The organism is Streptomyces sp. NPDC048603 (assembly GCF_043199475.1).
Lineage (GTDB): Bacteria > Actinomycetota > Actinomycetes > Streptomycetales > Streptomycetaceae > Streptomyces.
The window spans coordinates 54,728-167,906 of record NZ_JBICVY010000017.1 but is presented as its reverse complement, the minus strand read 5'-3'; the positions used below and the strand labels follow the sequence as shown (position 1 = coordinate 167,906).

Below are 113,179 nucleotides of genomic sequence, written 5' to 3'. Positions count from 1 at the left end.
CGCGAAGACCCGCAGCCCCGCCCGGGCGGCCAGCACGGCCGTCGCCGACACCGTCGTCGCGCCCGTCACCCCCGCCGCGACGGCCGGCGCGAGATCCCGGTGGCCCAGCTTCCGCACGCCGTCCCCGCCGGCGATCCGCTCCAGCTGCTCCTTGTCCAGCCCGGCCCGGGGAACCCCGTCGAGCACCGCGACGGTGGCCGGTACCGCGCCCTCCGCCCGTACGAGGTCCTCCAGTTCCAGGCCCACCGCGAGATTGCGGGGGCGCGGCAGGCCGTGCGCCAGGATGGTGGACTCCAGCGCCACGACCGGCTGCCGCCGGGCCAGCGCGTCTCGTACCTCTTCGGACAGGACCGGGATCTCGGTGTGCTGTGGCATGTCCCCATCCATGGCACCGCGGCCCGGCCGCCAAACGCCCTCCGGGCCGGGACGGCCGAGATCGGACCGGGCGCGGCCGGCGTACCGTCACGGCCGGCGTACCGTCACGGCCGCGGTATCGACAGGGTGACGCGCCCGGCACGCCGATCGTGGACGGAATGGCCACCCTGTCCGCAGGCGCGACCGGGCTAGGGTGACGCGCCATGAGCACCAGTGATCACAGCGCCCCCGCCTCCTTCGCCGTCACCGTCCCCGACGTTCCCGACTCCGAGCTGGAACGCGAGGAGCTCGACCCCGCCCAGATCGTCTCCGGCACTCCGGTGGTGACCGGGAAGGTCCTGTGGGAGTCCGCGGACGGCACGCAGGTGCGGGGCATCTGGCAGATCACCCCGGGCGTGGTCACCGACACCGAGGCGGACGAACTGTTCGTGGTGGTCAGCGGGCGCGCCACCGTCGAGGTGGAGGGCGGCCCGACGCTGGAGGTCGGGCCCGGCTCGGCCTGCGTGCTGCGCAAGGGCGACCGGACCACCTGGACCGTCCACGAGACGCTGCGCAAGGCCTACCACATCAACCTGTGACCGGGCGCCGCCGTACGGTGAACAGCAGCAGGCCCGCCAGCGGCACCAGCAGCGACGCCCCGATGACGTTCAGCCAGCCGTAGCCGGCCTGCGCCACGACCAGGCCGGCCGCCGCACCGCCCAGTCCGGCGGAGGTGTTCATGGTCAGGTCGGACAGCCCCTGGACGGCCGCGCGGGCGGGCTGCGGCACCGAGTCGGTCAGCAGCGCGGAGCCCGCCACCAGGCCGGCCGACCAGCCCAGGCCCAGCAGGAACAGGCCGGCCGCGGACCGCGTGTGCGAATCCCCGGCGGTACCGGCGAGCAGCGCCGCGAGGCTCAGCAGGCCGGCCGCCAGGCCGATCACGGACAGCCTGCCGATCCGGTCGGCCAGCCAGCCCCACACCGGGGAGAAGGCGAACATGCCCGCGATGTGGCCGCTGATCACCAGCCCGATCAGGTCCAGCGAGGCGCCGTGGTGGCCGAGGTCGAGCGGGGTCATCACCATGATCGACACCATGACGGTGTGACACACCGCGACCGTCAGCAGGGCCAGCCTGGCCCGCGGTGACGCCTTGACCGCCGCCACTCCGGCCCGCAGCGAGCGTGCCTCGGCGGACTGCTCGGCGGGTCCGGCCAGGGCGCGGGCGGTGAGCAGCGGATCGGGCCGCAGCAGTACGGCGACCACCGCGGCGGTGACCAGGAAGATGCCGGCGGCCCACAGGAAGGGACCCGCCGTCCCGGGTATGGAGGTCCCCTCGAAGCTGCGGCTGGCCGGGGCCGAGAGGTTCGGGCCGAGGACGGCACCGAGCGTGGTGGACCAGACGACCGTGGAGATCGCGCGTGCCCGGTGGTCGGGCGCGGCGAGGTCGGCGGCGGCGAAGCGGGCCTGCAGGTTGGCCGAGGACGCGGCGCCGAACGCGGCCATGCCGAGCAGCAGCAGCGCGAAACTCGACGTCACGGCGGAGAGGACCACCACCAGGGCGCCCGTCGCACCGATGAGGTAGGCCAGGACCAGCCCGGCCCGCCGGCCGCGCCTGGTCATCAGGGCGGCGAGCGGCAGCGACAGCAGGGCCGTCCCGGCCACCGAAGCGCTGGAGGCCAGCCCGGACAGTGCCTCGGTGCCGCTGACCTCGGTGGCGAGGACGGGCGCCAGGGCGATGCTGATGGGGACGCCGAGGCCGCCGATGATCTGGCTGGTCATGAGGACGGCCGTGGTGCGGCGCTGGAGGCGGGGGAGGTCTTCGGGCGTCACGGGTGCGGCCTTGTGGGCGCCGGCTGCTGCAGTGGTCACGTCGGCAGTCTCGCAGCGACGGGGCGCCGGCGGTACGGGAAGCCCTCCGGCTGCCGCCGGCTCCCCACTCCGCAGCCGCTGCCCCCGGGCCTGGGCGGTGGCTTGGCCGCCCCTGGCGCCGCCCGGGAGCGGTGCTCCGCCCGGAGGGGGTTCCGACGCCGTGTGCGGGGTCGGGGTGCGGGGACACGCTGCGCGTCCGGCGCGGGCCGGTGTGCCGTGTGCCCACCCGTGCCGCCCTGCGGCACGCCTGCCCACACGGCCGGTGACTGCGCGGCACGCCTGCACACGCGGCGGCGCGGCAACGGCACGCCTGCTCACACGGCCGGTGGTTGCCTGGCCGCCCCGCACCGGGGGAAAGCCGGGGCGGTCAGAACAGGGGTTGGGGGAGGACGCCCTCCAGGGCCAGGAGGGCGCGCTTGGTTTCCACGCCGCCGCCGAAGCCGCCGATGCCACCGTCGTTCTCCACGACCCGGTGGCAGGGCACGACCACCGGAAGCGGGTTCGAGCCCATGGCAGCGCCGACCGCCTGGGCCGCTCCCGGCTGCCCGACCCGCGCGGCCAGCTCGCCGTACCCGACCACCGTCCCGTACGGCACCGAGTCCGCCAGCTCGCGCAGCACCAGGCGGTTGAATCCGGCCGACAGCCGCCAGTCCAGGGGCAGCTCGAACCGCCGCAGCGAGCCGGCGAAATAGGCCGCCAGCTGACGTATCGGCTCGGCGAGCAGCACCTCACCGCCCGGGTCCGGACGCCACGCGTCGGCGCCGAGCCGGGACACCAGCGGACCGGCAAGGTCCGGCCGGTCCGCGTCGGCATGGAACTCCACCCGGACCAGTCCCTCCTCGGTCGCGGCCAGGAAGAGCGGACCGATGTCGCTGGCGACCACGGTCCATTCGAGGTGCGGCTCGCGCGGCCGCTCGGTGCTGTCCATGCTGTCCACGCCTCCACCGTACGGCCCGCCACCGACCGGCCCCGCGCCCTGTGGACGAAGCGGCCCGTGGGCCCGCCCGCGGCCTGCGCGTCAGACGGCTTCCAGCGCCTCCCGGATCACGTCCGGCGCGTTGGTGATGATCCCGTCCACCCCCATGTCCCGCACCTTCCGGGCCACGTCCGGCGCGTCCACGATCCAGGTGTCGATCTCCATCGGCCGCCCGTGCGCCCCGCGCAACCCGTGCACCGCCGACACCCACTCGGCCGAGATCGTGGTGTGCCACGGATTGATCCGGTCGGCGAACTCGGCGTAGCCGGCCAGGTCGGCGACCGCCGGGGTGCCCAGGAAGGCCGTGGTCACGTCGGGCCGCAGCCGGTGCAGGGTCCGCAGGCAGTCCGCGCTGAAGCTCTGCACCACCAGGCGCCCGCCGACGTGCCGCTCGTCGAGCCAGCCCGCCTCCTCCAGCACCCGCAGGGTGTCCTCCTCGATGCCGGGGTAGAGCTCGGGCTTCTTGATCTCCAGGAGCAGCCGCTGCCGGTTCTGGCGCACCCGGTCGAGGTACTCGCGCAGCGTCGGCACCCGGGCCCCGGCGTACTCGGACCGGAACCAGCTGCCCGCGTCGAGGCCGGCGATCTCCTCCGCGGTGAAGTCCCCGACCCGCCAGGGACTCCGGTCCGGGAACAGGACCTCCACGTCCGTGGTCCGCGCCAGGGTCTCGTCGTGGACGACCACCAGTTCGCCGTCCTTGGTGCGCTGGACGTCGTTCTCCACCCAGTCCACGCCCATCTCGTCGGCGAGGTCCACAGCTGCCAGGGTGTTCTCCGGGGCGTACGCCGAGGCCCCCCGGTGCGCATAGAGGACGGGTGCGCCGGCCTGGAACCGGACGGCGGCCGCCGGACCCGCCGCCGGACCCGCCGCCGGACGGGCCGGCGGACCGGCCGCAGGGGCAGCTCCCGCGGAGGTGCCCCGGGAGGAGGCGGTGGTGGTTCCGCCGGCCAGGGCGAGGGCGAGCCCCAGCAGGGCGGCCACCGCCGTGGCCACGGGTCGTACGTACATGCGCGATCCCCTCCAGACGTGACTGGTGCACTTGATCCGGATCATGGGGTTGGTGATCAACGGGCCGCCACCGAACTACGACAAACGGCCCAGAGCGTCACCGCTGGGCCGGACCCTCCCGCACAAACGCCTGAGTGTCAGTGGCGGGTCGTACGGTGGACTCATGCGGCCCGTATCGAAGATCCAACGCACCGTGGCGCCTTTCGAGGTCGTCAGCCCCTACCGGCCCAGCGGCGACCAGCCCACGGCCATCGACGAGCTGGAGAAGCGCGTCCGCGCCGGCGAGAAGGACGTCGTCCTGCTCGGCGCGACCGGCACGGGAAAGTCGGCGACCACGGCCTGGATGATCGAGCGGCTCCAGCGGCCCACCCTCGTGATGGCGCCCAACAAGACGCTGGCGGCGCAGCTGGCCAACGAGTTCCGCGAGTTGCTGCCCAACAACGCGGTCGAGTACTTCGTCTCGTACTACGACTACTACCAGCCCGAGGCGTACGTCCCGCAGTCCGACACCTACATCGAGAAGGACTCCTCGATCAACGAAGAGGTGGAGCGGCTCCGCCACTCCGCGACCAACTCGCTCCTCACCCGGCGCGACGTCGTCGTGGTCGCCTCCGTCTCCTGCATCTACGGCCTCGGCACCCCGCAGGAGTACGTGGACCGGATGGTCCCGCTCAAGGTCGGCGAGGAGATCGACCGCGACCGGCTGCTGCGCCGCTTCGTGGACATCCAGTACACGCGCAACGACCTGGCCTTCGCCCGCGGCACCTTCCGGGTCCGCGGCGACACCATCGAGATCTTCCCGGTCTACGAGGAACTGGCCGTCCGCATCGAGATGTTCGGCGACGAGATCGAGGCGCTGTCCACCCTGCACCCGCTCACCGGCGAGGTGATCAGCGAGGACCAGCAGCTGTACATCTTCCCGGCCAGCCACTACATCGCCGGCCCGGAGCGCATGCAGAACGCGATCCGCGGCATCGAGACCGAGCTCGCGGCACGGCTGACCGAGCTGGAGAAGCAGGGCAAGCTGCTGGAGGCCCAGCGGCTGCGCATGCGCACCACCTACGACCTGGAGATGCTGCAGCAGATCGGGTCCTGCTCCGGCATCGAGAACTACTCGCTGCACCTGGACGGCCGCAAGCGGGGTTCCGCGCCCAACACCCTCATCGACTACTTCCCCGAGGACTTCCTCCTCGTCATCGACGAGTCGCACGTCACCGTGCCGCAGATCGGCGCGATGTACGAGGGCGACGCCTCCCGCAAGCGCACCCTGGTCGAGCACGGCTTCCGGCTGCCCTCGGCCCTGGACAACCGCCCGCTGAAGTGGGAGGAGTTCCAGGAGCGGATCGGGCAGACGGTCTACCTGTCGGCCACGCCCGGCCCGTACGAGCTGTCCCGCTCGGACGGCTTCGTCGAGCAGATCATCCGCCCCACCGGGCTCGTCGACCCCGAGGTGGTGGTCAAGCCCACCGAGGGCCAGATCGACGACCTGGTCCACGAGATCCGCACCCGCGTCGAGAAGGACGAGCGCGTCCTGGTCACCACCCTGACCAAGAAGATGGCCGAGGACCTCACCGACTACTTCCTGGAGCTCGGCATCCACGTCCGCTACCTGCACAGCGACGTGGACACGCTGCGCCGGATCGAGCTGCTCCGCGAACTGCGGGCCGGCGAGTACGACGTGCTGGTCGGCATCAACCTGCTCCGTGAGGGCCTCGACCTGCCGGAGGTCTCCCTGGTGGCGATCCTCGACGCCGACAAGGAGGGCTTCCTGCGCTCCGGGACCTCCCTGATCCAGACCATCGGCCGGGCCGCGCGCAACGTCTCCGGCCAGGTCCACATGTACGCCGACAAGATGACCCCGGCGATGGAGAAGGCCATCGAGGAGACCAACCGGCGCCGGGAGAAGCAGATCGCCTACAACACGGCGAACGGGATCGACCCGCAGCCGCTGCGCAAGAAGATCAACGACATCGTCGCCACCATCGCCCGCGAGGAGGTCGACACCGAACAGCTCCTGGGCACCGGCTACCGGCAGTCCAAGGACGGCAAGGGAGCCAAGGCCCCGGTGCCCTCGCTCGCCGCGCACGCCCCGAAGGGCGGCAAGGGGGCCAAGGCGGCCGGCAAGGGCGGCAGGGCAGCCGCGGAGCAGGTGCTCACCGACCGGCCCGCCGCCGAACTGGCCGGGCTGATCGAGGAGATGACGGAGCGGATGCGGGCGGCCGCGGCCGACCTCCAGTTCGAGGTGGCGGCCCGGATCCGGGACGAGGTCGGAGAACTCAAGAAGGAGCTGCGGCAGATGAAGGAGGCGGGCCTCGCCTGAGCGAGCGCGGCTTCAGTAGGGTGGCCCGGTAGGTGGCGAACGAGAGGGGACAGCGCGTGACGGTCAACATGACCAAGGGCCAGGCCATCAGCCTCGAGAAGTCCGACGGGGGGTCGCTGAGCGCGGTCCGGATGGGCCTCGGATGGCAGGCGGCGAAGCGGCGGGGACTGTTCGGGTCCCGCACGCGGGAGATCGACCTGGACGCCTCGGCGGTGCTGTTCGCCGGCCGGGAACCGCAGGACGTGGTCTTCTTCCAGCACCTGACCAGCAACGACGGCTCCGTCCGGCACACCGGTGACAACCTGGTCGGCGGCGTCGGCCAGGGCGGGGACGACGAGGCCATCCTGGTCGACCTGGCCCGGGTGCCGGTCCACATCGACCAGATCGTCTTCACGGTGAACTCCTTCACCGGCCAGACCTTCCAGGAAGTGCAGAACGCCTTCTGCCGGATCGTCGACGAGAGCAACGGCCAGGAGATGGCCCGGTACACGCTCGACGGCGGCGGCCAGTACACCGCGCAGATCATGGCGAAGGTGCACCGGGTCGGTTCGGGCTGGAAGATGACAGCCCTGGGCAACCCGGCCAACGGCCGGACCTTCCAGGACCTGCTGCCGGCGATCATTCCGCACCTGTAAGCGCACCACCTGGGCACCACCGGAACCAGAAGCACCGACGGCGCCACAGCGTCACGGGCAACACGGCGGCGCCGGCAACACCGGCAACACGGCACAGCGCGGACGAACGACGGGGGAGGGGCTGCACGATGACGGCCGAACTGGTCCGGGGGCAGAACCACCCCCTGCCCCGGACCGACGTGGAGATCACGGTCACGGCGGGCACCCCGGTGCTCGCCCTGGCCGCCTTCGGTGACGGGGCGGGCAGCCTCTCCGGTCCGGGCGAGCTCGCCCACCCCGGTGCCCGGTCCCTGGCCGGGCTGGAGGTGCCCGGGTCCGCCGCCGCCGGACACCGCTTCGCGGTGGACCTCGACGCCGTGCCGGCCGAGGCCGAGCGGGTCCTCGTCTTCCTCGCGCTGCCCCCGGGCGGCCCGGGGAGGTTCGGCGCGGTTGCGGCCCCGCACGTACGGGTGGGCGAGCCCGGCGGGTCCGGGATCGCCGAGTTCACCCTGGCCGGTCTGGACAGCGAGTCCGCCGTGGTGGCCGTCGAGCTGTACCGCCGCCAGGGCGCCTGGAAGGTCCGGGCCGTCGGACAGGGCTACGCCGGCGGGCTCGGCGCACTGCTCGCCGACCACGGGATCGGCGCCGCCGCCGCGGCCGGACTCGCCGCCCAGGTGGACGCCTCGGCCGGGGTCCCGGCCGCCCCGGACCCGGTGCCGGTGTCCGGCGTCCCGTACACCGGCACGCCCGGCCCCGCGCCGACGGGGGCCCAGGCCGGCGCTCCGGCCCCGGCGGTGCCGCCGGCCGCGGAACCCGCGGCCGAGGGACCCGCCCCGGTCGGGGAGGGCGGCCACGGAGCCGGAGGCACGGCCGGGACCGGCACCAGCGGGACCGGCGCCGGCGGGGCCGCCACCAGCGGGACCGGCATCGACTACACCCATCCCCGCCGCACCCGCACCCAGCCGCCGCCGCCCCCGCCGCAGGCCCCGCTCGCGGCGCCCGGCGAGCCGCCCCGCCCGGTGGCCGGCGACGCCACCGGGTGGTCCATGGACGAGCGGCTCTACAACCAGGTCTGGGGGATGTTCGAGGACCTCGCACGGGCGGTGGCCGCCTACCGCAGTGCGATCGACTTCGCCGACTCCCGGATGGACCGCGAGCTCGACGAGGCCCTGTCGGACCCCCGCCACCGCCTCGGCGGATCGGGGAACGACGCCCGGGACGCCGCCCGCGCCCGCCGCGAGGAGCTCGCCGAGCAGGCCCGCGCCGTTCTCGACCGGGACCTGGCCCAGCTCGCCGCCGAGCTCGAAGTGGTCGAACCGGCCCTGCCGAGCGCGTACGCCCGCTGGGACAACCCGGTCTGGCACGCCCACCGGGTGTCCGCCCCGGACGCGGACACCGCGATGGCACTGCGCCTGGGCGACCTGCACCTGCCCGAGCGCCCCGACCTGCGCATCCCGATGCTGGTCCGGCTCCCCCTGCAGCGCGGCCTGTGGATCGACAACGGGCGGACGGGCTCCGAGGCCGCGATGGCCATGGACACCGACCGGCTCCGCCGGGCCGCCCTGGACGCGGCCGTGGCCCACGTCGCCCGGGTGCTGGCCGTCCAGCCCGGCGGCCGGCTCTCCGTCCACGTCATCGACGCCGCCGGGGCCGGTGCCGCGGCCCTGGAGCCGCTGGTGCGGTCCGGGGTGCTGGCGACCCCGCCCGCCGCGGGCGCGCAGGGGGTCACCGAGACCCTGGAGCGGCTCACCCGGCGGGTCGACATGGTCCAGATGGCCGTCCGGGGCGGTGCCGCGGAGGCCCTGCCGCCCGAGGTCGACACCGACGAGCAGCTGCTCGTGGTCCACGACTTCCCGCACGGCTTCGACGACCGGGCCGTCACCCGGCTGCGCTACCTCGCCGACGAAGGCCCCTCGGTCGGGGTGCACCTGCTGATGGTCGCGGACCGCGACGAGGCGTCGGCGTACGGGCCGCTGCTCGATCCGCTGTGGAAGTCGCTGATGCGGCTGTCCCCGGTGCCGGACGACCACCTCGCCGACCCGTGGGTCGGGCACGCCTGGACCTTCGAGCCTGCGCTGCCGCCCCGCGGCAGCGCGATCCTGGACCAGGTCCTGGCGGAGACGGCCAGGGCCCGGGCCGGGCGCCCGTGATCACCCGCGGGACGGTCTCGGGGGTAACGGCGTAGCGGCCACCCGGGCAGCGGTTTCCGGCCATACCTGACCGATCAGTGACCAGTCCTTGGGTAAACCTTTACCTCGGCAATGGTCTGAAGGTAAGCTCGTACGTGCGGAGGGGAGTATTCCTGCTGTTTCCTGCGCGGCGTTCCCGTCAATACGGACCGTATCCAACCGAGTTCGACTGAGTTCAGTCGAACTCGAGCGGAAGCGGCCCCGGGGCGCCGGCCCACGGGTCCCGGACACGGGCCCGGGGTGGAAGAGACCTCCGGCAGCGATGACGCTGACCTTGTTGAGCCATCTGCCGGAGGCGTGAGCAGTAGTGGACGTTTCGTTGACCCTTTGGATGCTGACCATCGCCGGTCTCTGCATCCTCATCGGCGCCGATTTCTTCATCGGCCGCAAGCCCCACGACGTATCGATCAAGGAAGCGGGCACCTGGACGGTCGTCTGGATCGTCCTCGCCGTCCTCTTCGGCCTGGGCCTGCTGGTCTTCGGCAACGCGCAGGCGTCCGGCGAGTTCTTCGCCGGCTTCGTCACGGAGAAGTCGCTCAGCGTCGACAACCTGTTCGTCTTCGTCCTGATCATGGCGAAGTTCGCGGTTCCCTCCCACCTCCAGCAGCGCGTCCTGCTGGTGGGCGTGCTGATCGCGCTCGTCCTGCGTGCGATCTTCATCGCGGCCGGCGCCGCGATCATCTCCAGCTTCGCCTGGGTCTTCTACATCTTCGGCGCGTTCCTGATCTACACCGCCTGGAAGCTGATCCAGGAGGCCCGCGCCGACGAGTCGGAGGAGGAGTGGGAGGAGAACCGCCTCCTGAAGTCCGTCGAGAAGAAGTTCGGCGTCGCCGACCGCTACCACGGCACCAAGCTCTTCATCCGGCAGAACGGCAAGCGCATCCTGACCCCGCTGATGGTGGTCATGCTCGCCATCGGCACGACCGACGTGCTGTTCGCCCTGGACTCCATCCCCGCGATCTTCGGTCTGACCCAGGACCCGTACATCGTCTTCACCGCCAACGCGTTCGCCCTGATGGGTCTGCGCCAGCTGTACTTCCTCATCGGCGGCCTGCTCAAGAAGCTGGTCCACCTCAGCTACGGCCTGTCCGTCATCCTCGGCTTCATCGGCGTGAAGCTGGTGCTGCACGCCCTGCACGAGTCCGGCGTCCACGTCCCGGAGATCTCCATCCCGGTCTCCCTCGGCGTCATCGGCGGTGTCCTGGTCATCACGACCATCACCAGCCTGATGGCCTCGAAGAAGCAGGCGGCCGCCGAGGCCGCCCGCGAGGAGACGGAGAGCGTCGAGGCCTGACCGGCGCGAAGGGCCCGGTGCGCCTGACAGGCTCCACCGGGCCCGCCTGCCCGCGGTACGCGGGTCAGACGGGGGCGGCCGCTTCGGCCGCCCCCGTCGGCGTTCCCACCACCGCCGGACTGGTCTCGGGCAGCAGTGCGAAGCAGCCGAGGCTGAGCAACCCCACCCCCGCCAGGTACGCCGCCACCCCCCACGGCGGTGCCGACCCGCCCGCCACCGACGTCGCCACGACCGGGGTGAGCGCACCCCCGAGCACCCCGCCCAGGTTGTAGCCGACGGCCGCGCCGGTGCAGCGGATCCGCGGCTCGTACAGCTCCGGGAGGTACGCCCCCACCACCGCGAACATCGTCACCATGCCGAGCAGCGCCCCCGTGAAGCCCAGGGTCATCAGCACCGGGTCGGCGGTCCCGAGCAGGGCCACGAAGGGGAACATCCACAGGGCGGAGGCCGTGCAGCCGACCAGGCACAGCGGCCGCCGCCCGTAGCGGTCGCCGAGGACCGCGATCAGCGGGGTGGCCAGCCCCATCACCGCCACGGCGATCATGATGCAGGTGAGCATCACCGTGCGGTCCACCCGCAGGTGCTCGGTGGCGTACGCCAGGGACCAGGTGGTGACGGCGTAGAAGACCGCGTATCCCACGGCCAGTGCCCCGCCGCTGAGCAGCAGCAGCCGCCAGTGCCCGCGCGCCACGTCGGCCAGGGGCGCGCTCGCGGTCTCCCGGCGCTCGGAGAGCTCCCGGAACTGCGGGGTCTCCTCGACCGCGTGCCGCAGCCACAGGCCGGCCAGCGCCAGCACGCCCGCCGCCCAGAAGGGGACCCGCCAGCCCCAGGAGGCGAACTGCGCGTCGGTCAGGCCGGCCGACAGCCCGAGGGTGATCCCGTTGGCCAGCAGGAAGCCGACCGGCGGGCCGATCTGCGGGAAACTCGCCCACAGTCCGCGCTGCCGCTCCGGTGCGTGCTCGGCGGTCACCAGCACCGCGCCGCCCCATTCGCCGCCCAGCCCCAGGCCCTGCAGGAAGCGGAGCAGCACCAGCAGGACGGGTGCGGCCGCGCCGATGCTCGCGTACGTGGGCACACAGCCGACCGCGACGGTGGCGAGTCCGGTGAGCAGCAGCGAGATCAGCAGGACCGGGCGCCGTCCGTGGCGGTCGCCGATGTGGCCGAAGACGGCGGAGCCGAGGGGGCGGGCGACGAAGCCGACGCCGAAGGTGGCGAAGGCCGCGAGGGTGCCGGCCAGCGGCGAGAAGGTCGGGAAGAACAGCGGACCGAGGACCAGGGCGGCTGCGGTCCCGTAGACGAAGAAGTCGTAGAACTCGATCGCGGTGCCGGCCAGCGAGGCCGAGGCGATCCTGAGCATCGAGGGGCGCGGCGCGGTGGGGGAGCCGGCCGGGGAGTGATCATCGTGCATGGAGGTCCACCTACCCCTTCCCCCGTGCACGGGCGGCACGATCGGCCGTCCTCGACCGGAAGGAGTGCACCGTATCCCGGGGTTGACGGCGGACCGCCGACTTCCCGCCATGCCGGGTGCGGTGCGGCCGGTCCGTCCGCCGGGAAGGGCGGGCGGACCGGCCTGGTGGTTCACCAGCCGCGCTCGTGCCACTCCGCGAGGTGCGGGCGCTCGGCGCCGAGGGTGGTGTCGTTGCCGTGGCCCGGGTAGACCCAGGTCTCGTCCGGCAGCTGCCCGAAGATCTTTTCCTCCACGTCCTTGATCAGGCTCGCGAAGCGGCTCTTGTCGCCCCAGGTGTTGCCGACGCCGCCCGGGAAGAGGCAGTCGCCGGTGAACACGTGCGCGTGCCCGTGCGGGTCGTCGTAGACGAGGGCGATCGAGCCGGGGGTGTGGCCGACCAGGTGGCGGGCGGTCAGGGTGACCCGTCCGACCGTGATGGTGTCCCCGTCCTCCACCGGGACGTCGGTGGGCACCGGGATCCCCTCGGCGTCGTACCGGCCCGCGTAGGTCCGCGCGCCGGTGGCGTCGACCACCTCCTGGAGGGCGCCCCAGTGGTCGCCGTGCTGGTGGGTGGTGACGACGGAGGCGATGCCGTCGTCGCCGATCAGGTGCAGCAGCGTGTCGGGCTCCGCCGCCGCGTCGATGAGGAGCTGCTCGCCGGTGGCCCGGCAGCGCAGCAGGTACGCGTTGTTGTTCATGGAGCCCACGGCGACCTTGGAGATCATCAGGTCCGCGAGCTCGTGCACGTCGGCGGGACCGCCGACCTTGACCGCTCCGCTGTACGTCATGATCTGATCCTAGAGCGGCGGGAGGACCGGCAGGGGCCCTCCGGAGGTGGTCAGGGAATCGCCCTTGTCGGCGCGGCCGGCCAGCCAGCCCAGCAGCTGCGCGGACGTGCCGCGGACGGTCACCTGCGGCTCGCCGGCGGTGCCGGTGCGCCAGGTGCCGCCGTCGGACGCGATCAGCTCGGCCGACGGGACCTCCGGGCGGCCCGACCAGCGGTCGGCGAGGAAGTCGATCTCCCGTGCGGTGAACTCGGCGGGAAGGTCCTCCAGCTCGTAGCCGATGCCGAGGTCGACGTGGTGCAGCTCCACCTCGACCAGCCGCCGGAAGGGCACCCGGGCGGCGCTGTCGGTGACCCCGTTGCGCAGTTCCACCGTGCGCGACCAGTCGGCCGGGCGGTCCGCCACGGCGGCGAAGCCGGCCGCGGAATGCCTCAGGTCCGCGAGCTGTTCTTGCAACGGGCGGCCGGAGTCGCGCTCGATGTCGCTGTCGCGCGCGTCGCCGCTCACGTACATCGGGCGGCCCTCGAAGACGTTGACGAGGGCGTCGGCGTTGCGGGAGAGGTGGGCGAGGATGTGGCCCCGGGTCCAGCCGGGCAGCCGTGACGGCTCGGCGAGGGATCCGTTGTCCAGTTTGGCGACCGCGGTCAGCAGCCGATCGGTGGCTTCCTGCAGGGTGGCCAGGTCACGCACATGATCAATCATGAGGGCGACGATAGCGCCGCCACTCCTTCGGGTGAAGGACGACACCGGAGACCGTAAATCGAATGCACGTGCTATACGCTCGATAGTCGAAAGGCCAGAAACGACTCCGTGGCGCCCCCCTACGCTGGGACGCTCTCTCTAGAAAGGTGCGGACCGGCGTGACCGACCGTCTCATCGTTCGTGGCGCTCGCGAGCACAACCTGAAGAACGTCTCGCTCGACCTGCCCCGCGACTCCCTGATCGTCTTCACCGGGCTGTCCGGATCGGGCAAGTCCTCCCTGGCCTTCGACACCATCTTCGCGGAGGGCCAGCGCCGCTACGTGGAGTCGCTGTCCTCGTACGCGCGCCAGTTCCTGGGCCAGATGGACAAGCCCGACGTCGACTTCATCGAGGGCCTCTCCCCGGCGGTCTCGATCGACCAGAAGTCGACCTCGCGCAACCCGCGCTCCACCGTCGGCACCATCACCGAGGTCTACGACTACCTCCGTCTGCTGTTCGCCCGTATCGGCAAGCCGCACTGCCCGGAGTGCCGCCGCCCGATCTCCCGGCAGTCGCCGCAGGCGATCGTGGACAAGGTGCTCGCGCTGCCCGAGGGCAGCCGTTTCCAGGTGCTGTCGCCGCTGGTGCGCGAGCGCAAGGGCGAGTTCGTCGACCTCTTCGCCGACCTGCAGACCAAGGGCTACAGCCGGGCCCGGGTGGACGGCGAGACCATCCAGCTCTCCGAGCCGCCGACGCTGAAGAAGCAGGAGAAGCACACCATCGAGGTGGTCGTCGACCGCCTCACGGTGAAGGAGAGCGCCAAGCGGCGCCTCACCGACTCCGTGGAGACCGCGCTCGGGCTGTCCGGCGGCATGGTCATCCTGGACTTCGTCGACCTCGCCGAGGACGACCCCGAGCGTGAGCGGATGTACTCCGAGCACCTGTACTGCCCCTACGACGACCTGTCCTTCGAGGAGCTGGAGCCGCGCTCCTTCTCCTTCAACTCGCCCTTCGGCGCCTGCCCCGACTGCACCGGCATCGGCACGCGGATGGAGGTGGACCCGGAGCTCATCGTCCCGGACGAGGACAAGTCCCTGGACGAGGGCGCGGTCTCGCCGTGGTCGCTGGGGCACACCAAGGACTACTTCCAGCGGCTGATCGGAGCCCTCGCCGGAGAGCTGGGATTCCGTACGGACATCCCCTGGGCGGGGCTGCCGCAGCGCGCCAGGAAGGCCCTGCTGTACGGGCACAAGACACAGATCGAGGTCCGGTACCGCAACCGGTACGGCCGCGAGCGGGCGTACACCACCGCCTTCGAGGGCGCCGTGCCGTTCGTCAAGCGACGGCACTCGGAGGCCGAGAGCGACGCCAGCCGCGAGCGCTTCGAGGGCTACATGCGCGAGGTGCCCTGCCCGACCTGTGAGGGCTCCCGGCTGAAGCCGATCGTGCTCGCCGTCACGGTGATGGAGAAGTCCATCGCCCAGGTCTCCGCCATGTCGATCAGCGAGTGCGCCGAGTTCCTCGGAGAGCTGAAGCTGGACGCCCGCGACAAGAAGATCGCCGAGCGGGTGCTGAAGGAGGTCAACGAGCGGCTGCGCTTCCTCGTCGACGTCGGCCTGGACTACCTCTCCCTCAACCGCGCGGCCGGCACCCTGTCCGGCGGCGAGGCCCAGCGCATCCGGCTGGCCACGCAGATCGGCTCCGGTCTGGTGGGCGTGCTCTACGTGCTGGACGAGCCCTCGATCGGCCTGCACCAGCGCGACAACCACCGTCTGATCGAGACCCTGGTGCGGCTGCGGGACATGGGCAACACCCTGATCGTGGTCGAGCACGACGAGGACACCATCAAGGTGGCCGACTGGGTCGTGGACATCGGCCCCGGCGCCGGCGAGCACGGCGGCGAGATCGTGCACAGCGGCTCCCTGAAGGAGCTGCTGGCCAACGGCGAGTCGATGACCGGGCAGTACCTGGCCGGGAAGCGGGAGATCTCCATCCCGGACATCCGCCGTCCCGTGAACGGCGAGCGGAAGCTCGTCGTCCGGGGTGCCAAGGAGAACAACCTGCAGGACATCGACGTGGCCTTCCCGCTGGGCGTGTTCACCGCGGTGACGGGCGTCTCCGGATCGGGCAAGTCCACGCTGGTCAACGACATCCTGTACACGCACCTGGCGCGCGAGCTGAACGGCGCCCGGTCCGTGCCGGGCCGGCACACCCGGGTGGACGGCGACGAACTGGTCGACAAGGTCGTGCACGTGGACCAGTCGCCGATCGGCCGCACCCCGCGGTCCAACCCGGCGACGTACACCGGCGTCTTCGACAACGTCCGCAAGCTGTTCGCGGAGACGATGGAGGCGAAGGTGCGGGGCTACCTGCCCGGCCGCTTCTCCTTCAACGTCAAGGGCGGCCGGTGCGAGAACTGCTCCGGCGACGGCACGATCAAGATCGAGATGAACTTCCTGCCGGACGTGTACGTCCCCTGCGAGGTCTGCCACGGGGCGCGCTACAACCGGGAGACGCTGGAGGTCCACTACAAGGGCAAGTCCATCGCCGAGGTGCTGGACATGCCGATCGAGGAGGCCCTGCACTTCTTCGAGGCGGTGCCGACGATCGCCCGGCACCTGCGGACGCTGACCGAGGTCGGCCTCGGGTACGTCCGGCTGGGACAGTCGGCGCCCACTCTGTCCGGCGGTGAGGCGCAGCGCGTGAAGCTCGCCTCGGAGCTGCAGAAGCGGTCTACGGGCCGCACGGTCTACGTGCTGGACGAGCCGACCACCGGTCTGCACTTCGAGGACATCTCGAAGCTGATCAAGGTCCTGTCGGGGCTGGTGGACAAGGGCAACTCGGTGATCGTCATCGAGCACAACCTGGACGTCATCAAGACCGCGGACTGGGTCATCGACATGGGCCCCGAGGGTGGTTACGGCGGCGGCCTGGTGGTGGCCGAGGGCACCCCCGAGGAGGTCGCCGCGGTCGGCGCCAGCCACACCGGCAAGTTCCTGCGGGACATCCTGGGCGCGGACCGCGTCCTGGACTCCGTCCCGGCGGCCCGCCGGGCCCCGGCGAAGAAGACCGTGGCGGCCAAGGTTCCCGCGGCGAAGAAGGTGCCGGCGGCCAAGAAGGCCGCCCCGGCCAAGAAGGCGACGGCGCGCGCCCGCAAGGCGTAGCCCCGTCCCGTGGGACGGGCGGGGCCGGCGGGCGACTTCCCGCCCGGCCCCGCCCGCCCGGCCGGCTGCGCCGGCCCGGGCCGGTTTGGTGCCGTACCCGCCGGGCCCAGGCCGGTCTATGCCGCCACGCCCACGGCCTGGCGGGCGGTGGCCGGATCGGTCAGGGAGACCAGAAGCGCGTCCGCGACGTCCGCGCGGGAGATGGTGCGTCCGCCGCGGACGTTGGCGCCGATGGCCCGCCGGTACGTGCCCGTCCGCGGCTTGTTCAGCAGCATCGGCGGGCGGATCACTGTCCACTCGGTGGCGCTCGCGCCCATCGCGGCCTCCATCACGGCGAGGTCGGCGTAGAGGTCCCGCAGCAGGCGGCGCAGCAGCGGGTAGACCAGGGCGCGGGTCACCACCGACTCGCCCTCGGGCAGGACCCCGACCGGGGCGGCGCTGACCGCGGAGACCCGGCTCACCCCCACCCGGTCCATTGCCGAGACGATCGCCCGCAGTGCCGGCCCCGCGATCGGGGCTTCCTTCGCCTGCTTGTTGCTCGCCGGGCCCAGCGCCGAGATCACCGCGTCCCGCCCCGTGAGTACCGGGAGCAGTGCGTTTTCGTCGGTGAGGTTCCGCACCACAGCCACCTTCAGACGATCCTGCGCGGCGACCTCCAGCTTGGCCGGGTCGCGGACCACGGCCGTCACTTCGTGGCCCGCGGCCAGGGCCTGCCGTACGACCTGGTTTCCGACGGCTCCGGTGGCTCCGAAAACGGTGAGCTTCATGGTGGTCCATCCCTTCCCCGTTGGGGTGGGTGAGTACTCACTCACCCGCTCTGAAGGTATGGTGAGTGAATGCTCACCCCTTCGTCAAGCCCCCAGCCGCAGCGTCCCACCGCCGAGCGTCTGCTGGACGCCGCCGAGAAGCTCATGCGCACCGTCGGCCTGGTCCACACCACCACCAAAGCCATCGCCCGCGAGGCGGGGTGCTCGGAGGCCGCGCTCTACAAGCACTACGCGAACAAGGAGGAGCTGTTCGTCAGGGTCCTGATGGAGCGCACTCCCAACGCCGGTGCGCTGCTCACCGCGCTCGCCGCCGATCCGGCCGAGGGCCGTGTCGAGGAGGGGCTGGCCGAGATCGCCACGCACGCCTCGCTCTTCTACGCCGATGCGATGACCATGGCCGCCTCGATCTTCGCCGAGCCCTCCCTCCTGTCGCGTCACCGAGAGGGCATCCGGGCTCAGGGAGCAGGCCCGCACATGGTGCGTGAGGCGCTCGTCAGGTATCTGGAACGGGCCCGCACCCGGGGCACGGTCGGGCCGGACGCCGATGTGCGCGCCGCCGCCGCCCTGCTGCTGGGGGCGTGCTTCCAGAGGGCCTTCTTCCTCCATGCCGCAGGGGAGGAAGTGGTCGATCCCGTCGAGCAGTTCGCCCCGGCCGTGGCACGCGCGGTCTGGGCCGCGCTCCGCTGAGCTCCGCCGTGCACCGGGGCCCGGCCGCGGGCCCGTGGCCCCTTTGCCGCTACACGCGGGCGGGGTCCGCGACCTCCGCCGCGCAGGGCGGTTCCGCGCCGGGGCGGGTGCAGGTCAGGGCTGCGGCGCGGGCCGCGTAGGACAGGGTCGCGGGCCAGTCCACCGGGCCCGGCCCGGTCTCCGTCAGCCGGTGCAGCAGGGCCGCGTTGACCGTGTCGCCCGCCCCGATGGTGTCCGCCACCCGTACCCGCTCCGCCGGGGCGGAGTGCTCCTCGCCGGACGCGGTCCGGACCGTCAGCCCCTCGGCGCCCCGGGTCAGCACCACCGCGGAGGCCCCGGCCGCCAGCCAGCCCTCCGGCCGCCCGCCCAGCCAGTCCGCGTCCTCCTCCGACAGCTTCAGCACGGACACGTACGGCAGCCAGGACCGGAAGCGGGAACGATACGCCTCGGGGTCCGCGATCAGCGCCGGCCGGATGTTCGGGTCCAGCAGGGTGAGCAGGCCGCGCGCCGACTCCCGGCGCAGCAGTGCCTCGTACGCGCTCGCACCCGGCTCCAGTACCAGCGAGCAGGTGCCCAGGGCCAGCGCACGGGCCCTGGCGGGAAGCGCTTCCGGCAGCGCGAACAGCCGGTCCGCCGTGCCCTGCGTGTAGAAGCCGTACGCCGCCGAACCGTCCGGCCCCAGCGAGGGCACGGCCAGCGTGGTCGGCTCCGGCCCGCGCTGCACCAGCGACAGGTCCACCCCCGCGGCCCGCAGACCGGCCAGCAGGGTCTCGCCGAAGCCGTCGGTGGACACCCGCGAGCAGAACGCGGCCTCCGCGCCGAGCCGGCCCAGGGCCAGCGCGGTGTTGTACGGGCCGCCGCCCGGCCGGGGCAGCAGCGCGCCCGCAGGCCGGTCCACCGGCACCAGATCGATCAGGGCCTCACCACCGACGACAATCACACCGGGGAACGTACCGCACGGAACGGGCGGAACGGAGGGACAGGTACCGCTCGTGGGCGGCACGCACGCCGCACGTATCGTCGGGGTGTTCGCACCACCGTTCCAGCACTCGCGCCACCGTTCCGCCGGGAGAACCCATGCCGTCGCAGCCAGCCGCCCGCCGTACCGTGCTCAAGGGCGCCGCCGCCCTCGCGGGGGCAGCCGGCGCCGGGGCGGCCCTGACCGCCTGCTCCACCGCGTCCAACAGCGGCGGCCGTACTCCCGCCACCCCCACCGCGCCCGTGGAGGTCGGCACGGCGGCCGAGGTCCCGGTCGGCGGAGCCAAGCTGTTCCGGGAGAAGAAACTGCTGGTCAGCTGCCCGGTCGAGGGCCAGTACAAGGCGTTCAGCGCGCAGTGCACGCACGCCGGCTGCGTCCTGGACAAGATCGAGGGCGACGAGGCGAACTGCCCCTGCCACGGCAGCCGCTTCGACGTCGCCACCGGCAAGGTGCTCAGCGGCCCGGCGAGCGACCCGCTGCCGGCCGTCCCGGTCCGTGCCGAGGGCGGCAAGCTCATCGCCGGCTAGACCCGTACTTCGCGGGTCGTTGATTCGTTTGGTGTGACCGGTTCGGTGGTGTCCTGGGCCGGTGGTGTGGCGTTGGATCGGGTGTGTCGATGACTTCCCGGTCTCCGCGGCCACGGTCTCAGCGTCAGCGTTTTGAAGTGGCGGTGACGTCCGTGGTGGAGAAGCGTCTGGGCGCTCTGCCTGTCGCTGCCGAGTTTCTGCGCCGGCTGGATGTCGCTGGGATTGTCGACGAGGTGTGTCCTGGTGGTGCGAGTGCGTTGGTGACGCACGGGCAGGTGGCCGAGGCGTTGGTGGCCAACCGGCTGACCTCGCCGGCGCCGCTGGTGCGGGTGGAGGACTGGGCCAGGTGCTGGGCGGTGGAGGAGGTCTTCGGGATCGAGTCCGGTCTGCTCAACGATGATCGTCTGGCCCGGGCACTGGACGCGATCGCTCCGCACCTGGAGCACATCGCGGGCACGGTCGGGGCGCAGGCGATCGGTGAGTTCGGGATCGACGTGGCCCGGATGCACTGGGACATGACCAGCATGTCCGTGCACGGGGCCTTCCCGGCTGAGGGCCAGGACGAGGACTTCCCCGTCATCGGCCACGGGCATCCCAAGGACCGGCGCTTTGATCTCAAGCAGGTCCAGGCCGAGCTCGCGGTGTCGGCCGACGGCGGCATCCCGCTCCACGCCCGGGTCTTCGGCGGTGGTGCGGCCGAGGTCAGCCAGGTCGTCGGCGCGATGAAGGACCTGCGGGCCATGGCCGGTGAGCGCGACTTCCTGATGGTCGCCGACTCCAAGCTGGTGTCCTACTCCAACATCCGTGCCCTGCTCGCGGCCGGGGTCCGGTTCATCGCCCCGGCCCCGGCCGCGCAGGTCAAGGACGAGGTCTATGCCGCCCTCGGCCTCGCGCAGGCCGCTGTCGTGGACTGGACCCCGGACCGGGAGGCGGGCAAGCCCGCCGAGCTGCGCGAGACCTACCGCGTGCTGGAGGACGCCCACACCCTGACGGGGCCCCGCAAGAGCGATCCGCCGCTCACCGTGCGGCGGATCCTGGTCCACTCCACCGCCAACGCCGCCGGCCGGCAAGCCGCCCGGAACAAACGCCTGGCCAAGGCCACCGAAGATCTGAACAAGCTCACTGCTGCGGCCGGCGGACGCCACTACAGGACTCGGGAGAAGATCGTCGCCCGGATCGGTGTCATCGCCGCCAAGCGCCGCGTCACCTCCTGTCTGCGCTGGACCGTCACCGACAACGACGACGGCACCCCGGTCCTGGCCTGGCACTTCGACACCAGCGTGCTGAAGGCCGAAGCCGCTGTTGACGGCTGGTACGCACTGCTGACGTCCGTCCCCGCCGACCAGGCGGATGCCGGGCAGGCCCTGATCCACTACAAGGGCCAGGGCGCGGTCGAACGCAGATACCACGACTTCAAGGGCCCGCTCGCGGTTGCGCCGGTCTTCGTCCAGCACAACCGGCGCGTCGCCGCCCTCATCCAGGTCATCTGCCTGGCCCTGCTGGTCTTCTGTCTGATCGAACGCCAGGTCAGACGGGCGCTCGGCCCCGAGCAGAACATGAGCGGTCTCTACCCCGACAACCGCCACGTCCGCCCCACCGGCCGCATGATCTTCTACCACCTCGGCGAACTCACCCTGCAGATCGGCAACATCACCGACCCGCCCACCGTCCAGATCACCCGCGGCGTCCAACTCCACCTCCTCGACCTGCTCGACACCGACATCGGACAGACCCGCTGGCCGCAGACCTGAAACGGTGACCGCGAAGTCCGGGGCTAGAGGGGACCACGCCTCACACAAGGCCGAGATCATTAAGCATTACTTGTCTCGAATGGGACTGGTCGCTCATGCACCCGTACGTGTAGTACGCAGGTGTGCCGGCACGGCCCACCACTGGTCCGGGCGGTCGACGACCGGGGCGTCGGGGCCGGTCTCGCCGTACCGGGCGAGGCGCAGAAGGTAGGCCGCGATGCCTGCCGCGCCCTGCATCCACGTCGTGCCGGGCGGCAGCAGCGGCGGGTCCTCGCGGTGTTCCAGAAAGCGCCAACGGGCGCCCGCGTCATCCCTGATGGCCCGGTCGACCAACGCGTCACCCATCCTGTGCGCGGCCCGCAGCAGGGTCTGTCTCCTCTCCGGCGCCCGGCAGTCCTGGGCCGCGTCCAGCAGGACGTCTCCGACGCCCGCCGTTCCGCAGCAGCGGCCGTCGTTGTCCCAGAAGCCGGCACGGAGGCGTTCCGGCACACCCGAGGTGAGGATCGAGGTCATACAGCGGTGCCGCAGTTCGTCGACGTCGTGGCCAGCCACCTCGGTGACCCCTGCGTGCGCCAGCGCGGTGAACAGGTGCGAGGTGCCCGCCGGGCCGTGGCACCACGTGTACGTCACCGGTTCCACCTCCCGGCGCGACGGCGGGATCGTGTGCGGGACGACGAAGCCCGCATCCTTCAACAACCCCACCGAGAGGACGTGCCGGGCGCCCGCGACCGCTGCCTCGACGAAGTCCTCGCGGTCCAGGGCGGCGCCCGCGACCGCCAAAGCGGCCGCGACCCCAGCGGTTCCGTGCGAGTAGTTCGGCGCCCTCGACGCCGCCCCCGGTGTCATACCCCAGTCGAGGCCCGCCTCCGTGCGGTCCGCCGCCCGCAGCAGGGCCTCGCCTCCCGTCGTCGCGATCGCGTCCGTGAACTCGCTCTTCGCCCAGACCGCCGTCATCACCACGCCCGCGGTGCCCATGATGACGTCGGTGAGGGGCGCGTCGGAGCCCGGCTCGAAGTCGAGCGTGGTCTTCCATCCGTCGCCGGTCGCCAGGGCGGCCAGCCGCCGCAGCGCCACCACTTCCTCGCCCGGGGCGAGCAGTCTGAGCGCCGTCGCGTCGCCCGCGAGGCCGTCGTACAGCGAGGGTTCCGTTCGCTGCCCGGCCTGTGCCGACAGCCTGGTCACGATGCCGGTCGCCAGCGCCGTTTCCCGCACGCCCAGCTCCCGGTACTGCGCGATCTCGGCCAGCACCGGAGCCAGGCCGGCGATCCCCGCGTACAGCGAGTCACGGTCCTGGGAAGGTGACGTGGCCTCAGGACCACCCTCCACCACGGCCTGCACCAGCCACGGGCCCTCGTCCTCGCGCACGTGGTCCAGCACCCACGACCACGCGGCTTCGCCCACGTCCCGATATACGTCGCTTCTCACCAGGCCACGCTACAACCGCCGGATCACCGGCCCGTGCCGTGCGGTGTTGCCGCTCCGTCAGTTCCGGCGGTCGCGGAGGGCCGGTCAAGACGCTGACGCTGAGCCCGTGGTCGCGGAGACCGGGAAGCCATCGACACACCCGATCCAACGCCACACCACCGGCCCAGGACACCACCGAACCGGTCACACCAAACGAATCAACGACCCGCGAAGTACGGGGCTAGACGAGCAGGTCCTCCCGGAACTCGGCATTCCGGGGTGCCCCTAGGATGACCGGCAAACGATCATTCATCGGGGGAGATGAACCATGCAGGTCATCGTGCAGCACGAAGCGGCCCAACTCCGGGACGCGGTCCTCTTCATAGGGTTCCCGGACCCGGCCCTGTGGTGCGGGCCCCCGGTCGTGGAGAGCGAGATCGCCACGTGGATGGAGGAGGTCAAGTTCTTCACCGCGATCGAGATCGACTCCGTCCTCACCGTGCACAGCCGCTCGGGCAACGCCTTCGAGCTGTACGGAAAAGGACGCCACTTCCTCAACCCGGTGCGGCTGGCACGCTACGTGCCGTGCGCGATCTCGGCGGAGAACGTCGGCGAGAACCCGGAGGTCCTCGCCGCCGCGCGTGCCGTTTGGCGGGAGTACGCGGTCGGCATCGAGCAGCGGATCGGTCCTCCCCTCCGCATCACGGATGACGACGCCGCAGTGCCGGAGGCCGTATGGCGTCCCGGCGGCGAGGAAGGTCCGACCCTCCGGCTCTGGGTGAACACCTCGAACGGGCTGGACCCGGGCAGCCGGCTGTCCACCAGGATCCCCGGCCGCGCACTGGTCCGCCTGGACGCGCACGCGCCGGCGGACCTGCCCGGCGTCACGCCCCGGGTGGTGAGCGAGGTCAACGACGTGCCGGAATGGATTCCGGAGTGGTACCAGGAGCACGCGGTGGAGCAGGCGCGACTCGAGTTCGAGACGCCGGACGACGAGGACCGCCTGAGTGAAGGGATTCGGCATGTGCTGGGCGGTGCGCTCACCCACGACGGATCCATCCACGACCACCTGGCGCAACTGGCCGCGACAGCGTTCGAGGCGGACCCTGACACCGACTCGTACCTGTGGCAGCACGTCTTCCGGCACCCCGACGCTCCCCAGGGCCGCCTTCCCGCGATCCACATGGCGCGCGTCATGAGCGTCATCGCGAACCAGATGACGGACGGGGCGGCGCGGACGCCGGAGGGCGTGGAACCCGGCCTCAGACTCCACTACTACGACCTCTTCGACCCCCGCATGCAGGACGAGCTCGCCGTCACGGGGCGGGAGGCGTGTGCCCTGTGGAGGTCGGTCCGTTCCTCGTACGAGCGGTCCATCGCGGGAAAGTCGTACTTCATCACCCCGCAGGACGTCCTGGACCGCCTGAGGGCCGCCGCCGAAACAGCCGCCCGGGAGTCCGCGGCCGATCCCTCCTGAGGCGTCCGGTCCGGTGGGGCTGATCCGCGCCCCGGGCCGGACCTGCGCGCCTCAGGCCGGAAGGGACGGCCGGGCGGCCGGGGCGCCCGCGGGCCGCCGTTCCAAGGCGGCCCGCTCGTCGGAATCCGCCAGCCAGAACCAGACCGGCGGCAGGGCCAGCTCGATCACGGCCAGCGCCACCTGGAACGGGTGCGGCCACCCGTGCACGGCCAGGGACAGCAGCCGCCCCACGCCGCCCAGCAGGAACACCGCCGCGAGCCACCGCACCACGCGCGCCGGTACGGGGTCCTGCCGGGCCGCCCACAGCCAGGCCAGCCCGTACCCGGCGAAGACCGCGCCGAAGAACCGGCCCAGGCTGTCCAGCGTGGGGCCGGCATCGGCCTCGCCCGGAATCACGGCATTGCCGCCGACCACGTGGAACAGCCCGATCGCCGTACAGGCGAGACCCGTCGTCCACGCGAACACCCGGAGTGCCCTGGCCATGACTCCACCCCCACTTAGTTGACGTGTGTCTACTTATCTTCAGGGTAGGCCCCCTTGGTAGACGTGTGTCAAGTAACCTGGGCGCGTGCCGCCCCGCCGACGTCTGACCCCCGCCGACCGCCGTGCCCAGCTGCTCGCCGTCGGCGCCCGGCTCTTCGCCGCAGTCCCCTACGACGACGTGATGATGGAGGAAGTCGCCCGGCAGGCCGGGGTCTCCCGCGCCCTGCTCTACCGGCACTTCGCGAGCAAGCACGCCCTCTTCGCGGCGGTTTACGGGCAGGCGGCCGACCGGCTGCTGGAGGCGACCACCTTCGACCCCGGCGCCACGCTCGTCGAGCAGCTCGCCCAGGGCCTGGACGCCCACCTCGACTACTTCATCGCCAACCGCCATGCCGTCCTGGCCGCGAACCGGGTGCTGGCGGGCGACCCGGTCATCCAGACGATCATGACGGACGAGCTCGACGCCCTGCGCTCACGCCTGCTCGGGGTGCTCCCGCTCGCCGACGGGCGCACGCACGACGCCGTCTCCGCGGCACTGAAGGCATGGCTCGTGTTCGTCCAGGTGCTGTGCGTGGACTGGCTCACGCGCGAGACCTGCACCCGCACCGAGCTGCGGGACACCTGCATCGGCGCGGCGGTAGGAGCCCTGCGCCCCCTGCTCCCCGCCGACCCGGCGCCGGACTGGGACCAGACCCTGCCCCGGACCGGGACCGGACCCGGTCCCGGACTCGGCTAGACCCAGTCCCAGCCGATGCCCAGGATGCCGCGGCGTACGCCCTGGTCCACCAGGTGCACGCTGCGGTGCGGGCCGTTCGCCGTGAGGTCCGCCAGGCCGGTGCGCGGAGCGCCCGGACCGGCCTGCCGGAAGCGCACGCAGCGCACCGGCAGCGCCGCCTCGTCGAAGCCGACCTGGAGCACGTACTGGCCGCCGGCGTAGCTGAAGCCGCGCAGGTACTCGCTGCTCACCCCGCCGGTCCCGTCCTCGAAGCCGTAGCCGAAGACGTAGGTGTCGCCACTGCGCAGCCGGGCGTCGAACAGCAGCTCGGCCACCACCACCCCGGCCTCCCGGTGCCAGCGGACGCGCCCGGTCCGGCAGTTCTCCCGGGCCCGCACCCGCACCCGGGAGGGATCGCACCCGGGGTCGCCGTGGTGGACGGCCAGGTACCGGTCGACCCCGTCGCGGTGGGCCCGTACGACGTGCTGGGAGTCGCGTGCCCGCAGCTCGCGGAGCGGACCGATCCGGACCCGCTCGTGGTGCCCCAGGGTGTGCAGGCCGCCGTCGGCGGGCAGCTCCAGCCCGCCCAGCAGCTCCTCCACGGCCGCGCCGACCTCCAGCAGCGCGCGGTACGAGCGGGCGGCCGGGCGTGCCGGGCCGGCGGGACCGGCCACCGGGGAGAGCAGCCGGACCAGCGAGCCGGCCGGCAGCTCCAGGATCTCCTCCAGGGCCCGGACCGCCTTGAGGGACTCGGGGCGGCGGGGCCGCCGGGCGCCCTGCTGCCAGTAACTCAGACTGGTCACACCGAGCTTGATGCCGCGCGCGGCGAGCCGGTGCCGGACCCGGTGCAGCGGCAGCCCGCGCGCGGCGATCGCGGCACGCAGGGCGGCGTGGAAGGGGCCGGCCCGGAGCAGCCGGGCGAGTGCGTCGCGGTCCCCGGACAGCGGGTCCGGGCCCTCGGCGGTCCCTGGCATGGCGGCTCCGGCTCCTCCTGTGAACGTTCACGCCGGGTGGTGCGGGAGTGCGCGCCGGTGGCGCCGGGGCCCAGGTGGCGGGACGGCCCGCATTCACACCGCAGGGCTCGCGTTCACACCGCGGTGTCACCGCGTATTGAAGCGTGTTGACCTGATCGCGACAACACCCTGATGCTCTCGTGCAGCGTCCGGACGCGCTCCTCTCCATCCCCCACTCCCCCCGGCCCCACCGGGGGACCCCCACACGGGAGGAACGCGATGCGCACCCGAAAGAGGCGGCTCTTCCTCGCCGCCTTCGCCTCAGCCCTGCTCCTCGCCCTGCCCGCCGGCACGGCCTCGGCGACGGCCGCCACCGCCGCCGGGTCCGGGTCCGGTCAGGACGGCACACTGGCCTGGAAACGCCTGGACATCACGATGCAGGCCCAGCAGAAGACCAACTGGTGCTGGGCGGCCGGCGGCAACACCATCGCCACCTGGTTCGGCCGCGGCTACAGCCAGAACCAGTTCTGCAACGCCGCCTTCAACCGTCAGCAGGGCACCGAGTGCCCCAACAACCAGGCCACGCTCGGCAACGTCCAGAACGGGCTGAGCTGGGCCGGCATCAACCCCGGCTCGTACGTCACCGGTTGGCTGCGCTACCCCACCGTGCAGACCGAGATCGACGCGAACCGGCCGGTCGAGACCCGGATCCAGTGGTCGGGCGGCGGCGGCCACATGCACGTCGTCTACGGCTACGACACCGCCAACAGCTGGGTCTACTGGGGCGACCCCTGGCCCTCCAGCAACCGGTACAACTGGGCCTCGCACGCCTGGTACGTGGACAACAGCTCCTTCTCCTGGACCCACTCGCTCTACCGGATCGGGGCGTGACCGCCATGAGCCTCCGCGCAGCCGCCACCACCACCGTGGCCGCCCTCGCCGCAGCGCTGGCCGCCGCCCTTCCGGTGGTCGTGGCCGGGCAGGCCGCCGCCACGCCCGTGCCGCAGCCGCCGGCCGCCACCGAGGGGAACCGGGCCGCGGCCCGCGAGGCGGCCGGCTCACCCGGCACGCTGGACACGCTGTCCCGGTTCTTCGCCCGGGAGGGCAGGATCTCCGCGGCCGCGGCGCGGCCCCGGATCGAGGGCGAGACCATACCCGTCCACTACCTGTCGCCCGATTTCGTCGCCGGGCGGGCGGACGCGCCGGTCTCCCGGATGGAGTTCCTCGTCAGCAAGGCGGTGTCGTCCGACGGGCAGCAGGCCGCGCTGTGGACGGCGAAGACCGGGGCCGGCTGGCAGGTGGTGAACATCGCCACCGGCGACGACGAGTTCCGGTACGGCGCGGTGGGTGCGCGGAAGCTGCCCGGCGGGACGGTGTTCCGCGAGCCGCAGATCGACGCGTGGTACGTGTCCGGGGGAGGGAGGGTCCTCCCGCTCGACGAGGACGCCGTACGCGCGGTGGGCGACCGCGGTACGACGCTGGCCGCGTACCGGGCGCGGGTGGTCAAGGCGTACGGGGACAAGCTGCCGGGGTCGGCGTACGCGCGGGGCGGCAAGGCGGGCGGCTACGACGCTGCCGCTGTGGCGCCGGGCGCCCCTGGCGCAGCCGGTGCCGGAGCCGGTGCGCCTGCCGAGGCCGTGGCTGCTGCTGCTGCCGCCGCCGGTCCGGCTCCCGGGCCGGAGTCCGGGCTGCTGCCGGTCATCGGCGCGGCATCCGCGGGGGCGGCTGTGCTCGCCCTGCTCGGCGTACGGCGCGTCCGTCGGGCCCAGACCACGGCGTAGCCCGCCGGTCGCGTGCCGGGGGTGGAGGAGCGGGGCTCCGGTGCCCGGGCGGAGCTCCGCCCGGGCACCGCTCGAACGCCGCTCGGGCCGGGACCGCTCCGCGATCCGGCGATCCAGCCTGCGGCGCTCGCCGCGCAGGAAGCGGCCGGCGGCGCCCGCAGCCCCCGTCCCGACAAGGGCGGTCTGCGCGAACGAGGCGCCCCACCGGTGGGGAGTCCGTCCCGCGGGGTCTCGTCGCGCCGGTGGCGACCGCCGCGGCACAGCCGGAAGGCGCGGTCCGGTTGTCGGTGGGCGCCAGTAGGGTGGTTGGCATGGCCGACCCTTCCAGCTACCGCCCCCAGCCGGGGCAGATTCCCGACTCGCCGGGGGTCTACCGGTTCCGCGACGAGCACCGCCGGGTGATCTACGTCGGGAAGGCCAAGAGCCTGCGCCAGCGCCTGGCGAACTACTTCCAGGACGTGGCCGGGCTGCACCCGCGCACCGCCACCATGGTGACCACCGCCGCCTCCGTCGAGTGGACCGTGGTCTCCACCGAGGTCGAGGCGCTGCAGCTGGAGTACTCCTGGATCAAGGAGTACGACCCCCGGTTCAACGTGAAGTACCGGGACGACAAGAGCTATCCGTCCCTGGCCGTCACGATGAACGAGGAGTTCCCGCGCGTCCAGGTCATGCGGGGACCCAAGAAGAAGGGCGTCCGGTACTTCGGGCCGTACGCGCACGCCTGGGCCATCCGCGAGACCGTCGATCTCATGCTGCGGGTGTTCCCCGTGCGGACCTGTTCCGCCGGGGTGTTCAAGCGGTCCGCGCAGATCGGCCGGCCCTGCCTGCTCGGCTACATCGGCAAGTGCTCCGCCCCCTGCGTGGGGCGGGTCAGCCCCGAGGAACACCGCGAACTCGCCGAGGACTTCTGCGACTTCATGGCCGGCCGGACCGGTGCCTACCTCTCCCGGCTGGAGAAGGAGATGCACGGGGCCGCCGAGGAGATGGAGTACGAGAAGGCCGCCCGGCTGCGCGATGACATAGGGGCGCTGCGCCGCGCCATGGAGAAGAACGCGGTGGTGCTGGCCGATGCCACCGACGCCGACATCGTCGCCGTGGCCGAGGACGAGCTGGAAGCCGCCGTGCAGATCTTCCACGTCCGCGGCGGCCGGGTCCGCGGCCAGCGCGGCTGGGTCACCGACAAGGTCGAGGCCGTGGACACCGCCGGCCTGGTCGAGCACGCCCTGCAGCAGCTCTACGGGGAGGAGAGCGGCGAGAGCGTGCCCAAGGAGGTGCTGGTGCCGGCGCTCCCGGAGGACACCCCGGCCCTCTCCGAGTGGCTCGCCGCGCGGCGCGGATCCCAGGTCAGCCTGCGCATCCCGCAGCGCGGCGACAAGAAGTCCCTGATGGAGACCGTCCACCGGAACGCCCAGCAGTCACTGGCCCTGCACAAGACCAAGCGGGCCAGCGACCTCACCACCCGCTCCCGGGCCCTGGAGGAGATCGCCGAGGCGCTCGAGCTGGACGGCGCCCCGCTGCGCATCGAGTGCTTCGACATCTCCCACCTGCAGGGCGACGACGTCGTCGCGTCCATGGTGGTCTTCGAGGACGGGCTGGCGCGGAAGAGCGAGTACCGCCGCTTCCAGATCAGATCGTTCGCCGGGCAGGACGACGTACGGTCCATGCACGAGGTGGTGTCCCGGCGCTTCCGGCGGTACCTCCAGGAGAAGCTGAAGACGGGGGAGTGGAGCCCGGAGGACGGCGAGGAGGCCCTCCCCGAGGACGACGGCCGGCCCAAGCGGTTCGCGTACCCGCCCCAGCTCGTCGTGGTCGACGGCGGGCAGCCGCAGGTCGCCGCCGCCCAGCGGGCCCTGACCGAGCTCGGCATCGACGACGTGGCCGTGTGCGGACTGGCCAAGCGGCTGGAGGAGGTGTGGCTGCCCGGCGAGGACGACCCGGTGGTGCTGCCCCGCACCAGCGAGGGCCTCTACCTGCTGCAGCGGGTCCGTGACGAAGCGCACAGGTTCGCCATCCAGTACCAGCGGAACAAGCGTGGCAAGCGCCTGAAGGCGGGCCCGTTGGACGAGGTGCCCGGCCTCGGAGAGACCCGCAAGCAGGCCCTGATCAAGCACTTCGGTTCGGTGAAGAAGCTCAGAGGGGCCACAATCGACCAGATCTGCGAGGTGCCGGGGATAGGCCGCAAGACGGCCGAGACGGTGGCCGCGGCCCTCGCAGCCGCCACCCCTGCGGGTCCTGCCGTCAACACGGCGACAGGAGAGATCATGGAGGACGAGAGGACCGCACCCGCGGAACCCTCGTCCGAACGGGGAGCCGAACAATGACCACGCACGACGGAGACGGAGCACAGGTGAGTACGGGCACGACCATGGAGCCCGGCGAGGCCGCCGAGGCGGCCATCCCCGAGCTGGTGATCATCTCAGGCATGTCCGGAGCCGGCCGGAGCACGGCCGCCAAGTGCCTGGAGGACCTCGGCTGGTTCGTCGTGGACAACCTCCCCCCGGCCCTGATCCCCACCATGGTGGAGCTCGGTGCCCGCTCGCAGGGCAACGTGGCCCGGATCGCCGTCGTGGTCGACGTCCGCGGCCGCCAGTTCTTCGACGCCCTCCGCGAGTCCCTCGCCGACCTCGAAACCCGCGGAGTCACCCGGCGCATCGTCTTCCTGGAGTCCTCCGACGAGGCCCTGGTCCGCCGCTTCGAGTCGGTCCGCCGCCCGCACCCGCTGCAGGGCGACGGCCGCATCACCGACGGCATCGCCGCCGAGCGCGACCTGCTGCGCGAGCTGCGCGGGGACGCCGACCTGGTGATCGACACCTCCAGCCTGAACGTGCACGAGCTGCGCGCCAAGATGGACGCCCAGTTCGCCGGCGACGAGGAGCCCGAGCTGCGGGCCACCGTCATGTCCTTCGGCTACAAGTACGGCCTCCCCGTCGACGCCGACCTGGTCGTGGACTGCCGCTTCATCCCCAACCCGCACTGGGTCCCCGAGCTGCGCCCCTACACCGGCCTGAACCAGGAGGTCTCGGACTACGTCTTCGACCAGCCCGGCTCCAAGGAGTTCCTCGACCGCTACACCGAGCTGCTCCAGCTGATCGCCGCGGGCTACCGCCGCGAGGGCAAGCGGTACGTGACCATCGCGGTGGGCTGCACCGGCGGCAAGCACCGCAGCGTGGCCATGTCCGAGAAGCTCGCCGCCCGCCTCGCCTCCGAGGGAGTCGAGACCGTCGTCGTACACCGGGACATGGGGCGCGAGTGACCGGACGGAGCCTGCGGCTGCGCCGCCTGCGCCTGCTGACCACGGGCCGTGACGACACGGCCCGGTCGGCGCGGCGCCGCGGCGCCCAGCCCAAGGTGGTGGCCCTCGGCGGCGGCATGGGGCTCTCGGCCTCCCTGGCCGCGCTGCGCCGCATCACCGGCGACCTCACGGCCGTGGTGACCGTCGCCGACGACGGCGGCTCCAGCGGCCGGCTCCGCGAGGAGCTCGGCGTCCTGCCCCCCGGGGACCTGCGCAAGGCGCTGGCCGCGCTGTGCGGGGACGACGACTGGGGCCAGACCTGGTCCCGGGTGATCCGGCACCGCTTCGAGTCGGAGGGCGAGCTGCACGGCCACGCCGTCGGCAACCTGCTGATCGTGGCCCTGTGGGAACAGCTCGGCGACCCGGTGCAGGCCCTGGACCTGGTCGGCAAACTGCTCGGGGCACACGGCCGGGTGCTGCCCATGTCGGCCGTGCCGCTGGAGCTGCAGGCCCTGGTGCGCGGCCACGACCCGGCCCGCCCGCACGAGGTGGACACCGTGCGCGGGCAGGCCACCGTCGCCCTGACCCCGGGCGAGGTGCAGTCCGTGCACCTGGTCCCGGCCGACCCGCCGGCCGTCCCGGAGGCCGTCGCGGCGGTCCTGGACGCGGACTGGGTGGTGCTGGGCCCGGGCTCCTGGTTCTCCTCCGTGATCCCGCACCTCCTGGTGCCCGAGCTGCTCGACGCGCTGACGCAGACCAAGGCCCGGCGGGTGCTCTCGCTGAACCTCGCGCCGCAGCCCGGGGAAACAGAGGGCTTCTCTCCGCAGCGTCATTTGGAGGTTTTGGCCCGACACGCCCCTAAACTCGCCCTGGACGTGGTGCTGGCCGACCAGGCCGCCGTGCCCGACCGCGAGTCCCTCGCCGAAGCGGCCAAACGCTTCGGTGCCGCGGTCGAGCTGGCGCCGGTGGCCAGGGAGGACGGCTCCCCGAAGCACGACCCGGAGCTGCTGGCCGCCGCGTACGACCGTATTTTTCGGATGCATGGAAGGATCGGCCCATGGCGATGACGCCAGCGGTGAAGGATGAGATCTCCCGGCTCCCCGTCACCCGGACCTGCTGCAGGAAGGCAGAGGTCTCGGCGATTCTTCGGTTCGCGGGCGGGCTGCACCTGGTGAGCGGACGGATCGTCATCGAGGCGGAGCTGGACACCGGGATCGCCGCCCGGCGGCTCCGCAAGGACATCCTGGAGATCTTCGGACACTCCTCGGACCTCGTGGTCATGGCCCCCGGCGGGCTGCGCCGCGGCAGCCGGTACGTCGTACGGGTCGTCGCCGGCGGTGACCAGCTGGCCCGGCAGACCGGGCTGGTGGACGGCCGCGGCCGGCCCATCCGCGGTCTCCCCCCGCAGGTGGTCTCCGGGGCCACCTGCGATGCCGAGGCGGCCTGGCGGGGCGCCTTCCTGGCGCACGGCTCGCTCACCGAGCCCGGCCGGTCCTCCTCCCTGGAGGTCACCTGCCCCGGACCGGAGGCCGCCCTGGCCCTGGTCGGCGCCGCCCGCCGGCTCTCGATCGCGGCCAAGGCCCGCGAGGTCCGCGGGGTCGACCGGGTCGTCGTACGCGACGGCGACGCGATCGGTGCCCTGCTGACCCGGCTCGGCGCGCACGAGTCGGTGCTGGCCTGGGAGGAGCGGCGGATGCGGCGCGAGGTGCGCGCCACCGCCAACCGGCTCGCCAACTTCGACGACGCCAACCTGCGCCGCTCGGCCCGGGCCGCGGTCGCGGCCGGCGCCCGGGTGCAGCGGGCACTGGAGATCCTCGGCGAGGAGGTCCCCGAGCACCTCGCCGCCGCGGGCCGGCTCCGCATGGAGCACAAGCAGGCCTCCCTGGAGGAGCTGGGCGCGCTCGCCGACCCGCCGCTGACCAAGGACGCGGTCGCGGGCCGGATCCGGCGCCTGCTGGCGATGGCCGACAAGCGGGCGCAGGACCTCGGCATCCCGGGCACCGAGTCCAACCTCACCGAGGAGATGGCCGACAACCTGGCGGGCTGAGGCTGCCCGGCAGCCCCGCCCCGTGTTGCTCCGAGTTGCTCGGGAAGGACCCGCACGCGTCACGCGTGCGGGCCCTTCGGCCGTCTGGCGCGGTACGCCCCATTGACATGGCCATGGACGATCGTGAGCCTGTCGTGCGTACCGCTTCGTGGCAGACAACGCCCAGGGGGGCACATGAGGCACCGCGCGAGATCGATCCTCGCCGCCGGCGCGCTGGCGCTGGCTTCACTGGCCACCGCACCGGTGGCCGAGGCCCGGCCCGGAGGCGAGGCGTTATCCGCCGCCGACGAGGTGCGGGTCTACGACGCCGACATCACCCGGGAACAGGTACCCCTCGTCCTCGCCGCCGGGCAGGACGCCCACGAGCTGGGGGAACGTGCCCCCGAGAAGGGCACCGCCCGGGTCGAGCTGATCCTCACCGCCGCCCAGGCCAGGGATCTCGGCGCGCAGGGGATCAAGCTCACCGAACGCAGGGTGCCCGGCGGAGCGGCCGCCCGCGCCAAGGCCGCCGGGGACGGGGTCTTCCGCCCCTACAGCGGCAAGGGCGGCCTCCAGGAGGAGATCGTCAAGGCCGGCCAGGACCCCCGCGGCATCGCCAAGGTCGTCTCCATCGGCAAGACCGTCCAGGGCAAGGACATCCTGGCCGTCAAGGTCAGCAAGGACGCCCGCCGTGCCCGGGACGGCGCCAAACCGGCCACCCTGTACATGTCCAACCAGCACGCCCGCGAGTGGATCACCCCGGAGATGACGCGCCGGCTGCTCCACCACTACCTCGACAACTACGGCAAGGACCAGCGCGTCACCCGGCTCGTCGACTCCTCCGAGCTGTGGTTCCTGATCTCCGCCAACCCCGACGGCTACGACTACACGCACGCCCCCGACGGCGCCCGGCTGTGGCGGAAGAACCTCCGGGACACCAACGGCGACGGGAAGACCGCCCCCGGCGACGGCGTCGACCTCAACCGGAACTTCGCCTACAAATGGGGCTGGGACAACGAGGGCTCCTCCCCGAACCCGGCGAGCGAGACCTACCGCGGCGGCGGCCCGAACTCCGAGCCCGAGACCGTCGCCCTCGACGCCTTCCAGAAGCGCATCGGCTTCGAGTACGGCATCAACTACCACTCCGCCGCCGAGCTGCTGCTCTACGGAGTGGGCTGGCAGGTGGCCACCCCCACCCCCGACGACGTGCTCTACAAGGCACTGGCCGGCACCCCGGAGAACCCGGCCGTCCCCGGCTACCACCCGCAGCTCTCCTCCGAGCTCTACACCACCAACGGCGAGGCCGACGGCCACGCCGCCAACGTCAACGGCATGATGATGTTCACGCCCGAGATGACGACCTGCCAGACCGCCTCCGCGGCCGACCCGAACGACCCCTGGAAGCCCGAGGACTGCGCCTCCGGCTTCAACTTCCCGGACGACGAGAAGCTCATCCAGGAGGAGTTCGCCAAGAACATCCCCTTCGCGCTCTCCGTCGCCGAGACCGCGCTGCACCCCGACAAGCCCTCCTCCACGGTGGGCATGACCGCGGCCGACTTCACCCCCGACACCTTCGCCACCTCCTACGCCCGCCGCGGCCAGGACCAGCAGGTCGCCGTCACCGCCCGCAAGTCCCTGCGCGACAAACAGCTCAACTACCGCGTCAACGGCGGCCGTACGCACGACGGGGAACTCGGGCCCTGGAAGGGCGGCGAGACCTTCGGCGGCGACGACAACCACTGGTTCGACCAGTACCGGGCCGAGGTCGCGGGCACCCGCCCGGGCGACCGGGTCGAGGTCTGGTTCACCGGCCGCGACCGCGACACCGGCAAGCGGGTCTCCAGCGAACACTTCACCTACACCGTCGCCGACCGGCCCCGCGCCGACGTCCTGGTGATCGCCGAGGAGGGGGCCAAGGCCCAGCACGCCCAGGCGTACGTGGACGCGCTGCGCGCCAACGGCAGGTCCGCCGCCCTGTGGGACGTCGCCGTGCAGGGCGTGCCGCACCCGCTCGGCGTGCTGTCCCACTTCTCCACCGCCGTCCACTACACCGGCGCTCAGGTACCCGGCGGCGCCACCCAGCTCGCGCTGCGCGCCTTCCTCAACGAGGGCGGCAAGCTGATCGAGGCGGGCGAACGCGCGGGCGGCAACAGCCAGATCGGTCCGGCCGTCACCAACGACTTCAGCCAGTACTGGCTCGGCGCCTACGGGCGTACGGCGGTCAAGGGCGCGACCGGCTTCGCCGGCGCGGGCCGGCTCGGCGGTGCCGGCGGCGGCCTCGCCGACGCGGCCGGCAATCCGCTGGACACCCCCGGATCCTTCACCGTCACCTCCGACACCCTGCCCGCGGCGCAGTACCCGCAGTTCCGCAGCGCACAGGCGGGCGGGTACGCGGGCGTCGTCAACCCGTACGCCCCGTACGCCGGCTCCTGGATGGCCTCGGCCACCCACGCCGACGACGACTGGAAGCGTCTGGTCCGCACCGTCGACCTCACCGGGGTGACCGCGGCCGACCGGCCGGTCCTGAAGACGGCCCTCAACTGGAACACCGAACCCGGCTACGACCACGCCGTCCTGGAGGCCCGTACCGCCGGCGGCGACGACTGGACCACGCTGCCCGACACCGGCGGCCTGACCTCCACCACGGTCCCGGAGGAGTGCGCGGCCGGGTTCTTCATCCAGGGCCACCCGTTCCTCCGCCGCTACCTCACCCTGGACGCCGGAGGCTGCACGCCCGCCGGGACCAGCGGGCAGTGGAACAGCTTCACCGGCTCGTCGAACGGCTGGCGGCAGGTGTCCTTCGACCTGAGCGCCTACGCCGGCAAGAAGGTCGAGCTGTCGCTGGCGTACATCACCGACCCGGGCTCCGGCGGACGCGGCGTCTTCATGGACGAGGCGCGGCTGTCCACCGGCGGAACCGACCAGGCCGCGGAGGGTTTCGAGACCTCCCTCGGGGACTGGTCGGCCCAGGGCTCACCGGCCGGAAGCCCCGACATCCCGGGCGACTGGTCCCGTTCCGGTGAGCTGTTCAAGTCCTACGCCGCGGTCACCACCCGTGACTCGGTGCTCCTCGGTTTCGGCCTCGAACACCTGCCGGCGGCCGCTGACCGGGAGGTTCTGATCGGCAAGGCGCTCCGCACCCTGCACCGCTGACCCGGGTCCGCACGGCGGGTGGCGGGGACCGCGGTCCCGCCCGGCCCGTACCGGCTGTTCCGGTACGGGCCGGAGGGCGGTGCACCCCGGGTCGTTCCGGGCGATGTCCGTGCATCGTCGATGTCACTCCACGCCGTACGGAGAGGTAGGGTCGTAAGCGGTCGGGGACATCCCATACAGATCGCCGGCAGGACAGGCCGGCGTGACAACGAGGAGATCGGTTCGTGACGATCCGCGTAGGCATCAACGGTTTTGGCCGCATCGGGCGCAACTACTTCCGGGCGCTCCTGGATCAGGGGGCGGACATCGAGATCGTCGGTGTCAACGACCTGACCGACAACGCCACCCTGGTGCACCTGCTCAAGTACGACACCATCCTCGGCCGCCTCAACGCTGAGGTGAGCTACACCGAAGACTCCATCACCGTCGGCAACCAGACCTTCAAGACCTTCGCCGAGCGCGACCCCGCGAACCTCCCGTGGGGCGAGCTGCGCGCCGACATCGTCATCGAGTCCACCGGCATCTTCACGAAGAAGGCCGACGCCGCCAAGCACCTGGCCGCCGGTGCGAAGAAGGTCCTCATCTCGGCTCCGGCCACCGACGAGGACATCACCATCGTCATGGGCGTCAACCAGGACAAGTACGACGCCGCCAACCACCACGTCATCTCCAACGCGTCCTGCACCACGAACTGCGTGGCGCCGATGGCCAAGGTCCTCGACGAGAACTTCGGCATCGTCAAGGGCATGATGACCACGGTCCACGCCTACACGAACGACCAGCGCATCCTGGACTTCCCGCACAAGGACCTGCGCCGCGCCCGCGCCGCCGCGGAGAACATCATCCCGACCTCCACGGGTGCCGCCAAGGCCACCGCCCTGGTCCTGCCGCAGCTCAAGGGCAAGCTGGACGGCATCGCCATGCGCGTCCCGGTCCCGACCGGCTCGGTCACCGACCTCGTCCTGGAGCTCGACCGCGAGGTCACCAAGGACGAGATCAACGCCGCCTTCCAGAAGGCCGCCGAGGGCCAGCTCAAGGGCGTGCTGGACTACACCGAGGACCCGATCGTCTCCTCCGACATCGTGAACTGGCCGGCCTCCTGCACCTTCGACTCCTCCCTGACCATGGTCCAGGGCAAGCAGGTCAAGGTCGTCGGCTGGTACGACAACGAGTGGGGCTACTCGAACCGCCTCGTCGACCTCACGGTCTTCGTCGGCGGCCAGCTCTGATCGCAGGAGCGGTAACCACGATGTAAGGCTCAGGGTCCGGGTGGCGCGATGATGCGCAGCCCGGACCCTGTAGTTTGCCTGTCGTTCTTCGCCTGCACATGGGCGCCAAAGGAGTCAGAAACAACATGAAGACGATCGACGAACTCCTCGCCGAGGGTGTGGCCGGCAAGCGGGTCTTCGTCCGCGCCGACCTGAACGTGCCCCTCGCGAACGGCGAGATCACCGACGACGGCCGTATCCGCGCCGTCCTCCCGACCATCGCGAAGCTCGCCGAGGCCGGCGCCCGCGTGGTCGTCGCCTCCCACCTCGGCCGCCCCAAGGGCGAGCCGGACCCGGCCTTCTCCCTCGCCCCGGCCGCCGCGCGGCTCGGCGAACTGCTGGGCCAGGACGTCGCGTTCGCCACCGACACGATCGGTTCCTCCGCCAAGGAGACCGTCGCCGCCCTCGCCGACGGCCGGGTCGCCGTGATCGAGAACCTGCGCTTCAACGCCGGCGAGACCTCCAAGGACGACGCCGAGCGCGGCGCCTTCGCCGACGAGCTCGCCGGGCTCGCCGACCTCTACGTCGGAGACGGCTTCGGCGCCGTCCACCGCAAGCACGCCTCGGTCTTCGACCTGCCGGCGCGGCTCCCGCACGCGGCTGGCGGCCTGATCGCCACCGAGGTCGGCGTCCTGGAGAAGCTCACCGCCGACGTCAAGCGCCCGTACGTGGTCGTGCTCGGCGGCGCGAAGGTCTCCGACAAGCTCGCCGTCATCGACGAGCTGCTCGGCAAGGCCGACCGGCTGCTGATCGGCGGCGGCATGGCGTACACCTTCCTCCACGCCAAGGGCCACGAGGTCGGCATCTCCCTGCTCCAGAAGGACCAGGTGGACACGGTCAAGGAGTACATGGCCCGCGCCGAGGCCAACGGCGTCGAGCTGCTCCTGCCGGTGGACGTGCTGGTCTCCGCGGAGTTCCCCGACCTCAAGGGCAAGACCCCGGCGAACTTCGAGATCGTCGACGCGGACAGGATCCCCGCCGACAAGGAGGGCCTGGACATCGGCCCCAAGACCCGCGAGCTGTACGCGTCGAAGATCGCCGACGCCGCGACCGTGTTCTGGAACGGTCCGGTGGGCGTCTTCGAGCACCCCGACTACGCAGGCGGCACCAAGGCCGTCGCGCAGGCGCTGCTGGACAGCCCCGGCTACACCGTCGTCGGCGGCGGGGACTCGGCCGCCGCCGTGCGTACGCTCGGCTTCGACGAGGACGCCTTCGGTCACATCTCGACCGGTGGTGGCGCCAGCCTCGAATACCTTGAGGGCAAGACCCTCCCCGGCCTCGCCGCTCTGGAGGACTGAACAAAGTGACTGACCGTACCCCGCTGATGGCGGGCAACTGGAAGATGAACCTCAACCACCTCGAGGCCATCGCCCACGTCCAGAAGCTCGCCTTCGCCCTGTCCGACAAGGACTACGACGCGACCGAGGTCGCGGTGCTGGTCCCCTTCACCGATCTCCGCTCGGTCCAGACCCTGGTCGACGGCGACAAGCTGAAGATCAAGTACGGCGCCCAGGACGTCTCCGCGCACGACTCCGGGGCCTACACCGGCGAGATCTCCGGCCCGATGCTGTCCAAGCTGAAGTGCACGTACGTGGCCGTCGGCCACAGCGAGCGCCGCCAGTACCACGGCGAGAGCGACGAGCTCTGCAACACCAAGGTCAAGGCCGCCTACCGGAACGGCCTCACCCCGATCCTGTGCGTGGGCGAGGGCCTGGACGTCCGCAAGGCCGGCAACCAGGTCGCGCACACCCTCGCCCAGGTCGACGGCGGTCTGAAGGACGTCACGGCCGAGCAGGCCGAGACCATCGTGATCGCCTACGAGCCCGTCTGGGCCATCGGCACGGGCGAGGTCGCCACGCCCGACGACGCCCAGGAGGTCTGCGGGGCGATCCGCGGCCGTCTGGCCGAGCTGTACTCGCAGGACGTCGCCGACAAGATCCGCATCCAGTACGGCGGCTCCGTGAAGTCCGGTAACATCGCCGCGATCATGGCGCAGCCGGACGTGGACGGTGCCCTCGTGGGCGGTGCCGCTCTGGACACCGACGAGTTCGTCAAGATCGTCCGCTTCCGCGACCAGTGACGATCGCTGTGAGTATGCGGTAAGGCGGATACGTCGTACTCTTGCGGGGGCCGGAACAGCTGAACCACCAGCTGCCGGCCCCCGCATCATCGAAACCAGGAAGTAGGGTCCAGCCGTGGTTATGGGGTTCTCGATCGCCCTGATCGTCTTCAGCCTGCTGCTGATGCTGCTCGTGCTGATGCACAAGGGCAAGGGCGGCGGCCTCTCCGACATGTTCGGCGGCGGCATGCAGTCCTCCGTCGGCGGCTCCTCGGTCGCCGAGCGGAACCTCGACCGCATCACCGTGGTGGTCGGTCTGCTGTGGTTCGCCTGCATTGTCGCTCTGGGCCTGCTGATCAAGTCCGGCAGCTGACCCCAACTCGGGTACGGCGCGGTACACTCACGCTTCGCGGCACCATCACGCAGGGAGTTACGACCGTGGCAAGTGGCAACGCGATCCGTGGCAGTCGGGTCGGAGCGGGGCCGATGGGCGAGGCCGAGCGCGGCGAGTCCGCACCCCGTCTGCGCATCTCCTTCTGGTGCTCCAACGGGCACGAGACCCAGCCGAGCTTCGCCAGCGACGCACAGGTACCGGACACCTGGGACTGCCCGCGCTGCGGGTTCCCGGCGGGTCAGGACCGGGACAACCCCCCGGCGCCGCCGCGCACCGAACCGTACAAGACGCACCTCGCGTACGTACGGGAACGGCGCACCGACGCCGACGGCGAGGCGATCCTCGCCGAGGCCCTCGCCAAGCTCCGGGGCGAGATCTGAGCGCGACCCACACCGTGTGAAGCACCGTGTGCAGCATCCGTTGAAACAAGGGCCCGGCCCGCTGGACGCATTCTCCAGCGGGCCGGGCCCCTTTGTGTGCAGTGTGGGCCTTTCGATCCTTTAGGTTGGTCCCTGGCGGGGCACAACAGGACGGAAGAAGTGGGTTGATGTCCGAGATGAACGCAGGCGGACGAACGAGCCTCAACCGGACGCCGGAGTGGCTTGCCCTGGGCAAGCACCGCGAGGCGCTGGGCCAGACGCATCTGCGGGAACTGTTCGCGGCGGACCCGGGCCGCGGCACCGGCTACACCCTGCGGGTCGGAGACCTGCACATCGACTACTCCAAGCACCTCGTGACCGACGAGACCCTCTCGCTGCTGCGGGACCTCGCGGCGGCCACCGGGGTGGCGGAACTGCGCGAGGCCATGTTCCGCGGCGAGAAGATCAACACGACCGAGGGGCGCGCGGTCCTGCACACCGCCCTGCGCGCACCGGCCGACGCGGTCGTCGAGGTGGACGGCGAGAACGTCGTCCCCGGCGTCCACGCCGTGCTCGACAAGATGGCGGACTTCGCCGACCGCGTCCGGTCGGGGGAGTGGAGGGGCCACACCGGCAAGCGCATCCGCAACGTGGTCAACATCGGCATCGGCGGCTCCGATCTCGGCCCGGCCATGGCGACCGAGGCCCTGCGCGCCTTCACCGACCGGGACCTGACGGTGCGTTTCGTCTCCAACGTGGACGGCGCCGACCTGCACGAGGCGGTACGGGACCTGGACCCGGCCGAGACGCTGTTCATCGTCGCCTCGAAGACCTTCACCACCGTCGAGACCATCACCAACGCCACGTCGGCGAAGACCTGGCTGCTCGGCGGCCTGGACGCGGAGGGCGACCACTCGGCCGTGGCCCGCCACTTCGTGGCCCTCTCCACGAACGAGGAGAAGGTCCGCGACTTTGGCATCGACACGGTCAACATGTTCGAGTTCTGGGACTGGGTCGGCGGCCGCTACTCCTTCGACTCGGCCATCGGGCTCTCGCTGATGACCGCCATCGGCCCGCAGGCGTTCCGCGAGCTGCTGGCCGGCTTCCGGACCGTCGACGAGCACTTCCGCACCGCCCCGCCGGAGGCCAACGGCCCGCTGCTGCTCGGCCTGTTGGGCATCTGGTACGGCGCGTTCTTCGACGCCCAGTCGCACGCGGTGCTGCCCTACAGCCACTACCTGTCCCGGTTCACCGCCTACCTGCAGCAGCTGGACATGGAGTCCAACGGCAAGTCGGTCGACCGACAGGGAAATCCGGTCGACTGGCAGACCGGCCCGGTGGTGTGGGGTACGCCCGGCACCAACGGCCAGCACGCCTACTACCAGCTGATCCACCAGGGCACGAAGATCATCCCGGCGGACTTCATCGGCTTCGCCCGGCCGCTCGATGAACTGCCCCCGTTCCTGGCGGCCCAGCACGACCTGCTGATGGCGAACTTCTTCGCGCAGACCCAGGCGCTGGCCTTCGGCAAGACGCCGGAGGAGGTCCGCGCGGAGGGCGTGGCCGAGGAACTGGTCCCGCACAAGACCTTCCGCGGCAACCACCCGACGACGACCATCCTGGCCCCGGAGCTCAGCCCCTCCGTGCTCGGACAGCTGATCGCGCTGTACGAGCACAAGGTGTTCGTGCAGGGCGCGGTGTGGAACATCGACTCCTTCGACCAGTGGGGCGTGGAGCTCGGCAAGGTGCTCGCCAAGCGGATCGAGCCGGCGCTGAGCGAGGGCGCGGAGGTGCCCGGGCTCGACCCGTCCACGCGGGCGCTGGTGGCGGCGTACCGGGAGCTGCGCGGCCGCGACTGACGCGGCGGCAGTTGACGCACAGACAGAAGTGCCCTGCCCCGCGGACCGCGGGACAGGGCACCTCGTGCGTACGGGAGGGTACGGGTCAGGAGAGCGCGGGCGGGTACATGCCCGCGGGCAGCTTCGCGGCGGCCGCCCGGTCCAGCAGCCAGAGCGTGCGGCTCCGGCCGTACGCTGCGGCCGCCGGGGCCTGGACCTCGCCGGCCCCGCCGAGCGCGATGGCCACCGCCCCGGCCTTGTCCTCGCCGGCCGCCAGCAGCCAGACCTCGCGGGCCGCGCGGATGGCGGGCAGGGTGAGCGAGATCCGGGTGGGCGGAGGCTTGGGCGATCCGTGTACGCCGACCACGGTGCGCGCGGTCTCCCGCGTGGCGGGGTGCTCGGGGAAGAGGCTCGCGACATGGGTGTCGGGGCCGACGCCGAGCATCAGCACGTCGAAGCGGGGGACCGGCCCGTGGTCCTCGGGGGTGGCCGCCCGGCGGAGCTCCTCCGCGTAGGAGGCGGCGGCCGCGTCCACGTCCGGGCCGTAGGGGCCGTCGGAAGCGGGCATCACGTGCACGCGGGCCGGGTCCAGCGGGACGGAGTCCAGCAGGGCCTCGCGGGCCTGGGTGTGGTTGCGCTCGGGGTCGTCGGCCGGGACGTAGCGCTCGTCGCCCCACCAGAGGTCCAGCCGTGTCCAGTCGACGGCATCGCGGGCCGGCGCGGCGGCGAGTGCCGCGAGCAGGCCGTTGCCGTTGCGGCCGCCGGTCAGTACGACGGAGGCCGAGCCGCGGGCCGCTTGCGCGTCCACGATCCTGGTGATGAGGCGGGCCGCGGCGGCCTGTGCCATCAGTTCCTTGTCCCGGTGGACGACGACCTGGGGTGTCGTCATGCCCATGTTGCTGCCGCCTTGTCGGTTGTGCGGGTGCGGGTGGTGCGGGTGCGGTGCCGCTGCGCGGAGCCTTTCCCCTCCCCGCCCTTTCCCGAAACCGGGGCTTCGCCCCGGACCCCGTCCCTGATGCGGGGCGGCCCGGGGTCGTGACGGCCTGCGGCGCCGTCGTGGCTGATCGCGCAGTTCCCCGCGCCCCTGACGGGGCGCTTTCGCAGCCCCGCCCGTTTGCGGAGCGGGGTCCGGGGCCGCAGGCCCCGGTTTTCGGGATGGGGGTCCCCCCGCACGAAGTGTGGGGGAGGGCGGGGAGGGGAGAAAGAAGGTCCCGCAGGGCCCGCCGCTGGGCGGCGGGCCCCAGCGGAGCTACTTCGCGGCCGGCTTCTTCGCCGGCTTGGCCGGGGCCGGCTTCGTGGAGCCGGAGTCCGGGGCGGAGGCCTCGGCTTCGGGCTCGGGCGCAGCCTTGGCGGTGGCGGCCGGCTTCGCGGCGGCCGCCGTGTTCAGCTTGGCCACGCCGAACTTCAGCGAAGCGGCGTACGTGTTGTCCGGGTCGAGCCGGCGGAGTTCCTCCGCCAGGAGCTCGGCCGTGTCCCGCCGCTTCAGCGCCACCGAGCGGTCCGGCTGCCCCGGCATGCACAGCGTCGCCAGCGAGCCGTCCGCCCGGTCCAGGACGATGTCGCCCTCCTTGGTCTCCAGCCGGACCGCGGTCAGGCCGGGGCCCTCGGAGACGGTCCGCCGGACGGGCACCTGCAGGCGGTCCGCCAGCCACATGGCGAGCAGTTCGCAGCTGGGGTTCTCGCCCTCGCCCTCGACCGTGGCCGAGAGCACCTTCAGGGGCCGCTGGTCCAGCGCGGCGGCCAGCATCGAGCGCCACGGCGTGATCCGCGTCCAGGACAGGTCCGTGTCGCCCGGCGCGTACGCCGCGGCCCGGGCCCCCAGGTGCGCGGCCGGGTCCTCGCACGCGTAGGTGTCGGTGATCCGGCGCTGGCCCAGCGAGCCCAGCGGGTCGCCCGCCACGTCCGAGGGCGCCTCCTCCGGCCACCACACGACGACCGGCGCGTCCGGCAGCAGCAGCGGGAGCACCGCCGACTGGGCGTGGTTGACCAGATCGCCGTACAGACGCAGGACAACCGTTTCTCCGGTCCCCGAGTCCGTACCGACCCGGACCTCCGCGTCCAGCCGCGCGTCCCGCCGCGACCGCGGCGACCGGCTGACCCGCCGGATCACCACGATGATCCGCGACGGGTGCTCGTGCGAGGCGTCGTTCGCCGACTTGAGCGCGTCGTACGCGTTCTCCTCGTCGGTGACGATGACCAGGGTGAGGACCATGCCGATGGCAGGCGTGCCGATGGCACGGCGCGCCTGCACCAGCGCGGCGTTGATCTTGCTGGAGGTGGTCTCCGTGAGATCGATCTTCATGGCCGGCGCCAGCTCCGTCCGTCTCGTGCGAGCATCTCGTCCGCCTCGACCGGCCCCCAGGTACCCGCCGGGTACTGTGCGGGCTTGCCGTGCTTGTCCCAGTACTCCTCGATGGGGTCGAGGATGTTCCAGGACAGTTCGACCTCCTGGTGGCGCGGGAAGAGGTTCGCGTCACCCAGGAGCACATCGAGGATGAGGCGCTCGTACGCCTCGGGGCTGGACTCCGTGAAGGACTCGCCGTACGCGAAGTCCATGGTCACGTCCCGGACCTCCATCGAGGTGCCCGGCACCTTGGAGCCGAACCGCACCGTGATGCCCTCGTCCGGCTGCACCCGGATGACCAGGGCGTTCTGCCCCAGCTCCTCGGTGGCACCCGACTCGAACGGCAGGTACGGCGCCCGCTTGAAGACCACCGCGATCTCCGTCACCCGGCGGCCCAGGCGCTTGCCGGTCCGCAGGTAGAAGGGGACGCCCGCCCAGCGGCGGTTGTTGATCTCCAGCTTGATGGCCGCGTAGGTGTCGGTCTTGGAGCTCGGGTCGATGCCGTCTTCCTCGAGGTACCCGACGACCTTCTCGCCGCCCTGCCAGGCGGAGGTGTACTGGCCGCGCACCGTGTGCTTGCCCAGGTCCTCCGGGATCTGCACGGCGCTGAGCACCTTGAGCTTCTCCGCCACCAGCGCCTTGGGGTGGAAGGAGCCGGGCTCCTCCATCGCGGTCAGCGCGAGCAGCTGGAGCAGGTGGTTCTGGATGACGTCACGGGCGGCGCCGATGCCGTCGTAGTAGCCGGCCCGGCCGCCGATGCCGATGTCCTCCGCCATGGTGATCTGCACGTGGTCGACGTACGACCGGTTCCAGATCGGCTCGAACATGGTGTTGGCGAAGCGGAGCGCCAGGATGTTCTGGACGGTCTCCTTGCCGAGGTAGTGGTCGATCCGGAAGACCTCGTCCCGCGGGAAGACCTCGTGTACGACCTTGTTGAGCTCCTCGGCGCTCTTCAGGTCGTGGCCGAAGGGCTTCTCGATGACGGCACGCCGCCACGAGCCCTCCTGCTGAGCCAGCCCGTGGTTCTTGAGCTGCTGGACCACCTGGGGGAAGAACTTCGGCGGCACCGAGAGGTAGAAGGCGAAGTTGCCGCCCGTGCCCTGCTGCTTGTCGAGCTCCTCGATCGTCGCCTTCAGCGTCTCGAACGCCGCGTCGTCGTCGAAGTCGCCCTGCACGAACCGGCAGCCCTGCACCAGCTGCTGCCAGACCTCCTCCCGGAACGGGGTGCGCGAGTGCTCCTTGACGGCCTCGTACACCTCGTGGGCGAAGTCCTCGTGCTCCCATTCACGGCGGGCGAAGCCGATCAGCGAGAAGCCCGGCGGCAGCAGCCCCCGGTTCGCCAGGTCGTAGACGGCGGGCATCAGCTTCTTGCGCGACAGGTCACCCGTAACGCCGAAAATGACCAGGCCGGACGGCCCCGCGATACGCGGGAGCCGCCGGTCCTGTGCGTCACGAAGCGGGTTGCTCGCTCCGTTCACTGACAAAATACTCAGTCCTCCGCGGGGGCGAGGCGCGCCAGCTCCGCCTCGGTCGACTTCAGCAGGTCGTTCCAGGACGCCTCGAACTTCTCGACGCCCTCGTCCTCGAGCAGCTGGACCACATCGTCGTACGAGATGCCCAGCTGTGCGACCGCTTCGAGCTCGGCGCGGGACTGGTCGTACGTACCACGCACGGTGTCGCCGGCGACCTCGCCGTGGTCGGCGGTGGCCTCGAGGGTGGCCTCCGGCATGGTGTTCACGGTGCCCGGGGCGACCAGGTCCACGACGTACAGGGTGTCCTTGTACGCCGGGTCCTTGACGCCGGTGGAGGCCCACAGCGGGCGCTGCGGGTTGGCCTGCGCCTTGTCCAGCGCGGCCCAGCGCTCGGAGGAGAAGACCTCCTCGTACGCCTCGTAGGCCAGGCGGGCGTTGGCGAGGGCCGCCTTGCCCTTGAGCTCCTTCGCCTCGGGGGTGCCGAGGGCGTCCAGGCGCTTGTCGATCTCGCTGTCCACGCGGGACACGAAGAAGGAGGCGACCGAGTGGATCTTGGACAGGTCCAGGCCGGCGGCCTTGGCCTTCTCCAGACCCGCCAGGTACGCGTCCATGACCTCGCGGTACCGCTCCAGCGAGAAGATCAGCGTGACGTTGACGCTGATGCCCTTGCCGATGACCTCGGTGATGGCCGGCAGGCCGGCCTTGGTCGCCGGGATCTTGATCAGCGTGTTCGGGCGGTCCACCAGCCAGGCCAGCTGCTTGGCCTCGGCGATGGTGGCCGGGGTGTTGTGCGCCAGACGGGGGTCGACCTCGATCGACACCCGGCCGTCCTGGCCCTGCGTCGCGTCGAACACCGGGCGGAGGATGTCCGCCGCGTCCCGCACGTCCGCCGTGGTGATCATGCGGATGGCCTCGTCGACCGTCACCTTGCGGGCAGCCAGGTCCGCCAGCTGCGGACCGTAGCCCTCGCCGCCGCTGATCGCCTTCTGGAAGATCGCCGGGTTGGTGGTGACGCCCACCACGTGCTGCTGGTCGATCAGCTCGGCCAGGTTGCCGGACGTGATGCGCTTGCGGGACAGGTCGTCCAGCCAGATCGCCACGCCTTCGTCCGAGAGGCGCTTCAGTGCGTCTGCCATGGGTATTCCATCTCCTACTGGTACGTGTACGGGCGTCAGCGCGCGGCGGCGGCCAGCGAGTCGCGGGCAGCGGCGGCAACGGCCTCGGGGGTGAACCCGAACTCGCGGAACAGCACCTTGGCGTCCGCCGAGGCACCGAAGTGCTCCAGCGAGACGATCCGGCCGGCGTCCCCGACGTAACGGTGCCAGGTCAGGCCGATGCCTGCCTCGACCGCCACTCGAGCCTTGACGGACGGGGGCAGCACGCTGTCCTTGTACGCCTGGTCCTGCTCCTCGAACCACTCCACGGACGGCATCGAGACCACGCGGGTCGGGATGCCCGCGGCCTGTAGCTGCTCGCGGGCCTCGACGGCCACGTGCACCTCGGAGCCGGTGCCGATGAGGACGACCTGGGCGTCGCCGCCTTCCGCGTCGAACAGCACGTAGCCGCCCTTGGCGGTGTCCTCGTTGGCCTCGTACGTCGGCACGCCCTGACGGGTGAGTGCCAGGCCGTGCGGGGCGCCCTTGCCGAACACCTTGGTGTGGCGGCGCAGGATCTCGCGCCAGGCCAGGGCGGTCTCGTTCGCGTCGGCCGGGCGGACGATGTTCAGGCCCGGGATGGCGCGCAGCGAGGCCAGGTGCTCGACCGGCTGGTGCGTCGGGCCGTCCTCGCCGAGGCCGATGGAGTCGTGCGTCCACACGTAGGTCACCGGCAGGTGCATCAGCGCGGAGAGGCGGACGGCGTTGCGCATGTAGTCGGAGAACACCAGGAAGGTGCCGCCGTAGATGCGGGTGTGGCCGTGCAGCGCGATGCCGTTCATGGCCGCGGCCATGGCGTGCTCGCGGATGCCGAAGTGGATGGTGCGGCCGTAGGGGTCGGCCTCCGGCAGCGGGTTGCCCTTCGGCAGGAACGAGGAGTTCTTGTCGATGGTGGTGTTGTTGGATCCGGCCAGGTCGGCCGAGCCGCCCCACAGCTCCGGGATGATCGCGCCGAGCGCCTGCAGCACCTTGCCGGAGGCCGCACGGGTGGCGACACCGGTGCCGGGCTCGAAGACGGGGAGCTTGGCCTCCCAGCCCTCGGGCAGCTCGTTGGCGTTGACCCGGTCGAACTCGGCGGCGCGCTCGGGGTTGGCGGTGCGCCAGGCGGAGAAGTCCTTCTCCCACGCGGCCTTGGCCTCGCGGCCCCGGTCCAGCGCCTTGCGGGTGTGGGAGATGACCTCGTCGGAGACCTCGAAGGCCTGCTCCGGGTCGAAGCCGAGGACGCGCTTGGTGGCGGCCACCTCGTCGTTGCCGAGCGCCGAGCCGTGCGAGGCCTCGGTGCCCTGGGCGTGCGGGGCGGGCCAGGCGATGATCGAGCGGGCGGCGATGAAGGACGGCCGTCCGGTCTCGGCCTTGGCCGCCTGGATCGCGGCGTAGAGGGCCTTCGGGTCCAGGTCGCCGTTCGGCTGCTGGGCCACGCGCTGGACGTGCCAGCCGTACGCCTCGAAGCGCTTGCAGGTGTCCTCCGAGACGGCGGTCTCGGTGTCGCCCTCGATGGAGATGTGGTTGTCGTCCCAGAGCAGGACCAGGTTGCCCAGCTTCTGGTGGCCGGCCAGGGAGGAGGCCTCGGCGGAGATGCCCTCCTGCAGGCAGCCGTCACCGGCGATCACGTAGACCATGTGGTCGAAGGGGGAGGTGCCCGGCGCGGCCTCCGGGTCGAACAGGCCGCGCTCGTAGCGGGCGGCCATGGCCATGCCCACGGCGTTGGCGACACCCTGGCCGAGCGGGCCGGTGGTGGTCTCGACGCCGGCCGTGTGGCCGTACTCCGGGTGGCCGGGGGTCTTTGAACCCCAGGTGCGGAACGCCTTCAGGTCGTCCAGCTCCAGCCCGAAACCGCCCAGGTACAGCTGGGTGTAGAGGGTGAGGGACGAGTGGCCCGCGGAGAGTACGAAACGGTCGCGGCCCACCCACTCCGGGTCCGCCGGGTCGTGCCGCATGACCTTCTGGAAGAGGGTGTACGCGGCGGGGGCGAGGCTCATGGCCGTGCCGGGGTGTCCGTTCCCGACCTTCTGGACCGCGTCGGCGGCCAGGATGCGGGCGGTGTCAACCGCCCGCTGGTCCAGTTCGGTCCATTCGAGCTCTGTGGTGGTCGGCTTGGTGCTCACCGTGGGTCAGGGCTCCTCTCCACATGTTTGGTTGTCCCGGTGACGAACGGTGCACCGGCGCGATTCCGAGCCTACCCTCGCCGCGGCGTGCAGCTATTCGAGTGCCTCCGCTCCGTCACCACCCTGTCACCTCCGGATCACCGGAGGCGGTGGTTCGGTTCGTGTTGCGGCGGTCGGCCCAACACGGGACGACCCCCGCGCAGGGCGACGCAAGGGCAGCGTCTACAGTGGCGTGGTACGCGCAAGTCTTAACCGGACCGTCATGTCTCTCCCCTACGAGTCCGGCCGGAGTCTTGCTGGGAGTCTTTCGTCAGGGGTGTGCGTGACGGCCGTCGAATCCCGTCCAGCGGGGGTACTCGGGACGAGCCCCGATCACCGGCCGTTCGGGGCCCGGGTCATGGCGTTCGTGGCATTGACCAAGCCGCGGATCATCGAGCTTCTGCTCATCACCACGGTGCCGGTGATGTTCCTCGCCGAGCAGGGCGTGCCCTCGCTCTGGCTGGTCCTCGCCACCTGCATCGGCGGTTACCTGTCGGCGGGCGGCGCCAATGCGCTGAACATGTACATCGACCGCGACATCGATGCGCTGATGGACCGGACCGCGCAGCGGCCGCTGGTGACCGGCATGGTCAGCCCCCGCGAGGCGATGGTCTTCGGCATCACCCTGGCGGTGGTGTCCACCCTGTGGTTCGGCCTGCTGGTGAACTGGCTCTCGGCCGCGCTCGCGCTCGGCGCGCTCCTCTTCTATGTGGTCGTCTACACGATGCTGCTGAAGCGGCGCACCACGCAGAACATCGTCTGGGGCGGGATCGCCGGCTGCCTGCCGGTGCTCATCGGCTGGTCCGCGGTGACGAACTCGATGTCCTGGGCTGCCGTCATCCTCTTCCTGGTCATCTTCTTCTGGACCCCGCCGCACTACTGGCCGCTGTCCATGAAGGTGAAGGACGACTACGCGCGGGTCGGCGTGCCGATGCTGCCGGTGGTCGCCGGGAACAAGGTGGTGGCGCGGCAGATCGTCCTCTACAGCTGGGTGATGGTGGCCGTCTCGCTGCTGCTCACCCCGCTGGGCTACACCGGCTGGTTCTACACCTCGGTGGCGCTGCTGGCGGGCGGCTGGTGGCTGTGGGAGGCGCACGCGCTGCAGGCGCGGGCCAAGGCGGGTGTGACCGGCGCGAAGCTCAAGGAGATGCGCCTGTTCCACTGGTCGATCACCTATGTGTCGCTGCTGTTCGTGGCGGTGGCCGTGGATCCCTTCCTCCGTTGATTACTCGCCGGTAGCATGCCCGCTATGGCAGCAGACACGAAGCAGGAGCGCACCGCGGCGAAGCTCGCCCGGCAGATCGGTGCGTTCTCCAAGGAGCACGGCGGCGCCGAAGGGCAGCTCGCGCACATCGGCCAGGCGGGCACCCGGATCGTGCTCGTCGGAGAAGACGGGGGCTGGGGCGACCTGGTGGCCCCGACCTACGAGGTGGCGCAGCTCGCGGCGGAGAAGGCGGGGCTGACGCTCCAGGAGGCCTTCGACGGCGAGATGGCGGCGAAGGTGAAGACCGGGCCGTACGAATGGACCCGGATGGCGGGCATCCAACTGGGCGGGCGGCCCAACCCGGTCGCCGCTCCGGTGGCTCCCGAGCCGGAGCCGGAGCCCGAGCCGGAGCCGGAGCCTGTGGTGGCCGAGGCCGCCGAGGCTGTGGTGGAGCCTGCCGAGGCCGAGGCCGAGCCCGAGGCTCCGGCTGCGGAGGCCAAGCCCGAGCCTGACGCTGCTGCCGAGGCGGAGCCGAAGAAGCCCGAGGCTTCGGCCTGAGCCGACGTGCCCGGCGGTGCGGGGTGCGGTGACACGCTGCGCGTCCGGCGCGGGCCGGTGTGCCGTGTGCCCACCCTCCCCCGAGCTCTCGACTCCGCTCGAGCAGGGGGGACCCCCATCGCCCTGCGGCACGACTGCCCACACGGCCGGTGAACGGCGCCCCCGCCCGCACGGAGGTGGTCGGCGGAGCAACACCTTGGGGTGGGGTCACCCGTTAGGAGGGGTGGAAGTGCTGTCCGCTGCCGCAACGGGATGACCCGATGATCGAAATGCCGCCCCTGGTGGACCAGTACTGTCACGGCGTGCTGCGGACGGAGCTCGGGCTCGGGACCTTCGAGGCCGCGCTCGGGCGGGGTGGGGGTGCGCCTGCCGCCGGGACGACCTTCTTCGACAGCCAGCTCGGCTTCGCCGTGCGGCGGTGGTGTCCGCCGTTGCTCGGGCTGGAGGCGCACTGTCCGCCGGCGCGGTACCTCGCCAGGCGGCGGGAGCTCGGCGTCCTGGAGGCGGGGCGGCGGCTGCTGCGCGGCTCGGGGATCGGGACGTACCTGGTCGACACCGGGGTGCCGGGCGATCTGACCCGGCCCGCCGAGCTCGCCGCCGCGGCCGGGGCCGCGGCGCACGAGGTCGTCCGGCTGGAGTCACTGGCCGAGCAGGTGGCGGACCGTTCCGGAAGCGCGGACTCGTTCCTCGCCGGTCTGGCCGACGCCGTGCACGCCGCCTCCGGGTCCGCCGTCGCCTTCGCCGTTGCCGCGGCCGACGGCAGCGTCCTGGCCTTCGCGCCCGGGCCGCCCGGTCCGGGCGAGGTGAGCGGTGCCGCCGCCCGCTGGCTGGCCGCGAGGCCCCGGGGCGGGCCGGTGCGGGACCCCGTACTCCTGCGGCACCTGCTGTGGAGCGCGGTCGCGACCGGGCTGCCGCTGCAGCTCCACGCAGGCCTCGGAGCGCGGCTCGACCGCACCGATCCGGCCCTGCTGACGGAGTTCGTACGGGCCACCGCCGGGCTCGGATCGGACCTGGTGCTGCTGCATGGCCACCCGTACCACCGGCACGCGGCACAGCTGGCCGCCGTGTTCCCGCACGTGTACGCCGACATCGGGCCGGCCCTCGCGCACACCGGGGCCCGTGCCGCGGCGGTGCTCGCCGAACTCCTCGAACTCGCGCCCTTCGGCAAGCTGCTGTTCTCCAGTGCCGGGCGGCAGCTGCCCGAACTGCACGTGGTGGCCGCCCGGGCGTTCCGCGAGGCGCTGGGCCGGGTGCTCGGCGGCTGGGTGGCCGACGGAGCCTGGTCCCGGCACGACGCCGACCGGGTCGCGGCGATGGTGGCGGCGGGGAACGCCCGCCGCGTCTACCGCCTGGACCGGACCGGCTGAGAAGGCATTGCCAGGGGGTGTCCTACGGATCAGGCCGCGGCCAGGGCCTGGTCCTGGTCCTGCCGGTCCGGGACCTCGGGCAGGTCCGCCGGGCGTTCGCGCAGGCTCAGGGCCAGCCGCAGAACGGCGATCCACACCAGGCAGGAGCCCAGCATGTGCGCGGCCACGAGGACCTCGGGGAGCTGGGTGAAGAACTGGACGTAGCCGATGGCGCCCTGGGCGAGCAGCACGATCAGCAGGTCGCGGGCCCGGGCCCGGGTGTCGTCCGGGGCGTCGACCACGCGGAGCACCAGCCACATCGCCACGGCCAGGGCGCAGACCACCCACGCGGCGATCGCGTGCACGTGCGCGGTGGTCTCCCAGTCGAACGCCATCCGCTTGACCTTGCTGCTGTCGCCGGCGTGCGGCCCGGAGCCGGTCACCACGGTGCCGACCGCGATCAAGAGCAGGGTGACGGAGGTCAGTGCCCAGGACAGCTTGCGCACCGGGCCGGGGACCCGCGGACGCGGGTCGCCGTCGCCCTCGCGGGTGCGCTGCCAGGAGACCGTGGTCACCGCGATGAGCGCGGTGGCGAGCAGGAAGTGCCCGGCCACGCTGTAGGGGTTGAGGCCCGTCCTGACGGTGATGCCGCCGAGGACCGCGTTGCCCAGCACGATGAAGAACTGCGTCCAGCCGAGCCGGGAAAGCGAACGGCGCCACGGCTTGGCCGAGCGCGCGGCCAGGATGAACCAGCCGACGGCGGCGCTCACCACGTAGGTGAGCATCCGGTTGCCGAATTCGATGACGCCGTGGAAGCCCTGCTCCTGGGTGGTGATCAGGCTGTCGTCGGTGCACTTGGGCCAGGTGTCGCAGCCGAGACCGGATCCGGTCAGCCGGACCGCGCCGCCGGTCACGACGATGACCACGCTCGCGATGAGCGCGGCCAGCGCGGCCCGCCGGACGGTCCGGGGTGACGGGGTCCAGCGGGTGGCGATGTATGCGAGGGGGTTCAACACGCCCCATATCGTAGGCGAACCCTTGTGCAAACTTTCACGAGGGGGGTTGTGATGTGGTCACGGGAGGGCGTGAGCGGCTCAGGAGGGGACGCCGCCGGCGTCGGGGCCGACGAGCAGCCGGAACCGCGCCCCGGCCGGGTCGCCCTCCTCCTGCCACCAGAGATGGATGCGCCAGTAACCGGAGGAGCCGGGGTAATCCGGCGAATTCCGCCAGCCCTCCATCAATTCGGACGCCACGTCCTCCGCCGTCCGGTTCCGCACTTCCGCCGCGCTGTGCCAGGGATGTGACTGGACGCTCCACAGCCCGTCGGCGCCCCGCACCTCGAACCGCCACACCGCCAGCCACGGCGTGACCTCCAGCATCGTGGCCACGTGCTCCGGGTCCAGCCGCAGCCCGGCGGCGATCCGGTCCTCCGGCACTCCCTGGATCCGGGCCGCCACCGCCGCCTGCGGCAGCAGCCGCTCGGGCAGCAGGCCCTGCGACCGCAACTGCACCAGCGAGTCGAAGGCCAGGAAGCGCAGCCGCAGTTCCAGCTGGCGCCCGATGTGGTCGAGCGCCTCCTCGGCCTCCTGCGCGGCCTCCGGGCCCGGGCCGGAGAGCAGCAGCGCGCGGAAGCCGCCCTCCGCGTCCACCGCCCAGGCCACCGCTTCCCCGGTCCGGCCCAGCTCGGCGAGCCGGTCCCCGAGGAACACCTTGGCCTGCGCGAGTCCCCGCCGGTTGACCACCTCGTGCTGGTCCAGTCCGGCCCAGACGTCCACGGCCGTCCGGGTCAGGTCCAGCGCCCGCTCCCCGGCCGCCCGCTCCATGGGGCTCGGCCCGTCCTCGGCGGCCTGGCCCAGCGGATAGCGCGGCCACCGCAGCCCGTCGCTGAGCGGCCAGGACAGCCAGACCGCCTGGTTGATCAGGCCGCGCGCGTACCAGCGGGTGTACTCCGGGGCGTGCGCCGCCGCCTGCTCCCCGTACCGCAGGGCCTCCTCGACGGCGGACAGCGCCCCCGGCCGGTCCCCCGAAGCGAACCGGCGGGCCGCCAGGTCGCCGAGCCGCAGACCCAGCCGGGCCGCGCACTCGGGATCGGTCCGGGCGGGCTCGCGCAGCGCGCCGATCAGCTCGGCGAGCAGCCGGTCGGCCTCCGCCGGCTCCGCGTGTTCCTCGCCCGAACGGATCCGGGCCCACTGTTCGTCCAGCCGCAGAACGGCCTCTCGCTGCGCCATGCCGCCCCCCGGCGTCACTCATTGGTCAGGCGTACATCCTCCGGCACGGTCCGGCCGCGAGGAAGTGGTTCATTCCCAGCGGAACCAGCGGGCGGCCGCGCCCAGCCCGAGCACCGCCCATCCGGCCAGCACCGCCGCGTCGCCCCAGGGCATCGCCGATCCGTGCTGCAGCACCTCGCGCAGCCCGTCCGACAGCGCCGAGATCGGCAGCAGGCCGAGCACCGCCTGGACCGCGTCCGGGAACTTCTCCAGCGGCACGATCACCCCGCCGCCCACCAGGAGCAGCAGGAACACCAGGTTGGCGGCGGCCAGCGTCACCTCGGCCTTGAGCGTGCCGGCCATCAGCAGGCCGAGCCCGGAGAACGCGGCCGTGCCCAGCAGGAGCAGCAGCGCCACCGACAGCGGGTTCCCCTGCGGGGACCAGCCCAGCGCCAGCGCCATCACCGTGAGCAGCGCGACCTGGAGCACCTCCGTGACCAGGACGGACAGCGTCTTGGCCGCCATCAGCGCCCAGCGGGGCAGCGGTGAGGCGCCGAGCCGTTTGAGCACCCCGTAGCGGCGGTCGAAGCCGGTGGCGATGGCCTGCCCGGTGAAGGCGGTGGACATCACGGCGAGCGCCAGCACGCCCGGGGCGAGGAAGTCCACGGACTCGCCCCGGCCCGTGTCCACGATGTCGACCACCGAGAACAAGGTGAGCAGCAGCGCCGGGATGATCACGGTCAGCAGCAGCTGCTCGCCGTTGCGCAGCAGCATCCGGGTCTCCAGGGCCGCCTGCGCGGCGATCATCCTGGACACGGGTGCGGCCCCCGGCGCGGGGGTGTACGTGCCGGCGCTCATCCGCGCAGCTCCTTGCCGGTCAGTTCGAGGCCGTGTCCTCCCGGGGGGCGACCCCCGGACCCCCGGCGGGGCCGTGACGTGTGCCGGGTCATCCGCGCAGCTCCTTACCGGTCAGCTCGAGAAAGACGTCCTCCAGGGTGTGCCGCTCCACGGAGAGGCTGTCCGGCATCACGCCGTGCTGTGCGCACCAGGAGGTGACGGTGGCCAGCATCTGCGGGTCGACGTCGCCGGTGATCCGGTAGACGCCGGGCAGCAGCTCGGCGGCCTGCGTCCCGTCCGGCAGGGCCTTGAGCAGCGAGGCCAGGTCCAGCGCGGGGCGGCCGGTGAAGCGCAGGGTGTTCTCGGCGCCGCCGCGGCACAGCTGCTCGGGGCTGCCGTGGGCGATGACCCGGCCGGCGTCGATGATCGCGACCTCGTCGGCCAGCTGCTCGGCCTCGTCCATGTGGTGGGTGGTGAGGACGACCGTGACCCCGTCGGAGCGGAGTTCCCGTACCAGGTCCCAGGTGGCGCGGCGGGCCTGCGGGTCCATGCCGGCCGTGGGCTCGTCGAGGAAGACGAGTTCGGGCCGGCCGACCACGGCCATGGCCAGCGCCAGGCGCTGCTGCTGGCCGCCGGAGAGGCGGCGGTAGGGGGTCCGGCCGCAGCTGCCCAGGCCGAGGCGCTCCACCAGGGTGTCCACGTCGAGCGGGTCGGCGTACAGCCTGGCCATGTGGCGGAGCATCTCGACGGCGCGGGCGCCGGAGTAGACCCCGCCGGACTGGAGCATCACGCCGGTGCGGGGGCGCAGGGCGGAGGCGTCGGAGACCGGGTCGAGGCCGAGGACGCGGACGGTGCCGGAGTCGGGGCGGAGGTAGCCCTCCGCTGTTTCCACGGTGGTGGTCTTGCCCGCGCCGTTGGGACCGAGGACCGCGGTGACAGAGGACGCCGGGACGGTGAGGTCCAGGCCGTCCACTGCGGTCTTGGGCCCGTACCGCTTCACCAGTCCGCGGATCTCCACGGCGGGGTCATTGCTCATGCCGGTGAGTCTACGGAGCCGCGGAAGAGCGCCTTCTCGCCGGGGAGGGGGCCATTTCCGGCCTGCGGCGGGAATTCGATGTTCCTCCACTGCCTGTGACGGCCGCGAATTCCCGGGAGGGGAATCCCCTGGAGAAGCTTCGGAATGTTGACCTCCACTTAACTCTCTGTAGATAAATTAGGTAACCCTTAGTGATGGAAGACACCAGGAGTGGCGTCGGTCACGGCTTGTCGCCCCTCGACTAATTACGCAACAATGGCGTTGTGAAAAACGGCGAACGGCTGACCGAGAACCCCCAGGGGGAACTCGCGACCGGGGAGCGGTCCACCCGCAACCGGGTCGCGCGGTCCATCCTGGACCACGGTCCGTCCACCGTCGCCGACCTCGCCCAGCGTCTCGGCCTCACCCAGGCCGCCGTCCGCCGCCATCTCGACACGCTCGTCGCCGACGACGTGGTCGCACCCCGTGAGCAGCGCGTGTACGGCACGCGCACCCGTGGGCGACCCGCCAAGGTGTTCGCGCTGACCGACTGCGGACGCGACGCCTTCGACCAGTCGTACGACAAGCTCGCCGCGGACGCACTGCGCTGGATCGCGCAGGCCGCCGGCGGCGGCGAGAAGGGCGAGGCGGCCGTGGCCGCGTTCGCCAAGGCGCGACTGGACGCACAGGCGGAGGCGTACCGGGAGGCCGTCGAGGCGGCGGACCCCGCGGAGCGCACCGGGGCACTTGCCAAGGCGTTGACCGTGGACGGGTACGCTGCTACGGCGAAGAGCGCTCCCGGTCCGCACAGCGGAGAACAGCTCTGTCAGCACCACTGCCCGGTCGCGCACGTCGCCGAGCAGTTCCCGCAGCTGTGCGAGGCGGAGACCGAGGTCTTCTCGCGCCTGCTCGGGACGCATGTGCAGCGTCTCGCCACGATCGCCCACGGCGACGGGGTGTGTACGACCTTCATTCCGCGAAGCGCCGCACAGGCAACCACATCAGCATCTGCAAGCACGGCCGGGAGGAACCCCGCATGACCACGGAGATTGCTCACCCTGAACTCGAGGGCCTGGGCAAGTACGAGTACGGCTGGGCCGACTCCGACGCGGCCGGTGCCGCTGCCAAGCGCGGTCTCAACGAGGACGTCGTCCGGGACATCTCGGCGAAGAAGAACGAGCCCGAGTGGATGCTGAAGCTCCGCCTCAAGGGCCTCAAGCTCTTCGACAAGAAGCCCATGCCGACCTGGGGTTCCGACCTGTCCGGCATCGACTTCGACAACATCAAGTACTTCGTGCGTTCCACCGAGAAGCAGGCCGCTTCCTGGGAGGAACTGCCCGAGGACATCAAGAACACGTACGACAAGCTCGGCATCCCGGAGGCGGAGAAGCAGCGCCTCGTCGCCGGTGTCGCGGCCCAGTACGAGTCCGAGGTCGTCTACCACCAGATCCGCGAGGACCTGGAGGAGCAGGGCGTCATCTTCGTCGACACCGACACCGCGCTGAAGGAGCACGAGGAACTCTTCAAGGAGTACTTCGGCACCGTCATCCCGGTCGGTGACAACAAGTTCGCCTCCCTGAACACCGCCGTGTGGTCGGGTGGCTCGTTCATCTACGTGCCCAAGGGCGTGCAGGTGGAGATCCCGCTCCAGGCCTACTTCCGGATCAACACCGAGAACATGGGCCAGTTCGAGCGGACGCTGATCATCGTCGACGAGGACGCCTACGTCCACTACGTCGAGGGCTGCACCGCCCCGATCTACTCCTCGGACTCGCTGCACAGCGCCGTGGTCGAGATCATCGTGAAGAAGGGCGGCCGCTGCCGCTACACGACCATCCAGAACTGGTCGAACAACGTCTACAACCTGGTCACCAAGCGCGCCGTGGCGTACGAGGGCGCGACCATGGAGTGGATCGACGGCAACATCGGTTCCAAGGTCACCATGAAGTACCCGGCTGTCTACCTGATGGGCGAGCACGCCAAGGGTGAGACCCTCTCCATCGCCTTCGCGGGCGAGGGCCAGCACCAGGACGCCGGCTCCAAGATGGTCCACATGGCGCCGAACACCTCCTCGAACATCGTCTCCAAGTCGGTGGCGCGGGGCGGCGGCCGCACCTCCTACCGCGGTCTGGTCGAGATCGGCGAGGGCGCCCCGGGCTCCAAGTCCAACGTGCTCTGCGACGCGCTGCTGGTCGACCAGATCTCCCGCTCGGACACGTACCCGTACGTCGACGTCCGCGAGGACGACGTGACCATGGGCCACGAGGCGACCGTCTCCAAGGTCTCCGACGACCAGCTCTTCTACCTGATGCAGCGCGGCATGACCGAGTTCGAGGCCATGGCGATGATCGTGCGCGGCTTCGTCGAGCCGATCGCCAAGGAGCTGCCGATGGAGTACGCGCTGGAGCTGAACCGGCTGATCGAGCTGCAGATGGAAGGCGCCGTCGGCTGACGCCACGGTCCCCACTCGCAGCACATTCGTTGACGTAGGAAGAGAGCAAGACGACAGCCATGGCTGAGGCTCAGAACATTCCGGCGGGTTCCACCACCGCCGGCGCGATCGCGGTGGCCGCAGAGTCCACCGTCGCCACCCGGATGAGTGCGCCCCCGTCCTTCGACGTGGCCGACTTCCCCGTGCCGCACGGCCGCGAGGAGGAGTGGCGGTTCACGCCGCTGGAGCGCCTGCGCGGCCTCCACGACGGCTCCGCGATCGCGAACGGCACGATGAAGGCCCAGATCGACGCGCCCGAGGGAGTCACCGTCGAGGCCGTCGACCGCGACGACGAGCGCGTCGGCAAGGCCGGAACCCCGGTGGACCGGGTGTCCGCCCAGGCCTTCTCCGCGTTCGCCAAGGCCACGGTCGTGACCGTGCCCAAGGAGACCGTCCTCGCCGACCCGATCCGCGTCGCCCTGCACGGTGAGGGCGGCACGACCTTCGGCCACACGGTCTTCGACATCAAGCCGTTCGCCGAGGCGGTCATCGTCATCGACCACACCGGTGACGGCGTGCGCGCGGCCAACGTCGACATCCTCGTCGGCGACGGCGCCAAGGTCACCTTCGTGTCGGTGCAGGACTGGGACGACACCGCCGTCCACACGTCCCAGCACAACGCGCTGGTCGGCCGCGACGCCTCCTTCAAGTCCGTGGTCGTGACCTTCGGCGGCGACCTGGTCCGCATCCACCCGCGCGTGAACTACGCGGGCACCGGCGGCGAGGCCGAGCTGCTCGGCCTGTACTTCACCGACGCCGGCCAGCACCAGGAGCACCGCCTCCTGGTCGACCACGACGTGCCGCACTGCAAGTCCAACGTGACCTACAAGGGCGCGCTGCAGGGCGAGGGCGCGCACGCTGTCTGGATCGGCGACGTCCTCATCGAGAAGACCGCCGAGGGCACCGACACCTACGAGCTCAACCGCAACCTCGTCCTCACGGACGGCGCGCGGGTCGACTCCGTGCCGAACCTGGAGATCGAGACCGGCGAGATCGTCGGCGCCGGCCACGCCTCCGCGACCGGCCGCTTCGACGACGAGCAGCTGTTCTACCTCCGGTCCCGCGGTATCCCGGCCGACGAGGCCCGCCGCCTGGTGGTCCGCGGCTTCTTCGCCGAGCTCGTCCAGCAGATCGGCGTTCCGGACGTCGAGGAGCGCCTGATCGCCAAGATCGAGGCGGAACTCGAGGCGTCCGTCTGATGACCTACGTCAAGGCCTGCGCGCTGAGCGAGCTCGAGGAGAACACCCCCAAGCGGGTGGAACTCGACGGCACGCCGGTGTCCATCGTCTCCACCGAGGGGGAGGTGTTCGCGATCCACGACATCTGCTCGCACGCGAACGTCTCCCTGTCGGAGGGCGAGGTGGAGGACTGCCAGATCGAGTGCTGGCTGCACGGATCTGCGTTCGATCTCCGCACCGGCAAGCCGTCCGGGCTCCCCGCGACGCGCCCCGTCCCCGTATACCCCGTAAAGATCGAAGGGGACGACGTGCTCGTCTCCCTCACCCAGGAGTCCTGAGGCACCCATGGCAACGCTTGAAATCAACGACCTGCGCGTTTCCGTCGAGACGGAGAACGGCTCCCGCGAGATCCTCAAGGGCGTCGACCTGACCGTCAAGCAGGGCGAGACGCACGCCATCATGGGCCCCAACGGCTCGGGCAAGTCCACCCTGGCCTACTCGCTGGCCGGTCACCCGAAGTACACCATCACCGGTGGCACCGTGACCCTCGACGGCGAGGACGTCCTGGAGATGTCCGTCGACGAGCGCGCCCGCGCCGGCGTCTTCCTCGCCATGCAGTACCCGGTCGAGGTCCCCGGTGTCTCGGTCTCCAACTTCCTGCGTACGTCGGCCACCGCCATCCGCGGCGAGGCCCCCAAGCTGCGTACCTGGGTCAAGGAGGTCAAGGAGGCCATGGAGCGTCTCTCCATGGACCCCGCGTTCGCCGAGCGCAACGTCAACGAGGGCTTCTCCGGCGGTGAGAAGAAGCGCCACGAGATCCTCCAGCTGGAGCTCCTCAAGCCGAAGATCGCGATCCTCGACGAGACCGACTCCGGCCTGGACGTCGACGCCCTGCGCATCGTCTCCGAGGGCGTCAACCGCGTCCGCGAGACCGGTGAGGTCGGCACCCTGCTGATCACCCACTACACGCGCATCCTGCGCTACATCAAGCCCGACTTCGTGCACGTGTTCGCGAACGGCCGTATCGCCGAGTCCGGCGGCGCCGAGCTCGCCGACCAGCTGGAGGCCGAGGGCTACGACAAGTACGTGAAGGGTGGCGCGACCGCGTGACACAGCTGCCTGGCCTCCTCGACATCGAGGCGATCCGCAAGGACTTCCCCCTGCTGGATCGTGTGGTCCACGACGGGAAGAAGATCGTTTACCTGGACAACGCGGCGACCTCGCAGAAGCCGCGCCAGGTGCTCGACGCGCTGAACGCCTACTACGAGCGGCACAACGCGAACGTGCACCGCGGCGTGCACGTGCTCGCCGAGGAGGCCACGGCACTGTACGAGGGCGCCCGCGACAAGGTGGCCGCCTTCATCAACGCGCCGAGCCGCGACGAGGTGATCTTCACCAAGAACGCCTCCGAGTCGCTCAACCTGGTCGCGAACATGCTCGGATGGGCCGACGAGCCCTACCGGGTCGACCGCGAAACCGAGATCGCCATCACGGAGATGGAGCACCACTCCAACATCGTCCCGTGGCAGCTGCTCGCGCAGCGCACCGGAGCGAAGCTGAAGTGGTTCGGCCTGACCGACGACGGCCGGCTCGACCTGTCCAACATCGAAGAGGTCATCACGGAGAAGACGAAGATCGTCTCCTTCACGCTGGTCTCCAACATCCTGGGCACGGTCAACCCGGTCGAGGCGATCGTCCGCCGGGCGCAGGACGTCGGCGCCCTGGTGCTGATCGACGCCTCGCAGGCCGCCCCGCACATGCCGCTGGACGTGCAGGCCCTCGGCGCCGACTTCGTGGCCTTCACCGGCCACAAGATGTGCGGCCCGACCGGCATCGGTGTCCTCTGGGGCCGCCAGGAGCTGCTGGAGGACCTTCCTCCGTTCCTCGGCGGCGGCGAGATGATCGAGACCGTCTCGATGCACTCGTCCACCTACGCCCCGGCGCCCCACAAGTTCGAGGCGGGCACGCCCCCGATCGCCCAGGCCGTCGGCCTCGGCGCGGCCGTGGACTACCTGACCTCGATCGGCATGGAGCGCATCGCCGCGCACGAGCACGCGATCACCGAGTACGCGGTGAAGCGTCTGCAGGAGGTTCCCGACCTGCGGATCATCGGCCCCACCACGGCCGAGGACCGCGGCGCGGCGATCTCCTTCGTGCTCGGCGACATCCACCCGCACGACGTCGGCCAGGTCCTGGACGAGCAGGGCATCGCGGTCCGCGTGGGACACCACTGCGCGCGCCCGGTCTGCCTGCGGTACGGAATTCCGGCGACCACGCGAGCGTCGTTCTACCTGTACTCCTCTCCGGCGGACGTCGACGCGCTGATCGACGGGCTGGAGCACGTACGGAACTTCTTCGGCTGACCGGGCCGACCGAGGACCACGAGGCGACGAGGACAGGACGACGAGGGCGCTGTGAAGCTGGATTCGATGTACCAGGAACTGATCCTGGACCACTACAAGCACCCGCACGGGCGTGGCCTGCGCGAGGGTGACGTCGAGGTGCACCACGTCAACCCGACGTGTGGTGACGAGATCACGCTGCGCGTGAAGTACGACGACGGGACGCTGACGGACGTCTCGTACGAGGGACAGGGCTGCTCGATCAGCCAGGCCAGCGCGTCCGTGCTGAACGAGCTGATGGTGGGCAAGCAGGTCGCCGAGGCGCAGAAGACCCAGGAGACGTTCCTGGAGCTGATGCAGTCCAAGGGGAAGATCGAGCCCGACGAGGCGATGGAGGAGGTGCTGGAGGACGCGGTCGCGTTCGCCGGTGTCTCCAAGTACCCCGCGCGGGTGAAGTGTGCTCTGCTGAGCTGGATGGCGTGGAAGGACGCGACGGCCCAGGCCCTGGAGGCCCTGGGTGACGGAGCGGAGAGGAAGTCGGCATGACGGAGAACGCGGCGCCCGAGGCGTCCATCAAGCCGGCCACGGAGGAGGAGGTCCGCGAGGCCCTCTACGACGTGGTCGACCCCGAGCTGGGCATCGACGTCGTCAACCTGGGGCTGATCTACGGCATCCACATCGACGACGCGAACATCGCGACCCTGGACATGACGCTCACCTCGGCGGCCTGCCCGCTGACGGACGTCATCGAGGACCAGGCCAAGTCCGCGACCGAGGGCATCGTCAGCGAGCTCCGGATCAACTGGGTCTGGATGCCGCCGTGGGGTCCGGACAAGATCACGGACGACGGCCGCGAGCAGCTCCGCGCGCTCGGGTTCAACGTCTGAGCCTGCCTGCCGTACATACGACGAGGCCCCCCGGCACCCAGTGCCGGGGGGCCTCGTCGTATGCGGTGAGCCGTGACTCAGCGCAGGGGCTGCTGCTCCGCCGACGCGGCCGCGAGGAGGCCGGAGACCAGGTCCTCCTGGCGGATGCGCTGGTCGACGTAGAGGAGCGTGGTGGCCAGCTGCGGCAGGGTGGGGAAGAAGACCTGCCCGAGGGTGTTGCCGACGAGCGAGATCAACAGGTAGCCGCCGATGAGGACGAGGAGCCCCGCCGCCGTGTCGTCGGCTCCCGAGCCGACCACCCCGAGCGCCGGGAGCATCAGCGCGAAGCCCAGGAGGCCGGTCAGGAACTGGATGACGTAGGCGCAGATCACGGACACCAGCCCGACCAGCAGGGTGGTGCCGAAGATCCGCCACCAGCTGCCGCGCACCAGCTTCGCCGAACGCCGCATGGCGGTGACCGGGCCCAGTGCCTCGCACGCGGCGGCGGCCGGAGCCAGGCCGTAGCGGATCCAGATCCACGCCGAGTAGGGCAGGCCGAGCAGGAGTGCCACGGGGAACAGCGTCACGGGCAGGTCCGACTCGCCGGTGCCGATCGACAGCGGCACGGTGACGGCCAGCGCCACCAGTACGGGCAGTGCGGCGAGCAGACCGGTCAGCACCCATACGCCGGCCACCGACCAGGCGCGGTGCCGGGCGCGCGCGAACATCGCGGCGACCGTGAGCGGCCGGCCTACCACGGCCTCCTGGAGCAGCGCGGTCAGGCCCGCGTTGGTCAGCGCCAGCACCCAGACCACGGCGACCGCTGCCACCAGGCCCAGCGGTATGAAGGTGGCCAGCACCGGGTTGAGGTCGTCCGGGGACGGGTCCTGCCCGTGGTCGAGGTCGAAGACACCGTCGAGATGGCTGTGGGTGAGGGCGATACCGAGCGCCACGAGGGCGCCCACGGCCAGCAGCATGGCGGACTGCACGGCCAGCACGAAGCCGGTGATCTGCTTCCAGTGGCGGCCCAGGGTGTTGAAGCTCCCGTTGAAGACGTCGCCCAGGTCCAGCGGGCGGAGCGGGATCACCCCCGGCTGCGGCGGCAGGGGCGGCACCCATGCGCCGCCCCAGTGGGCCTGCGGTTCTGCGTACGGCTCGCCAGGCTGTTCGGGGAAGCCCCCCTCGTTCTGTGACACGTCCTACTCCGTTGTGCGTCCCGTCCCCTGATGTGCCTGGACACCCTATCCCTCAGCTTTACGTACGGTCGTACATATCGTTGTGTACGCTCGTACGCATGCCTTACGTACTGCTTGCCGCGGCCATCGCCGCCGAGGTCGCCGGGACCACCGCCATGAAGTACAGCGACGGCTTCACCAAGCTGTGGCCCTCGCTGGGCACGGCAGTGGGTTACCTGCTCGCCTTCACCCTGCTCGCGCAGACCCTGAAGTCCATGTCGGTGGGCACCGCCTACGCCATCTGGGCGGGCGTCGGCACCGCCGCGATCGCGGCGATAGGCGTGCTCTTCCTCGGTGAGACCGCCACCGCAGCCAAGATCGCCGGAATCGTCCTGGTGATCGCCGGAGTGGTCCTGCTGAACCTCGGCGGGGCGCACTGATGGCCGGCGCCGTCCGCCGCTACGACCCCGGCCGGCGCGACCGGATCATCGACGCGGCGATCCGGGTGGTCGGGGCCAGGGGCATCGCCGGGCTGAGCCACCGGAGCGTGGCCGCCGAGGCGGACGTACCGCTCGGCTCCACCACGTACCACTTCAGGACCCTGGACGAGCTGCTGGTGGCGGCCCTGCGCCGGGCGAACGAGGGCTTCGCCGCGGCCGTCGCGGCGAGCCCCGTGCTGTCCGATCCCGCCGCGGACCTGCCGTCCGCGCTGGCCCGCTTCCTCGGCGAGCTCCTCGCGGCGGACCGCGGCCGGGCGGAACTCGAGTACGAGCTCTACCTCGCCGCGCTCCGGCGCCCGGCCCTACGCCCGGTCGCGGCGGAGTGGTGCGAGGCCATGGCCGGCGCCCTGGCCGCCCGTACCGACCCGGCCACGGCGCGGGCGCTGGTGGCGGTGCTGGACGGGATCACCCTGCAGGTGCTGCTCACGGACATGCCGTACGACGAGGAGTACGCCCGGGAGGTGCTGGCCCGGGTGCTGCGGGCTTGACGTCCGCCGGGTGGGCCCGTCGGGCGGCGGCGCGGACCGCGCCCGTCAGACGGCCGCGCGGACCGCGGCCAGGGCCGCCGTCACGCTCGCCTCGATGTCCTGGATCGGGTACAGCACTTCCCGGACCACCCGGTCCCGCCCCACCACCAGCGTCAGCCGCTTCAGCCGGCTGACCCCCGCCGCGCGGAACGTGGGCAGCCGGAGCGCCGCGGTCAGGCCCAGTTCGGCGTCCGAGAGCAGCGCGAACCGCAGCCCCTCCTTCTCGGCGAACTCCCGCTGCTCGTCCGGGCGTTGCGTGGACACCCCGTACACGGTCGCGCCGGCCGCGGTGAATTCGGCGAGCTGGTCGCGGTAGGTGCAGGACTCGAAGGTGCAGCCGCGCGCCCCGGGGATCGAGCCCCACCCGGGCGGGTACGCCTCGGCGCGCGCGTAGGCGCCGGGAAAGCAGTACAGGACGGTGAAGTCCGTGTCCGCCGCCACCGGATCGGTCATCCCCCCGAACCGGTCCGGCAGCAGCAGGTCCGGCAGTCGCGTCCCGCGCAGTCCGTGCACCCGGGCCGCCTCCCGCGAGGCCGCCTCCGTGGTCGCCGTCATCTCTCCCTCTCCCAGGATCCAGGTGTCTCCCCAGTCCTGGAGGGCGACCAGGACCGGAAGCAGCGCGCGCCCGCGCGGGGTCAGCCGGTAGGCGTGCCGTACCGGGCGGTCCTGGTACGGCTCGCGCACCAGGACCTCCGCCTCCACCAGCAGCCGCAGGCGTTCGGCGAGCACCTTCCGGGACACCCCCAGCTCGCGCTGGAAGTCCTCGAAGCGGTGCATGCCGCGCGCCGCGTCGCGCACGATCAGCAGCGTCCACCAGTCGCCCACCACGTCCAGGGCCTGGGCGATCGAGCAGTCGGCGTCGTCGAGCCGGGTGCGCTGGGCCATCGCCGTTCCGTTCCATCCGTCGTCCGTTGACCCGAGGCTGCCATGTTGGCATAGTCAGTTCCCAAAAGGAACTGACTCGTTGATCCGTGGGGGGCGCCGTGCTGCAAGGGTTCAGGGACGTACCGAGAGCGGTCTGGCTGCTCTCGGTCGGGACGTTCGTCAATGCCGTCGCCGCGTTCACCTTCGTCTTCGTCTTCGTGTACCTGACCGGGCCGCGCGGGCTGGGCCCGGCCGAGGCGGGACTCGTCAGCGGGATCGGCGGCCTCGGCACGGTGGCCGGGAATTTCACCGGCGGCTGGTTCGGCGACCGGTTCGGCCATCGCCGGGTGCTGCTCGGCGCGGCCGTACTCGGCGGAGCCGTCCTCACCCTGCTTCCCCTGCTGTCCACCGCGGCCCTGTACGCCGCCCTGCCGGTGGCCCAGTACGCCCTCGGCGTGCTGCGCGCCGCGAACTCCGCGCTGGTCGCGGTGATCGTCCCGGAGGGGGCCCGCCGGCAGGCCTTCGCCGTGGTGCGCTGCGCCTCCAACGGCGGCTTCGCCCTGGGGCCGCCGCTGGGCGCGCTGATGGCGACCGGTCTCTCGTACGGCTGGCTGTTCGTGGCCGACGGACTGGGCACCCTGGCCATGGCGCTCTGGACCGCCCGGGTCGTCCCGGCCCGCGGGGCCGTGAAGACTCCCGCGGCCCCGGACCGGGGACGGGGCCGCGGGATCCTTGCCGAACTCCGGGCCCGGCCCGCCCTGCTGGTGCTGCTCGGCGCGATCCTGGTGACGGACGTGGTCTACCGCCAGCAGTACTCCACCTTCCCGGTGGTCCTCGCCGGCCACGGCCTGGACGTGGAAGCCTTCGGCCTGATCATCGCGCTCAACGGGCTGGTGATCCTGCTCCTGGAGCTGCCCGCCGCCGTGGCCCTGCGCAACCGGCCGCCGCTGCGGGTCGTCGGCACCGGACTGCTGCTGGTCGGCGCCGGATACGGAGCCCTGCTGCTGGGCGTCGGCACCGCCACCGCCGTCACCATGATGGTGCTGCTCAGCCTCGGCGAGATCCTCTACAAGACGACCGCCACCGCCTACGTCGCCGACGAGGCCCCCGAGCACGCCGTCGGCCGTTTCCAGAGCCTGTACGCCGGGGTCTCCGTCAGCGGAGTGGTGCTCGCCGCACCCCTGGGCGGCACCCTCTACGCGTCGGCCCCGGGCCTGCTCTGGCCGGTGTGCGCCCTGCTCGCGGCGGGGGCCGGAGCGGCCGTCCTGGCGGTGGGCGGGCGGCCGGCGCGGCCGGCGACACGACCGGCACATGAGACCGGTTCGCGACGGCAGGCCGTCCCCGGTTAGGTTTCCCGTATGACTGCTACACGTACCACCGGCGCCGTCGCCGCCGGACTTGCCACCATCGCCGCCGACGGCACCGTTCTCGACACCTGGTTCCCGGCCCCCGAGCTGGTCGAGGAGCCGGCCGCCCCGGCCGGCACCGAGCGCCTCTCCGCCGACCAGGCCGTGGAGCTGCTGGGCGCGGCCGCCGCCAGGGCGATCCGCTCGGACGCCGTCCGCGGTGTCGAGGTCGTGGCCGTCCGCACGGTGATCGCCTCCCTGGAGGACAAGCCGCTGGACGCCCACGACGCGTACCTGCGCCTGCACCTGCTGAGCCACCGCCTGGTGAAGCCGCACGGCCAGAACCTGGACGGCGTCTTCGGCCTGCTGGCCAACGTCGCCTGGACCTCGCTGGGCCCGGTCGCCGTCGACCAGGTCGAGACCGTCCGCCTGAACGCCCGCGCCGAGGGCCTGCACCTGCAGGTCACCTCGATCGACAAGTTCCCGCGGATGACCGACTACGTCGCCCCCAAGGGCGTGCGCATCGCCGACGCCGACCGCGTCCGCCTCGGCGCGCACCTCGCCGAGGGCACCACCGTGATGCACGAGGGCTTCGTCAACTTCAACGCCGGCACCCTCGGCACCTCCATGGTCGAGGGCCGGATCTCCGCGGGCGTCGTCGTCGGCGACGGCTCCGACATCGGCGGCGGCGCCTCCACCATGGGCACCCTGTCGGGCGGCGGCAAGCAGATCATCTCGATCGGCGAGCGCACCCTGATCGGCGCCGAGGCGGGCATCGGCATCGCGCTGGGCAACGAGTGCGTCGTCGAGGCGGGCCTGTACGTCACCGCCGGCACCCGGGTCACCCTGCCGGACGGCCAGGTCGTCAAGGCCCTGGAGCTTTCCGGCGCCGACAACATCCTCTTCCGCCGCAACTCGGTGACCGGCGCCGTCGAGGCCCGCCCGTACAAGGCGAACTGGGGCGGCCTCAACGAGGTCCTGCACAGCCACAACTGACCCGCGGGGTCGGACCACCGGTACGGGAAACGCCCTCCCGCGGCCTGCGCCGCGGGAGGGCGTTTCCCGTCTGCGTCCTGTGTGCCCCCGCGTCAGCGCTGGGGGGAGATCCTGCGGACCAGGCCGGCGAAGGCCTGCTTCTCGGCCTCGGTGAGCTCGACGGACTCCATCGGGTGGGCGGCGGCGGTGCGCTGGCCCGGGATCACCGGGATCACCGGGATCGCCGGAAGTCCCTCGGCCGGGGCGGCGGTGGCCGGCTCGGGGTGGTGGAAGCGTCGGTCCCGCAGCATGTGGCCCAGGCCGAGGAGCCAGGCGACGGCGGCCGTGAACAGGACGGCCAGGCCGATTTCCTGGGCGAGGGGTATGGAGGGGAACACGAGGAGCCTCCGGGGGGAGTGCGGGCGGCGCAAGATCGTGCGTGGAGCCACTCAACACCACAAAACACCCGCTGTGGGCGGATGTGGTCAGGATCACGCCACCGGTGCGGTGGTATTCCGCCAGGGCCCAAGGTCCCGGAGTGGGAGTGGGAGTGGTGACGGGGACGGGGACGGGTGTGGGAATGGGACGGGGCCCCGGCCGAGACGGCGGCCGGGGCCCCGTTTCCGCCCGTCGTGACTACGGGCGGAAGCGCAGGACCTGCGGGTCGTGGTCGCTGTTCTGGTCGGCGAACTCGGCGTTGATGTGCACGCTGTCGTACGTGAACTTCTTGATCGCCGGGCTGGTCAGGATCTGGTCCAGCACCTGCGAGTTGCCCTGGAAGACGTACGAGTAGCGCTCGGACTTCGGGAGCGACTGGATCGCCGGGTACAGGGCCCCGCCGTCCGCCAGCGCCTTGGTGGTGTCCGAGAAGTCGAAGTCGTTGATGTCACCGAGGACGACGACGTTCGCGTTCTTCTGGGCGGCCAGGATCTCCTTCACGAACCCGTTGACCGCCTGCGCCTGCTGGAGCCGCTTGGTCTCCGACGGGCGGGCCGGCGGCTGGTGGTGCGAGGTCAGGCCCTCGTCGCCGCCCTTCGAACCGAAGTGGTTGGCGATCACGAAGACCGTGCGGCCACGGAAGACGAACTCGCCCGCGAGCGGCTTGCGGCTGGCCTCCCAGGCCGCGTTCGCCGGGTCGATCCGGCCGGGGGAGTGGGTGAGGGCGGCCTTCCCGCCGTCCTGCAGCACACCGGCCGGGGTGGTCGCGTTGCCGGCGTCGCGGTCGGTGAAGGAGACCCGCTCCGGGTTGAAGAGGAACACCTGGCGGATGTTGCCGCCGGGCTCGCCGCCGTCCTTGTTGTTCTCGGGGTCGATGGTCCGCCACTGGTACGCCGGGCCGCCCGCGGCCTTGACGGCCTCGGTGAACTTGGTCAGGGTCTGGTCCGCGGAAACGATTCCGTCGTTCTTCGCGCCCGTGTTGTCCTGGATCTCCTCAAGCGCCAGGATGTCGGGCGAGGCCAGGTTCTCGACGACGGCCTTCGCGAGGGCGTCGAACTTCTCCTGCGGGTCGCTCGGGTCCAGGTTCTCGACGTTGTACGTCGCGATCGCGAGCTCGCCCTCGGCCTGCGGCTTGGTCTTCTCGGCCTGCAGGTTCTTGGAGGCCACGGTGCCCAGGGTGCGGGCGGTCAGCGTGTAGCCGCCGAACTGGTTGAAGTCGAGCGGGCCTTCGGTGGTGCCGGTCAGCCTGTCGCCGACGTTCGCCACCGGGAAGGGCTGCTGGGCCAGCGGGGTCAGCTGCTGGACCATCAGGCGGCCGGTGTTCTGGGACTCGTAGGAGCTGTAGAGGGTGCCGCCGCGGCGGGTCGGGTTCTCCCAGCCCTTCACGGTGACCCACAGGTCCGCGTACGGGGAGGTGGCGCCGACGACCCGGGAGGTGCCGATGCGGACGTTGGTGCCCTCCAGGGACTCGTAGTAGTCCAGGGCGTAGCGGCCGGGCTCCAGGGTCAGGCCGTTGATGCTGCCGCCGGCGGCCGGGTCGCCGGCCGGGGCGTACTCGGAGGGCACCGAGTACTCGTTGATGAGCACGGCCTCGGGCAGCTGGTTGCCCGAGGAGAGGACGGTCACGGTGGGCTTGGAGATCTGCGTCACCGACTGGTTGCCCGAGTTCAGGCCGCCGGGGACGTACTCGCCGACCAGGCCGGAGACCTTGACCGCGTCGCCGACGGCGACGGTCGGGACGCTGCTGGTGAAGACGAAGACGCCCTCGCTGGTCGCGTCGTTGTCGTCGGCGTCCGGGTCCTGCATCCAGAAGCCGCGCGAGCCGTAGGTCCGGACGCCGGTCACGATGCCCTCGACGTCGGCAACCTGCTTGCCGGCCAGGGGCGATATGCGTGTGGCGCCCTGGATGTCGTGGATGCGGACCGGTCCGGCGGACGCGGCGTCGGCGGCGGCCGCGGTGTCCGCGGCGTCGGCGGTGCCCGCGAGGAGGCCGGTGGCGAGCGCGGTGGCCACGACGGCCGCGACCGCGGCGGAACGGGTGTGGGAGGAGCGCATGGTCAGGGAACTCCGGGTACTGGATGAGGGAAAAACGGAGTGGCGGTGCGATCGTCAGGAAAAATGGCTGAGATCTACGCGCGTCAATGTCCTGTGTGGGTGCGGAACTTGTCAAGGCCTCCAGGGAATACGGCGTCTGACTGTCGGATGAACCGACGGCTCCGCTCGGCCGGACGGGTCCGGAATGCGTCTACTCTGGACCGCACTGACCCCCCACCTGCTGGTTCCTGTTCCGCGAGGAGACCTCCCATGTCCGCACAGCCGCGCCAAACGCTGCCGCCGGTACGGCTGCACTCCGAGGCGGAACTGGCCCGTACGGCCCTCTCGGCGCCCCTGCTGTCCCACGCTGTTCGGCTGGCCCGCTGGGCCGGACCCGCGACCCGGGTCGGCGCCGGAGGCGAACTCCTCGACGAGCAGCTGCCGCAGGCGGCCGAGGTGCTCGGCCTCGGCACGGACCCGGACGGACCGGCGCACGCGAGCCAGGCGTGGCGGGTCGCCGTCGACGCCGGACTCGTCGAGGTGACCGAACCGGAAGACGTGGAACGGGATGCCGACGAGGGCGGGTTCGCCAGCGCCGAGCCCGGCGAGGACCTCGCCCTGGTGACCGGTGGCGCCCCGGCGGACGTACTGGACCTGTGGCTGGCGGCGCTGGACTCGGTCATCGCCGACGCAGCCGTCCCCGACCTGGACGACCTGGTCGACGCGCTGGACGCGGGCGGCGGCATCGACTTCGACCAGCTGGACTGGGACCCGCAGCGCGAGGCGGACTTCCTGGAGGGGGTCCTCGCCAACCTCTACCTGCTCACCGTCGCCGAGGGCGGTGCGGGCGACGCGCCGGTGCCGCTGCCCGTGCTCGCCGCGTCCATGGTGGTGCCCGAGGAGATGGGCGAGCCGACGGAGGAGGTGCTGGAGCGGGTGTCCGACGCGATGATGCGGCTGGATGACCAGTTCCGGCAGCTGGAGCCCATCGGACTGGTGGAGTTCCGGCCGGTGGACGAGGAGCTACTGGCGGAGGCGGACGAGGAGGAGCTCGGCGGGTTCGGCGAGGCGGAGGGGGCCGAGGAGGACGTCTCCCGGTACGGGCTGGTCCGGCTCACCCCGCTCGGCCTGTACGGCATCCGCAGCCGGATGCTGGACGCCGGAGTCGAGGCGCCGGCGATCGGTGACCTCGCGGAGAAGGGCGCGGAAGCGCTGCTCGACGCGGTGTCGGGCTTCGCCGAGCCGGCCGCCCAGGCCGAGATCGAGCTGTGGCTCGCCCGCCGGGAGGGCGGGGACCTGCCGGAGGCCGTCGCGCAGTTGCTGGCGGCGGCCCGCGGCGCGGACGAGGGCGGCCCGCTGCGCAGGCTGCGCTGCCAGCAGGCGCTGTCCCTGGCCGGGGCGGTGGCCGAGCCGGCGGTCCGCGGGGTGCTCGCCGATCCGGAACTCGGCGGCCTGGCCCGGGTGTGGCTCGCCGAGCAGGGCGCGGCCGACGTGCCCGCGCCGGACGGTGCCGTGGTGTTCTGGCTGACCGTGGACACGATCGCGGCCCAGCTCGCCGCGGGTGGCGAGACCGAGGACCTGTCCGGCCTGATGGCGAACCTGACCGACCGCCACACCGGCTTCTTCGACGAGGTCTGGCGGGTGGAACACCCCGCGACCGCCGAGGTGCTGGAGGCGATGGGCCGGCTGCACCCGGACCGTACGGCGGCGAAGGAGGCCCGCAAGGCCGCGTTCAAGGCGCGTTCCAGGCACCACTGACGCCGCGGCGGCTGCGCCGGGACGGTGCCGGGCCTGGACCGGGACGGCGTCGGCGGCGTCCAGAGTGGAGCTGATGCGACCGATGCGATCGGTGCGACCGATGAGGTTGATGAGGCTTATGCGGCGGAGATAGGTCGTTTATGCGACTGGACTCGGCCATTCCATCAGCCGGAGGGGGGAATCCGGGCATTCGGCGGGAATTCAGCCCCCGTTCATGTCCGCGGGAGGTGGTGCGCCGCCCGCACGACCGCGCACCAGCTCCCCACCTCAGGAGATTCGATGCCGCTCAGCCGCAGAGACTTCGCCGCCCGTACCGCCCTGGCCGGGGCGGGCGTCGCCCTCACCGGAACGGTCGGAGCCCTCGCCACCGCCCCGGGGGCGCTGGCCGCCGACGACAGCACCCTCCGCGACGAGCGGGGTCGGCCCTGCGCACCCGGCTACGGGCCCCTGCTGCCCGACCCGGCCGGGCTGCTGGCCCTGCCCGCCGGATTCTCGTACCGGGTCCTCACCCACAGCGGTGTCACCCGTCTGGAGTCCGGCGAGTTCACCCCCTCGAACCACGACGGCACGGCCGCCTTCGCCGGCCACCGGGGGGTCACCCTGCTGGTGAACAACCACGAGCTGAAGGGCCCCCGGTCCGACTGGGAGCACCCGGTGCCGCTCGCCGAGGGCCTGGTCTACGACCCGGGGGCGGCCGGCGGCTGCACGGTGGTCGAGCTACGGCCCGGCGGCGAGGTCGCCGAATGGGTCGGCATAGCCGGTACGTCGACCAACTGTGCGGGCGGCGCCACCCCCTGGGGGACCTGGCTGACCTGCGAGGAGAACTCCGACCTGGCCGGCGAGAACGGGATGGCCAAGGACCACGGCTACGTCTTCGAGGTCGACCCGCACGACCGCCGGGCGAACCTGCGGCCCGAGCCGGTCAAGGCGCTGGGCCGGTACGACCACGAGGCCGTGGTCGTCGATCCCAAGCGGGGTCACGCCTACCTCACGGAGGACGCGGCCGGCCCCAACGGCCTGTTCTACCGCTGGACCCCGCCGGCCGGTTTCCGGCACGGGCGCGGCAGGCTGCGCACCCTCGCGGACGACGCGGGCGTGCTCGCCGCGGCCAAGTGCTTCGACAGCGCGGGCCGCCTGGTGGACGACCTCTCGCGGGCGACCCGGATCGGCACCGTGTACGGGGTCGACTGGGTGGAGGTGCCCGACCGGGACGCCCGGACCACACCGGTCCGCAAGCAGTTCGCCGACGGGGCGGTCACCCGGGGACGCAAGCTGGAGGGCATGTGGTGGGGGGACGGCGGCGCCTATTTCGTCTCCTCCTACGCACGGGAGGAGAGTCCGGGCGCCGCGCACGACGGCCAGGTGTGGTTCTACGACCCCAAGCGGCGCACCGTCCGGCTGACGGTGCTGCTCGGGGTGAACGCCGACCCCTCCGGGCCCGGCGCCCACGACGGTCCGGACAACATCACCGTCTCCCCGTACGGGGGGCTCGTCATCGCCGAGAACGGTGACGGGCTGCAGCACATCTTCGGGGCGACCGAGTCGGGGCGGACCTATCCGCTGGCGCGCAACGAGCTGAACATCGGTACGGCGGAGGAGCCCGAGTACTCCGAGTTCGCCGGGGTCTGCTTCTCACCGGACGGACGCACCCTGTTCGCGGGCATCCAGGAGCCGGGGATCCTGGTGGCCATCACCGGGCCCTGGCGGCGCCGGGCCTGACACGGCACGGCCGGCGGCCGCTCACCGGGAGCGCGGCGGGCGGGCGGGGCTCACTGGGCCGCGCTGCCCGCCACTTCGGCCTGGTGGGCGGCCGCCCACTCCGCGAGCAGGAACTCGTACGCCTCCGCGGGCCACTCCTCGCCCTCCGCCCGGCTCTCCACGAGGTGCCGTATCGCCTCGTTCGCCTCGGCGGCGGACGGACGCGCGGGACCCGCGGGCGGTGGTGTCTCGTACATGCTTCCAAGGCTACGGGTGGGCACGGACAGGTACCTCCGGTTTGAGGGTGGTATGGGTCACGAAGGGCCCACGGAGGGTCACCCCCGGGCGGGCCGCGGGCTGAGCCCGCACCCCGCCCACCTGCTCAGAGGGCCTGGGCGGCCGGCTTGACCAGGTCGCGCACTGTGCGGGACTTCACAAACTGGCCCATGGCCGTCATCTCCCATTCGCCGGTGAACTGGCGGATGAACTTGGCCATCATCACCCCGGTCTGCGGCTCGGCGCCGGTGAGGTCGAAGCGGACCAGCTCCTCGTCGGTCGCCGCGTCGATCAGGCGGCAGTAGGCGTTGGCCACGTCGGTGAACTTCTGGCCGGTGAAGGAGCTGACGGTGAAGACCAGACCGGTGACCTCGGCGGGCAGCCGGCCGAGGTCCACCACGATGACCTCGTCGTCCCCGGCACCCTCACCCGTCAGGTTGTCACCCGAATGCTTGACCGAGCCGCCGAGGATGGACAGCCGGCCGAAGTAGCAGCTGTCCAGGTGATTGCGCTGGGGGCCGTACGCGATGACCGAGGCGTCGAGGTCGATGTTCCGCCCGCGGTGCGCGGGCTCCCAGCCGAGACCCATCTTGACCTTGGAGAGCAGCGGCTTGCCGCCCTTGACCAGGGAGACCGTCTGGTTCTTCTGCAGGCTGACCCGGCCCTTGTCGAGGTTGATCTTCCCCGTGCCGGGGGCGGGTGCGGGCGGGGCCGGGGGCTGCGCCGGGGCCGGGGGCTGCACCGGAACGGGGGGCTGTGCCGGGGCCTGCGGCTGCGCCGGCGCAGGGGGTGCGGCCGGCTCCTCGTCGACCGAGACGCCGAAGTCCGTGGCGATCCCGGCCAGCCCGTTGGCATAGCCCTGGCCGACCGCCCGCACCTTCCACTGGCCGCCCCGCACGTAGACCTCGACGACCACCAGGGCGGTCTCGGTGGCCAGCTGCGGCGGGGTGAAGGTGGCGATGACACCGCTGTCGTCCGCATTGCGCACGGTGGCCGTGGGCTCGATGCCCTGGAAGGTCTGCCCGGCGGCGTCCGGGCTGGCCGTGACCACGATCCGCTCGATGCCGGGCGGCAGGGCGGAGGTGTCCACGGTGATCGAGTCGGGCGCCGCCCCGCCGCCGGAGCGGTAGCTGACACCCGGCCCGGACGGCTGGTTGTAGAAGATGAAGTCGGCGTCGGAACGCACCTTGCCGTTCGCGGCGAGCAGCAGCCCCGATACGTCGAGCCGTACCGGAGCGGCCACGTCGACCGTCACCCGGACGGCGTTGAGCGGCAGGTTCGAACCAGGGGTCATGGCGGTCATGCCGGGTCAAACGAGCGGAGTGCCTTTGCCGTTCCCTTACCCGCGGGACATTTCGGTGGTCTGCGGCCGTCCGGGGGGTGTGGTCAGCGGCGGCCGGCGTTCCGCGGGTGGTTCCTGGCGGTGCGCTCGTTGCCGAACTTGTAGGACCCGGTCCAGCGGGCCATGACCAGCTGCTCGTCCCCGGAGCCGACCTCGGCCAGGAACGTGGCCGCCCGGCCCCCGCGCAGGGTCGTGGCGGCGCGGCCGCGGTGGGTGATGACGACGGTTCCGTCGCCGCGCTGCTCGTACGTGAATCCGGTGGCTCTCGGCATGCGGCGAAGCCTGCCCCGCGCGTGGCGGGGCAGGCAACGGGTTTACGGGGCGGCCGTCGTGGTGCGGCGCGGCAGCCCGAGCGGGTTGGCGTCCCGCAGCTCCGGCGGGAGCAGCGGGTCCGGCACCGACTGGTAGGCCACCGGGCGCAGCCAGCGTTCGATCGCGGTGCCGCCGACGGAGGTGGAGTGCGAGGTCGCGGCCGGGTACGGGCCGCCGTGGTGCTGGGCGGGGGCCACCGCCACCCCGGTCGGCCAGTTGTTCACCACCACCCGCCCGGCCAGGGCCGTGACCCGGCCGATCAGCTCGGCGGCCGGGCCCGGGCCGCCGTCCGCCTCCGCGGACGACAGCTGCAGGGTGGCGCTCAGGTTCCCGCCGAGCCGGTCCAGCACCGCGCCCGCCTCCTCCTGGCCGGCGTACCGGGCGAGCACCGTCACCGGGCCGAAGCACTCCTCGAGCAGCACCCCGTACGCCGGATCGGTGAGCAGGCCGGCCGGTACGGAGAGGTAGCCGGCGCCGACGGTGTGCCCGTCGCCCGGACCGGCCGGGACCGGCGCGGTGACCTCGGGCAGCGCGGTCCGCTCGGTCACCCCGGTGAGGAAGTTCTCGCGCATCCGGTGGTCGAGGAGCACCCCGGGGGCGGTCTCGCCGAGCGTCTTGCCCAGGGTGTCGGCGAGGCGGTCGCCGTCCGCTCCCCCGGGCACCAGGACCAGGCCCGGCTTGACGCAGAACTGGCCGACGCCGAGGGTCACCGAGGCGGCGAGGCCCGCGCCGATCTCCTCGGCGCGCTCGGCGGCGGCGGCCGGGGTGACGACGACGGGGTTGAGGGAGCCGAGTTCGCCGTGGAAGGGGATGGGGACGGGCCGGGCGGCGGCCGCGTCGAACAGCGCACGGCCGCCCCGGATGGAACCGGTGAACCCGGCGGCGGCCACCAGCGGGTGCCGGATGAGCTCCAGGCCCGCGTCGAAGCCGTGGACCACGGCGACCACGTCGGCGGGCAGCCCGGCGGCGACGGCGGCCCGGCGCAGCAGCGCTCCGCAGAGTTCGGAGGTGGCGGGGTGGTCCGGGTGGGCCTTGACCACGACCGGGCAGCCGGCGGCGAGGGCGCTGGCGGTGTCGCCGCCGGGCACCGAGAAGGCCAGCGGGAAGTTGGAGGCGGCGTAGACGGCGACCACGCCGAGCGGCACCTTGTAACGGCGCAGCGCGGGGCGGGGCGGGGTCAGTCCCGGGTCGGCGTGGTCGATCCGGATGTCCAGGTACGAGCCTTCCTCGACGGCGTCGGCGAAGGCGCGGAACTGGTAGGTGGTGCGGGCCAGCTCGCCGGTGAGGCGGGCGGCGCCCAGGGCGGTCTCGGAGTCGGCCGTCTCCACGATCCGGTCGGCGGCCCCGTCGAGCAGGTCGGCCGCCGTCCGCAGGAAGGCGAGCCGGGCGGTGCGGTCGGTGAGCGCGGCGCGGGCGGCGTGGGCCTCCCGAACGGCGGCGTCGACCTCCCGGGGTGTGGCCTCCACCGCAACCTGCGCCCGCTGCTTCCCGGTGCGGGGGTCCACACTCCAGACTGGTTTCGCTGCCATGCCCACTGCCTCCTGGGTCGGTCGTTCAGTATTCTGAACGCCGTTCCGGTGGATGAATGATCGCTGCCGCTGCGGACTCTATTTCCGCGTCCTGAAGGTGACAAGTGGCGACAGAGGGCGTCAGAGGGGAAGAGCAGTCGATGACCACAGCCGAGTCGGCGGCCACACCGGTCAAGTCGGCCGTCCGTACGGTCCTGTTGCTGGAGCACTTCGCGGCCCGGCCGGGACTGCACAGCCTGGCCGACATCCAGAACGACCTGGGACTGCCCAAGTCGAGTCTGTACATGCTGCTGCGCACCCTGGTGGACCTGGGCTGGGTGGAGACCGACGCGACCGGGACCCGCTACGGGATCGGCGTACGCGCCCTGCTCGTCGGGAGTTCGTACATCGACGGGGACGAGGTCGTGGCGGCCGCCCGGCCCACCCTCGACCGGCTGTCGGACGAGACCACGGAGACCATCCACCTGGCCCGGATGGACGGCACCAGCGTGGTCTATCTGGCGACCCGGCAGTCCCAGCACTACCTCCGGCCGTTCACCCGGGTCGGCCGGCGGCTGCCGGTGCACTCCACGGCCCTCGGCAAGGCGCTGCTGGCCACGCACACCGACGACGAGGTGCGGCGGCTGCTGCCGGAGCGGCTGGAGGCGGTCACCGAGCACACCCTCACCGACCGGGAGCAGCTGATCGAGGAGCTGGCGCTGGTGCGGGAGCAGGGGTACGCGGTCGACCGCGAGGAGAACACCCTGGGGCTGTGCTGCTTCGGGGTGGCCGTGCCGTACCGCAGGCCCGCCCGGGACGCGGTGAGCTGCTCGGTGCCGGTGGCCCGGCTGACCACCGAGCACGAGCAGACGATCAGGAGGGCGCTGTTCGAGGCTCGGGACCGGCTGGCGATGGTGGCCCGGCGCATGTGAGTGCTTTCTCCCCCGCATGGGGGAGCGGGTTCCCCTTCAAGGGGGAGGTGCGGCGGGTCCGCCGTGGCGATCGTTGAGTCATGACCACGGGATACGTGAACCAGACGCACCGGGCCGCCGCCCCCGCCCCTGCCGCCGCCACCGCGGCTGCTCCGCTGGGCGCCGTCCGCCGGACCCTGCGCTTCGTCGCCGTCGCGGCTACGCTGCCCTACCTGACCCTCAAGGCCGCCTGGCTGTCGGGGAGCCGGATCGGCATCCCGGACGGCAGCATGCTGCTGGAACCGGGCGTGTTCTTCACCGTCGCCAACGCGGCGACCCTGCTGATGGACGCCCTGCTCGTGGTGATCGTCCTGGCCCTCACCCGGCCGTGGGGGCGGCGCATACCCTCCTGGCTGATGGCGGTGCCGGTGTTCACCGCCACGGGGCTGCTCACCCCGATCGTGTTCGGGTTCCCCGGCGTGACGCTCATACGGATGCTCGGCGGCGGGCCGGACGCGGCGCAGGCGGCGGCGGCCGAGCCGTTCCTCGACCCGTGGGTGTACAACGTGGTCTACACGGGCTTCTCCCTCCAGGCGCTCGCCCTGATCGGCCTGTTCGTCCCCTACGCGAGGGAGCGGTGGGGGCGGCTGTGGCAGGGGTCCGCCGGGGCGCCGATGAGCGGCCGGATACGCGCGGTGGCGGCGGCCGGGGCGGCCGGGGCACTGGCCTTCACCGGCGTGCAGCTCTACTGGACCGCGGGCGGCACGGCCGGTCTGAGCGCCGAGCAGATCGCGCACTGGTCCTCGGACTCGGTGGTGATGGCGGTGGTGAACGCGCTGTGCGCGCTGTCCGGCGCGGCAGGCGGGCTGCTGCTGGCCCGCGGCGGGCGACGGAACGTGCGCGGACCGCTGGCCCTGGCCTGGGTGGGCGGTTCGGCGGCGGCGGGCTGGGGTGCCTGGCTGAGCATCGCCGCACTGGGCCCGTCGGACGATCCCGCGAAGGACCCGGCGGCCCTGCTGCATCTCGCCTACGCTGGCCAAATGATCACCGGCCTGCTGGTGGCGACCGTGCTGACCCGGTTCTTCACCACCCGCCGCACCGGCTGAGCCGGCGGGACGGGCCGGCGGGTCGGGACGAGGGGGACCGGGACGGTGTGGGATCGGGGTGGCGGGGCGATGAGAGGGGGGATGAGATGAGACGACTGCTGGGTGGCCGGGCGCGGCTGCGCTGGGTGCACCAGATACTCGGCGGCGCCCTGCTCATGCCGTACTTCATGGTCGGCTCGGTGGCGGTCTCGCTGGTGTCCGACGGCAGCAGTGCCTTCGCCTCCTTCCCGCTGTTCCTGGCCGCGTACGCGATGGCCCTGCCGCTCGCCGCCGTCACCGGACTGTTCGCACTGGTCCGGCCGATGTCGGTGACCGCCGTACGGGCTCTGTGCGGGGTGCCGGGGGAGCAGCTGGCGGACGGACCGGCCCGCAGCCGGGCGGCCCGCGGGCGGACCTCCGCCTGGTGGACCCTGCACCTGGGGCTCGGGGCGCTGGTCAGCGGGATGACGCTGGCCGCCACTCCCATGGCGGTGGTGCTGTTCGCGGTGCCGTTCGTGTCCCGGCTGCGGCGGGCGGAGTTCGGGCTCGGCTGGGTCGGCAGCCAGGCCTCGCCGTACCTCGCACCGTTCCTGGGGCTGGCTCTGATGGCCGTGGTGGTGCTGTGCGCGGCCGGTGCCGGGGCGCTGCTGGCCCGCATGGCACCGGTGCTGCTCGGGCCGACCCCGGCGGACCGGCTGGCCGCGGCCGAGGAGCGGGCCGCCGACCTGGCCGTCCGTAACCGGCTGGCCCGGGAGCTGCACGACGCGGTGGGGCACGCGCTGAGCGCGGTCACCCTGCAGGCCGTGGCCGCCCGCCGGGTGCTGGACACCGACCCGGAGTTCGTCCGCGAGGCGCTCGCCGCGATCGAGGACACCACCCGGCGCACGGTGGGCGAGCTGGACGCCGTACTGGGTCTGCTGCGGGACGGGGACGCGGTCGGCACGGGCATGGCGCCCGCGCCCACCCTGCACACCGACCTGGCCGGACTGCTGGACCGGACCCGGGCCGCCGGAACCCCGGTGGCCGACCGTCAGCGGCCGGGGCCGTCCGGGAGCTGGGAGCAGCTCCCGGCGATCGTCTCGCGGGAGGCGTACCGGATCGTCCAGGAAGGACTGAGCAACGCCATGAAACACGGGAAGGGGCCGGTCGAGCTGAGCATGGCCGTCCGGTCCGCACCGGGGGAGCAGGACCGACGCGAACTGGAGATCACCATGACCAACCGGCCGGAGCGGTCCGGCGGACGCGCGGAGCGCACGGGCGGCGGCCGGGGGCTGCACGGCACCGCCGAACGGGCCGCGCTGCTGGGCGGCACCGTGGAAGCGGGGGAACGCGAGGGCCGCTGGCGGCTGCGTGCGGTCCTCCCGCTCACCGGCGCCGACCGCGAGCGGGCCGCGGGGGCCACGGTGGGCGCCACCGGGGACGCCGGCGCGGACGTCACCGTGGATGCCGCGGGGGGTCACCGATGAGCCGCCCGCCGCTGCGCGTCGTCCTCGCCGACGACGAGCGCATGGTGCGGACCGCGCTGAGGGTCATCCTGGAGGCCGAGCCGGACCTGACGGTGGCCGGCGAGGCCGCGGACGGGCCCGAGGCCGTCTCCGTGGTCCGTTCCCTCGCCCCCGACGTGGTGCTGATGGACGTCCGGATGCCCGGCATCGACGGCATACGGGCCACCGAGCAGATCCTCGCCACCATGGAGGAGCCGCCCCGGATCGTGGTCGTCACCACCTTCGAGAACGACGCCTACGTGTACGACGCGCTGCGCGCCGGCGCGGCCGGCTTCCTGCTCAAGCGGGCCGACCCGGAGGACCTGGTGGCCGCGGTCCGGCTGGTCGCGCGCGGGGACTCGCTGCTGTTCCCGGCCGCCGTCCGGGACCTGGCCGCGCGGCACTCGGCGGCCGCCCGGCCGCCGGCCGCCGCCTGGGTGGCCCGGCTCACCGACCGGGAGGCGGACGTGCTGAAGCTGATGGCCGGCGGGCTGTCCAACCACGAGATCAGCGCGCGGCTCGGCGTCGGCCCGCAGACGGTCAAGACCCATGTGGCGGGGGTGCTGGCCAAGACCGGCTCCCGGGACCGCACCCAGGCGGTCATCGCCGCGTACGAGGGAGGGTTCCTGGCGGCACGGGCCGGCGGGTGAGCAGGACGGCGGGCGACCGGATGAGAGATTCCTGAGAATCCGGCCACAACCGGGGCAGAGCGGAACGCCCGGAGCGGCAGGCACGTCCTCCAGGGGGATGAACAAGACAATCAGGCGCGCGTCGGTCTTCTGTCTGCTGCTGGTCCTGGCCCTGCTGGTCCGGGTCACCTGGGTGCAGGCGTACAGGGGCCAGGCCCTCGCAGACGACGACCACAACCAACGGAACACGATCGCCCGGTACGCCGGCCCGCTCGGGAACATCATCGTGGCCGGAGAGGCCATCACCGGTTCGAAGAAGGTGGACCAGGGCGACTTCGGCTACAAGCGGACGTACACCGACGGCGAGCTGTACGCGCCGGTGACGGGCTACAGCTCGCAGGCGTTCGGCAAGACCCAGCTGGAGGGCGTCTTCAAGGACGTCCTCGACGGGTCCGACAACCGCCTGAAGAGCCCCCTCGACGTGCTCACCAACAAGCGCGCCGACCCGGGCAACGTCGTGACCACCATCGACCCGGACGTCCAGAAGGCCGGCTACGAGGCCCTCAAGGGCAAGGAAGGCGCCGCCGTCGCCATCGACCCGGCCACCGGCGAGATCCTCGGCATGGTCGCCAACCCGTCCTTCGACCCGAACCGGATCACCGCCGCCTCCGACGGCGCGGCCTGGAAGGAGCTCTCCGCCGACAACGGGAGGGCGATGGAGAACCTCGCCGCCCGCAAGCCGATGGCGCCCGGTTCCACCTTCAAGCTGGTCACCCTCGCCGCGGCGCTGGAGAACGGGCTGTTCGACTCCATCGACACGCCCACCGGAATCAAGGACCCCTACGTCATCCCGGGCACGGTCACCCCGCTGAAGAGCGAGGCGCAGCCCCCCGCCTGCGACAACGTCTCGCTGCGCACCGCCCTCCGGCTCTCCTGCAACAACGTGTTCGCCGAACTCGCCCACCGCCTGGGCCAGCAGAAGATGCTGGAGATGAGCGAGAAGCTCGGCTTCAACGACAAGAAGCAGGACATCCCGTTCCGTGCGACGCCCAGCAAGTACCCGTCGCAGAAGATGTCCAAGGACCAGGTGGCACAGACGGGTATCGGCCAGTTCGACGTGCAGGCCACCCCGCTGCAGATGGCGATGGTCGTGGCGGCGATCGAGAACGACGGCAGGCTGGTCGCCCCGCACGTCGTCTCCGAGGTCACCGACGGCAGCGGCGGCGTGCTGGAGAGCTTCAAGAAGCCGAAGAGCGAGCAGGTGATGAGCGAGCGGACCGCCTCGATGCTCCGCGACGCCATGCGCACCGTGGTCAGCGAGGGCGGCGGAAAGCCCGCCAAGGTGGCCGGGGCCGAGGTCGGCGGCAAGACCGGCACCGCCCAGCGCGGTGTCAACAACAGCATTCCGCCGCTGGCCTGGTTCGCCTCCTACGCCACGATGAACGGCAAGCAGGTCGCCGTCGCCGTGATGATCGTCAACTCGGACACCGACCGCTCGGAGATCGGCGGAGGCAGGCTGGCGGCCCCCGTCGCCCAGAAGATGATGGCGGCGGCCCTGAAGAAATGAGCCAGGGCGGGCACGCGGCGGGAACTCCTGCGGTGTCCGCCACGTCTTCCCCTCCATGATCCGAGAAGCGCTCCCCGGGGACCTCGACGCCATAGCCGCCCTGCACGCCCGCGCCCGGGCCACCTACTACGCGGGCCGGATACCTGAGGAGGCGTACTCCGGTGCCGCGGAGCTGGCCCGCACCCGGGAGGGCTGGTCCAGGGCCCTGCAGGGGACGGAGGGCGGAGTGCTCTGCGCGGAGCAGGACGGCGAGCTGACCGGGGTCGCCGCCTTCCGTCCCGTCGACGGCCGGATGACCCTCACCCAGCTGCACGTCGAGCCCGCCCACTGGCGGCGCGGCATCGGCGCCGCCCTGCACGAGAGCTGCCGCGGCGCCTGGGTGCGGGCCGGGGTGCCCCGGGTCCGGCTGGACGTCTACGAGCACAACCTGCGGGCCCAGGCCTTCTACGCCGCCCACGGCTGGCGCCCCGACCCGGCCGCGCCGTCGGGCGGCTCCCACATCGTGCTGTGGCTCACCGTTCCTAGTCAGTGAGCAGGAGTGGGTCTTGGACCCATGCCTGGTCACTGCGGACATCCCGAACGGTTTTGGGTGTCCTGGTTGCCCGCGTACTCGCCGCGCCGGGCGGCACGGATCGTGTCCGTGGTCCGGGGATGCGGGGGCGGGGTCCCTCACGCCCGGGGGCTCGCCGGTCGGCCTGGATGGTCCGATGCCCGTGCACATCGCTCTGGTGTGCACGGGGCGGTGCCGTCCATCGCCGGATCGGGTGTCCCTGGGCGCGTCGTCCGATCGCGATGCTCGCCGCGTCGTGCCGTGGTCTTACGGGTGGGGCCGGCCGTCGGTTTCTGCCAGTGCTGGGCGCCCCATCTGCTGGTGTAGGCCGGGTCCACGGCGATGACCGTGATGCCTGTGGCGTCGGCCATGGAGGTCAGCCGGGCGCGGAGCCTGCCGGTCGGCATGCCGGAGATGAGTTGCCGGAATCGGCGCTTGCGCCCGTGCTTCTCTCGGGATTTCTCGGCCTGGAAGTCGAGGTCTTCGACCGCGACGGCACGCACGCCGCAGGTCTTGGCCCAGTTCAGCAGCCGTGTGAGGGCGTGCCTCACCTGGGCGTCGCGGTGCTGGGCGCTTCGAGACAGGTCGAAGAAGAACCGGCGCGGCCGGCCGGTCGGGTTGCCGTGGGTGTCGAGTCGCCATGCGGCGAGGTGGTCGGCGTTGGGGTCCACGCCGACCACGCCATCAGCGAGTGCGGCTTCGAGCGGGATGGTCTTCGACGGCGGGATCTGCCAGGAGGCGGTCAGGTACCAGCGTCCGCGTCCGGTGTCGTAGTGGATGCGGTAGGCCAGGGCCCGGTTGGCCTCCACACGGTCCGCCCACTCCTGCCCCCGGTGAGGGAACCGCACCTTCGTGGCGAGTACGTACCGGCCGTGCCGGGCGTTCGCCAGGTCGGCGAGCGGGGCCGGGAGCCTGATGGACACCTCGCCCTGGGGCGTGATGCGGATCGTCTCGTTGCCGAAGCGTTTGCCGGACTCGCCGTCCGCGGCGAGGAACCAGCGCTCGGCCTCCCACTGCTCGTACCACCCGGCCTCGGTGAGTTGCGCCTTGTCGAGGTTGTGACGGGCGCCCATCAGGCGTTTGCCGCCCCGCACGACATGCACCCGGCCCGCTTCCCGGTCGGCCCGAACCTGGTCGAGCCGGTCCTCCAGAACGTGCAGGCGGCGTGCTTTGTGGAACCACTCGTGCGCGGAGCGGTAGCCGCCCGGAGCCCGCTTGGTGCCCTTCTCCCCGACCGGCAGCGACAGCCGGTGCCCGATGGTGGTGATACCGGCTTCGGGCGGAGTGCTCCAGCCCGTCCATGCAACGTGCTTTGAGGTCCTTCGAGGCGAGCGAGCCCAGGTGCGCACCCACCAGGCGCAGCACCTTCTCGTCCTGGGGCGCCAGGTCCCGCAGCCGGGTGCGGACCGCCACACCGGACGGGCCGAGGGCAACGAACGGCGCGGCGATCGGGCGGAGGTCAGCCATGTCCGGCGGCTTCCAGTGCCCTGCGGGCACGGTCCTGGCAACGACACTCACTCACACATGGTTACGCTCACTTGCCCCTCTTCGGCGATCAGCAGGTGGGGACCCTCGACCCGCCGCCCCCGGCACCGTCCGGGGAATGAGACGGTCCGGCCGGGTGTTCCAGACCCTGACCCCGCCGCATCGGAGAGAAGAAGGATCATGCGCGTCGAGATCTGGAGCGACATCGCCTGCCCGTGGTGCTACATCGGCAAGGCCCGGTTCGAGAAGGGGCTGGCCGCGTTCGCGCACCGGGACCGGGTCGAGGTGGTCTTCCGGTCCTTCGAGCTCGACCCGCACAGTGACCCGGCCCGCGCCGTGCCCGTCGTCGAGATGCTCGCCAGGAAGTACGGCCGCACCCTCGACGAGGCCCGCGCCATGGAGGAGCACGTGGCGGCCACCGCCCACGCCGAGGGCCTGTCCTACCTGCTCGACGGCCGGGACCACGGCAACACCTTCGACATCCACCGGCTGCTTCACCTCGCCGCCGCCCGCGGACGCCAGGACGCTCTGCTCGACCTGGCGTTCCGTACCCACTTCGCGGACGAGCGGTCCGTGTTCGACCCGGAGGTCCTGATCGGGATCGCCGTCGGGGCCGGACTGGACGGGGCGGAGGCCCGGGCGGTGCTGGCCGACCCCACCGCCTACGCCGACGAGGTGCGCGCCGACGAGCGCGAGGCCGCCGAACTGGGCGCGAACGCGGTGCCGTTCTTCGTCCTCGACCGCAAGTACGGCATCTCCGGCGGGCAGCCCGCCGAGGTCTTCACCCGCGCGCTGGAGCAGGCGTGGGCCGGACGCGAGGTCGAGGAGCCGGAGGCCGGCGCGGAGGCGTGCGAGGCGGACGGCGCCTGCGCGGTCCACTGACACACCCCCACCGCGCATAAGGGAGCCTTGGGGAAGTCACGCAATATTCGGCAATGGACTTTGAGTCCGGGGCGGCGCACAGTGGAGACATGGATCTTCCGCTGAACGAGCAGGTCCCGGACCCGGGCCATGAGTTCTCCCCCAAGACGACCTACCTCAACACCGCCACCTGCGGGCTGCTCCCGCGCAGTGCCGTGACCGCGGTCCGCGAGCTGGCCGACGCGGCGGCGGCCGGAGTGGCCGCCGGATTCGGCGACTTCGACCTGGTGGAAGCGGCCCGCGAGCGCTTCGCCCGCCTGGTCGGCGTCGGCGCCGGCCGGGTGGCCGTCGGCTCCGCCGTCTCCACCCACGTCGGCCTGATCGCCGCGGCGCAGCCCTCCGGAGCCGAAGTGCTCTTCGCCGAGGGGGAGTTCGCCTCGGTGATCAACCCGTTCGTGGTCCGGGGGGACCTCAGGACGCGGTTCGTACCGCTGGAGGAGCTCGCCGGGGCCGTCCGCGAGGACACCGCGCTGGTCGCGGTCAGCGCCGTACAGTCCGCGGACGGGCGGACCGCCGACCTCGCCGCGATCCGGGAGGCCGCCGCGCACCACGGGGCGCGGATGCTGGTGGACGCCACCCAGGCGGTGGGCTGGCTGCCGTTCGACGCCTCGCCCTACGACTACGTGGTCACGGCCGGGTACAAGTGGCTGCTCGCCACGCGCGGGGCCTCCTACCTCACGGTCTCCGACGAGGTCCGGGAGACGCTGGTCCCGCTGCACGCGGGCTGGGTGGCGGCGAAGTCCATGTGGGACGCCACGTACGGGCCGATGCCGGAACTGGCGCCGGACGCGCGGCGGTTCGACGAGTCCCCGGCCTTCCTGGCGTACCACGCGGCGGAACGCTCGCTGGCCCTGCTGGAGAGCGTCGGGATCGAGGCCGTGCACGCGCACGACACCGCACTGGCCGCCCGGTACCGGGCGGGCCTCGCGGACCTCGGGTTCGAGCCCGTGCCCGGCGACTCTCCGATCGTCTCGGTGCCGGGACTGGCCGCGCGCCAGCCGGAGCTGGCGCGCGCGGGCATCCTCACCGCCGGGCGCGCGGGGTCCCTGCGGGCCTCGTTCCACCTGTACAACACGGAGGCGGACGTGGACCGCCTGCTGAACGCCCTGGCGGACTGACCTCCCGCCGACACGGTGCACGGCGCCCACGGGGCGCGACCGCCGGCCGGCCGTCAGCCCCGCAGGGCCGCCGACCAGGCGGACTCCGCCGCGGCCAGCGCCGGCGCCGCCGGTACTGACAGCGCGCCCGCGAGGGCGGTCAGGGCCGAGGCGACCGCGGGCAGGGCCGCCGCCGCACCGTAGTGGTTGACCCGGAGCATCGAGTCCGCCAGGGCGCCCCCGCCCGCCGCCAGCGGTACCGACGGGTCCGCCGCCAGGGCCTTCGCCGCGACCAGCGCCGCCTCCGGCACCCGCAGCGTGGTGGCCACCGGCGCGGCCTCCGCCGCCACCGCCACGTACGGCGCCACCCCGAGCGCCGCCGCACCCGCCCGGGTCGCGGCGGCCGCCGCGGCGTGGCGGGCCGCGACCGCGTCCGGACCCTCCTCCGCGAGGCGGTCCAGGCACGCCTCCAGCGCGAGCATCTCCAGCTGGGCCGGGGCGTGCAGCAGCGCCTTCCGGCCGCCGTCGATCCAGCGCTCCTTCCAGTCCAGCAGCGAGAGGTAGGAGCGGCGCGGAGCCGCGGGGTTGGCGGCGAACCGTTCCCAGGCGCGGTCCGAGACCGACACCGCGGACACCCCGGCCGGTCCGCCCATCGCCTTCTGCGCGCCGATCACGCACAGGTCCACGCCCCACTCGTCCGGCAGCAGCGGCTCCGCGCCCACCGAGGCAACCGCGTCCAGCATGAAGAGCGCCCCGTGCGCCCGTACCACCTCGCCGACGGCGGCCACCGGGTTGGTGTTCCCGGTCGCCGCCTCCGCGTGCACCAGCGAGACGAAGCCGGTCTCCGGGTGCGCCGCCAGCACGTCGGCGACCTGCCCGGCGGTGACGGCGGTGTCGAAGGGCACCTCCAGGTCGACCACGGTCGCCCCGCAGTCCCGCAGCCAGTTCCCGAAGGTGGTGCCGTAGGGCCCGGTCACCACGTTCAGCGCCGTGGACCCCGGCCGGGCCCCCGACCGGATGCACGCCTCCAGCGGCAGCAGCGCCTCGCCCTGGGTGATCACCACGTCCTGGCGGGTGCCGAGGAGCCGCGCGACCCCCTTCTCGATCGACGCGAAACGCTCCGCGGTCAGCGGCGGCAGGTCCAGCAGGGGGTGGGCGCTCACGGGTCCGCTCTCTTCGTCCGGGGTTGCCGGGGTTGTCCGGTGATACCCCGGAGAGCGTACCGACCGCATGCGTACAGTGCGTTCATGGGCGACAGGAGCGACGGGAGCGACGTGGTCGGCGTGAGCGAAGTGCTGCATGTGAAGGGCCGGGTGCTGGTCGGGCCCGAGGAGGTCCGCGACGAGCTCTGGGTCGTCGGCGGCCGGATCACCTACGAGCGGCCGCGCGCGGCCCGCACCGGGCAGGTGACCACGGTGCACGGCTGGGTGCTGCCCGGCCTGGTCGACGCCCACTGCCATGTCGGCCTCGACGCGCACGGCCCGGTCGACGAGGCGACCAGCGAGAAGCAGGCGCTGACCGACCGGGACGCCGGAACGCTGCTGATCCGGGACGCCGGATCGCCCTCGGACACCCGCTGGATCGACGACCGCGAGGACCTCCCGAAGATCATCCGGGCGGGACGGCACATCGCGCGCACCCGCCGCTACATCCGCAACTACGCCCACGAGATCGAGCCCGAGGACCTCGTCGCGTACGTCGCCCGGGAAGCGGTCCGCGGCGACGGCTGGGTGAAGCTGGTGGGGGACTGGATCGACCGCGGGGCCGGGGACCTGACGGCCTGCTGGCCCCGCGCCGAGGTCGAGGCGGCCATCGCCGAGGCGCACAGGCTGGGCGCCCGTGTCACCGCGCACTGCTTCGCCGAGGACTCGCTGCGTGATCTGGTCGAGGCGGGCATCGACTGCATCGAGCATGCCACCGGCCTGACCGAGGAGACCATCCCGCTGTTCGCGGAGCGCGGGGTGGCGATCGTGCCGACCCTGGTCAACATCGCGACCTTCCCCAGGCTCGCGGACGGCGGCGAGGCCAAGTTCCCGCGCTGGTCGGCGCACATGCGGCGGCTGCACGAGCGGCGCTACGACACGGTGCGGTCGGCCTACGACGCGGGCGTGCCGGTGTACGTCGGCACGGACGCGGGCGGCTCGCTGCCGCACGGCCTGGTCGCGGCCGAGGTGGCCGAACTGGTGAAGGCCGGCATCCCGGTCCTGGACGCCCTGTCGGCGACGACCTGGGGAGCCCGGGAATGGCTGGGCCGGCCGGGCCTCGCGGAAGGGGCGCCGGCGGACCTGGTGGTCTACGGGGCGGATCCGCGCGAGGACGTGGGGGTGCTGGCCGACCCGCTGCGGGTGGTGCTGCGCGGGCAGGTACGGGGTTGACGGGGGCGTGACCCGACGGTGCGGGCGGTCGTTGTGATCGCCCGCACCGGGCGTCCGGCCGGTGCGGGAGAGAACCCGCGTTCCGCTTGAGTCCGAAGAATCGAATATGCGCATGAAAACCACCCCTTGGGGTGAACTGACGCCAGGTGCCCACCTGTTCACTCTCAGTGCGTAAAGATTCCGGGGTCGAGGTCGTCGGCGCGCGCAATGTCCCCCATTGGCGGCGCGACGGCTCCATAACTCCTTGGGGGTTCCACCACCGTGAACAGCACCACCTTCCGCATGCCCGCACTCCTGCTCGCCGCGGCCGCGCCCGTCGCCGTCCTCGCCGCCGCACCCGCCGCCCACGCCACCGGCGGCGGTGGGGCCGGCGGAGGCCAGGGCAAGGCCAGTGCGGTGGTCCTCCGCACCGGACTCGACGTGGGCCTGCTCAACAAGACCGTGCACGTGCCGCTGAAGGCCACCCTGAACGAGGTCCACGCCCCGGCCACGGCGCAGCAGACCGCGCTGACCGTCACCCTCGACGGGGTCGACCAGGGCCGGCCGGTCAATGTGGTGCGGGCGGACGTGGCGACCACCAAGGCGACCGCCGACCGGTCGCGGGCCGCCGCCGAGGTCAACCTGCTCAATGCGAAGGTCCACGTCCCGGGACTGCCGCTGCTGTCGCTGATCCAGGTGGAGAAGGTCACTTCCAAGGTCTCCTGCGAGGCGGGGAAGCAGCCCTCCGCGAGCTCCAACGTGCTCGGCTCGGTGACCGTGCTCGGCAAGAAGACCACCCTGTCCGCGGGCGGCACCACCAAGGTGGCCGTGCCCGGGGTCGGCGAGGTCAGCCTCACCCTGTCCGGTACGGAGACCACCTCGCGCAGTGCCGCCGCGACGGCGCTCCGCCTGAAGGTCTCGGTCAACCCCCTGAACCTGAACGTGGCGCAGGTGGACGGCGAGGTGGTCCTCGCCGAAGCGCGCTGCGAGGCCCCCGCCGCCTCTTCCTCCTCGCCCTCCCCGAAGCCCACGCCGATGCCGGCCGCCCCGTCCGCGAACGCGGACCTGAAGCCGCAGACCTCCGGGACCCAGGCCAACCTGGCCGAGACCGGCGGCAGTTCGGCCACTCCGTACGTGGCGGGCGGCGCACTGCTGCTGCTCGGCGTGGGCGCGGGCGCACTGGTGCTGAGCCGGGGCCGCCGCGGCCGGGTCTGACGCCCGGCCCGCGACCCGGGGTGCCGGGGCAACGGGCTTCGGGATCAACGGGGCCGTCTGCATGGGCGGCCTGAATCCCAACTACAACTGAGCGGGTCGTGCCGGCTCGAGAGGCGGGCTCTCCCCATCGAGCAAGCCGCTGCGTTACCGGAGTTCTCCTTAGGGGCGGGTGGCGCGGGTGAGTCCCTGCGCCCCCGCCCCGCGAGACATCACGGCCTCGGTGACCTGCCGGTCCACGGCCTTGTAGTCGGCCCGCCCGCCGGTCCCGTCGCAGGAGGTGCACACCACGCGGAACGGCGGTCCCATGTCCGAGTACTGGGTGAAGTACTCGGCCTTCACCACCTCCCAGCGGCCCGGGTGCGCGGTGGACGGGTTCAGCGTGAACCGGGGGATGGAGGACTGGTTGCCGCGCTTCTTGTCGGCCGGCACGAAGCTGGCGACCTGGTCGCCCATGCCGAAGACCACCCAGGTGCCGTTGATCTTCTCGTACGGCTGAGGCACGTGGTTGTGCGTACCGATGATCAGGTCGATGTCCGGCAGGCCGTCGGTGCGGGCGGCGGTCAGGGCCTGGGCCAGCTCGCGCTGCTGCGCGTCCGGCGCGGTCTGCCACTCGGTGCCCCAGTGGATGCTGAGCACCACCACGTGCGCCCCGGCCGCCCGCGCCGCGCGCGCGTCGGCGAGGATCCGCTCCTTGTCGGTGACGTTCACCGCCCAGGGCTTGCCGGCCGGCAGCGGAATGCCGTTGGTGCCGTACGTGTACGAGAGCTGGGCGATCTTCGCGCCGCCTCCGGTGACCCACCCGGGGGTCCGGGCCTCCTCGGCGCTGCGGGCCGAACCGGTGTGCTTGATGCCGACCCGGTCGAGGTGCTCCAGGGTGCGGGCGAGGCCCTCGTAGCCGGCGTCCAGGGTGTGGTTCGAGGCCGTCGAGCAGCCGTCGTACCCCGCGTCCTTGAGGGCGTCGGCCAGCTGGTGCGGCGCCTTGAAGGTCGGGTAGCCGGTGTAGGGGCCGCCGGGCCGCCCGTACGGTATCTCGTGGTGGCAGAGGGCGACGTCGGCGCCCGCGACGACGGGCTTGACGCCCGCGAGTATCTTCCGGAAGTCGTGGCCCCTGCCGCCGGCGTCGTCCGCGGCGCGCTGGATGATCGACGGGTACGGAATGATGTCCCCGGTCGCCACGAGCGTGAACGGACGGGCGTCCGGCGGTGCGTCGGGCGCCCCCGCCTTGCCGGGCGACGGCTGCCCCGCCCCGAGCCGTTGCGTGGCCGTGGCCCCGTCCCCGTCGCCTATCCGCGGCAGCGCGAACACCGCACCTGCCACCAGGGCCAAGCCGCCCACCGCTGCCGCGGCCTTCACCGATGTCTTCATCAATCCCTCCGGGCCATCAGATGCCCACGGTCGTACATCGGTTCCCTTCCGGGGCTTCCGGTTCGATCGGCCTAGGGCGAGGTCAGGGTCAGGGCGGCGTCCAGGGCCTGGAGGAAGCGGCCCGTGGTGCGGCGGTCCCGGACCGCCACGCGGAGCCAGTCGGGGCCGAGCCCCGGGAACGTGTCCCCGCGCCGCACCGCGAACCCCAGCGCGCGCAGCCGCAGCCGGACCTCCGCCGCCCGCCGGACCCGGATCAGCACGAAGGACGCCTCCGCGACACCCGCCGAGGACACCTCCTCGAACTCCGCCAGCCCGGCGAGCAGGTGCGCCCGGTCCACGGAGATCTGCCGCGCCGCGGCCTCCGCTTCCGCCAGTGCCTCCGGTGACACGCAGGCCTCCGCCGCGACCAGCGCCGGCGTGGACACCGGCCACAGCGGCCGCACCCGTTCGAGCGCCGTGATCACTTCCGGTTCTGCCAGGACGTAACCGATCCGCAGGCCGGCCAGCCCCCAGGTCTTCGTCAGGCTCCGCAGGACGACCAGGCCCGGCACGTCCGTACGCCCCGCCAGCGCCTCCCGTTCGCCCGGCACGGCGTCCATGAACGCCTCGTCCACGACCAGGACCCGCCCCGGCCGGGCCAGTGAGGCCACGACCGACGCCGGGTGCAGGACCGAGGTCGGGTTCGTCGGGTTGCCCACGACCACCAGGTCCGCGTCCTCGGGCACCGCGGCGGGATCCAGGCGGAAGCCGTCCGCCTCCCGCAGCAGCACCCGTTCCACCCGGTGCCCGGCGTCCCTCAGCGCGGCCTCGGGCTCGGTGAACTGGGGGTGCACCACGACCGGCCGTACGGCGGCCAGCGCCCGCGCGATCAGGACGAACGCCTCGGCGGCACCCGAGGTCAGCAGCACCCGCTCCACCGGCAGCCCGTGCCGCGCCGCGACCGCCGCCCGGGCGGCCCGCCCGTCGGGGTACGCGGCGAGCGAGTCCAGCGAGCCCGCGATCCGCTCCTTGAGCCAGGCCGGCGGGGTGCCCGCCCGTACGTTGACGGCCAGATCGACCAGCCCGGCTCCGGCGTCCACCACCTCCGCGTCCCCGTGATGCCGCAGATCGTGCCCCTCCTCACCCACGGCGGGGCCACCACCCGCGGCCGGCCCGCCGGTTGTGGCGGGGTTGCCGCCCTCGGCCGGGGGCAGGTCGCCTGTGGTTCCGGTTCGGGCGGCATGGGCGTCGGTGCCGGCCGGTACCGGTGCTCCGGCGCGGGCGTCGGACCCGGCACCTGCCCCGGCACCTGCCCCGGCACCTGCCCCGGCAGGGGTACCCGCAGGGACGTCGGCCGGTGTGCGGGCAGCCACCGTGCGGGCCGCTGCTCGGGCCACCGCACAGGTCGCCGAAGGCGACTTCCGCTTCGGGACCAGGAGTTCACCGCCCCCGGCGAGGGCCGCGGCCTCCGCCACCGAGGGCGTGGCCACTGCCGCGGCGGCCGCCGAGGACGGGAGGCCCGGCACCGGCACCCGCGCCAGGTCCTCCGCCGGATACACCAGCAGCGGTACGCCGAAACGTTCCGCCGCGCCCGCGATCCCGGGCTCCCCGGCCTTCGCCGCGACGGTCGCCAGCGCCGCGACCGCTCCGGGCGCCAGCCCGGCCTGCCCCAGCGCCTCCTCGACCAGCTTGCAGACCTCCTCCACACAGACCCCGGCCCGGCCGCCGACCCCGACGATGACCCGCTCACTCTCGCCCATCCGGGGCCCTTTCTCCGTCATGTCCGTCGTCGAATGCGTATCCGCCGGAGCCCGGTCGGCCGTCACCCCGCGCGCGGACGTGCGCCCGCCGCCCGCAGTCTGTATGCAGGGGCACATGGCGGTGATCGTGGCTCTGGGCGCGTTCCTGATGACGCTGGCGGGCGGGTGGACGGCGCAACGCGTCACCGACCGCCGCCACCTCGTGCTCGGCCTGGCCGGCGGGCTGATGCTCGGCGTGGTCGGCCTGGACCTGCTCCCGGAGGCGCTGGAGGCCGCCGGCCGCCCGCTCTTCGGCGTACCGCTCGCACTGCTGCTCTTCGTGGCCGGATTCCTCGTCGCCCACGTCGTGGAACGACTGCTGGCGGTCCGTCAGGCGGCCCACGGGGCCGAGAACGGCGGACGGACCCCTCAGGTCGGCCTGACCGCCGCCGCGGCCATGGTCGGCCACAGCATCGCCGACGGCGTGGCCCTGGGCGCCGCCTTCCAGGTCGGCGGGGGCATGGGCGTCGCGGTCGCGCTGGCCGTGGTCACCCACGACTTCGCCGACGGCTTCAACACGTACACCCTGACCCGCCTCTACGGGAACGCCCGCCGCAAGGCCCAGCTGATGCTGTTCGCGGACGCGGTCGCCCCGGTCGTCGGCGCGGCCTCCACCCTGCTGTTCACCCTGCCCGAGGAGCCGCTCGGCGCGTACCTCGCGTTCTTCGGCGGGGTGCTGCTCTACCTCGCGGCCGCGGAGATCCTCCCCGAGGCCCACCACACCCACCCCGCCCTGTCCACGCTGATGTGCACGGTGGGCGGGGTGGCGGGCATCTGGCTGGTGGTGGGCATCGCGGAGTGAGCCCGTCGGCCCGGTCACGGCCGGGCTGACGCGTCGGCCGCAGCCGCAGCCGCAGCCGCAGCGAAGCGGGCCGCCACCGCCGGTTCCGCCGCCCAGTGCGTGTGCAGGTAACTGGCGTGCACACCGCCCTGGACGAAGCCCTCGACCCGGCGCTCCGGATGCGTGAAGCCCCACGCCGGAGTGGCCCCGGCGCCGGGCTCGACCACGGTCCGGTGGAACTCGTGCCCGCGCAGCCGGCTCCCGGCCGGGGCGAGTGCGCTGTCCGACACCGCGACGGCTTCGCGGTAGCCCAGCGTCAGCCGCTCCGACATCCGCGCGTCGGCGTCCAGCACCCCGCACATCGGCGTTCCGTCCAGGGAACGGGCCAGGTAGAGCAGGCCCGCGCACTCGGCGGCCACGGGGGCACCGCTCGCGGCCAGTTCCGCCACGGCCTTGCGCAGCGGCGCGTTCGCCGCGAGCTCGGGGGCGTACACCTCGGGGAACCCGCCGCCGATGACGAGCCCGCTCGTGCGCTCCGGGAGGTCTTCGTCGTGCAGCGGGTCGAAGGGCACCACCTCGGCGCCGGCCGCGGTGAGCAGTTCGGCGTGCTCGGCGTAGGAGAACGTGAACGCCGGGCCTCCGGCGACGGCGATGCGAGGCACCCCATCGCCCACTCGCTCGTCACCGGCACCGGGGGCCGCCCCGGCCACCGCGGCGGCGGGGTCCCACACCTCGCACGACAGCGGTGGCGCGCTGCGCGCCAGTGCCAGCAGGGCCTCCAGGTCGCAGCCCTGCCGGACCTGTTCCGCCAGCGCCCGTACGGAGGCCAGCGCGTCCGCGCGCCGCTCGGCGACCGGCACCAGCCCGAGGTGGCGGGAGGGCGCGGACACCTGAGGGGCCCGGCGCAGCACGCCGAGCACCGGCATGCCGGCCTCCTCCAGCGCCTCCCGGAGCATCACCTCGTGCCGGTCCGAGCCGACCTTGTTGAGGATCACGCCGCCCAGCCGCACCTGCGGGTCGAACGAGGCGAAGCCGTGCACCAGGGCCGCGACCGACCGGGACTGCGAGGAGGCGTCGACCACCAGCACCACCGGCGCCCGCAGCAGCTTCGCGACGTGCGCGGTCGAGGCGAGCTCACCGCGCCCGGCGGCCCCGTCGTAGAGGCCCATCACGCCTTCGACCACGGCCAGGTCGCAGCCCCGCGCCCCGTGCGCGAACAGCGGGGCGACCAGCTCCGGGCCGCACATGAAGGCGTCCAGGTTCCGCCCCGGCCGGCCGGTGGCCAGGGCGTGGTAGCCGGGGTCGATGTAGTCGGGTCCGGCCTTGTGCGGGGACACGGCGAGCCCACGCTCGGCGAACGCGGCCATCAGGCCGGTCGCGACCGTGGTCTTGCCGCTCCCCGAGGAGGGAGCGGCGATCACCAGCCGGGGGACGGAAGTCACCACTCGATGCCCTTCTGGCCCTTCTGGCCGGCGTCCATCGGGTGCTTGATCTTGGTCATCTCGGTCACGAGGTCCGCGAACTTGCACAGCTTCTCGGGGGCGTTCCGGCCGGTGATCACCACGTGCTGGGTGCCCGGACGGTTCCGCAGCACCTCGATCACCTCGTCGACGTCGATCCAGCCCCAGTGCATCGGGTACGCGAACTCGTCGAGCACGTACAGCCGGTGGGTCTCGGCGGCCAGGTCGCGCTTGACCTGCTCCCAGCCCTCCTTCGCGGCCTGCTCGTTGTCGAGCTGTGCGTCCCGCTGGACCCAGGACCAGCCCTCGCCCATCTTGTGCCAGACGACCGTGCCGCCCTCGCCGGAGGCGCCGAGCACCTTGAGCGCGTTCTCCTCGCCGACCTTCCACTTCGCCGACTTGACGAACTGGAACACCCCGATCGGCCAGCCCTGGTTCCAGGCGCGCAGCGCCAGCCCGAAGGCCGCCGTCGACTTGCCCTTGCCGGGCCCGGTGTGGACGAACACCAGCGGCCGGTTGCGGCGCTGACGTGTGGTGAGACCGTCGTCGGGGATGACGTTCGGCTGTCCCTGAGGCATTAAGCGGCCCTCCTGCGGGTCGGTTCGGAAACGGACGTACGGACGTGCTTGACGAGCCCTGCCAGCGAGTCGGCCCGCAGCCCGTCGAGGGTGACCGCCGGACCGCCCAGCTCCGCGGCGAGCGCCCCGGCCAGGCCCAGCCGTACCGGACCGGACTCGCAGTCCACGACCACCGAGGCCACGCCCCGGTCCGCCAGCAGCCGGGCCGAACGGGCCGCCGCCTCGCGCGGGTCCCCGCCGACGGCCCCCGCGGAGGTGGCCCGGCCGTCGGTGACCAGCACCAGCAGCGGCCGCCGCGACGGGTCGCGCAGCCGCTCGACGCGCAGAACCTCGTGCGCCTTGAGCAGTCCGGCGGCGAGCGGGGTGCGGCCGCCGGTGGGCAGCCGGTCCAGGCGGGCGGCCGCCGCGTCCACCGAGGAGGTGGGCGGCAGCGCCAGCTCGGCGCCCGGCCCCCGGAAAGTGATCATGCCGACCTTGTCGCGCCGCTGGTAGGCGTCCAGCAGCAGGGACAGCACGGCGCCCTTGACCGCGCTCATCCGCTGCCGGGCGGCCATCGAGCCGGAGGCGTCCACGACGAAGAGCACCAGGTTGCCCTCGCGGCCCTCGCGGGTGGCCTGGCGCAGGTCGTCCTTGCGGATCACCAGGCCGCGGCCGGACCGGCCGCGCGCCCGCTGGTGCGGGGCGGCGGCCTGCACGGTCGCCGCGAGGTGCAGCTTGCCCAGGTGCCCGCGCGGGCGCTCGGCCCCGGTGGTCCGGCCGTGCGCGGTCCGGGCCCGGGAGCGGCGCCCGGACGCGCCCTCGCCGAGCCCCGGCACGCTGAACATCCGGGTCCGGAACGGGTCGGCGGCGCGTACGGCGGCCTGGGTCGCGGCGTCGCCGGCCGGCTCGGGCGCCGGTTCGGGGGCCTCGCCCCGGGCGGGGGCCGGCTCCGGCTGCTCCGGAGCCCCGTCGGGCTGCTGCTGCTCCGGCTGCTCCGGGCCCGCCTGCGGCGGCACCCCGCCGCCCCCGTCCGGTCCGCCGTCACCGCCGCCGTCCGGACCGCCGTCGGGGTCCGGCTCCGGCTCCGGGTCGGGCTCCGGGTCGGGCTCCGGCTCCTCGTCGGGGAAACCGTCGAGGATCCGGTCGAGCATCTCCTCGTCCAGCCCCGGCGCGTCGAAGGGGTTGCGCCGCCGCCGGTGGGGGAGCGCCAGCAGAGCCGCCTGCCGGACGTCCTCCTTCCGTACGGCGCCGCGCCCGGCCCATGCGGCCAGCGCGGTCGCCGTCCGGGCCATGACGATGTCGGCGCGCATGCCGTCCACCTCGAACCCGGCGCACACGGCCGCGATCTGCAGCAGCGCGCCGTCACCGAGCCGGACCTGCGGCAGCAGCGCGCGCGCCGCGACCACCCGGGCCCGTACGTCCGCCTCGTCGCCGGCCCAGCGGGCGGCGAAGGCGGCCGGGTCGTCCTCGTAGGCGAGCCGGCGCCGGACCACCTCGACCCGCTGCTCCGGCTCGCGGGAGGCCGCGACCTCCACGGTCAGGCCGAACCGGTCGAGCAGCTGCGGACGCAGCTCGCCCTCCTCCGGGTTCATGGTGCCCACCAGCAGGAACCGGGCGGCGTGCCGGACCGAGACGCCCTCCCGCTCCACGTAGGAGGCGCCCATCGCGGCGGCGTCCAGCAGCAGGTCGATCAGGTGGTCGTGGAGCAGGTTGACCTCGTCCACGTAGAGGATCCCGCGGTGCGCGTCGGCCAGCAGGCCGGGCTCGAACGCCTTCACCCCCTCCGCCAGGGCCCGTTCGATGTCGAGCGCGCCGACGAGGCGGTCCTCGGAGGCGCCTACCGGCAGTTCCACCATCCGCGCGGCGCGCGCGGTGCCCTCGGCGGCGGCGTCGTGCGGGCCGTCCGGGCAGGCGGGGTCGGGTGCGTCCGGCGCACACGAGAAGCGGCACCCGCCGACGACCTCTACCTGCGGCAGCAGAGCGGACAGCGCACGTACGGCGGTGGACTTGGCGGTGCCCTTCTCGCCGCGTACCAGGACCCCGCCGACCGCCGGGCTCACGGCGTTCAGCAGCAGCGCCAGCCGCAGGTCGGTCTGACCGACCACCGCGGTGAACGGGTAGGACGTACTCACTTGCTCACTCCTTCGTACGGCATGGTCGTGGCGGGACATCCGCTGCGCGGGGCCTTTCCCCCACCTCGCCCTCTCCCGGAACCGGGGCTCCGCCCCGGACCCCGTCCCCGGTCCGGGGCGGAGCCGTCGTAGCGTGCCTGCGGGGCATCGGCGGCCGGTCGCGCAGTTCCTCGCGCCCCTGACGGGGCACAGCCCCCGTGGGCACGCGGGGACCCCGCGGAGGGCAGGCGCCGCAGATCCGGCCTCACGGCGCGCCCGGCGGCAGGAACGGCAGCCCGGCCGGGGCGCCCGATTCGATCAGCCGCAGCAGTGCGTCGGTGTCGGCGTGCTCCTCGATCAGGTCGCCCAGCAGGTCCAGCTGAGCTTCCCGCAGGGCGGCGAACGAGGTGTCCGGGGCGGGGACGAAGCGGCGCCCGGCGGCGGCCGCGACCTCGCGGAGGAAGGCGCGCCGGAAGCCGTCGGACTCCAGCGAGCCGTGCCAGTGCGTGCCCCACACCGAGCCCACCCGGCACCCGTCGAGGAACGGCTCCCCACCCAGCACCTCGGCCACGCCGTGGTGGATCTCGTACCCGTCGACGGTCTCGCCGAGCGCCGTGCCCGTCGGCCGGGCCAGGGTCTTCTCCCGGTCGAAGCGCACGCGCACCGGCAGCAGCCCCAGGCCGTCCACCACGCCCGCCCGAGACTCGACCTCGTCCTCGATCCGCTCGCCGAGGGCCTGGAAACCGCCGCAGATGCCCAGCACCGGGCGCCCCTCGGCGGCCCGCCGGGCGAGGGCGTCCGCCAGGCCGCGCTCCCGCAGCCACTCCAGCGCCTTCACCGTGCCCCGGGTGCCGGGAACGACGACCAGGTCCGCGTCCGACAGTTCCTCGGGGCGGTCCACGAAGCGCACCACCACGCCCGGCTCCGCCGCCAGCGCGTCCACGTCCGTGAAGTTGGACATCAGCGGCACCGCGCACACCGCGACCCGCAGCACGTCCTCGCCGGCCGGCGGGGCCACCACCGACTCGCGGACCGCCCCGCGCAGCGAGACGCGCAGCCCGTCCTCCTCGTCGATGCCCAGCCCGTGCCGGAACGGCAGCACCCCGTACGTCGCGCGCCCGGTGATCGACCGGAGCATCTCCATCCCCGGCTCCAGCAGGGACACGTCGCCACGGAACTTGTTCACCAGGTAGCCGGCGATCAGCGACTGGTCCCGCTCCGACAGCAGGGCCGTGGTGCCGAAGAAGGACGCGAACACCCCGCCCCGGTCGATGTCCCCGACCACCACCACGGGGAAGTCCGCGGCCCGCGCGATCCCCATGTTCACGATGTCCGTCCGGCGCAGGTTGATCTCGGCCGGGCTGCCCGCCCCCTCGCAGATCACGGCGTCATACGTGCCCCGCAACTGCTCCAGGCAGTCCGTGACCACGCCGAGCAGCTGCTCCTGACGCCCTCCGTGGTAGCCGCGGGCGCTCATCTCGCCCACCGGCTTGCCCAGCAGCACCACCTGGCTGCTGCGGTCGCTGCCGGGCTTGAGCAGCACCGGGTTCATCAGTGCGGTCGGCTCCACCCGGGCCGCTTGCGCCTGCATGGCCTGGGCCCGGCCGATCTCGGCTCCCTCCCGGGTCACGAAGGAGTTCAGCGACATGTTCTGCGCCTTGAACGGCGCCACCTTCACGCCCTGCCGCGCCAGCCACCGGCAGATGCCGGCGGTGACCACGCTCTTCCCCGCGTCCGAGGTGGTGCCCGCGACGAGCAGCCCCCCGCCCCGCTTGCCCGTCCCGTTCACCCGCGCCCCTTCCGTACCACTCGTGCCGCCAGCAGCCTGCCCGCCACGCACGCGCCCAGCGCCAGCCAGGTCACCTGCCGGGACAGCCGGACCGCCCGTTCGATGTCGGTGACCTCCACCGGACGCCCCGCCCCCCCGTTGAGCACCGCCCGGTGCTCGACCCGGCCGCCGTAGGTGAGGGTGCCGCCCATCCGGACGCCGAGCGCCCCGGCGAAGGAGGCCTCGACCGGGCCCGCGTTGGGGCTGGGATGGGCTGCGGCGTCGGTACGCCAGGCCCTGACCGCCCCCCGACGGTCAGGGCCGGCGAGTACGGCGGCCAGTGCGGTCAGCCGGGCCCCCGGCCAGCCCGCGAGGTCGTCCAGCCGGGCCGATGCCCAGCCGTAGTTCAGGTGGCGTGGCGACTTGTGGCCCACCATCGCGTCGAGTGTGTTCACGGCGCGGAACGCGACCAGGCCGGGCACCCCGGCGACGGCGCCCCACACCAGCGCGCCGACCACGGCGTCGGAGGTGTTCTCGGCGACCGACTCCACCACGGCGCGGGCGATCTGCTGCTCGTCCAGGGAGTGCGGGTCCCGCCCGCACAGGTGGGGGAGGCGTTCCCGGGCCACCTCGGTGTCACCGGCGGCCAGCGCCCCGCCGATCGCACGGGCCTCCCGGCCCAGCGAGGTGCCCCCGACGACGGCCCAGGTGGCGGCGGCGGTCAGGGCGATCCGGACGGCGGCGGGGCGGGAGCGCACGGCGCGGGCGGCGACCGCGCCCAGCGCCGCCGCGCCTCCGGCGCACACCGCGGAATGCAGTACGCCCCGCGAGCGCCGGTCGCGCCAGAGGGCGCGCTCCACGGCGGCGGCGGCTCGTCCGAAGGCGGCGACGGGGTGCCCGCGGCGCGGATCACCGAGGATCCGGTCACCGATCAGGCCCGCCGTCACGCCGTACGCGAAAACGCGGTCGGCACGCATGTGCAGGTATGTCCTCACTCAGGGTCCGCGCCCTGGTTCGACGTGTCCGGCGGCGAGAGTTCCTGGCTCCCGCGAGGCACGGGTCCGCGTACGGGTGTACGGGACGTGCTCCGCGGTGACAGTGGCGGGACCGCGCCGGATTCGCACCGGACTTCCTCTGCTGCCGCCGTGATGGCTCCGGCAGTCCACCACGCACCGCGATGGCCCGTCAACTCGCCGTTGACCTGGGGTGAAGGTGGGGCAGGGCATGCGAAAGCTCCCCCCGGGAGAACCGGGAGGAGCCAACGGTTGCGGCGGGTGCCGCGGGGGGTCAGACGACGATCAGGTAGATCCCGTAGGCCACGGCCGCGGCGCAGAGCGCGAAGGCGGCGTAGGCGCCGGTCCGGGCCAGGGTGGCGGTGCCGCCCTGCTCGGTGGCCGTCTCGTGCTTCGAGAGACCCATCAGGCCCAGGGTGAAGAGGGCGACCAGAAGGACGGTGGCGGAGAGGCTGACTCCGAAGACGGAGCCCAGGGCTGCCCAGTCGATCTTCATGCTGCGAAACCTTCTCTGCTGGTCAGACCGCGGCGGCCGGGGCCGTCGGGGTCTCGCCGGACGCGTGGGCGTTCGGGGCGGGGATGGTGGCCTTCAGGTCCTCGTCCGTGACCGCGGCGGTGGTGCCCGCCGGCGGGACGGCGACGGCCGCGATCGCGGTGGTGACCACGCCCGGCTCCTCGGCGTCGACCTCGTTGACGTTGTGGTGGTCGACGACCTGACGGCGGGAGATCAGCCAGATGGCGAGGCAGGAGCCGACCAGGAAGACGGTGACGGCGGCGACGCCGATGTCACCGATGCGCATGACGTACTCGGCGCCCGCGCCGACGGCGGCGGCGGCCGGCAGGGTCAGGCCCCAGGCGACGAACATCCGGGTCGCGGTGGACCAGCGGACCACGCCGCCCTTGCGGCCGAGGCCGGCACCCATGACCGCGCCGGAGCACGAGTGGGTGGTGGAGAGCGAGAAGCCCAGGGTGGAGGAGGCGAGGATGACGGACGCGGCCGAGGTCTGGGCGGCGAAGCCCTGCTGCGGCTGCAGGTCGGTCAGGCCCTTGCCCATGGTGCGGATGATCCGCCAGCCGCCCAGGTAGGTGCCGAGCGCGATGGCCATACCGGCGGAGACGATGACCCAGACCGGCGGGTTGGAGCCGGGCGCGAGCGCGCCGCCGGCGACCAGCGCCAGGGTGATGATGCCCATCGTCTTCTGCGCGTCGTTGGTGCCGTGCGCGAGGGAGACCAGGCCGGCGGAGGCGATCTGACCGGCCTTGTAGCCCTTGGCCGAGGTCTTCTCGCCGACGTTGTTGCCGAGCTTGTACGTGAGGCGCGCGGCCAGCATCGCGGCGACGCCGGCGACGATCGGCGCGGCCACCGCGGGGATGAGGACCTTGGTCACGACCACACTGCCGTTGACCGCCCCGATGCCGGCAGAAGCGACCGCGGCACCGATCAGGCCGCCCATCAGGGCGTGGGAGGAGCTGGAGGGCAGGCCGACCAGCCAGGTCAGCAGGTTCCAGAGGATGGCGCCGACGAGCGCGGCGAAGATCACCTCTGGCTGGATGCCCTCTTCGTTGACGAGACCCTTGGAGATCGTCTTGGCGACCTCCACGGACATGAACGCGCCGACGAGGTTGAGCACGGCGGACATGGCCACCGCCGTCTTGGGCTTGAGGGCGCCGGTCGAGATGGTGGTGGCCATCGCGTTGGCGGTGTCGTGGAAACCGTTCGTGAAGTCGAACACGAGAGCGGTGATGATCACGATCCCGAGGAGAAGCGTTATGTGCTCCATTTACCCAGGCTTCTGTTTGGCGTCAGTGGCTCGGCGAACGTAAGCAACCTAGGTGAACGAAAAGTGAACTGACTCGGGCTGCGCGGTGTACCAGCCAGGTTCGAGTTGGGGACGCTCGTCCTGATAGTGCCGCCAATCGACCGATTCGCGCACGTCAGCGAAGGGTGAACGGAACCTTTCCGGCGCGACGTCCGGCGCCCCGGACCCCCCTCCGGCCTTCCGGAAGAGACGCACATCACTCCAGGCCGGAGCCTTCTGGAGGCGCCCCTTCCACGTGTGTTCCGCTGGCCGGGCCCCACCCCGCCACCGAAACTGGAACGGTGCGCACCGCGACAGCGACGGCAGCCGCCGTCACCACCACCCTGCTGGGGGCCGGAGCCGCCGCCGTCGTGGCCGGGCGGTACGCCGCCGACGCCACGCTGCGGCCCGTACCGGGGCGCCCGCTCCCCGGCGGCCCCCGGCTCACCGTCCACTCCACCGCGCCCGGCCGGATCGCCCTGACCCGCTCCCTGGCCACCCTCCGCCCCGGCGTCCACGGACTGGACGCCCCCGGCGTGCACGCCGTGGTCGGCCGGGTGCTGCGGGACGTCCCGCACGACCCGGACACCGTGGTCCGGGAACTCGTCCGGATCACCCACGGCACCCTGGAACCCGGCACCCGGGTCCGGCTCACCCCGCAGGTCCACCTCGGCGACCCGCGTTCCGCCCTCGGGCTCGACCACGCCGACGTGGACGTCCCCGGAGAGCTGGGCGCCCTGCCCGCCTGGTTCGTGCCCGGCGCCCGCGACACCTGGGTGATCGCCGTCCACGGGCTCGGCGGCACCCGCGAGCACCCGATGGTGCTCATGCCCTTCCTGCACCGGCACCACCTCCCGGTGCTCGCCCTCGCCTACCGCGGCGACCTCGGAGCCCCCGCCTGCCCCGACGGGATCAGCCACCTCGGCGCCTCCGAATGGCGCGACCTGGACGCCGCCATCCGCTACGCGCTCCGCTTCGGCGCCCGCCGGGTGATCCTGCACGGCTGGTCGACCGGCGCCACCATGGCCCTCTACGCCGCGCAGCGCTCGGCCCTCGCAGACCGCGTCGCCGGCCTGGTCCTGGACTCCCCGGTGCTCGACCGGCACACCACCCTGCGCAACCTGGCGCTCGCCCGCGGGGTGCCCCCCGCCCTGCTCCCGCTGGCCGTCCGGGCCGCCGAGGCCAGGACCGGCCTGCTGGCCGACGACCGGAACCCGGTGGCCGACCCGGCCGCGCTGCGCATGCCCGTGCTGATCTTCTCCGGGCCGGACGACACGATCGCCCCGTGGGAGCCGGCCCGCCGGCTCGCCGCGCTCCGCCCCGACCGCGTCACCCTTTACCCCGTCCGTGACGCCCCGCACGGGGGAATGTGGAACGCCAACCCCTCCCGCTACGAGGAGGTGCTCCGGCGCTTCATCACCCCGCTCATGTGAGCCGGCCCCGGGATTCCCGCCCCCCCGGCCGATCCCGGGCCCCGCGCGTCGAGGCCCGGCCGGGCGCGCAGGGGGGAGGCCCCGCCCCCGCTGCGCGCACCGGGGGCGGGCGGCTTGTCCCGGTCTGTACCGTCCACCCCACCCCGCCCCACCAGCGGTAACGACCGGTTCCGTTTGGGCTTTCGGGCTGTGACGGGCGAGACTGATTCCGTGACGTCCCGAAAGCCTGATGAGCAGTTGGCTCGCGCTTCCAGACTCCGACTCGTCTCCCCGCGCTCCGTCGCCACCGCCCGCAAGGCGGTGACCGACCGGCGCACCCGCCCGGCCTCCCGGCCGCCGGAGGGGACGCCGGCCGCGCCCGAACTCGCGGACCGCGCGCGGGCGTCGCTTTCCGATGCCGTCAGACTGGCCCGCTGGGCCGAGCGCAACCTCCAGGACGGTGACGGATCGCGTCCCGGCCCGGCCGGCGCGCTGGCCGCCCGCGACGTCGAACGGGCCTCCGGCGAGCTCCGCCTGACGCACGGCCAGGTCCGGGCCGGCTGGGACCGCGCCCGGCTCGCCGGGCTGGTCGAGATGCACGGGGGCAGCGCCCGCCCCGGCTGGCGGCTGCGTGCCTGGGACCGCGACGACGCGGCCGTGCTCCGCGGCTGGGTCGCCCTGTTCGACGCCTGGTCACTGGTCCACCCCGCGCCCGCCGACATCGCCCCCGAGCCGGTCGCCGAGGTCGTCGAGGCGATGCCGCAGATCCTCTCGCTGCTCCAGCTCTCGGCCGGCCCGGTCGGCGTGCCCGCCCTGCTGGACCTGCTCGGCCAGCGCGTCGCCGAACTCCGCGAGGAGCGCTGCGAGGTCCCCTACGACGCGGAACCCGCGGCCGGACCGCAGTCCGCCCCGGCCGCCCCCGACGGCCGGACCGCCCCGCTGACCCGGCTGCTGCGCTGGGCCCTCGGCGGGCTCGCGGCCGTGGACGCCGTCACCCTCGGCCCCGCCGAGGCCGGACTCACCCCCCTCGGCAGCTGGGCCGTCTGGGTCAAGCTCGAGCAGATCTGCGTGGCCGCGCAGAGCCCCGCCGGGAACATCGAGCAGTCCGCCGCCGCGATGCTGCACGGCTGCGCCCGGCTCACCCCGGGCCCCGCCCGCGCCGAGTACCGTGCCTGGCTGGCCGCCCGGCCCGTCGGACACGCCGTCAGCGAGCTGCTGCAGGCAGCCCGCGGGGAGGACGCGCTGCTGCGCGGCCTCGCCTTCGAGGCCCTCCGGGTGGTCGGCGCCCCCGCCGAACCCGAGGTGCGTGCCGCCTCCCGCGAGCCCGCCCTGCGGCCCTACGCGCTGCTGTGGCTCGCCGAGCACGACGGGGCGGACCCCGAGGAAGCCCACGAGGTCCTCACCCCCGAGGAGCAGACCTGGCTCTGGGTGGACACCGCCGCGGCCATCGCCGACCACGGCGAGGCCGACCTGCTGGCCCGTCATCTCGACTCGGCGGTCCGCACCACCGTCCCCCGGCTGCTCGACGAGGTCCGGGCGGTCGGCCACCCCCGTACGGTCCAGGTCCTGGTCGCGCTGGCGGCCGCCCACCCCGACCCCTCGCTGGCCAAGGCCGTCCGGCGGGCCGCCTTCCAGGTCCACACCGGCGGGGTCTGAGGCGCCGCCTCCGCGGACCCCGCCGGACCGCGTGGCCGGACCGCATGCCGGGCCGCGTGGCCGGACCCGGACCGGCCCCGGTCCGGACGGCGGTCAGACCGTCGGCGCGTACGTGCCGAAGCTCCAGATGTTGCCCTCCGGGTCCCGCGCCATGTAGTCCCGGGAGCCGTAGTCCTGGTCGGTGGGCTCCATCAGGATCTCCACTCCGTGCTCCACGGCGCGGCGGTGGTGCGCGTCGACGTCCTCCACGACGACGTACACCCCCGTCGGGCCAGGATCCTTGCCCATCGCCTGGTCGAACTTGCTCCCGGTGCCGCGGCTGCCCAGCATCACCATGCCGTTCCCGTAGGACAGCTCCGCGTGCAGCACGGAGCCGTCGTCCCCCTCGTACACCGCGACCCGGTGGAAGCCGAAGCCCTCCGTCAGCAGCTTGATCGCGGCCCTGGCGTCCCGGTACGTCAGCGTCGGGCTGATGGACGGTGTGCCCGCCATGACGATCACTCCCTCTCCTGAACCCGTGAATGTGATCCGGGACACAGTCTGGCAGGCCCCGCCGACAGCCGGCCGACCCTGTGGACGGTCAGCGGAAGGTGTTGCACTGGGCCATGTCGCCCGTGCGGTAGCCCTGGTAGAACCACTGCTGCCGCTGCGCCGCCGAGCCGTGGGTCCAGTTCTCCGGGGTCACCCGCCCCTGGAGCTTCTCCTGGATGCGGTCGTCGCCCACCGCCGCCGCCGCGTCCAGGCCGTCCCGGATGTCCTGCTCGCTCAGCCGGGAGACCAGCGGCCGCCCCGTGGACCGGTCCGGGGTCGTGGTCGCGTTCCGCGTCCACACCCCCGCGTAACAGTCGGCCTGCAGCTCCACCTTGACGGCGTTGCTGGCCGCGCCGGTCCGGCCGTCCTGGGCCCGCTGCAGGGTCCCCAGCAGGTTCTGGACGTGGTGCCCGTACTCGTGCGCCACCACGTACGCCTGCGCGAAGGGCCCGCCGCTCGCGCCGAACCTGGTCTGCAGCTCCCTGAAGAACGCGAGGTCCACGTAGACCTTCCGGTCGACGGGGCAGTAGAACGGGCCGACCGCGGAGCTCGCCGTGCCGCACCCGGTGTTCACCCGGCCGCCGAAGACGACCGTCGTGGCCGGGCGGTACTGCCCGCCGCGCCGGCCGAACTCCTGGTTCCAGAAATCCTGGGTGCTCCTCGCCACGAACGCCAGCCGGCAGTCCTCCCGGGCGTTCGCGGCCGCCCCGGTCCCGCAGGCCCGCTGCACCTCCGAGGCGGAGGAGGCGGTACCGGACGGCTCCGTCTCGCCGGAGGACAGTCCCAGCTGGTCCGGCCCCACCCCGAACAGCAGAGCCATGACCAGGGCGATCAGCCCGACCAGGCCGCCGCCGATCGTGGCCTTCCCACCCGGGATGCGGTGGCCCCGCACGTCCTGGACGTCGGACGTGTCCACATTGGCGTCCTCGTCGAACTGCATCCCGCACCGCCCTCTGCTCCACGTGTCCGCCACTCCGGCGAGTGCCACGCCCTTCATCCTGGTACCTGCACATATCGCACGAGCTGCGGCGAGGGCCGAACGGGGGACGAACGGACACTGCGCCGCCCCGGCGGCACCACCGCCCCGGCGGTCCGGCTACGCTCGGCGGCCGTCCCGTCGCACCCCGCACGGGACGAGGGCCGCACACCCGTTCAGCGAGCACCCGGAGGCTCCGCATGACCACTCCGCCGGCCGTGCCCGGCCCCGGCCCGGCGCCCGCCGACGGCGCGGACGGCACCGCCCGCCCCGACACCGGGCACGATCCCGCCGGCCCCGGTGCCACCCCGGCCACCGCCGGAGCCGCCGCCCCCGCAACGCGCCGGCCGGCCCGCCGCCCGCCCGCCCTGCTCGCCGTCGCCGCCTTCCTCGCGGTCCTGGCCACCCTCCTCGCCGCGCTGAGCCCCGCCACGCCCTACGGCGACCGGCTCACCGCCCGCCCGCCCGCCGCCGGCCCGGCGGGCGCCGCGTACGAGCTGCCGCACCTGCAGCCGGCGTACCGGCTGACCCTCGACCGCGACGCGGTGCACGCCCACACCCCCGGCAGCGACCGGCCCGCCTGGACCTACGCCCGGGAGGGCCGCCGTCCGGTCGCCGTCCGCTCCGCCCCCGGCCACGCCTTCACGCTGTGGGACGACGGCATGGTCACCGACACCGTCCGCGAGTCGGGCACCGGAGACCCGGTGGTGCGCTGGCACCGCGCCGCCCCCGGCGCCGGCACGGACGGCAGCCTGGCCTCCCTCGGCGCGGACGGACGGATGCTCGTGGTGGTCACTCCCGCGCGGGCCCTCGGCTTCCGCGCCGAGGACGGCGACCTGCGCTGGATCGTCACCGCCCGCAAGGGCTGCGCCTTCCGTCCCGGCGAGGCCCCGCCGGCCGTCGACCGGCTGCTCCTGCTCGCCCAGGACTGCGCCGATCCCGACGTCCCCTGGACCCTCCGGACCGTGCCCCTGGGCGAGCAGGGCCGGATCAAGCCCCCGGCCGACCGGCGGCCCGAAAAGTAGTTGCGCGCCCCCGGTAGAATGACTCCCATGGCAAATCTCCTCGCGGATTAGCGGCGTCGAAGCCTCGCGTACCGCCACCCTTCCGCCGTCCACACCGCCCTGGAGTATTTCCGTGATCACCGCCACCGGCATCGAGCTGCGCGCCGGCGCCCGCATCCTCATCGAGAACGCGTCCTTCCGTGTCGCCAAGGGCGACCGCATCGGCCTGGTCGGCCGCAACGGCGCCGGCAAGACCACCCTCACCAAGTGCCTGGCCGGCGAGGGCCAGCCCGCCGCCGGCGCCATCAGCCGGTCCGGTGAGGTCGGCTACCTCCCGCAGGATCCCCGCACCGGCGACCTCGACGTCCTCGCCCGTGACCGGATCCTCTCCGCCCGCGGCCTGGACGTACTGATCAAGAAGATGCGGGCCAACGAGGACCGCATCGCCAACGGCTCCGGCGCCACCCGGGACAAGGCCCTCAAGCAGTACGAGCGCCAGGAGACCGAGTTCCTCACCAAGGGCGGCTACGCCGCCGAGGCGGAGGCCGCCACCATCGCGGCCGCCCTCGGCTTGCCCGACCGGGTCCTCGGCCAGCCCCTGCACACCCTCTCCGGCGGCCAGCGCCGCCGCGTCGAGCTGTCCCGGATCCTCTTCTCGGACGCCGACACCCTGCTCCTCGACGAGCCCACCAACCACCTCGACGCCGACTCGATCGTCTGGCTGCGCGACTACCTCAAGACCTACCGCGGCGGCTTCATCGTGATCTCCCACGACGTCGACCTGGTCGAGACCGTCGTGAACAAGGTCTTCTACCTGGACGCCAACCGCTCGGTCATCGACGTCTACAACATGGGCTGGAAGCTCTACCAGCAGCAGCGCGAGGCCGACGAGAAGCGCCGCAAGCGCGAGCGCCAGAACGCCGAGAAGAAGGCCGCGGCGCTGAACTCGCAGGCCGACAAGATGCGCGCCAAGGCCACCAAGACCGTCGCCGCCCAGAACATGGCCAAGCGCGCCGAGCGACTGCTGTCCGGCCTGGAGGCCGTGCGCGTCTCCGACAAGGTCGCCAAGCTGCGCTTCCCGGACCCCGCCCCCTGCGGCAAGACCCCGCTCACCGCCGAGGGCCTGTCCAAGTCGTACGGCTCGCTGGAGATCTTCACCGACGTCGACCTGGCCATCGACAAGGGCTCCCGGGTGGTCATCCTCGGCCTCAACGGTGCCGGCAAGACCACGCTGCTGCGCCTGCTGGCGGGCGCCGAGAAGCCCGACACGGGCGAGGTCACCCCCGGCCACGGCCTCAAGCTCGGCTACTACGCCCAGGAGCACGAGACCCTGGACCCGGACCGCACGGTCCTGGAGAACATGCGCTCCTCGGCGCCGGACCTCGACCTGGTCCAGGTCCGCAAGGTGCTGGGTTCCTTCCTGTTCTCCGGCGACGACGTGGACAAGCCGGCCGGGGTGCTCTCCGGCGGTGAGAAGACCCGGCTCGCCCTGGCCACCCTGGTGGTCTCCTCGGCGAACGTGCTGCTGCTCGACGAGCCCACCAACAACCTCGACCCGGCCAGCCGCGAGGAGATCCTCGGCGCGCTGCGCACCTACAAGGGCGCGGTCATCCTCGTCACGCACGACGAGGGCGCGGTGGAGGCCCTGGAACCGGAGCGGATCATCCTGCTTCCGGACGGGGTCGAGGACCTGTGGGGTCCCGACTACCGGGACCTGGTCGCCCTCGCCTGATCCGCCCTCGCCCGACCCACCGGACCGGCCCCAACGGGCCCGGACCGGCCCGAACGGGCCCGGATGGGGCGGTTCCGGCCGGTGCGTCCCGCTGATCCAATTCCTTCTGGATCATTCGGCTCACTGCTGATCCATCATCTGAGTGAGACGCTCTCGTACCCTCGCCAGCGGTCCCCGGACCCCGGCCGGGCACCTCCAGGTGCGCGGCCGGGGTCGTCTGTTTTCCGCGACGAGGTCCTGACCTGGAGATTTATTCCTGCATCCGGAGAATGTGACGGAGGTCATGCGGCGGAAGAGAAGATTCCGTTCTGCGCGGGCGTCCACTCCGCGGGAAATGCCGACGTACGGACCTTGCTGAATGGGTGGCCAGGAGGCCCGGGAGGGGTGATCATGAGAAGTCCAGAGCGCACTTCCCATGAGGAGGCACGGGTGGCCGAGACTCTGAAGAAGGGCAGCCGGGTGACCGGCGCCGCGCGCGACAAGCTCGCGGCAGACCTGAAGAAGAAGTACGACTCCGGTGCGAGCATCCGGGCGCTGGCCGAGGAAACCGGCCGGTCGTACGGGTTCGTGCACCGGATGCTCAGCGAGTCCGGAGTCACACTGCGCGGCCGCGGCGGTGCGACCCGCGGCAAGAAGGCGGCCACGGCCTGACACCGGCCGGGACCGCGGAAAGCCGAGGCAACAAGCAACCAGTGACCCCCGGTCGGCCACTGGGTCGGCTGGGTGGTTACTGTGCAGTCACTTAGTGGAGGCTGCACAGTAACCACCCGGAGGCCCAGATGGATCTGTTCGACAAGGACGGCGTACGGCTCACCGTCGACGACACGATCGCCACGGTGACGCTGACCAATCCGGCCAAGCGAAACGCTCAATCTCCCGCGCTCTGGCGGGCGTTGACGGAGGCCGGTCGGTCGCTGCCGGGCACCGTCCGGGTCGTCGTCCTGCGCGGTGAGGGCAAGTCCTTCTCCGCCGGCCTCGACCGGCAGGCATTCACCCCCGAAGGATTCGAGGGGGAGCCGTCCTTCCTCGATCTGGCGCGCGGTTCCGATGAACAGCTGGACGCCACCATCGCGGAGTACCAGGAGGCGTTCACCTGGTGGCGGCGGAACGACATCGTCACCATCGCCGCCGTCCAGGGCCATGCCATCGGCGCCGGCTTCCAGCTCGCGCTCGCCTGCGACCTGCGTGTGGTCGCCGACGACGTGCAGTTCGCCATGCGCGAGACCAGCCTGGGCCTGGTCCCCGACCTCGGCGGCACCCAGCCGCTGACCGCCCTGGTCGGATACGCGCGCGCCCTGGAGATCTGCGCCACCGGACGCTTCGTCCACGCGGAGGAGGCCGAGCGCATCGGCCTGGCCAACCTGGCCGTGCCCGGTGCCGAGCTCGACTCCGCCGTGCGTGACCTCGCCGCGGCCCTGCTGGCCGCCCCCCGCGAGGCAGTGATCGAGACCAAGGCCCTGCTCAGGGGCGCGG

At 72.4% G+C, this 113,179-nt stretch carries 98 protein-coding genes, 2 pseudogenes and 1 riboswitch (2 of these 101 cut by a window edge); of the genes and pseudogenes, 58 read left to right on the top strand and 42 right to left on the bottom strand.

From position 1 onward, the window contains the following. Nucleotides 1–375, bottom strand: the beginning of a protein-coding gene (locus ACGFQ9_RS33600; protein WP_393579181.1) for a pseudouridine-5'-phosphate glycosidase. The gene continues 549 nt to the left of window position 1, outside the view; the window shows 375 of its 924 coding nt (coding positions 1–375); the start codon lies at nt 373–375; its stop codon lies off the left edge, out of view. Between the two features lie 203 nt (nt 376–578). Here ACGFQ9_RS33600 and ACGFQ9_RS33595 point away from each other — a divergent pair, with 203 nt between their 5' ends. Then, nucleotides 579–953 carry a cupin domain-containing protein gene (locus tag ACGFQ9_RS33595; RefSeq protein ID WP_393579179.1) on the top strand — a complete coding sequence of 125 codons (375 nt, stop codon included), beginning with the start codon at nt 579–581 and terminating at the stop codon, nt 951–953. Here the strand turns inward: ACGFQ9_RS33595 and ACGFQ9_RS33590 are convergent. The 3 genes from ACGFQ9_RS33590 to ACGFQ9_RS33580 form a co-directional block, all read right to left on the bottom strand. Then, nucleotides 943–2,133 carry an MFS transporter gene (locus ACGFQ9_RS33590; RefSeq protein WP_393579210.1) on the bottom strand — a complete coding sequence of 397 codons (1,191 nt, stop codon included), beginning with the start codon at nt 2,131–2,133 and terminating at the stop codon, nt 943–945. The two genes, ACGFQ9_RS33595 and ACGFQ9_RS33590, sit on opposite strands and share 11 nt — an antisense overlap. A 457-nt stretch (nt 2,134–2,590) precedes the next feature. After that, nucleotides 2,591–3,151 (bottom strand): methylated-DNA--[protein]-cysteine S-methyltransferase, encoded by a 561-nt coding sequence (locus ACGFQ9_RS33585; protein WP_393579208.1) that lies wholly within the window; start codon nt 3,149–3,151, stop codon nt 2,591–2,593. A gap of 90 nt (nt 3,152–3,241) precedes the next feature. After that, a complete protein-coding gene (locus tag ACGFQ9_RS33580; RefSeq protein WP_393579178.1) occupies nt 3,242–4,207 on the bottom strand; it encodes a glycerophosphodiester phosphodiesterase in 966 nt (321 codons plus the stop codon). Between the two features lie 163 nt (nt 4,208–4,370). On the opposite strand from ACGFQ9_RS33580, the gene uvrB reads away from it, so the two are divergent. The 4 genes from uvrB to ACGFQ9_RS33560 all read left to right on the top strand — a co-directional run bounded on the left by uvrB (nt 4,371) and on the right by ACGFQ9_RS33560 (nt 10,624). Further along, nucleotides 4,371–6,527, top strand: a complete 2,157-nt coding sequence (gene uvrB, locus ACGFQ9_RS33575; RefSeq protein ID WP_393579177.1) for an excinuclease ABC subunit UvrB — start codon at nt 4,371–4,373, stop codon at nt 6,525–6,527. 56 nt (nt 6,528–6,583) lie between these two features. Next, complete coding sequence (locus ACGFQ9_RS33570) at nt 6,584–7,162, top strand: TerD family protein (RefSeq protein WP_393579175.1); 579 nt, start codon at nt 6,584–6,586, stop codon at nt 7,160–7,162. A 128-nt stretch (nt 7,163–7,290) separates the two neighbouring features. Beyond that, entirely contained in the window at nt 7,291–9,291 is a 2,001-nt protein-coding gene (locus tag ACGFQ9_RS33565) for a TerD family protein (RefSeq protein ID WP_393579174.1), read from the top strand. A 346-nt stretch (nt 9,292–9,637) separates the two neighbouring features. Then, nucleotides 9,638–10,624, top strand: coding sequence for a TerC family protein (locus ACGFQ9_RS33560; protein WP_393579172.1), 987 nt, complete (start codon nt 9,638–9,640; stop codon nt 10,622–10,624). Nucleotides 10,625–10,688: 64 nt separating this feature from the next. On the opposite strand, the gene ACGFQ9_RS33555 is transcribed toward ACGFQ9_RS33560, so the two are convergent. The 3 genes from ACGFQ9_RS33555 to ACGFQ9_RS33545 all read right to left on the bottom strand — a co-directional run bounded on the left by ACGFQ9_RS33555 (nt 10,689) and on the right by ACGFQ9_RS33545 (nt 13,558). Then, nucleotides 10,689–11,981, bottom strand: coding sequence for an MFS transporter (locus tag ACGFQ9_RS33555; RefSeq protein WP_393579206.1), 1,293 nt, complete (start codon nt 11,979–11,981; stop codon nt 10,689–10,691). Between the two features lie 221 nt (nt 11,982–12,202). After that, nucleotides 12,203–12,859 (bottom strand): MBL fold metallo-hydrolase, encoded by a 657-nt coding sequence (locus tag ACGFQ9_RS33550; protein WP_393579171.1) that lies wholly within the window; start codon nt 12,857–12,859, stop codon nt 12,203–12,205. 9 nt (nt 12,860–12,868) lie between these two features. Then, nucleotides 12,869–13,558 (bottom strand): maleylpyruvate isomerase family mycothiol-dependent enzyme, encoded by a 690-nt coding sequence (locus tag ACGFQ9_RS33545; RefSeq protein WP_393579169.1) that lies wholly within the window; start codon nt 13,556–13,558, stop codon nt 12,869–12,871. A gap of 158 nt (nt 13,559–13,716) precedes the next feature. On the opposite strand from ACGFQ9_RS33545, the gene uvrA reads away from it, so the two are divergent. Further along, nucleotides 13,717–16,701, top strand: a complete 2,985-nt coding sequence (uvrA, locus tag ACGFQ9_RS33540) for an excinuclease ABC subunit UvrA (protein ID WP_393579167.1) — start codon at nt 13,717–13,719, stop codon at nt 16,699–16,701. Nucleotides 16,702–16,817: 116 nt separating this feature from the next. Here uvrA and ACGFQ9_RS33535 read toward each other — a convergent pair whose 3' ends face one another. Continuing rightward, on the bottom strand, nt 16,818–17,468 hold the full coding sequence (locus ACGFQ9_RS33535; RefSeq protein WP_393579166.1) for an NAD(P)-dependent oxidoreductase: 651 nt from the start codon (nt 17,466–17,468) through the stop codon (nt 16,818–16,820). 69 nt (nt 17,469–17,537) lie between these two features. Here ACGFQ9_RS33535 and ACGFQ9_RS33530 point away from each other — a divergent pair, with 69 nt between their 5' ends. Beyond that, a complete protein-coding gene (locus tag ACGFQ9_RS33530; RefSeq protein WP_393579164.1) occupies nt 17,538–18,155 on the top strand; it encodes a TetR/AcrR family transcriptional regulator in 618 nt (205 codons plus the stop codon). Between the two features lie 49 nt (nt 18,156–18,204). Here ACGFQ9_RS33530 and ACGFQ9_RS33525 read toward each other — a convergent pair whose 3' ends face one another. After that, nucleotides 18,205–19,095, bottom strand: a complete 891-nt coding sequence (locus tag ACGFQ9_RS33525; protein WP_393579163.1) for a carbohydrate kinase — start codon at nt 19,093–19,095, stop codon at nt 18,205–18,207. Between the two features lie 137 nt (nt 19,096–19,232). Between ACGFQ9_RS33525 and ACGFQ9_RS33520 the strand changes: the two genes are divergently transcribed. Both ACGFQ9_RS33520 and ACGFQ9_RS33515 read left to right on the top strand, forming a co-directional pair. Then, entirely contained in the window at nt 19,233–19,661 is a 429-nt protein-coding gene (locus ACGFQ9_RS33520; protein WP_393579161.1) for a Rieske (2Fe-2S) protein, read from the top strand. Between the two features lie 89 nt (nt 19,662–19,750). After that, entirely contained in the window at nt 19,751–21,412 is a 1,662-nt protein-coding gene (locus tag ACGFQ9_RS33515) for an IS1634 family transposase (protein WP_393579160.1), read from the top strand. Between the two features lie 93 nt (nt 21,413–21,505). Here ACGFQ9_RS33515 and ACGFQ9_RS33510 read toward each other — a convergent pair whose 3' ends face one another. Next, entirely contained in the window at nt 21,506–22,837 is a 1,332-nt protein-coding gene (locus ACGFQ9_RS33510) for a lanthionine synthetase LanC family protein (RefSeq protein ID WP_393579158.1), read from the bottom strand. A gap of 307 nt (nt 22,838–23,144) precedes the next feature. Here ACGFQ9_RS33510 and ACGFQ9_RS33505 point away from each other — a divergent pair, with 307 nt between their 5' ends. After that, nucleotides 23,145–24,293 (top strand): hypothetical protein, encoded by a 1,149-nt coding sequence (locus ACGFQ9_RS33505; protein WP_393579157.1) that lies wholly within the window; start codon nt 23,145–23,147, stop codon nt 24,291–24,293. Between the two features lie 51 nt (nt 24,294–24,344). Here the strand turns inward: ACGFQ9_RS33505 and ACGFQ9_RS33500 are convergent, their stop codons facing one another. Continuing rightward, nucleotides 24,345–24,776 (bottom strand): DUF4345 domain-containing protein, encoded by a 432-nt coding sequence (locus ACGFQ9_RS33500; protein WP_393579155.1) that lies wholly within the window; start codon nt 24,774–24,776, stop codon nt 24,345–24,347. An 85-nt stretch (nt 24,777–24,861) separates the two neighbouring features. On the opposite strand from ACGFQ9_RS33500, the gene ACGFQ9_RS33495 reads away from it, so the two are divergent. Then, nucleotides 24,862–25,512 carry a TetR/AcrR family transcriptional regulator gene (locus ACGFQ9_RS33495; protein WP_393579153.1) on the top strand — a complete coding sequence of 217 codons (651 nt, stop codon included), beginning with the start codon at nt 24,862–24,864 and terminating at the stop codon, nt 25,510–25,512. On the opposite strand, the gene ACGFQ9_RS33490 is transcribed toward ACGFQ9_RS33495, so the two are convergent. Further along, a complete protein-coding gene (locus ACGFQ9_RS33490; RefSeq protein WP_393579151.1) occupies nt 25,509–26,465 on the bottom strand; it encodes a hypothetical protein in 957 nt (318 codons plus the stop codon). The genes ACGFQ9_RS33495 and ACGFQ9_RS33490 overlap by 4 nt on opposite strands. Nucleotides 26,466–26,723: 258 nt before the next feature. On the opposite strand from ACGFQ9_RS33490, the gene ACGFQ9_RS33485 reads away from it, so the two are divergent. The 13 genes from ACGFQ9_RS33485 to pgi all read left to right on the top strand — a co-directional run bounded on the left by ACGFQ9_RS33485 (nt 26,724) and on the right by pgi (nt 42,575). Continuing rightward, nucleotides 26,724–27,335, top strand: coding sequence for a papain-like cysteine protease family protein (locus ACGFQ9_RS33485; RefSeq protein ID WP_393579150.1), 612 nt, complete (start codon nt 26,724–26,726; stop codon nt 27,333–27,335). A 5-nt stretch (nt 27,336–27,340) separates the two neighbouring features. Then, nucleotides 27,341–28,225, top strand: coding sequence for a hypothetical protein (locus ACGFQ9_RS33480; RefSeq protein WP_393579204.1), 885 nt, complete (start codon nt 27,341–27,343; stop codon nt 28,223–28,225). 311 nt (nt 28,226–28,536) lie between these two features. Continuing rightward, nucleotides 28,537–30,546: an excinuclease ABC subunit UvrC gene (uvrC, locus tag ACGFQ9_RS33475; RefSeq protein WP_393579148.1), complete on the top strand. Its 2,010-nt coding sequence runs from the start codon at nt 28,537–28,539 to the stop codon at nt 30,544–30,546. After that, on the top strand, nt 30,543–31,478 hold the full coding sequence (gene rapZ / locus ACGFQ9_RS33470) for an RNase adapter RapZ (RefSeq protein WP_393579147.1): 936 nt from the start codon (nt 30,543–30,545) through the stop codon (nt 31,476–31,478). Before uvrC ends, rapZ begins: the two co-directional genes overlap by 4 nt. Continuing rightward, nucleotides 31,475–32,524 carry a uridine diphosphate-N-acetylglucosamine-binding protein YvcK gene (gene yvcK, locus ACGFQ9_RS33465; protein ID WP_393579146.1) on the top strand — a complete coding sequence of 350 codons (1,050 nt, stop codon included), beginning with the start codon at nt 31,475–31,477 and terminating at the stop codon, nt 32,522–32,524. The genes rapZ and yvcK overlap by 4 nt, the downstream gene beginning before the upstream one ends. Further along, entirely contained in the window at nt 32,515–33,504 is a 990-nt protein-coding gene (whiA, locus tag ACGFQ9_RS33460; RefSeq protein WP_125639393.1) for a DNA-binding protein WhiA, read from the top strand. Before yvcK ends, whiA begins: the two co-directional genes overlap by 10 nt. Nucleotides 33,505–33,678: 174 nt before the next feature. Then, nucleotides 33,679–36,636, top strand: coding sequence for a M14 family zinc carboxypeptidase (locus ACGFQ9_RS33455; protein WP_393579144.1), 2,958 nt, complete (start codon nt 33,679–33,681; stop codon nt 36,634–36,636). A 224-nt stretch (nt 36,637–36,860) separates the two neighbouring features. After that, complete coding sequence (gap, locus tag ACGFQ9_RS33450) at nt 36,861–37,865, top strand: type I glyceraldehyde-3-phosphate dehydrogenase (protein ID WP_393579142.1); 1,005 nt, start codon at nt 36,861–36,863, stop codon at nt 37,863–37,865. A 125-nt stretch (nt 37,866–37,990) separates the two neighbouring features. Then, nucleotides 37,991–39,202 (top strand): phosphoglycerate kinase, encoded by a 1,212-nt coding sequence (locus tag ACGFQ9_RS33445; RefSeq protein ID WP_393579140.1) that lies wholly within the window; start codon nt 37,991–37,993, stop codon nt 39,200–39,202. 5 nt (nt 39,203–39,207) lie between these two features. Next, the gene (tpiA, locus tag ACGFQ9_RS33440) at nt 39,208–39,984 is read left to right on the top strand and encodes a triose-phosphate isomerase (RefSeq protein ID WP_393579139.1); all 777 of its coding nucleotides are present in this window, start codon (nt 39,208–39,210) and stop codon (nt 39,982–39,984) included. A gap of 115 nt (nt 39,985–40,099) precedes the next feature. After that, the gene (secG, locus tag ACGFQ9_RS33435; protein WP_393579138.1) at nt 40,100–40,336 is read left to right on the top strand and encodes a preprotein translocase subunit SecG; all 237 of its coding nucleotides are present in this window, start codon (nt 40,100–40,102) and stop codon (nt 40,334–40,336) included. 65 nt (nt 40,337–40,401) lie between these two features. Next, entirely contained in the window at nt 40,402–40,737 is a 336-nt protein-coding gene (locus ACGFQ9_RS33430) for an RNA polymerase-binding protein RbpA (protein WP_007263454.1), read from the top strand. Between the two features lie 176 nt (nt 40,738–40,913). After that, nucleotides 40,914–42,575 carry a glucose-6-phosphate isomerase gene (pgi, locus tag ACGFQ9_RS33425; RefSeq protein WP_393579202.1) on the top strand — a complete coding sequence of 554 codons (1,662 nt, stop codon included), beginning with the start codon at nt 40,914–40,916 and terminating at the stop codon, nt 42,573–42,575. Between the two features lie 85 nt (nt 42,576–42,660). On the opposite strand, the gene pgl is transcribed toward pgi, so the two are convergent. From pgl to tkt, 5 genes are all read right to left on the bottom strand, one after another. Then, entirely contained in the window at nt 42,661–43,443 is a 783-nt protein-coding gene (gene pgl, locus ACGFQ9_RS33420; RefSeq protein WP_393579137.1) for a 6-phosphogluconolactonase, read from the bottom strand. A gap of 360 nt (nt 43,444–43,803) precedes the next feature. Then, nucleotides 43,804–44,856, bottom strand: a complete 1,053-nt coding sequence (gene opcA / locus ACGFQ9_RS33415; RefSeq protein WP_393579135.1) for a glucose-6-phosphate dehydrogenase assembly protein OpcA — start codon at nt 44,854–44,856, stop codon at nt 43,804–43,806. Then, nucleotides 44,853–46,382, bottom strand: a complete 1,530-nt coding sequence (zwf, locus tag ACGFQ9_RS33410) for a glucose-6-phosphate dehydrogenase (RefSeq protein WP_393579133.1) — start codon at nt 46,380–46,382, stop codon at nt 44,853–44,855. Before zwf ends, opcA begins: the two co-directional genes overlap by 4 nt. 5 nt (nt 46,383–46,387) lie before the next feature. Next, a complete protein-coding gene (gene tal, locus ACGFQ9_RS33405) occupies nt 46,388–47,506 on the bottom strand; it encodes a transaldolase (protein ID WP_393579132.1) in 1,119 nt (372 codons plus the stop codon). A gap of 35 nt (nt 47,507–47,541) precedes the next feature. After that, entirely contained in the window at nt 47,542–49,629 is a 2,088-nt protein-coding gene (gene tkt / locus ACGFQ9_RS33400; protein ID WP_393579131.1) for a transketolase, read from the bottom strand. A 322-nt stretch (nt 49,630–49,951) separates the two neighbouring features. Here tkt and ACGFQ9_RS33395 point away from each other — a divergent pair, with 322 nt between their 5' ends. The 3 genes and pseudogenes from ACGFQ9_RS33395 to ACGFQ9_RS33385 all read left to right on the top strand — a co-directional run bounded on the left by ACGFQ9_RS33395 (nt 49,952) and on the right by ACGFQ9_RS33385 (nt 52,797). Then, nucleotides 49,952–50,893 (top strand): heme o synthase, encoded by a 942-nt coding sequence (locus ACGFQ9_RS33395; RefSeq protein ID WP_393579129.1) that lies wholly within the window; start codon nt 49,952–49,954, stop codon nt 50,891–50,893. Between the two features lie 15 nt (nt 50,894–50,908). Then, nucleotides 50,909–51,232: pseudogene (locus ACGFQ9_RS33390) on the top strand (hypothetical protein); the annotation flags it as partial. Nucleotides 51,233–51,690: 458 nt separating this feature from the next. Further along, nucleotides 51,691–52,797: an amidohydrolase family protein gene (locus ACGFQ9_RS33385; RefSeq protein WP_393579128.1), complete on the top strand. Its 1,107-nt coding sequence runs from the start codon at nt 51,691–51,693 to the stop codon at nt 52,795–52,797. Nucleotides 52,798–52,826: 29 nt separating this feature from the next. On the opposite strand, the gene ACGFQ9_RS33380 is transcribed toward ACGFQ9_RS33385, so the two are convergent. The 4 genes from ACGFQ9_RS33380 to ACGFQ9_RS33365 all read right to left on the bottom strand — a co-directional run bounded on the left by ACGFQ9_RS33380 (nt 52,827) and on the right by ACGFQ9_RS33365 (nt 56,856). Beyond that, complete coding sequence (locus ACGFQ9_RS33380) at nt 52,827–53,792, bottom strand: heme A synthase (RefSeq protein ID WP_393579126.1); 966 nt, start codon at nt 53,790–53,792, stop codon at nt 52,827–52,829. A gap of 78 nt (nt 53,793–53,870) precedes the next feature. Beyond that, on the bottom strand, nt 53,871–55,004 hold the full coding sequence (locus ACGFQ9_RS33375) for a hypothetical protein (RefSeq protein WP_393579124.1): 1,134 nt from the start codon (nt 55,002–55,004) through the stop codon (nt 53,871–53,873). 69 nt (nt 55,005–55,073) lie between these two features. Further along, nucleotides 55,074–55,841, bottom strand: a complete 768-nt coding sequence (locus ACGFQ9_RS33370; RefSeq protein ID WP_393579122.1) for an ABC transporter permease — start codon at nt 55,839–55,841, stop codon at nt 55,074–55,076. Nucleotides 55,842–55,929: 88 nt separating this feature from the next. Continuing rightward, nucleotides 55,930–56,856 carry an ABC transporter ATP-binding protein gene (locus ACGFQ9_RS33365; protein WP_393579120.1) on the bottom strand — a complete coding sequence of 309 codons (927 nt, stop codon included), beginning with the start codon at nt 56,854–56,856 and terminating at the stop codon, nt 55,930–55,932. A gap of 263 nt (nt 56,857–57,119) precedes the next feature. Here ACGFQ9_RS33365 and ACGFQ9_RS33360 point away from each other — a divergent pair, with 263 nt between their 5' ends. From ACGFQ9_RS33360 to ACGFQ9_RS33325, 8 genes are read left to right on the top strand one after another with little or no spacing between them, the layout of a single operon-like run. Beyond that, on the top strand, nt 57,120–57,875 hold the full coding sequence (locus ACGFQ9_RS33360; RefSeq protein ID WP_393579119.1) for a helix-turn-helix transcriptional regulator: 756 nt from the start codon (nt 57,120–57,122) through the stop codon (nt 57,873–57,875). Further along, nucleotides 57,872–59,287 (top strand): Fe-S cluster assembly protein SufB, encoded by a 1,416-nt coding sequence (gene sufB, locus ACGFQ9_RS33355; RefSeq protein ID WP_393579117.1) that lies wholly within the window; start codon nt 57,872–57,874, stop codon nt 59,285–59,287. The genes ACGFQ9_RS33360 and sufB overlap by 4 nt, the downstream gene beginning before the upstream one ends. Nucleotides 59,288–59,346: 59 nt before the next feature. After that, nucleotides 59,347–60,525, top strand: a complete 1,179-nt coding sequence (gene sufD, locus ACGFQ9_RS33350; protein ID WP_393579115.1) for a Fe-S cluster assembly protein SufD — start codon at nt 59,347–59,349, stop codon at nt 60,523–60,525. After that, entirely contained in the window at nt 60,525–60,842 is a 318-nt protein-coding gene (locus ACGFQ9_RS33345) for a non-heme iron oxygenase ferredoxin subunit (protein ID WP_393579114.1), read from the top strand. The genes sufD and ACGFQ9_RS33345 overlap by 1 nt, the downstream gene beginning before the upstream one ends. 7 nt (nt 60,843–60,849) lie before the next feature. Continuing rightward, nucleotides 60,850–61,614 (top strand): Fe-S cluster assembly ATPase SufC, encoded by a 765-nt coding sequence (gene sufC, locus ACGFQ9_RS33340; protein WP_393579113.1) that lies wholly within the window; start codon nt 60,850–60,852, stop codon nt 61,612–61,614. Beyond that, entirely contained in the window at nt 61,611–62,867 is a 1,257-nt protein-coding gene (locus ACGFQ9_RS33335) for a cysteine desulfurase (protein ID WP_393579112.1), read from the top strand. The genes sufC and ACGFQ9_RS33335 overlap by 4 nt, the downstream gene beginning before the upstream one ends. 51 nt (nt 62,868–62,918) lie before the next feature. Beyond that, nucleotides 62,919–63,392 (top strand): Fe-S cluster assembly sulfur transfer protein SufU, encoded by a 474-nt coding sequence (sufU, locus tag ACGFQ9_RS33330; protein WP_393579110.1) that lies wholly within the window; start codon nt 62,919–62,921, stop codon nt 63,390–63,392. Beyond that, nucleotides 63,389–63,733, top strand: coding sequence for a metal-sulfur cluster assembly factor (locus ACGFQ9_RS33325; protein WP_393579108.1), 345 nt, complete (start codon nt 63,389–63,391; stop codon nt 63,731–63,733). The genes sufU and ACGFQ9_RS33325 overlap by 4 nt, the downstream gene beginning before the upstream one ends. A gap of 77 nt (nt 63,734–63,810) precedes the next feature. On the opposite strand, the gene ACGFQ9_RS33320 is transcribed toward ACGFQ9_RS33325, so the two are convergent. Then, nucleotides 63,811–64,908, bottom strand: a complete 1,098-nt coding sequence (locus tag ACGFQ9_RS33320) for a hypothetical protein (RefSeq protein ID WP_393579106.1) — start codon at nt 64,906–64,908, stop codon at nt 63,811–63,813. Nucleotides 64,909–65,006: 98 nt separating this feature from the next. On the opposite strand from ACGFQ9_RS33320, the gene ACGFQ9_RS33315 reads away from it, so the two are divergent. Both ACGFQ9_RS33315 and ACGFQ9_RS33310 read left to right on the top strand, forming a co-directional pair. Next, the gene (locus ACGFQ9_RS33315) at nt 65,007–65,327 is read left to right on the top strand and encodes a DMT family transporter (RefSeq protein ID WP_393579105.1); all 321 of its coding nucleotides are present in this window, start codon (nt 65,007–65,009) and stop codon (nt 65,325–65,327) included. After that, nucleotides 65,327–65,875: a TetR/AcrR family transcriptional regulator gene (locus tag ACGFQ9_RS33310; protein ID WP_393579103.1), complete on the top strand. Its 549-nt coding sequence runs from the start codon at nt 65,327–65,329 to the stop codon at nt 65,873–65,875. Before ACGFQ9_RS33315 ends, ACGFQ9_RS33310 begins: the two co-directional genes overlap by 1 nt. Nucleotides 65,876–65,920: 45 nt before the next feature. On the opposite strand, the gene ACGFQ9_RS33305 is transcribed toward ACGFQ9_RS33310, so the two are convergent. Then, the gene (locus ACGFQ9_RS33305) at nt 65,921–66,799 is read right to left on the bottom strand and encodes a winged helix-turn-helix transcriptional regulator (RefSeq protein WP_393579102.1); all 879 of its coding nucleotides are present in this window, start codon (nt 66,797–66,799) and stop codon (nt 65,921–65,923) included. A 101-nt stretch (nt 66,800–66,900) separates the two neighbouring features. On the opposite strand from ACGFQ9_RS33305, the gene ACGFQ9_RS33300 reads away from it, so the two are divergent. Together ACGFQ9_RS33300 and dapD are read left to right on the top strand one after the other, a co-directional pair. Continuing rightward, nucleotides 66,901–68,127 (top strand): MFS transporter, encoded by a 1,227-nt coding sequence (locus ACGFQ9_RS33300; RefSeq protein WP_393579201.1) that lies wholly within the window; start codon nt 66,901–66,903, stop codon nt 68,125–68,127. Nucleotides 68,128–68,136: 9 nt separating this feature from the next. Next, entirely contained in the window at nt 68,137–69,120 is a 984-nt protein-coding gene (gene dapD, locus ACGFQ9_RS33295) for a 2,3,4,5-tetrahydropyridine-2,6-dicarboxylate N-succinyltransferase (protein WP_393579100.1), read from the top strand. Between the two features lie 92 nt (nt 69,121–69,212). On the opposite strand, the gene ACGFQ9_RS33290 is transcribed toward dapD, so the two are convergent. Then, a complete protein-coding gene (locus tag ACGFQ9_RS33290; RefSeq protein WP_393579098.1) occupies nt 69,213–69,497 on the bottom strand; it encodes a hypothetical protein in 285 nt (94 codons plus the stop codon). Nucleotides 69,498–69,735: 238 nt separating this feature from the next. Then, nucleotides 69,736–71,592 (bottom strand): endonuclease/exonuclease/phosphatase family protein, encoded by a 1,857-nt coding sequence (locus ACGFQ9_RS33285; protein ID WP_393579096.1) that lies wholly within the window; start codon nt 71,590–71,592, stop codon nt 69,736–69,738. A gap of 249 nt (nt 71,593–71,841) precedes the next feature. On the opposite strand from ACGFQ9_RS33285, the gene ACGFQ9_RS33280 reads away from it, so the two are divergent. Further along, nucleotides 71,842–73,329 (top strand): hypothetical protein, encoded by a 1,488-nt coding sequence (locus tag ACGFQ9_RS33280; RefSeq protein ID WP_393579095.1) that lies wholly within the window; start codon nt 71,842–71,844, stop codon nt 73,327–73,329. 279 nt (nt 73,330–73,608) lie between these two features. Further along, entirely contained in the window at nt 73,609–75,048 is a 1,440-nt protein-coding gene (locus tag ACGFQ9_RS33275) for an alkaline phosphatase PhoX (RefSeq protein ID WP_393579093.1), read from the top strand. 50 nt (nt 75,049–75,098) lie between these two features. Here the strand turns inward: ACGFQ9_RS33275 and ACGFQ9_RS33270 are convergent, their stop codons facing one another. From ACGFQ9_RS33270 to ACGFQ9_RS33255, 4 genes are all read right to left on the bottom strand, one after another. Beyond that, complete coding sequence (locus ACGFQ9_RS33270; RefSeq protein WP_393579091.1) at nt 75,099–75,284, bottom strand: hypothetical protein; 186 nt, start codon at nt 75,282–75,284, stop codon at nt 75,099–75,101. Between the two features lie 125 nt (nt 75,285–75,409). Then, nucleotides 75,410–76,606, bottom strand: coding sequence for a TerD family protein (locus ACGFQ9_RS33265; protein WP_393579089.1), 1,197 nt, complete (start codon nt 76,604–76,606; stop codon nt 75,410–75,412). Between the two features lie 83 nt (nt 76,607–76,689). After that, entirely contained in the window at nt 76,690–76,917 is a 228-nt protein-coding gene (locus ACGFQ9_RS33260; protein WP_393579087.1) for a hypothetical protein, read from the bottom strand. A 42-nt stretch (nt 76,918–76,959) separates the two neighbouring features. After that, nucleotides 76,960–78,486 (bottom strand): aldehyde dehydrogenase (NADP(+)), encoded by a 1,527-nt coding sequence (locus tag ACGFQ9_RS33255; RefSeq protein ID WP_393579085.1) that lies wholly within the window; start codon nt 78,484–78,486, stop codon nt 76,960–76,962. Nucleotides 78,487–78,626: 140 nt separating this feature from the next. On the opposite strand from ACGFQ9_RS33255, the gene ACGFQ9_RS33250 reads away from it, so the two are divergent. The 6 genes from ACGFQ9_RS33250 (at nt 78,627) to ACGFQ9_RS33225 (ending at nt 84,673) form a co-directional block, all read left to right on the top strand. Further along, nucleotides 78,627–79,397: an IclR family transcriptional regulator gene (locus ACGFQ9_RS33250; protein WP_393579083.1), complete on the top strand. Its 771-nt coding sequence runs from the start codon at nt 78,627–78,629 to the stop codon at nt 79,395–79,397. A gap of 80 nt (nt 79,398–79,477) precedes the next feature. Next, nucleotides 79,478–80,482 (top strand): hypothetical protein, encoded by a 1,005-nt coding sequence (locus ACGFQ9_RS33245; RefSeq protein ID WP_393579082.1) that lies wholly within the window; start codon nt 79,478–79,480, stop codon nt 80,480–80,482. An 86-nt stretch (nt 80,483–80,568) separates the two neighbouring features. Beyond that, complete coding sequence (locus tag ACGFQ9_RS33240; protein ID WP_393579081.1) at nt 80,569–81,927, top strand: sensor histidine kinase; 1,359 nt, start codon at nt 80,569–80,571, stop codon at nt 81,925–81,927. Continuing rightward, complete coding sequence (locus ACGFQ9_RS33235; RefSeq protein WP_393579079.1) at nt 81,924–82,595, top strand: response regulator; 672 nt, start codon at nt 81,924–81,926, stop codon at nt 82,593–82,595. The genes ACGFQ9_RS33240 and ACGFQ9_RS33235 overlap by 4 nt, the downstream gene beginning before the upstream one ends. A 97-nt stretch (nt 82,596–82,692) precedes the next feature. Next, entirely contained in the window at nt 82,693–84,141 is a 1,449-nt protein-coding gene (locus ACGFQ9_RS33230) for a peptidoglycan D,D-transpeptidase FtsI family protein (RefSeq protein WP_393579077.1), read from the top strand. A gap of 55 nt (nt 84,142–84,196) precedes the next feature. Further along, nucleotides 84,197–84,673 carry a GNAT family N-acetyltransferase gene (locus ACGFQ9_RS33225; RefSeq protein WP_393579075.1) on the top strand — a complete coding sequence of 159 codons (477 nt, stop codon included), beginning with the start codon at nt 84,197–84,199 and terminating at the stop codon, nt 84,671–84,673. Here the strand turns inward: ACGFQ9_RS33225 and ACGFQ9_RS33220 are convergent. Further along, nucleotides 84,663–86,158: pseudogene (locus ACGFQ9_RS33220) on the bottom strand (IS200/IS605 family accessory protein TnpB-related protein). The gene ACGFQ9_RS33225 and the pseudogene ACGFQ9_RS33220 overlap by 11 nt on opposite strands. Nucleotides 86,159–86,356: 198 nt before the next feature. Here ACGFQ9_RS33220 and ACGFQ9_RS33215 point away from each other — a divergent pair. Further along, on the top strand, nt 86,357–87,058 hold the full coding sequence (locus ACGFQ9_RS33215; protein WP_393579074.1) for a DsbA family oxidoreductase: 702 nt from the start codon (nt 86,357–86,359) through the stop codon (nt 87,056–87,058). Between the two features lie 89 nt (nt 87,059–87,147). Further along, entirely contained in the window at nt 87,148–88,215 is a 1,068-nt protein-coding gene (locus ACGFQ9_RS33210) for an aminotransferase class V-fold PLP-dependent enzyme (RefSeq protein WP_393579072.1), read from the top strand. A 53-nt stretch (nt 88,216–88,268) separates the two neighbouring features. Here the strand turns inward: ACGFQ9_RS33210 and ACGFQ9_RS33205 are convergent, their stop codons facing one another. Further along, nucleotides 88,269–89,357, bottom strand: coding sequence for a pyridoxal-phosphate-dependent aminotransferase family protein (locus tag ACGFQ9_RS33205; protein WP_393579070.1), 1,089 nt, complete (start codon nt 89,355–89,357; stop codon nt 88,269–88,271). A gap of 84 nt (nt 89,358–89,441) precedes the next feature. On the opposite strand from ACGFQ9_RS33205, the gene ACGFQ9_RS33200 reads away from it, so the two are divergent. Continuing rightward, complete coding sequence (locus ACGFQ9_RS33200; RefSeq protein ID WP_393579069.1) at nt 89,442–90,569, top strand: amidohydrolase family protein; 1,128 nt, start codon at nt 89,442–89,444, stop codon at nt 90,567–90,569. A 261-nt stretch (nt 90,570–90,830) separates the two neighbouring features. After that, on the top strand, nt 90,831–91,763 hold the full coding sequence (locus tag ACGFQ9_RS33195) for an SCO1860 family LAETG-anchored protein (RefSeq protein ID WP_393579067.1): 933 nt from the start codon (nt 90,831–90,833) through the stop codon (nt 91,761–91,763). Nucleotides 91,764–91,922: 159 nt separating this feature from the next. On the opposite strand, the gene ACGFQ9_RS33190 is transcribed toward ACGFQ9_RS33195, so the two are convergent. Together ACGFQ9_RS33190 and cobC are read right to left on the bottom strand one after the other, a co-directional pair. Beyond that, nucleotides 91,923–93,128: a CapA family protein gene (locus ACGFQ9_RS33190; protein WP_393579065.1), complete on the bottom strand. Its 1,206-nt coding sequence runs from the start codon at nt 93,126–93,128 to the stop codon at nt 91,923–91,925. Nucleotides 93,129–93,199: 71 nt separating this feature from the next. Next, complete coding sequence (gene cobC, locus ACGFQ9_RS33185) at nt 93,200–94,867, bottom strand: Rv2231c family pyridoxal phosphate-dependent protein CobC (RefSeq protein ID WP_393579064.1); 1,668 nt, start codon at nt 94,865–94,867, stop codon at nt 93,200–93,202. 115 nt (nt 94,868–94,982) lie between these two features. Between cobC and ACGFQ9_RS33180 the strand changes: the two genes are divergently transcribed. Next, entirely contained in the window at nt 94,983–95,708 is a 726-nt protein-coding gene (locus tag ACGFQ9_RS33180; protein ID WP_393579063.1) for a ZIP family metal transporter, read from the top strand. A gap of 14 nt (nt 95,709–95,722) precedes the next feature. Here ACGFQ9_RS33180 and ACGFQ9_RS33175 read toward each other — a convergent pair whose 3' ends face one another. From ACGFQ9_RS33175 to ACGFQ9_RS33145, 7 genes are all read right to left on the bottom strand, one after another. Continuing rightward, nucleotides 95,723–97,129 (bottom strand): cobyrinate a,c-diamide synthase, encoded by a 1,407-nt coding sequence (locus ACGFQ9_RS33175; RefSeq protein WP_393579062.1) that lies wholly within the window; start codon nt 97,127–97,129, stop codon nt 95,723–95,725. After that, nucleotides 97,126–97,725, bottom strand: a complete 600-nt coding sequence (gene cobO / locus ACGFQ9_RS33170) for a cob(I)yrinic acid a,c-diamide adenosyltransferase (RefSeq protein WP_393579060.1) — start codon at nt 97,723–97,725, stop codon at nt 97,126–97,128. Before cobO ends, ACGFQ9_RS33175 begins: the two co-directional genes overlap by 4 nt. Continuing rightward, entirely contained in the window at nt 97,725–99,836 is a 2,112-nt protein-coding gene (locus ACGFQ9_RS33165; protein WP_393579058.1) for a putative cobaltochelatase, read from the bottom strand. The genes cobO and ACGFQ9_RS33165 overlap by 1 nt, the downstream gene beginning before the upstream one ends. A 244-nt stretch (nt 99,837–100,080) precedes the next feature. Then, nucleotides 100,081–101,604: a cobyric acid synthase gene (locus tag ACGFQ9_RS33160; RefSeq protein ID WP_393579057.1), complete on the bottom strand. Its 1,524-nt coding sequence runs from the start codon at nt 101,602–101,604 to the stop codon at nt 100,081–100,083. Continuing rightward, nucleotides 101,601–102,560, bottom strand: a complete 960-nt coding sequence (locus ACGFQ9_RS33155; protein WP_393579055.1) for a cobalamin biosynthesis protein — start codon at nt 102,558–102,560, stop codon at nt 101,601–101,603. Before ACGFQ9_RS33155 ends, ACGFQ9_RS33160 begins: the two co-directional genes overlap by 4 nt. A 56-nt stretch (nt 102,561–102,616) precedes the next feature. Beyond that, nucleotides 102,617–102,719, bottom strand: a riboswitch (cobalamin riboswitch). A gap of 151 nt (nt 102,720–102,870) precedes the next feature. Continuing rightward, the gene (locus tag ACGFQ9_RS33150; protein ID WP_393579053.1) at nt 102,871–103,092 is read right to left on the bottom strand and encodes a hypothetical protein; all 222 of its coding nucleotides are present in this window, start codon (nt 103,090–103,092) and stop codon (nt 102,871–102,873) included. Between the two features lie 22 nt (nt 103,093–103,114). Further along, the gene (locus ACGFQ9_RS33145) at nt 103,115–104,377 is read right to left on the bottom strand and encodes an anion permease (RefSeq protein ID WP_393579052.1); all 1,263 of its coding nucleotides are present in this window, start codon (nt 104,375–104,377) and stop codon (nt 103,115–103,117) included. Nucleotides 104,378–104,697: 320 nt separating this feature from the next. On the opposite strand from ACGFQ9_RS33145, the gene ACGFQ9_RS33140 reads away from it, so the two are divergent. Together ACGFQ9_RS33140 and ACGFQ9_RS33135 are read left to right on the top strand one after the other, a co-directional pair. Then, nucleotides 104,698–105,828, top strand: a complete 1,131-nt coding sequence (locus ACGFQ9_RS33140) for an alpha/beta hydrolase (RefSeq protein ID WP_393579050.1) — start codon at nt 104,698–104,700, stop codon at nt 105,826–105,828. A gap of 210 nt (nt 105,829–106,038) precedes the next feature. After that, entirely contained in the window at nt 106,039–107,463 is a 1,425-nt protein-coding gene (locus ACGFQ9_RS33135; RefSeq protein WP_393579049.1) for a hypothetical protein, read from the top strand. 93 nt (nt 107,464–107,556) lie between these two features. On the opposite strand, the gene ACGFQ9_RS33130 is transcribed toward ACGFQ9_RS33135, so the two are convergent. Next, nucleotides 107,557–107,955 (bottom strand): VOC family protein, encoded by a 399-nt coding sequence (locus ACGFQ9_RS33130; protein WP_393579048.1) that lies wholly within the window; start codon nt 107,953–107,955, stop codon nt 107,557–107,559. 88 nt (nt 107,956–108,043) lie between these two features. Further along, on the bottom strand, nt 108,044–108,934 hold the full coding sequence (locus ACGFQ9_RS33125) for a neutral zinc metallopeptidase (RefSeq protein WP_393579199.1): 891 nt from the start codon (nt 108,932–108,934) through the stop codon (nt 108,044–108,046). Between the two features lie 236 nt (nt 108,935–109,170). Between ACGFQ9_RS33125 and ACGFQ9_RS33120 the strand changes: the two genes are divergently transcribed. From ACGFQ9_RS33120 to ACGFQ9_RS33105, 4 genes are all read left to right on the top strand, one after another. Next, nucleotides 109,171–109,995 carry a hypothetical protein gene (locus ACGFQ9_RS33120; protein WP_393579047.1) on the top strand — a complete coding sequence of 275 codons (825 nt, stop codon included), beginning with the start codon at nt 109,171–109,173 and terminating at the stop codon, nt 109,993–109,995. 112 nt (nt 109,996–110,107) lie between these two features. Beyond that, the gene (locus ACGFQ9_RS33115; RefSeq protein ID WP_393579046.1) at nt 110,108–111,706 is read left to right on the top strand and encodes an ABC-F family ATP-binding cassette domain-containing protein; all 1,599 of its coding nucleotides are present in this window, start codon (nt 110,108–110,110) and stop codon (nt 111,704–111,706) included. A 429-nt stretch (nt 111,707–112,135) separates the two neighbouring features. Continuing rightward, on the top strand, nt 112,136–112,357 hold the full coding sequence (locus tag ACGFQ9_RS33110; RefSeq protein WP_018518904.1) for a helix-turn-helix domain-containing protein: 222 nt from the start codon (nt 112,136–112,138) through the stop codon (nt 112,355–112,357). A 128-nt stretch (nt 112,358–112,485) separates the two neighbouring features. Continuing rightward, nucleotides 112,486–113,179: the 5' portion of an enoyl-CoA hydratase/isomerase family protein gene (locus ACGFQ9_RS33105; protein WP_393579044.1), read on the top strand. Its footprint extends 86 nt past the window's final position; the window shows 694 of its 780 coding nt (coding positions 1–694); the start codon lies at nt 112,486–112,488; its stop codon lies beyond the right edge, outside the window.

What these genes read in the sequence shown, in the direction of transcription:
- ACGFQ9_RS33595 (WP_393579179.1), top strand. Translation starts at nt 579, where the DNA reads ATGAGCACCAGTGATCACAGCGCCCCCGCCTCCTTCGCCGTCACCGTC.
- ACGFQ9_RS33590 (WP_393579210.1), bottom strand. Translation starts at nt 2,133, where the DNA reads ATGACCAGCCAGATCATCGGCGGCCTCGGCGTCCCCATCAGCATCGCC.
- ACGFQ9_RS33585 (WP_393579208.1), bottom strand. Translation starts at nt 3,151, where the DNA reads ATGGACAGCACCGAGCGGCCGCGCGAGCCGCACCTCGAATGGACCGTG.
- ACGFQ9_RS33580 (WP_393579178.1), bottom strand. Translation starts at nt 4,207, where the DNA reads ATGTACGTACGACCCGTGGCCACGGCGGTGGCCGCCCTGCTGGGGCTC.
- uvrB (WP_393579177.1), top strand. Translation starts at nt 4,371, where the DNA reads ATGCGGCCCGTATCGAAGATCCAACGCACCGTGGCGCCTTTCGAGGTC.
- ACGFQ9_RS33565 (WP_393579174.1), top strand. Translation starts at nt 7,291, where the DNA reads ATGACGGCCGAACTGGTCCGGGGGCAGAACCACCCCCTGCCCCGGACC.
- ACGFQ9_RS33555 (WP_393579206.1), bottom strand. Translation starts at nt 11,981, where the DNA reads ATGCTCAGGATCGCCTCGGCCTCGCTGGCCGGCACCGCGATCGAGTTC.
- ACGFQ9_RS33550 (WP_393579171.1), bottom strand. Translation starts at nt 12,859, where the DNA reads ATGACGTACAGCGGAGCGGTCAAGGTCGGCGGTCCCGCCGACGTGCAC.
- ACGFQ9_RS33545 (WP_393579169.1), bottom strand. Translation starts at nt 13,558, where the DNA reads ATGATTGATCATGTGCGTGACCTGGCCACCCTGCAGGAAGCCACCGAT.
- ACGFQ9_RS33535 (WP_393579166.1), bottom strand. Translation starts at nt 17,468, where the DNA reads ATGAAGCTCACCGTTTTCGGAGCCACCGGAGCCGTCGGAAACCAGGTC.
- ACGFQ9_RS33530 (WP_393579164.1), top strand. Translation starts at nt 17,538, where the DNA reads ATGCTCACCCCTTCGTCAAGCCCCCAGCCGCAGCGTCCCACCGCCGAG.
- ACGFQ9_RS33520 (WP_393579161.1), top strand. Translation starts at nt 19,233, where the DNA reads ATGCCGTCGCAGCCAGCCGCCCGCCGTACCGTGCTCAAGGGCGCCGCC.
- ACGFQ9_RS33515 (WP_393579160.1), top strand. Translation starts at nt 19,751, where the DNA reads ATGACTTCCCGGTCTCCGCGGCCACGGTCTCAGCGTCAGCGTTTTGAA.
- ACGFQ9_RS33505 (WP_393579157.1), top strand. Translation starts at nt 23,145, where the DNA reads ATGCAGGTCATCGTGCAGCACGAAGCGGCCCAACTCCGGGACGCGGTC.
- ACGFQ9_RS33500 (WP_393579155.1), bottom strand. Translation starts at nt 24,776, where the DNA reads ATGGCCAGGGCACTCCGGGTGTTCGCGTGGACGACGGGTCTCGCCTGT.
- ACGFQ9_RS33490 (WP_393579151.1), bottom strand. Translation starts at nt 26,465, where the DNA reads ATGCCAGGGACCGCCGAGGGCCCGGACCCGCTGTCCGGGGACCGCGAC.
- ACGFQ9_RS33485 (WP_393579150.1), top strand. Translation starts at nt 26,724, where the DNA reads ATGCGCACCCGAAAGAGGCGGCTCTTCCTCGCCGCCTTCGCCTCAGCC.
- ACGFQ9_RS33480 (WP_393579204.1), top strand. Translation starts at nt 27,341, where the DNA reads ATGAGCCTCCGCGCAGCCGCCACCACCACCGTGGCCGCCCTCGCCGCA.
- uvrC (WP_393579148.1), top strand. Translation starts at nt 28,537, where the DNA reads ATGGCCGACCCTTCCAGCTACCGCCCCCAGCCGGGGCAGATTCCCGAC.
- rapZ (WP_393579147.1), top strand. Translation starts at nt 30,543, where the DNA reads ATGACCACGCACGACGGAGACGGAGCACAGGTGAGTACGGGCACGACC.
- whiA (WP_125639393.1), top strand. Translation starts at nt 32,515, where the DNA reads ATGGCGATGACGCCAGCGGTGAAGGATGAGATCTCCCGGCTCCCCGTC.
- ACGFQ9_RS33455 (WP_393579144.1), top strand. Translation starts at nt 33,679, where the DNA reads ATGAGGCACCGCGCGAGATCGATCCTCGCCGCCGGCGCGCTGGCGCTG.
- ACGFQ9_RS33445 (WP_393579140.1), top strand. Translation starts at nt 37,991, where the DNA reads ATGAAGACGATCGACGAACTCCTCGCCGAGGGTGTGGCCGGCAAGCGG.
- pgi (WP_393579202.1), top strand. Translation starts at nt 40,914, where the DNA reads ATGAACGCAGGCGGACGAACGAGCCTCAACCGGACGCCGGAGTGGCTT.
- pgl (WP_393579137.1), bottom strand. Translation starts at nt 43,443, where the DNA reads ATGACGACACCCCAGGTCGTCGTCCACCGGGACAAGGAACTGATGGCA.
- opcA (WP_393579135.1), bottom strand. Translation starts at nt 44,856, where the DNA reads ATGAAGATCGATCTCACGGAGACCACCTCCAGCAAGATCAACGCCGCG.
- tal (WP_393579132.1), bottom strand. Translation starts at nt 47,506, where the DNA reads ATGGCAGACGCACTGAAGCGCCTCTCGGACGAAGGCGTGGCGATCTGG.
- ACGFQ9_RS33385 (WP_393579128.1), top strand. Translation starts at nt 51,691, where the DNA reads ATGATCGAAATGCCGCCCCTGGTGGACCAGTACTGTCACGGCGTGCTG.
- ACGFQ9_RS33375 (WP_393579124.1), bottom strand. Translation starts at nt 55,004, where the DNA reads ATGGCGCAGCGAGAGGCCGTTCTGCGGCTGGACGAACAGTGGGCCCGG.
- ACGFQ9_RS33370 (WP_393579122.1), bottom strand. Translation starts at nt 55,841, where the DNA reads ATGAGCGCCGGCACGTACACCCCCGCGCCGGGGGCCGCACCCGTGTCC.
- ACGFQ9_RS33365 (WP_393579120.1), bottom strand. Translation starts at nt 56,856, where the DNA reads ATGAGCAATGACCCCGCCGTGGAGATCCGCGGACTGGTGAAGCGGTAC.
- sufB (WP_393579117.1), top strand. Translation starts at nt 57,872, where the DNA reads ATGACCACGGAGATTGCTCACCCTGAACTCGAGGGCCTGGGCAAGTAC.
- sufD (WP_393579115.1), top strand. Translation starts at nt 59,347, where the DNA reads ATGGCTGAGGCTCAGAACATTCCGGCGGGTTCCACCACCGCCGGCGCG.
- ACGFQ9_RS33345 (WP_393579114.1), top strand. Translation starts at nt 60,525, where the DNA reads ATGACCTACGTCAAGGCCTGCGCGCTGAGCGAGCTCGAGGAGAACACC.
- sufC (WP_393579113.1), top strand. Translation starts at nt 60,850, where the DNA reads ATGGCAACGCTTGAAATCAACGACCTGCGCGTTTCCGTCGAGACGGAG.
- ACGFQ9_RS33325 (WP_393579108.1), top strand. Translation starts at nt 63,389, where the DNA reads ATGACGGAGAACGCGGCGCCCGAGGCGTCCATCAAGCCGGCCACGGAG.
- ACGFQ9_RS33315 (WP_393579105.1), top strand. Translation starts at nt 65,007, where the DNA reads ATGCCTTACGTACTGCTTGCCGCGGCCATCGCCGCCGAGGTCGCCGGG.
- ACGFQ9_RS33310 (WP_393579103.1), top strand. Translation starts at nt 65,327, where the DNA reads ATGGCCGGCGCCGTCCGCCGCTACGACCCCGGCCGGCGCGACCGGATC.
- ACGFQ9_RS33305 (WP_393579102.1), bottom strand. Translation starts at nt 66,799, where the DNA reads ATGGCCCAGCGCACCCGGCTCGACGACGCCGACTGCTCGATCGCCCAG.
- dapD (WP_393579100.1), top strand. Translation starts at nt 68,137, where the DNA reads ATGACTGCTACACGTACCACCGGCGCCGTCGCCGCCGGACTTGCCACC.
- ACGFQ9_RS33285 (WP_393579096.1), bottom strand. Translation starts at nt 71,592, where the DNA reads ATGCGCTCCTCCCACACCCGTTCCGCCGCGGTCGCGGCCGTCGTGGCC.
- ACGFQ9_RS33280 (WP_393579095.1), top strand. Translation starts at nt 71,842, where the DNA reads ATGTCCGCACAGCCGCGCCAAACGCTGCCGCCGGTACGGCTGCACTCC.
- ACGFQ9_RS33275 (WP_393579093.1), top strand. Translation starts at nt 73,609, where the DNA reads ATGCCGCTCAGCCGCAGAGACTTCGCCGCCCGTACCGCCCTGGCCGGG.
- ACGFQ9_RS33270 (WP_393579091.1), bottom strand. Translation starts at nt 75,284, where the DNA reads ATGTACGAGACACCACCGCCCGCGGGTCCCGCGCGTCCGTCCGCCGCC.
- ACGFQ9_RS33265 (WP_393579089.1), bottom strand. Translation starts at nt 76,606, where the DNA reads ATGACCGCCATGACCCCTGGTTCGAACCTGCCGCTCAACGCCGTCCGG.
- ACGFQ9_RS33260 (WP_393579087.1), bottom strand. Translation starts at nt 76,917, where the DNA reads ATGCCGAGAGCCACCGGATTCACGTACGAGCAGCGCGGCGACGGAACC.
- ACGFQ9_RS33255 (WP_393579085.1), bottom strand. Translation starts at nt 78,486, where the DNA reads ATGGCAGCGAAACCAGTCTGGAGTGTGGACCCCCGCACCGGGAAGCAG.
- ACGFQ9_RS33250 (WP_393579083.1), top strand. Translation starts at nt 78,627, where the DNA reads ATGACCACAGCCGAGTCGGCGGCCACACCGGTCAAGTCGGCCGTCCGT.
- ACGFQ9_RS33245 (WP_393579082.1), top strand. Translation starts at nt 79,478, where the DNA reads ATGACCACGGGATACGTGAACCAGACGCACCGGGCCGCCGCCCCCGCC.
- ACGFQ9_RS33240 (WP_393579081.1), top strand. Translation starts at nt 80,569, where the DNA reads ATGAGACGACTGCTGGGTGGCCGGGCGCGGCTGCGCTGGGTGCACCAG.
- ACGFQ9_RS33235 (WP_393579079.1), top strand. Translation starts at nt 81,924, where the DNA reads ATGAGCCGCCCGCCGCTGCGCGTCGTCCTCGCCGACGACGAGCGCATG.
- ACGFQ9_RS33230 (WP_393579077.1), top strand. Translation starts at nt 82,693, where the DNA reads ATGAACAAGACAATCAGGCGCGCGTCGGTCTTCTGTCTGCTGCTGGTC.
- ACGFQ9_RS33225 (WP_393579075.1), top strand. Translation starts at nt 84,197, where the DNA reads ATGATCCGAGAAGCGCTCCCCGGGGACCTCGACGCCATAGCCGCCCTG.
- ACGFQ9_RS33215 (WP_393579074.1), top strand. Translation starts at nt 86,357, where the DNA reads ATGCGCGTCGAGATCTGGAGCGACATCGCCTGCCCGTGGTGCTACATC.
- ACGFQ9_RS33210 (WP_393579072.1), top strand. Translation starts at nt 87,148, where the DNA reads ATGGATCTTCCGCTGAACGAGCAGGTCCCGGACCCGGGCCATGAGTTC.
- ACGFQ9_RS33200 (WP_393579069.1), top strand. Translation starts at nt 89,442, where the DNA reads ATGGGCGACAGGAGCGACGGGAGCGACGTGGTCGGCGTGAGCGAAGTG.
- ACGFQ9_RS33190 (WP_393579065.1), bottom strand. Translation starts at nt 93,128, where the DNA reads ATGAAGACATCGGTGAAGGCCGCGGCAGCGGTGGGCGGCTTGGCCCTG.
- cobC (WP_393579064.1), bottom strand. Translation starts at nt 94,867, where the DNA reads ATGGGCGAGAGTGAGCGGGTCATCGTCGGGGTCGGCGGCCGGGCCGGG.
- ACGFQ9_RS33180 (WP_393579063.1), top strand. Translation starts at nt 94,983, where the DNA reads ATGGCGGTGATCGTGGCTCTGGGCGCGTTCCTGATGACGCTGGCGGGC.
- cobO (WP_393579060.1), bottom strand. Translation starts at nt 97,725, where the DNA reads ATGCCTCAGGGACAGCCGAACGTCATCCCCGACGACGGTCTCACCACA.
- ACGFQ9_RS33155 (WP_393579055.1), bottom strand. Translation starts at nt 102,560, where the DNA reads ATGCGTGCCGACCGCGTTTTCGCGTACGGCGTGACGGCGGGCCTGATC.
- ACGFQ9_RS33150 (WP_393579053.1), bottom strand. Translation starts at nt 103,092, where the DNA reads ATGAAGATCGACTGGGCAGCCCTGGGCTCCGTCTTCGGAGTCAGCCTC.
- ACGFQ9_RS33145 (WP_393579052.1), bottom strand. Translation starts at nt 104,377, where the DNA reads ATGGAGCACATAACGCTTCTCCTCGGGATCGTGATCATCACCGCTCTC.
- ACGFQ9_RS33130 (WP_393579048.1), bottom strand. Translation starts at nt 107,955, where the DNA reads ATGGCGGGCACACCGTCCATCAGCCCGACGCTGACGTACCGGGACGCC.
- ACGFQ9_RS33125 (WP_393579199.1), bottom strand. Translation starts at nt 108,934, where the DNA reads ATGCAGTTCGACGAGGACGCCAATGTGGACACGTCCGACGTCCAGGAC.
- ACGFQ9_RS33120 (WP_393579047.1), top strand. Translation starts at nt 109,171, where the DNA reads ATGACCACTCCGCCGGCCGTGCCCGGCCCCGGCCCGGCGCCCGCCGAC.